The organism is Streptomyces sp. NPDC090088 (assembly GCF_044747345.1).
Taxonomy (GTDB): domain Bacteria; phylum Actinomycetota; class Actinomycetes; order Streptomycetales; family Streptomycetaceae; genus Streptomyces.
The window spans coordinates 504,403-616,178 of the sequence record NZ_JBIVDZ010000002.1; the positions used below are offsets into that span (position 1 = coordinate 504,403).

Consider the following 111,776-nt stretch of genomic DNA (forward strand, 5'->3'; position numbering starts at 1 on the left):
GACGAGGCGCGTTCGGTGATCGAATCCGCGCGAAAAGAAGTGACCGCCCACCCGCTGTACCGGCGGATATCCGACCGGGACCGGCTGGCCACGTTCATGACCCACCACGTCTTCGCCGTCTGGGACTTCATGTCCCTGCTCAAATCGCTCCAGCGCGAGCTGACCTGCGTCGACGTGCCCTGGGTGCCGCACGGCTCCGCCGTCGCCCGCCGGCTCATCAACGACATCGTGCTGGTCGAGGAGAGCGACGCCCTGAACGGCGGCTTCACCAGCCACTACGAGCTGTACCGCGCGGCCATGACCGAGGCGTCGGCCGACGCCGTCCCCGTCGACACCTTCCTCGCGCTGGTCGCCGAGGGCCACGACGTCCCCGCCGCCCTCCGGGTGGCCCAGGTGCCCGCCCCCGCCGCCGACTTCGTGCGCACCACCTTCGAGATCATCGCCGACCGCCCGCTGCACTGCCGGGCCGCCGCCTTCGCCTTCTCCCGCGAGGACCTGATCCCGGACATGTTCGACCAGGTCATCAAGGAGGAGGGAACCGAGAGCTTCCCGCTCTTCCGTGACTACCTCGCCCGCCATATCGAGGTCGACGGCGAGGAGCACACCCCCATGGCCCTGCAGATGGTCGCCGACCTGTGCGGCACCGACGAACAGCGCTGGAGCGAGGCCGTGGAGACCGTCCTGGTCGCCCTGGAGGCCCGGTCCCGGCTCTGGGACGGGATCACCGACGCGATGGGCTGACCGGCTCCGCCGCCCCGGCGCCGGCGTCCTCGGCACCCGGCGCCTCCCCGAACCTGGCCAGCGCCAGCGCCCCCGCCACGGCCACCGTGAAACCGAGCACCGCCAGCCAGGTGAGCCCCTCCCGGGTGCGGTCGCCGAGCCAGACGACCCCCACCGCGGCCGGGCCGATCGTCTCGCCGATGACCATCCCGGCCGTCGCCGTGGTCACCGAACCGCGCTGCAGCGCCGAGGTCAGCAGCATGAAGGCGCCGCCACCGCCGATCAGCAGGGCGTAGGCCGCGGGATTGGCCAGCAGTTCGGCCGGCCGCAGGGTGTCGATCAGCCGCACCGACACCTCCACCACCCCGAACCCGAACCCCGACCCGAGGCCGAGCAGCAGCGCCCGCCACCGCCCGGACAGCCGCCCACCGGCGAGCCCGAGCAGCAGCACGCCCACGGCGGCCCCGAGCATCGCCCACTTCAACGTCATGGACCCCGCCCGGTCCCCCTCCGGCCCGGAGGCCAGTGCCAGCATCGCGAGCCCCGCGCACACCACACCCACCGCGGCCCACTCCGCCCCGGTCAGCCGCACCCGCAGCAGCCGCGCCGCGACCACCGCCGTCACCGCGAGGCTCGACGCGAGCGCCGCGCTCACCGCGTAGATCGGGATCGATCTGAGGGCCAGCACCTGGAACACGAAGCCGAGCCCGTCGAGCCCCAGCCCGACGACGTACCGCCACTGCCGCACGGCCCGCAGCAGCAGCGCGGCCTCCCCGCCCGCGCCGTCGCCGGCCGCCCGCGCGGCCATCGCCTGCAGGACCGTCGCCGTACCGAAGCAGATCGCCGCCGCGAGGGCGCACACCATTCCGAAGAGCACGAAAGGACTGTAGGGGAGGGGAGCAAACGGAGACCGGAGCGAAAGTAAGAGCGGGCCCGGAGCCGAACCCCGGACCCGCTCATCACCTTCCCCCGGTGGGTCAGCTGGCGCCGGCCAGCCAGGCGGTGGCGTTGAGGGCGAGGGCCGCGTTGGTGGCGCCGGAGTCGTTCCAGCCGTCGTACAGCGTGTTGCCGGACTGGCCGGTGCCGTCGTCGATCGGGGAGCTGTCGCCCCAGAAGGCGACCCGCCCGCTGCCGTAGGTGGACGTGGCGAAGAAGGCGCCGGTGTTGCCGGAGTAACCGCTGCGGTACACCAGGCCCTTGACGGCCGAGTTGTCGGCGGGCTTGAGGGTGGCGGTGGTCCCGTTGGCGATCAGGCTCTTGGTGACGGTGCCGAAGGAGCCGTGCAGGACGGCGTTGCCGCTGTCGCTGATGGCCTTCGGGTAGCCGGAGCTGATGTTCAGCGAGTCGATGGAGAGGCCGAACGGGTCGTCGCTGTCCACGCTGTTGTTGGTCATCAGGTCGTTGAGGATCTCGACCGCGTCGTAGCCGTCGTTGTTGCGGTCGGCCCCGGTGTGGTCGGAGATCATGAACAGACCGCCGCCTGCCTTCACGAAGTTCATGATCGCCGTCTTCTCGGCGGTCGTGAACTTCGTGTTGGGCTCGGGCAGCACCAGCGCGTCGAACTTGGACAGGTCGGTCGTCGACGAACCGCCGTACGTCAGCGCGCTGGTGGCCGTCTTCAGGCTGTAGTCGCCGGTCTGCTGCAGGGCCACGCCCCACGACGACAGTGCGCCGGTCCAGTCCGTCTCGTCGGACGGGGAGGAGTCCTGGGAGAGCGGGTCGGGCTTGCTGGTCGAGATGATCCAGTCCGCGTTGCCCGCCTCCTCGGCGTGGCCGTCGTCGAACAGGACCCGGTAGGTGGTGGCCGCGTGGGCGGGGGTGGCGGCGCTGGTGGCCTGGACGGCGGCACCGGCCGCGAGCAGGCCGAACACCGCGGCGGCCGTGGTGAGTCTGCTGCGCGAGGCAACGAAGCGGGGCATCTGTCATTCCTCCATCGGTGGGGGGTGCGAGAGGGATGGCGGTGCGGGTACGGCGTCGGTGGTACGCGTCCACGGGGTGGTCTTCGCGCGTAGAGTGGAAGTTGATCGTTCACCCAGGGACAGCTGGACGGTACCCGCGAGGCCCGGAACGCCGACAGGATCTCCCGCCACTTCACATGGTTTTCTTACCTGTACATGACAATCCAGGAGTGGCTCGGTCCGCTCGTCTAAGCTGTCGCCGAACAGCTGGCCGACGATCACACGGGGGAACACGGACATGGCGGACGCACGCCGGCAACTGCGCTCGGGCACGGTCGTCCTCGGCGGGATGGGCCTGCTGGCCGCCGCCCTGACCGCCTGCTCCTCCGACCCCGACAAGCGCTGCGTCGACCGCGACAGCTACACCGCCGCCAAGGGCTACCAGGTCGTCTCCGACAAGAACTGCGGCTCCACCAAGTCCGCCGTCAACGCCGGCTACTACTACGGCGGCAAGAAGAAGAGCGGCTGGGTCAGCGGCGGCTCCTTCACCAAGCCCCGCAGCGGGTCCGGCAGTTCGTCCGGCGGCGGCCACAGCGTCCACCGCGGCGGCTTCGGCGGCGGCCACGGCAGCTCCGGCGGCTGACCGCCGCCATGGAGCGCCGCACCACCGAACCCCGCCCCGACTGGCAGCGGACCGTCGAGGAACAGGGCCTGATCTACCCACTCACCCGCCACTCCGACGGCGTCCTGCGCCCCTACTGGGACGAGAGCGCCTACTACGTCTTCACCCTGCCGGAAGTGGAGGCGCTGGAGGAGGCCGTCGAGGAACTGCACGCGATGTGCCTGACCGCGGCCGGCCACATCGTGGCGAAGGACCGTTTCACCGACCTCGGCATCACCGACCCGCGCGTCGTGGCCGCCGTCACCGAGGCCTGGCACCGCCGCGCCGAACTCCCCTCCCTCTACGGCCGCTTCGACCTCCGCCACGACGGCACGGGCCCTGCGAAACTCCTGGAGTACAACGCCGACACCCCCACCTCCCTGGTGGAGGCGGCCTCGGCCCAGTGGTTCTGGATGGAGGACCGCTTCCCCGGCGCCGACCAGTGGAACAGCCTCCACGAACGCCTGGTCGCCGCCTGGCGGAGACAGTCCCGCCTCCTGCCGCCCGGCGCCCCCCTCCACTTCGCCCACTCCGCCGCCGACGAACTCGGCGAGGACCTGATGACGGTCGCCTACCTCAAGGAGACCGCCGAACAGGCCGGCCTCGACACCGACTGGATCTCCATGGAGGAGATCGGCTGGGACACCCTCTCCGGCCGCTTCGTCGACAACCGCCTCGGCTTCATCCGCAGCCTCTTCAAGCTCTACCCCTGGGAATGGCTCACCACCGACGCCTTCGCCGGCCACGTCCTCGACACCCTGGACAACGGCGGCGGCACCGGCACCACGATGTGGATCGAGCCCGCCTGGAAGATGCTCCTCAGCAACAAGGCCCTCCTCGCGATCCTCTGGGAGCTGTATCCGGGCCACCCGAACCTGCTCCCGGCGTACCTGGACGGCCCGAGGGAACTGGCCACCACGACCGGCTACGTCAGCAAACCCCTGCTCGGCCGCGAGGGCGCCGGCATCCTCGTACACGAACCCGGCCACCCTCCCGTCGTACGCGAAGAGCCGTGCTGCTACCAGCAGTTGGCCCCGCTCCCCGACTTCGACGGCAACCACGTCGTCCTGGGCGCGTGGGTGGTGGGGGAGGAGGCGGCGGGCCTGGGAATCCGCGAGTCACAGGGCCTCGTGACGGACGACTACGCCCGCTTCCTGCCCCACGTGATCCTCTAGCGCCCCGTCAGGGGCGCGGGGAACTGCGCGACCAGCCACGACGGACCGGCACTCGCGATCAAACCTCAGTGGCACCCCATTAGGCGCTCAGCACCTCCCACAACTGCTCAACCCCCCACTCCAGATCCTCCTCCTCGATGGTCAACGGCGGAGCCACCCGCACCGTCGCCCCATGCGTGTCCTTCACCAGCACCCCCCGCTCCAGCAACCGCTCCGACACCACCCGCCCCGACCCCACCCCCGGATCGACGTCCACCCCCGCCCACAGCCCCCGCCCCCGCACGGCCGTCACCCGTCCACTCCCCGCGATCTCCGCCAGCCGCCGGTGCAGCAGATCCCCCAGCTCGGCCGCCCGCTCCTGGAACTCCCCGGTCCGCAGCATCGCGATCACCTCCAGACCCACCGCACAGGCCAGCGGATTCCCCCCGAACGTGGACCCGTGCTCACCGGGCCGGAACACCCCGAGCACCTCGGCGCTCGACACCACCGCCGACACCGGCAGCACCCCGCCCCCCAGCGCCTTCCCGAGCACGTACATGTCCGGTACGACCCCCTCGTGCTCGCACGCGAACGTCCGCCCGGTCCGCCCCAGCCCCGACTGGATCTCGTCGGCGATGAACAGCACGTCCCGCTCCCGGGCCAGCTCCCGCACCGCCCGCAGGTATCCGGCCGGCGGCACGATCACCCCCGACTCGCCCTGGATCGGTTCGAGGAGCACCGCGACCGTGTTGTCGGTCAGCGCGGCCCGCATCGCCGTGAGGTCGCCGTACGGCACGATCTCGAAGCCGGGCGTGTACGGCCCGAAGTCCGCCCGGGCCTCCGGATCGGTCGAGAAGCTGATCACGGTCGTCGTACGGCCGTGGAAGTTCCCGCTCGCCACCACCACCTTCGCCATCTCCGCGAGCACCCCCTTGACCCGGTACCCCCACTTCCGGGCGGTCTTCACGGCGGTCTCCACCGCCTCCACCCCCGTGTTCATCGGCAGCACCATCTCCATCCCGCACAGCTCGGCCAGCTCCGTGCAGAACGCGGCGAACCGGTCGTGGTGGAAGGCCCGGGACGTCAGCGTCACCCGCTCCAGCTGCGCCTTCGCCGCCGCCACCAGGCGCGGGTGGCCGTGCCCGAAGTTCAGCGCCGAGTAGCCGGCCAGGAAGTCCAGGTACCGGCGGCCCTCGACATCCGTCATCCAGGCGCCGTCGGCCGTCGCGATCACCACCGGCAGCGGGTGGTAGTTGTGCGCGCTGTGCGCGTCGGCGGCGGCGATGAGGGCTTCCGTAGTGGTCACGGCGACTCCAGTGAACGCGGCGAGATGATCCCTTTAATACCGTCTGTCCGTGCCCGACTGGTGGACGCCACGGCCCCCGGGCCCGGCGTGCCCGGTAATGTGATCGGCGGGCCGTGACTGGCGCGCTGGGATGGGACCGACCATCAGGGAGCGGCCCGCGTCGTGATCGAGTGCCGTGCGCCTGGGCCGAACCGTGAATGCCGAACGCCATGTCCGGAGGTCCCGAATGTCCGACCAGCCCGCACCCCTGTCCCCCGAGTCCACCGCGTACCGCGCCGCACTCGACGTGATCCGCGCGGTCGAGCCGCGGGTCGCCGACGCCATCGGCCAGGAGGTCGCCGACCAGCGCGAGATGCTCAAGCTGATCGCCTCGGAGAACTACGCCTCCCCGGCGACCCTGCTCGCGATGGGCAACTGGTTCAGCGACAAGTACGCCGAGGGCACCATCGGCCGCCGCTTCTACGCCGGCTGCCGCAACGTCGACACCGTCGAGGGCCTCGCCGCCGAGCACGCCCGCGAGCTGTTCGGCGCGCGGCACGCCTACGTCCAGCCGCACTCCGGCATCGACGCCAACCTGGTCGCCTTCTGGGCCGTCCTCGCCGACCGCGTCGAGGTCCCCTTCCTGACGAAGACCGGCGCCCGCCAGATCAACGACCTCTCCGAGGCCGACTGGGCCGAGCTGCGCCAGGCCTTCGGCAACCAGCGCATGCTCGGCATGTCCCTGGACGCGGGCGGCCACCTCACCCACGGCTTCCGCCCGAACATCTCCGGCAAGATGTTCGACCAGCGTTCCTACGGGACGGACCCCGCCACCGGGCTCATCGACTACGACGCGCTGCGCGCCCAGGCCCGCGAGTTCAAGCCGCTGATCCTCGTCGCCGGCTACTCGGCGTACCCCCGGCTGGTGAACTTCCGGATCATGCGCGAGATCGCCGACGAGGTCGGCGCGACCCTCATGGTCGACATGGCGCACTTCGCGGGCCTGGTCGCCGGCAAGGTCCTGACCGGCGACTTCGACCCGGTCCCGCACGCCCAGATCGTCACGACCACCACGCACAAGTCGCTGCGCGGCCCGCGCGGCGGCATGGTCCTGTGCGACGACTCCCTCAAGGACCAGGTCGACCGCGGCTGCCCGATGGTCCTCGGCGGCCCGCTCCCGCACGTCATGGCCGCCAAGGCCGTCGCCCTGGCCGAGGCCCGGCAGCCCGCCTTCCAGGACTACGCCCAGCGCATCGTCGACAACTCGCGCGCGCTGGCCGAGGGCCTGATGCGCCGGGGCGCCACCCTCGTCACCGGCGGCACCGACAACCACCTCAACCTCATCGACGTCGAGAGCTCCTACGGCCTCACCGGCCGCCAGGCCGAGACTGCCCTCCTCGACTCCGGCATCGTCACCAACCGCAACGCGATCCCCGCCGACCCGAACGGCGCCTGGTACACCTCCGGCATCCGCATCGGCACCCCGGCGCTCACCACCCGTGGCCTGGGCACGGCGGAGATGGACGAGGTGGCGGGCCTCATCGACCGCGTCCTCACCGCCACCGAGCCGGGCACGACGAAGTCCGGCGCCCCCTCCAAGGCCTCCCACGTCCTCGACGAGAAGGTCTCCACGGAGATCGCCCAGCGCGCGACGGACCTGGTGGCGGGCTTCCCGCTGTACCCGGAGATCGACCTCGGCTGATCGACGCCCTCAGGGGCAGCGCCCCTGAAAGGGGCGCGGGGAACTGCGCGAACGGCCCCCACCGGCCCGCAGTCCCCCGCGCTCCGAAACCACCCCCCACCACAGGGCCGATCCCACCCTCACCCTCTGAGAGAATGGTGAGCATGGCCTCTGATCGACCCCGCGTGCTCTCCGGCATCCAGCCCACCGCCGGCTCGTTCCACCTGGGCAACTACCTCGGTGCCGTCCGCCAGTGGGTAGCCCTCCAGGAGTCCCACGACGCCTTCTACATGGTCGTCGACCTGCACGCGATCACGATCCCGCAGGACCCCGCCGACCTGCGTGCCAACACCCGCCTCGCCGCGGCCCAGCTGCTCGCCGCCGGCCTGGACCCGGACCGCTGCACCCTCTTCGTGCAGAGCCACGTCCCCGAGCACGCGCAGCTCGCCTGGGTCATGAACTGCCTCACCGGCTTCGGCGAGGCCAGCCGGATGACCCAGTTCAAGGACAAGTCGGCCAAGCAGGGCGCGGACCGCGCCTCCGTCGGCCTGTTCACGTACCCGGTCCTCCAGGTCGCCGACATCCTGCTCTACCAGGCCCACGAGGTCCCCGTCGGCGAGGACCAGCGCCAGCACATCGAGCTCACCCGTGACCTCGCCGAGCGCTTCAACGGCCGGTTCGGCGCCACCTTCACCATCCCCAAGCCGTACATCCTCAAGGAGACGGCGAAGATCTACGACCTCCAGGACCCGTCGATCAAGATGAGCAAGTCGGCGTCCACGCCGAAGGGCCTCATCAACCTCCTCGACGACCCGAAGGCCACGGCGAAGAAGGTCAAGAGCGCCGTCACCGACACCGACACGGTGATCCGCTACGACGCCGAGCACAAGCCGGGCGTCAGCAACCTCCTCACCATCTACTCCACCCTCACCGGCAAGTCGATCGCCGAGCTGGAGCAGGAGTACGAGGGCAAGATGTACGGCGCGCTCAAGACGGACCTCGCCGACGTCATGGTCGAGTTCGTGACCCCCTTCCGGGAGCGCACCCAGCAGTACCTGGACGATCCGGAGACGCTGGACTCGGTCCTGGCCAAGGGTGCGGAGAAGGCCCGTGCGGTGGCGGCGGAGACCCTCGCCCAGGCCTACGACCGGGTGGGCTTCCTGCCCGCCAAGCACTGAGCGGACCGCCGCGGGCGCCGACGGCGCCGGGCGGAGCGCCGGGGGCGCCCGGGGCGCTCCGGGGAGCGCACGGGAGCGCTGCACATCACTTCGGCCACGGCTGCCCGGAAGGCGGCCGTGGCCGTACAGTCGATAGCCGGACGGCGGGGTACGAACCCGACACCCGTCCGGCCATCACGACCGACCATCACGACCGACGGGAGACGACGTGGGGACCGTAACGATCGGCGTGTCGATCGCGGTCCCGGAGCCTCACGGCAGCCTGCTCCAGGAGCGGCGCGCGGGCTTCGGCGACGCCGCGGCCCACGCCATCCCCACCCACGTCACGCTGCTGCCGCCGACGGAGATCGCCGACGGGTCGCTGGCCGCCGTCGAGGCCCACCTGAGCGAGGTCGCCGCGGTCGGCAGGCCGTTCCCGATGCGGCTGTCCGGCACGGGTACGTTCCGTCCGCTGTCCCCGGTGGTCTACGTCCGGGTCGTCCAGGGCGCGGACGGCTGCGCCTGGCTCCAGCAGCGGATCCGGGACGCGTCGGGGCCGCTCGACCGGGAGCTGCAGTTCCCGTACCACCCGCATGTGACCGTCGCGCACGGGATCGACGAGGCGGCGATGGACCGGGCGTTCGCCGAGCTCGCGGACTTCGAGGCCGAGTGGCCGTGTACGGGGTTCGCGTTGTACGAGCAGGGGGCGGACGGGGTGTGGCGGAAGCTGCGTGACCATGCCTTCGGGAGCTCTGTGGTGCCGCCTCAGGTGGGGCATGTGGAGCGGGGGAGCATCGCCAGTCGGTAGCGTGCAGGCCGGTGCGCTGGTCGCGCAGTTCCTCCCCCAGCGCGCCTGAAGGGGCGCTTCAGATCGGCAGTCTCCGAAACAGGCCCCGCGGCACGTGCCGCAGCGCCGACATCACCACCCGCAGGGTGCCCGGTACCCACACCACCTCCGAGCGCCTGCGCAGGCCCAGCTCGATCGCTGTCGCCACCGCCTCCGGGGTCGTCGCGAGCGGAGCTTCCTCCAGGCCCCGCGTCATCTTCGACCGTACGAACCCCGGCCGTACGACCATCACGTGGACGCCCGTCCCGTGCAGCGCGTCGCCGAGGCCCTGGGCGAAGGCGTCGAGGCCGGCCTTGCTGGAGCCGTAGATGAAGTTGGAGCGCCTCGCCCGCTCCCCGGCCACCGAGGACAGCACCACCAGCGAGCCGTGGCCCTGTGCCTGCAGGGCCCGTGCGGCGACCAGGCCCGCCGAGACCGCGCCGGTGTAGTTGGTCTGCGCGACCCGCACCGCGTTCACCGGTTCGCGTTCGTCCGTCGCCTGGTTGCCGAGGACACCGAAGGCGAGCAGGACCATGTCGATGTCGCCGTTGGCGAAGACCTTGCCGAGGGCCGTCTCGTGGGACTCGGGGTCGAGGGCGTCGAAGGCGACGGTGTGGACGTCGGGGCCGAGGGCGCGCAGCCGCTCGGCGGTCCGGTCGAGCGCGGGGGAGGGGCGGCCGGCCAGCCAGACCGTGCGGGTGCGGCGGGCGATCAGCCGACGCGCGGTGGCCAGCGCGATCTCGGACGTACCGCCGAGGACGAGCAGCGACTGGGGCAATCCGAAGGCGTCCTTCACGGCGACTCCTGAGGGCTGGGGGCGGACTGGGGGAGGGCTGGGGGAGGACCGGGGGGGCTAGAGACCGAGACGGCGGGAGAGGTCGGAGACGAAGATGCCCCGGGGGTCCGACTCCGCGCGCAGGGCGCGGAATTCGGCGAGCCGCGGGTACATCGCGGCGAGCAGCTCGGGGCGCAGCCGGGAGTCCTTGGCGAGGTAGACCCGGCCGCCGGCGGCCGCGACCTCCTCGTCCAGTTCGTCGAGGAAGCCGGCGAGGCCGGGCAGCGCGGCCGGGATGTCCAGGGCGAGGGTCCAGCCGGGCACGGGGAAGGAGAGCCAGCCGGGGTCGGCGTCGCCGAAGCGTTTGAGGACGGCCAGGAAGGACGGGCAGCGGCGCTCGGCGATCCGGGCCACGATCCGGCGCAGGGCGTCCTCCTGGCCGTATCCGACGACGAACTGGTACTGGACGAAGCCGGCCCGGCCGTAGACGCGGTTCCAGTGCGGGACGCCGTCCAGGGGGTGGAAGAACGTGGCGACGCGCTGGAGCTGGCCGGTGCGGGCGCGGGGTGCCTTGCGGTACCAGAGTTCGTTGAAGAGGCCGACGGTGGTGCGGCCCAGGAGGCCCTCGGGGACGAACGCGGGGGCGGCCGGAAGCTGTCGGGGGCGGAAGGCGAGTGGTGCACGCCCGGCGCGCGTGTGCTTGCCGAGCGCCTCCCGGGGCGCGTGGTCGCCCCGGGTGAGCACCGCGCGACCGGTGGACGCCCCGCGGGCGAGCAGGTCGATCCAGGCGACCGAGTAGCGGTAGCGGTGGTCGGTGGCGGTGAGACGGGCCATCAGGTCGTCGAGGTCGGCGGCCCGTTCGGTGTCGACGGACAGGTACGACGTCTCGACGGGGAGGAGGCGGACGGTCGCCGTGAGGATCACTCCGGTCAGACCCATGCCGCCGGCCGTCGCGTCGAACAGCGGGGTGCCGCGGCTCACCGTACGGACCTGGCCGTCGGCGGTGAGGAGTTCGAAGGACAGCACGTGACGGGAGAACGATCCCGAGACATGGTGGTTCTTGCCGTGGATGTCGGCGCCGATCGCGCCGCCCACCGTCACCTGGCGGGTCCCCGGGGTCACCGGGACGAACCAGCCGAGCGGCAGCAGCACCTCCATGAGGCGGTGCAGCGAGACGCCCGCGTCGCAGAGCACGGTGCCGCCGTCGGCGTCGATGGCGTGGACGCGGTCCAGGCCCGTCATGTCGAGCACGACACCGCCGGCGTTCTGTGCCGCGTCCCCGTACGCCCGCCCCAGGCCCCGCGCGATCCCGCCGCGCGCCCCGCAGGTGCGGATCGCGTCCGCCGCCTCCTGGTAGGTCCGGGGGCGGATCAGGCGGGCGGCGGTGGGGGCGGTGCGGCCCCAGCCGGTGACGGGGACGGTGGGCCCTCCGGGCGTTCCAGGCATGGGAGCGACCGTATCGCTGCCGTATGGGTGTGATGAGTGCTATGGGTGATTGGTTACGGAAGATCACCTGACTCCCCGAAACGGGTGATTATCGGAATGTCGCTCAATATGGTCGTAGCTTCGGCGGGGTGAGGGTGAACAGTGAGTCCAATGGACGACATGGACCACCGGATCCTCTCCGCACTGCACGCCTGCGGTGCCGATCCACGCGTCGCGTCGGCCGCGCGCGGTCTCTCCCTCGCCGGTGAGCACGGCGCGCTCTGGCTCGCGGCGGGCCTCGCCGGGGCCGCCGTGGACGGCGCGCGGCGCGGCGCCTGGCTGCGCGGCACGGCGCTGGTCGCGGGCGCGCACCTGGCCAGCATGGGCGTCAAACGCATCGTGCGCCGTGCGCGCCCCGCGCATGTCCGGCCCCGGGTGCGTACCGCCGGCCGGCACTCCTTCCCCAGCTCGCACGCCACCTCCGCCACGGCCGCCGCCGTCGCCTTCGGGGCCCTCGGCGTGCCCGCCCTCGCACCCGTCGCGACCGCCATGTGCCTCTCCCGGCTCGTCGTCGGCGTGCACTACCCGACGGACGTGGCGGCGGGCGCGGCCCTGGGGGCGCTCACGGCGCGCGCCGGGGCGCGATGGATGCGCGCGGGAGTGGCGGGTGCCTCACGCGCCGCGCTGCCGGGTGTCCCGTACGTGGGGAGGCGGGTGTGACCGAGACCGCGCACGCGGCTGCGGAAGCCAGGGCCGACGGGACTGCTGAAACGAATCTTCACGGGCAGCGCAGCCACCCGGGCCGCTCGCCGCACGGACCGGTCCGGGTACCCGTCACCCCCGCCGGTCTCGTCAAGGGCCTGCTGCGGACCACCCGCCCCAAGCAGTGGGTCAAGAACACCCTCGTCATCGCCGCCCCGGCCGCCGCCGGCCAGCTCTTCTCCGTGCACGCCCTGGTCCGCCTCACCCTCACCTTCGTCCTCTTCACGGCCTGCGCCGCCGCCGTCTACCTGATCAACGACGCCCGGGACGCCGAGGCCGACCGCGCCCACCCCGTCAAATGCCACCGCCCGGTCGCCGCCGGCCAGGTCCCGGTCCCCGTCGCCTACACCGCCGGAGCCGTCCTGGCCGTCCTCGGCCCGCTGCTCGCCGCCCGGCTGACCCCGCCCCTCGTCCCGGCCCTCCTGATCGCCTACCTGGCCATGCAACTGGCCTACTGCGTCACGCTGAAGCACGTCCTCGTCGTCGACCTCGTCGTCGTCACCACCGGCTTCGTGATGCGGGCGGTGATCGGCGGGGTCGCCCTCGGCATCCCGCTGTCCCGCTGGTTCCTGATCACCACCGGCTTCGGCGCGCTCTTCATGGTCGCGGCCAAGCGCTACTCCGAGGCCGTGCAGATGGCCGGGAAAGCCGGTGCCACGCGCGCGCTGCTCACCGAGTACACCACCGGCTACCTGCGCTTCGTCTGGCAGCTCGCCGCCGGTGTCGCCGTCCTCGCCTACTGCCTGTGGGCCCTGGAGGGCCACCGCACCCCCGCCGCGGGCCTGCTGCCCTGGCGCCAGCTCTCCATGGTCGCGTTCATCCTGGCCGTCCTGCGCTACGCCGTCTTCGCCGACCGGGGCACCGCCGGCGAACCCGAGGACGTCGTGCTGCGCGACCGCGCCCTCGCCCTGATCGGACTGGCCTGGCTCGCGATGTACGGCCTCGCGGTGGCCCACTGGTGAGCACGGACCGGCGTGAGCTGGCCGGCTTCGCCGCCGTCGGCCTGCTCGCCTACGCCGTCGACCTCGCCCTCTTCAGCGCCCTGCGCGGCCCGGCCGCCCTCGGCCCGCTCACCGCCAAGTCGCTGTCCTTCGTGGCCGGCTGCACGGTCGCCTACCTCGGCAACGCGCGCGGCACCTACCGCCACACCCGCGCGACCGGGGTACGCCCCTACGCCGTCTTCGTCGCCGTGAACCTCGCCGGCGCCCTCGTCCAGCTGCTCTGCCTCGCCGTCAGCCACTACGGACTCGGCCTCACCTCGCAGCGTGCCGACACCGTCTCCGGCGCGGTCGTCGGCATGGCGCTCGCCACAGTTCTGCGCTTCTGGGGTACCCGTACATTGGTGTTCCGCGCGGAGGGCAGAGTCGGATCATGGACTGGCTGAGAAAACTCCCCGTCGTAGGCCCGCTCGTCGGCTGGCTGACGGCCACGCACGTGTGGCGGTCGTACGAGCGGCTCGACGAGGTGAAGTGGTCACGGCTGGCCGCCGCCATGACCTTCATCAGCTTCGTCTCGCTCTTCCCGCTGCTCACGGTGGGCGCCGCGATCGCCGCCGCCACGCTGAGCACGTCGCAGCAGGAGAACCTGCAGAAGAAGATCGCCGACCAGGTCCCCGGCATCTCCGACCGGCTGGACATCAACAACCTGGTCCAGAACGCCGGCACCGTCGGGCTCATCGCGGGCGCCGTCCTGCTGTTCACCGGCATCAACTGGGTCGGCCAGATGCGGGACTGCCTGCGCACGGTGTGGGAACTGCCCGACAGGGACCAGAACCCGATCCTCGCCAAGGTCAAGGACACCGTCATCCTGGTCGGCTTCGGCGGCGCGGTGCTGGTCACCCTCGCCGTCTCCACGATCGCCTCGGCGGCGGTCGGCTGGGCGGCCGGACAGCTCGGCATCCACCAGCACAGCTGGGGCAGCCTGCTGCTCCGCGTCGCCGCCTTCGTCGTCGCCGTGACCGCCGACTTCCTGCTCCTGCTCTACGTCCTCACCCTGCTGCCCGGAGTCGAACCGCCGCGCCGCCGGCTGCTGGTCGCGGCCCTGATCGGCGCGGTCGGCTTCGAACTCCTCAAGCTGCTGCTCAGCGGCTACATCCAGGGCATCGCCGGGAAGAGCATGTACGGCGCGTTCGGCGTCCCGGTGGCCCTGCTGCTGTGGATCAACTTCACCGCGAAACTCGTCCTGTTCTGCGCGGCCTGGACGGCGACGGAGAGCACCGGCCTGTTCAGGGACGAGTCCGACGGCGCACCAGATCCGGCAGCGGCCACCGGCGGTTGACCAGGAACGCGGCGGCCACCAGCAGCACCAGCGCCCCGCCCGTGATCGCCAGCGCGACCCCGACCCCGCTGGAGCCGTCGGCCGAGGCGGCGGCCACCGGCCGCGAACTCGCGCCGCCGTCCTTGCCCACCGGGGTCGCCGACGGCGTCACCCCCGGCTGGGCGCTGGAGCCCACGGCCCCCTTGGGCGGGACCAGTTCACCCACCGGGGTCACCTTGCCCAGCGCCTGGAAACCCCAGTCGAACAGCTTGGCGGTCTCCTTGTAGACCTCGTTGTGCTCCTTCTTCTCCGGGTTCATCACGGTGACCAGCAGCACCTTGCCGCCGCGCTCGGCGACCCCGGTGAAGGTGGCGCCCGCGTTGGTGGTGTTGCCGTTCTTCACCCCCGCGATGCCCGGGTAGACCGACACGTCGCTGTCCCCGCTCAGCAGGCGGTTGGTGTTCTGGATCTCGAAGGAGCCCCGCACCGACTTGCCCTTGGCGTTCTTCGTCGTGTCGCCCGGGAACGAGGCCCGCACCGTCGAGCAGTACTCCCGGAAGTCCTTCTTCTGCAGCCCGGACCGCGCGAACAGCGACAGGTCGTACGCCGACGACACCTGCCCGGCCGCGTCGTACCCGTCCGGACTCACCACATGCGTGTCCAGCGCCTGCAGCTCGTCCGCGTGGTCCTGCATGTCCTTGACGGTCTGCTCGACCCCGCCGTTCATCGCGGACAGCACATGCACGGCGTCGTTGCCCGAGCGGAGGAAGACCCCGAGCCACAGATCGCGGACCGTATACGTCTGGCCTTCCTTTATCCCGACCAGGCTGGAACCGGCGCCCATGCCCGCCAGGTCCGCCGGCACCACCTTGTGCGGGGTCGACTTCGGGAACCGGGGCAGCACGGTGTCCGCGAACAGCATCTTCAGGGTGCTCGCCGGGGGCAGCCGCCAGTGCGCGTTGTGCGCGGCGAGCACCTGGCCGGACTCGGGGTCGGAGACGATCCAGGACCGCGCGGTGATGTCCTTCGGCAGCACCGGCGCCCCGGCACCCAGGTCGACCTGGGTACCGGGCTGCCCCAGCCGGGTACCGCCGACCGTCGACATGGTCGCGGGCGGCGTGGCCGACGGACTCGTCGAGGGCGACGGCGCGGCGAGCGCGGCCGGAGCGGTGAGCGACAGGGACAACAGGGCGGCGGAGGCGACCAGCACAGACCGGCCGGCGTGAGGCTTCGGAGCGGACACGGACGAGAACGTACCCGGCACGGACCGCGAAGTCCCACCACCGACCCCACCCCGGGGACGGAACCGGACAGCGGACGGCGATACTGAACCCATGAAGCTCAGCCGTCCGGTCTCCTGGTTCCTGCTCGCGTTCGGGGTGTGGAGCTGGTTCATCTGGATCACTTTCGTCAAGAATCTCGTCAAGGACGGCAGCGGACTCGCCTTCGACGACGGCCGTCCCACGGCGTACTTCTGGATCCACCTGACGCTGGCCGTCGTTTCCTTCGTATTGGGGACGGTCATCGGGGTCATCGGGTTGCGCGGAGTTCGCGCACTGCGCCGTACGTCATAGCCGTAGGTCATAGCCGTAGGTCTGGAAAGAGGCACGTCAGGGTGATCATCGTCCTCGGGCTCCTCGCCCTGACCGTGGTGACAGGCCTCTACTGGTACCTGTGGCGCCGCCTGGTCCGCGACACGACGACAGGCCCCGGCCGGGCCCGCCGCTCGGGCACGGCCGTGTTCGTCGTCGGCCCGATCCTGATGTTCGCCGCCCTCTTCGCCGAGGTGGGCCACGCCCCCTTCCCCCTCCAGCGCACCCTCGCCTGGCCGGGCTTCCTGTGGATGGCCCTCTCCCTGTACCTGCTGCTGGCGGTGGTGGCCGGGGAGGTGGTGCGACCCCTGCTACGCCACGCACTGGAGCGCCCCGCCAGGGGCGCGGGGAACTGCGCGACCAGCCACGACGACGAGCAACCGTCCCCACCCACAGAAGCCCCCCTCAAGCAACTCACCCGCACCGAAACAAAAACCGAAACCCCCACCCCACCACCCCCCTCCCGCCGCCTCTTCGTCTCCCGAGTGGTCGGCGGCGCAGCCGCCACCGCGGCCACGGCCACCGTCGGCCTCGGAACCTACGGAGTCCTCCGCGGACCCCGCGTGAAACGCGTCACCGTCCCCCTCGCCAAACTCCCGCGCGCCGCCCACGGTTACCGCATCGCCGTCGTCAGCGACATCCACCTCGGCCCCATCCTCGGCAAGGGCTTCGCGCAGCAGGTCGTCGACACCATCAACGCCACCCGGCCCGACCTGATCGCGGTGGTCGGCGACCTCGTCGACGGCAGCGTGAAGAACCTCGGCCCGGCCGCCGCCCCCCTCGCCCAGCTGTCGGCCCGGCACGGCGCGTACTTCGTCACCGGCAACCACGAGTACTTCTCCGGCGCCGCCCAGTGGGTGGAGGAGGTGCGCCGGCTGGGCCTGCACCCCCTGGAGAACGCCCGCGCCGAACTCGCCCACTTCGACCTCGCCGGGGTCAACGACCTGGCCGGCGAGAGCACCGGCCAGGGCCCCGACTTCGACCGCGCGCTGGCCGACCGCGACCCGGCCCGCGCCTGCGTGCTCCTCGCCCACCAGCCCGTCCAGATCCACGAGGCCGTCCGCCACCACGTCGACCTCCAGCTCTCCGGTCACACCCACGGCGGCCAGCTCTGGCCCGGCAACCTCATCGCGGCCGCGGCCAACCCGACGGTCGCGGGACTGGACCGCTACGGCGACACCCAGCTGTACGTCTCCCGGGGCGCGGGCGCCTGGGGCCCGCCCACGCGGGTCTGGGCACCCTCGGACATCACCGTCATCGAGCTCGCGTCGAAGCAGGCCTGACCACCGGACGCCTGTGGAAAGCCTGTGAAATCCGGTCGAAACAAGCGCTCGGTAAGTTCTTCATCATCTAGTCAGATCACTCTTCCCCCACATCAAACACCTGTGGTTAGGTGAGCCGCGTCACTTAGGGGAGTGGCACTTGTGGGGAGGGCACCAACCATGCGATCTGTTCGCATGCGGATTCTCGTGACGCTTCTCGTGCTGGCGATCGTGGGGATCGGCGGCTGGCAGCTGCTGCCGTCGCAGGGGAACAAGAACAAGACGATCACCGTCGGTACGACCGACGCCGTCACCTCGCTCGACCCGGCAGGCGCCTACGACGCCGGTTCCTGGGCGCTGTTCAACAACGTCTTCCAGTCGCTGCTCGCCTTCGAGCCCGACGGGGTCCAGCCGGTCCCGGACGCGGCCGAGAGCTGCAAGTTCACGGACTCCGGCCTGCGGACGTACCGCTGCGAGCTGCGCGAGGGGATCACCTTCCCGAGCGGCCGGGAGATGACCGCGGAGGACGTCAAGTACTCCTTCGACCGGGTCAAGAAGATCAACTCCGATGTCGGCCCGGCGTCCCTGTTCTCGACGCTCTCCTCGGTGACCGCCGCCGGCCGGACCGTCACCTTCCACCTGTCCTCGCCGGACGCGACGTTCCCGTTCAAGGTGGCCACCGGCGCCGGTTCGATCGTCGACAAGGACAAGTACCCGGCGAACGGCCTGCGCACCGACAACGGGGTGGACGGCACCGGCCCGTACACCCTGACGTCGTACACGAGGAACAAGCAGGCGACCCTGCAGCCCAACGGGCACTACAAGGGCGAGCTCAGCGGTACCGGCCGCCCCGTCAAGCTGGACTACTACACCGACTCGGCCAAGCTCGCCGCCGCGTACAAGGCCAAGGACATCGACGTCGCCACCCGGACGCTGCCGCCGGCCATGGTGTCCAAGCTCAATCCCAGCGACCCCACCCAGCGCGTCACGGAGTCCGACAGCTCCGAGACCCGCAACCTGTACCTCAACACCCGCAAGAACTCCCCCCTGCACGACCCCCTCGTCCGCCGGGCGCTGGCCTGGCTGGTCAACCGCGAACAGCTGGCCCACACCGTGTACGACGGGACGGTCGAGCCGCTGTACTCGCTGATCCCGACCGGTCTCACCGGCCACACCACGTCCTTCTTCGACCAGTACCCGACGCAGAGCGTCGCCAAGGCGAGGGCGCTGCTGGAGCAGGCCGGCGTCAGCACGCCGGTCGAGTTCTCCTTCGGCTACGGCATCGGCCACGGCTCGGGTGCCGAGGAGGCCGCCGCGCTGAAGAAGCAGCTGGAGGCGGGCGGCCTGTTCAAGGTCGACGTCAAGGGGTACGAGTGGACCGACTTCCAGAAGTCGTGGGCCGAGGGCAAGATGGACGCCTGGGCCGTCGGCTGGGTCGCCGACTACCCCGACCCGGACACCTTCGGCGCCTCCCTGGTCGGCACCGACTCCGTGATGAGCACCGGCTACAGCAACAAGGCCGTCGACCACCTCATCCAGAACAGCCGTCAGTACGCCGACCGCAGCCGCGTCGACCAGGACTTCCGCACCATCCAGACGGACGTGGCCGACGACGTGCCGCTGATCCCGCTCTGGCAGCGCACGGACTACGTCCTCAGCAGCGAGGACATCGGCGGCAGCCAGTACCTCAACGACAGCACGGGCGTGTTCCGCCTGTGGAGTCTGAACTGGATCTGACGCCCCCGGCGGTGGTCCTCGGAGCAGACGTGCTGAGACGCAACTCCTTCCGGCTTCCCCGGCACCCGGCCTCCGTCGGCCTGGCCCGGCACCGGGTCCGGGACCACCTGGCCGACTGGGGCCACGGCCCCGACGACCCGGCCGTCGACGACGCCGTACTCCTGGTCTCGGAGCTGGCCACCAACGTCGTACGCCACGGCCCGCTCCTTGAGCGCGAGTTCGAGGTGGCGGTGACGGCGCTGGCGGACGGGTCATGCCTCATAGAGGTGTCGGACGAGGGCCGCGTCGAGCCCCACCTGAGGATCGTCCGAGAGGACGACGAGACGGGCCGGGGCCTGCACTTGGTGGAGACGATCGCGGCCGCCTGGGGAGTATGGAGCAGGGGATCCCACGGCAAGACGGTATGGGCGCTGGTCCTGGCCGACCCGTAGTGGAGCGCCCCGACAGGGGCGCGGGGCTGCATGGGATGTGCGGCTGCCGCCGCGTGGGCGCGACAAGCCCCCACCGGCCGTCAGCCGAATTCAGACCGATCGCAACGTAACCGTCACAGCCAACCCCTCCCCAGGCGCCGTCCGCACCCCCACCTCACCCCCGTGCGCCTCCACCACCCCCTGCACGATCGCCATCCCCAGCCCGCTCCCCTCCGCACTCCCCACCCGGAAGAACCGGTCGAAGATCCGCGCCGCGTCCTCCTCCGCCAGCCCCGGCCCCTCGTCGGCCACACACACCCGCACCACCCCGTCCGACCGCTCCACCCCCAGGGTCACCCCCGCCTCGGCCGGCGTATGCGTCCGCACGTTGGCCAGCAGATTCCCCAGCACCTGCCGCAGCCCGGACTCGTCGGCCCGCACCAGCACCGCACCCTCGGCCGCCACGACCACCGGCCGCCCCGGCTGCTGCGCCCGCAGGTCCTCCGCCGCGTCCCGCACCAGCCGGCTCACGTCCACGTTCCGGAACCGGATCTCGGGCCGCTGGTCGAGCCGCGCCAGCAGCAGCAGCTCGTCCACCAGCCGCCCCATCCGGTCCACCTCCCCGTGCATCCGGTCCCAGGCCCGCCGCCGCTCCCCGGGCTCGCGCAGCATCCCCTTCTCGTACAGCTGGAGATAGCCGCGGATGGCGGCGAGCGGCGTGCGCAGCTCGTGCGAGGCGTCGGCGACGAACCGGCGCAGCTGGGCCGCGCTGCGCTCGCGCGTCCGGTACGCCGTCTCCACCTGGTGCAGCATGGAGTTGAGGGCCAGCCGCAGCTGCTCGACCTCCTGCGTCGGATGCTGGCTGGACGGCACCCGCCGGGTGAGGTCGCCCTCGGCTATCGCCGACGACGTCTCCACCATGTCCTCCAGCGGCAGCAGCCGGCGCCGCACGCTGTACATGGTCAGACAGCACAGCAGCGCGAGCAGCAGCGTGCCCACGGCGAAGTCGAGCTTGAGCGCCTTGGCTATGCCCTTGTGGAGCAGCTCGGTCGAGGTGGCCAGCAGGATGTAGGGGCCGTCGGCGAGCCGGGTCGCGGTCACCCGGTAGGACGCGCCGTGCACCTCGACGTCGTGCGGGTCGGGCCCGGCGGCGAGGGCCCGCGGGTCGTGCACGGCGTCGGCGAGGGCCCGCTGGGCCTGCGTCGGCTTCATGTCGAAGACGGTGACCGGGTCGCCCTTGGTGTCGATGACGGTGAAGATCGAGTCCGGGGTCGGATCGGACTCGGCGGGGGTGATCCGTTCGCGGATCACGCCGAGCGCGCTCAGCGAGTCGACCTGCCGCAGCGTCAAGCCCGAACTCCCCAGCGAGGTCCGCATCTTGACCAGCTCGGAGTCCACCTGGTCGAGCAGGTACAGCCGCATGCCCATGATGCTCGCGGTGGTCGCCACGATGATGCCGATGGCGAGGAGACCGACGTTGGCCAGGGTCAGCCCGCCGCGCAGCGAATGGATCCCGTGCCGCTGCCGGCGCTTGGCGAGGCTCATGTCAGCCCGTATCCGACGCCCCGCCGGGTGGTGATCACCGGCGCCCCCAGGGTGTCCAGCTTGCGCCGCAGATAGCTGATGTAGGTCTCCACGACCGTCGACTCGGACGGCATGTGCTCGTACTGCCAGACATGCCTGAGCAGCTGCTCCTTGGGGACGATCCGGCCGCCGTTGCGCACCAGGAAGCGCAGCAGCGCGTACTCGGTCGGGGTCAGCTCGACCGTGCGGCCCGCGCGGTGCACGCAGTACGTCGTCTCGTCCAGCTCCAGGTCGCCGTAGCGCAGCGGCGGCCGCTGCTGGATGACGTCGGCCGGGCGGGTGCGGCGCAGCACCGCGCCGATCCGGGCGACGACCTCGTCGATGTTGAAGGGCTTGGTGATGTAGTCGTCGCCGTAGCCGAGCGCGCCGACTATCTCGGCGGGCGCGTCCCGCGCGGTGAGGAACACGAGCGCCAGGTCCGGCTGCCGGGCACGCAGTTCACGGGCGAGGGCGCGGCCGTCGCCGTCCGGCAGCATCACGTCGAGCAGGGCCGCGTCCGGCCGGGTGCGCTCGGCCAGCGCGAGGGCGTCCCGGACCGTGCCGGCCGTCATCACCTCGAACCGGTGGTAGCGCAGGGCGATGGCGAGGACGTCCGCGATGCTCGGCTCGTCCTCCACGATCAGCACGGTGCTGCCTGGAGCCGTCATGCCCCCAGTATCGGCTCCGCCACCGACAGCCGGGGGCGCGCAGCTTTGGAGTTCCTTGAGAGTCATGCGCGCCCCGTGTCCCGGCGCGCGGCCCGCTGCCGATCCTGTTGCCCAGGACCTGGGGGACCGACCGACCGAAGTGATCTACGACAAGGAGCTGTTGAGCGTGACGGCATTGGCACGGTGGTGCTATCGGCACCGGCTGGTGGTCCTGTTGCTGTGGGTGGGGGCACTCGTCGGCGTGGGCTTCTCGGCCTCCTCGGCGGGCACGAACTACGCGAACGTGTTCTCCCTCCCCGACACGGACTCCAAGACGGCGTACGACCTGATGGAGAAGGCCTTCCCGAACACCTCCGGTGACACGGACACCGTGGTGTGGAAGGCCGACAGCGGCTCGGTGACGGACCAGGCGGTCAAGAGCCGCGTCCAGCCGGCCCTCGACAAGATCGCGAAGCTGCCCGGCGTAGGCGCGGTCACCAGCCCCTACGCCGGCGACCGGGGCGCGGCGCAGATCAGCAAGGACGGCAGGATCGCCTACGCCCAGCTGACCTTCACCAAGCGGGCGAACGAGATCCCGAAGGAACAGGTCCAGAAGGTCCTGGACACCGCGCAGGCCGCCGAACGCGACGGCCTCCAGGTGGAGCTGGGCGGCCAGGCCATCCAGCGCGTCCAGGAGCCGCCGCAGGGCCTGTCCGAGATGGTCGGCATCATCGCCGCCGCCGTCGTGCTGTTCCTGGCCTTCGGCTCGTTCTTCGCGATGACCCTGCCCATCGCGATCGCCGTCTTCGGCGTCGGCATGGGCCTGTTCTCCACCCAGCTGCTCAGCCACGTCACCGACATCCCCGACATCGCGCCGCTGCTCGCCTCCCTGATCGGCCTCGGGGTCGGCATCGACTACGCCCTGTTCATCGTCACCCGGCACCGGCGCGGCATCCTGCGCGGCATGGACCCGGAGGAGTCGGCGGTCACCGCCCTCAACACCTCGGGCCGGGCGGTGCTGTTCGCGGGCGGCACGGTCTGCATCGCGCTGGCCGGCATGCTGGTCACGCGGCTGGCCTTCCTCCAGGGCGTGGTCATCGGCACGTCCCTGACGGTCGTGCTGAGCGTCCTCGCGGCCACCACCCTGCTGCCCGCGCTGCTCGGCTTCCTCGGCCCGCGCGTCCTCAGCCGCCGCCAGCGCCGCCGGCTGGCCGCCGAGGGCCCGGAGCCGGAGAAGGCGAGCGGGCTCGCGGCCCGCTGGTCGGCGAACGTGCAGAAGCGCCCGCGCCGGATCGCCGCGCTCGCCGTGGTCGTCATGGCCGTCCTCGCGATCCCGGTCCTCTCGCTCCGCCTCGGCGCCACCGACCAGGGCAACGACGACGCGTCCACCACCACCAGGAAGGCCTACGACCTGCTCGCCGAGGGCTTCGGCCCCGGCTTCAACGGCCCCCTCCAGGTGGTCAGCGTCGGCGGCGACACCGCGAAGCTGGTCCAGGGCCTGGAGTCGACCCCGGGGATCGCCCAGGTCGCCCAACTGCCGCCGTCCCAGGGGGTCACGGTCATCCAGGTGGTCCCGACCACCTCGCCCCAGTCGAAGGAGACCGACGACCTCATCGACACCCTGCGCGACCAGGTGATCCCGAAGGCGGGCGCCGATGCCCACGTGGGCGGTGTGACGGCGGTGTCGAAGGACTTCGCCTCGGTCACCGGCGACCGGCTCCCGCTCTTCATCGCGACGATCATCACCCTGGGCTTCCTGCTCCTGCTGATCGCCTTCCGCTCCCTGGTGGTCCCGCTGACGGCGGCCCTGATGAACCTGATCGCGGCGGCGGCCTCCTTCGGCGTCCTCGTCGCGGTCTTCCAGTGGGGCTGGGGCCTGGACCTGCTGGGACTCGGCAAGGAGGGCCCGATCAACGCGTTCCTCCCGGTCATCATGCTCTCCCTGCTCTTCGGCCTCTCGATGGACTACCAGGTGTTCCTGGTGAGCCGGATGCACGAGGAGTGGGTGCACACCAAGGACAACGCGCGGGCGGTCCGGGTCGGCCTCGCGGAGACCAGCCGGGTCATCAACTCCGCCGCCCTGATCATGGTCTGCGTCTTCCTGGCCTTCGTCCTCAGCGGCGACTCGGGCGCGGCGACGGCGGGTGTGGGCCTGGCGGCGGCGGTCGCCCTGGACGCCTTCATCCTCCGTACGGCCCTGGTCCCGGCGGCGATGCACCTGCTGGGCAACTCGAACTGGTGGCTGCCGGCCTGGCTGGACAAGCGGCTCCCGCACCTGGCCGTGGAGCCCCAGGAGACGGCCCCGGAGCCGGCCGAGCCGACCGGCCCGGCCACCGCGATCCACGGCTTCGTCCGGACCCCGGACGGCGACCCGGTGGAGGACGCCTCGGTCACCCTGATGTCCAAGGGCGGCCGTCAGCTGGACCGGGTGACCTCCCTCGCGGACGGCTCGTACATCGTGTCGGTCCCGTCCCCGGGCGCCTATCTGCTCGCGGTGTCCTCGGAGTCGTACGGCTCGAAGGCCCGGCAGGTGACGGTGACGGAGGGGCCGCTGGTGTACGACGTCGAGCTGGCGGAGGGGGAGGTGGACGCGGTCAACCGGCCCTGAGGGGGGTCACCGAAGCTCCCTGCCCACCGGATCCGGCAGCACCCGGGTCATCCCCGGCAGGAAGTCCGTGAACAGCTCGTGCACCTCGAGGACGAGCGGTCGTAGCACCCGGAACCGCGCGAGGGAGACGCCTCGCGCGGTCAGCCGGGCCCCCCGCTCGGCCAGCCGGTAGCTGCGCTCCCGCCCCTCGGTCCGGTCGAAGATCCAGTACAGCACCAGCCCCATCTGCGAGAGCCACATCAACTCCGGCAGCACATCGCGCAGTTCAGGAGCCACCTTGGTCCTCGCCCCCGCCAGCACCTCCCGGTGCACGCTGATCGCCTCCTCGCGCGCGTGCTCGCTCTCCGGGGAGAACGGGCTGAGCGGGCTGTCCGGGTCGGCGGCGTTCTTGAAGAAGTGGACCGCGAACTCGTGGTACGGCCGCGCGATGTCCAGCCACACCTTCAGCACGCCCGAGAGCCGCGCCTCCAGGTCGGTCTCCCGGTCCAGGACCTCCCGGACCGCCACCCGGTGCTCGGCGGCGAGCTGGTCGTAGAAGCCCTGGATCAGGTGTTCCTTGCCGGCGAAGTAGTAGTACGCGTTGCCCACGGAGACCCCGGCCTCCGTGGCGATGGCCCGCATCGTGGTCTTCTCGTAGCCGCGCTCCCGGAACAGCCGCATCGCGGTCTCCAGGATCAGCGCGCGGGTCTGCTCGGACTTGCTCTGGGCAGCGGCCTCGACGGGACCGTCGTTCTTCGCGGACACGGACAGAGCCTAACGAGTGGCGCAGACGGCGCCGGCACAGCCCGGAGGGTCGTAGATCCACCCGATGCCGGGTTCGTACACCCACCCGTCCTCCCGCCGGAAGACCTTCCCGTTCCCCAGCCCGCCCCGCCACCAGGCGGCGGCCAGCACCGCGCCCCGGGCCAGCCGCGCCCCCGCCGGCGTGCTCAGCCGGTGGGCGAGCGGCCGCTGTTCCCGCAGCGCCCACAGGACGACGATCCAGGCGGCGGTGTCCCGGTAGACCTGCCCGCCGTCCCCGACGACCGTGACCTCGTCGAGGGTGGCCGAGTGGTCGAGCCCGGGGAACCGGGCCCGGGCCTCGTCCGACCCGGCGGGGACGAGGGTGAGCGGCACCAGCTGCGGCTGGCGCCCGAGCCAGTCGCGCAGGTGGGTGCAGAGGGAGCACTCGGCGTCGTAGAGCACGGTGAGCCCGCGGACCGGGACGCGCGCGGCGCCCCGGTCGTCGGTGGCGGTCACGGTGCTCACGCCCCGGCCGCCGGCGCGGTCCAGCCCTGCGGCGGGACCGGCGGGAGCTGTTCCTTCTCCATGATCCCGCGGCGCCGGATCCGGTTCAGCACGTACACGTTGCCGAGGTGCATCACACCGAGCACGAGCAGCACGACCCCGATCTTCGAGGACAGCGCCTCGAAGATGCCGCGGGTGTCCTCGATCGTGTCGCTGGTGTGCAGGTAGAGCGCGACGAAGCCGAGGTTGACGAGGTAGAAGCCGACCACCAGGAGGTGGTTGACGGCGTCGGCGAGCTTCTCGTTCCCTTGCAGGACGTCGGAGAGGAAGATCCGCCCGTTGTGGCTGAGGGTGCGGGCCACCCAGATGGTGAGCCCGATGCTGACGAGCAGGTAGATGACGTAGGCGATGACGGTACGGTCCATGCCCCACCCCTTCTTGAACGCGTTCAAAACGCTGACGGGGATGACTGTAGACCTGCTTTTGAACGTGTTCAACTCGGTTGCGGAGTGACCCTGTTCACGCCCGCCGGCCGAGCTCCGGCCGCTTGATGTAGTCGGTGAACCCGAGGACGTTCCCCCAGGGGTCGGCGACCTCGACGGTCCACCCCGTGGCCACCGAGAACGGCTCGTCCAGCACCGCGATCCCGGCGTCCTTGAGCCTGCGCGCCGCGACCCGCGCGTCCGGCACCTCCAGCCACACCCGCGGCGCGGCCCACACCGCCGGCCGGTGCCCCAGCCCCTCCTCGACCCGCAGCAGGATGCCGGGCGTCTCGCCCCCGACCCTCAGCAACGCGATCCCGCCCTCGTCGAACCGGAACCCGACCGCGAACCCGGCCCGCTCGTAGAAGGCGACGGCGGCCGTGAGATCCCCGACGGGGATCAGCACATTGTCGAAACCGAGCAGTTCGTACGACTCGTCATCTGACATGCGATCAGATTAGGAGCGAAGATGACAGTTGCCGGGCGGGCTGACCGTCGGGTCACTCAATGGGCCGAGACACGGTCCGCCCCGTCGGTACGCTGTGCCCTCGTCGGTGCCGCGCGAGCGAGGGGGCGGGGATGGCTCCGGGAGCAGAGGCCTTCTGCGGCGAGGTACGGGCGGCGTTCGCCGGGGTCGCCGAGCGGCTGGGCCTGGACGGACCGGGCGAGACCGACCCGGACCGCCATCTGGCCGTCGCCACCTACATCGGCCCCGCGGTCACCTACAAGATCGTCCTCGGCCTCTGGCAGGGCGACGTCGAGATCCACGCCTGCCGCCGCACCGCCCTGACCGAGTGCAAGGTCGGCGTCGAGGGCCTCGCCCTCGCGGCAGGCTTCATATCCCGCCGCGGCGAGGTCTCCTTCGGCGCCCGCACCCTCCGCCAACTCCGCAGATCCCTCACGGGCCAGGTCCGCTACGTCGAACTGGTCCACCCCCTGCTCTCCGGCGACCCCGACTCGGCCCTCGCCCTCATGCGCGCGGCAGGCGCCCGCGAGTGGCAGAGGCCTGCCGCGAGCTGACCCCGGCCCCGCCCTCATACTGAACACCGCTCAGAACTGTGGTGGTGTACGGGGAGGACGGGGCGCCGTGCGACGAGTGCTGTCGGTGCACTTCGCGCCGTGCGCCCTGTTCGTCGCCGGGGTGCTCGCCCTGATACGCGCGGGCAGCTTCTCGGGGCACAGCGACTGGGGCGCCGTGCGCCCGGCCGATCCCACGGCCGCGCTGGCCCTCCTCACGACCATCACCGCCACCGCCGCACTGCTCGGCCTGCTGCTGCAGCCGTTCCAGGTGCGTGCGATACGCGCCCTGGAGGGGTACTGGGACCGGTGGACGCCGACCGCCCACCTCGCGGAGGTGCTCATCCGTCTGCAGCGCAGGCGTTGGCGGGCGCTGCACAGCCGGGCCCATGCGGACGGCACACAGGGCGGGCCCGCGACGCAGCGGGTGAGCGGGGACGCCCAGCGGCGTCTTGCCGCCCAGCCGCCGGCCGAGGTGTTGTTGCCCACGGCGCTCGGAAACGCCCTGCGCGCGGGTGAGCTGAGCGCCGGTGAACGCTACGGCCTGAGCACGCTCTCCTCCTGGCCCCGGATCTATCCCCAGGTGTCCGACCGTCTCGCGGCGGCGCTCCGCTCCACCCGCGATGCCCTCGACACGTCGGTCAACCTGTGCTGGTGCTTCCTGGCGCTCACTCTGGTCGGCGCGGTGGCGCTGATCGACGAGTGGTCCGTGTGCTGGTGGTCCGGCACCGGTCTCGTGTTGGCCGCGGTGGCCTACAAGGGAGCGGTGACCACGGCTCAGTCGTACGCCGGGCTGATGCGCGTCACCTACGACCTGCACCGTTTCGACCTGCTGGCCGCGCTCCACCATCCGCTGCCAGCGGACCGCGACGCCGAGGACGACACCTTCTACCGGCTCTCCGAGTTCCTCGCCGGAACGCGGGTGACGGATCTGCCGTACGACCACGGCGCGGACGACGGAGGCGGCGCCGCACCGCTCTAGGGCAGGGGACCGCCGGTCATGCGGAAGGCAGCCACAGGTCTTTCAGTTTCGAGTCGTCCTTCGAGTCCTCCTTCAGCTTCCGCAGCAGGACTACCCAGTCGTCCACGTCCGTGGCCTCTTTGCAGTGGCTCAACAGCCATGACGGGTATGCGCTGAAGCGGCAGAGCCTCCGGGAGCCGTCCTTGTACGGGACTACGTTGTGCTCCCTGTCGTACTTCCCCGGGTCCAGGTACTTGAGGAGGTCAGTGGGGTCGCCGGCCACCGCTGCGGCGTAGGCCTTTTGGACCGTGGGCGGGCGCACCCCCGGAACGGAGAGTCCGACCGCTTGCCACGGCAGCCTGACGCGACACCCCGGGCAGGGCTCGCCCACGATCGGATGGCCGGGGAGTACCGCTTCTTCCAGCATGTTTCCTCCGGGTCGGACGGGAAGGGGTCAGTACTTCTTCCAGAAGGCGGCCCAGGCGCCGTCCGCCAGCGCGCAGACGAGGACGACGACAGCGGCCGTCCAACGCCATGCTGCCTGTCTGCCGCAATCGGGCGGCGCGAGCGAGGCGGCGATACCCAGGCCGAGGAGAACGGTGCCGAGGTCGTAGACCGCCACGGCGTGACGGTTCTCGTTCCGCCAGCGCGTCTGGGCAAGTCCGTACAGCTCGTCGATGTAGTCGTCGGGCGGCGGACCGCTTTCCAGGTCGGCGTAGTCGTCGGCCAGATCCTGGCGCGAGTACAGGTAAACACGCGCGTTGTAGGCGAGCTGCATGCTGAAGATGAGCGTCAGCGCGGTGACCACCAGCAGCAGGAGTGTCGGGCCCGGCCAGCGGAACGCGTCGTCCGCGCCGCCCACCACGCCGGCGAGGGAGAGCGCGGCGGCCGTGAGAAGAGGAGCCGCCACGAAGTGGGCTTCCTTCGTCGCGGCTCCGATGCCCAGTGGCGGGGGTTCCAGGGCGCCGCCCTGGCCGTCCGACGGCCCTTCAGCCATGTAGTCCCCCATCCAGCCCGCCCAGACGCCGTGTTGGCAGTGTGCGGGCGGAATTTTTCCTTCAGAAGTGGGTGGGACATGCCAAAACAGGCCGTTGTGCGACGGGTATGCCAAAGGCCCCGCTCCTCGGGGGAAACGGGGCCTTTGTCGCCGTAGTGGAACGGAGGTCAGAAGCGGCGGGTGATCAGTGCCCGCTTGACTTCCTGGATGGCCTTGGTGACCTCGATGCCGCGGGGGCAGGCGTCGGTGCAGTTGAAGGTGGTGCGGCAGCGCCAGACGCCGTCGCGGTCGTTGAGGATTTCGAGGCGCTGCTCGCCGGCCTCGTCACGCGAGTCGAAGATGAAGCGGTGTGCGTTGACGATGGCGGCCGGGCCGAAGTACTGGCCGTCGTTCCAGAAGACCGGGCACGAGGAGGTGCAGGCGGCGCAGAGGATGCACTTCGTGGTGTCGTCGAAGCGCTCGCGGTCCTCGGCGGTCTGGAGACGCTCGCGCGTGGGCTCGTTCGTGTCCTTCGTGATGAGGAAGGGCATGACGTCCCGGTACGCCTGGAAGAACGGCTCCATGTCGACGACCAGGTCCTTGAGGACCGTCAGGCCCTTGATGGGCTCGACCGTGATCGGCTTCTCGGGGTTGATGTCCTTGATCAGCGTCTTGCACGCGAGGCGGTTCTTGCCGTTGATGCGCATCGCGTCCGAGCCGCAGATGCCGTGCGCGCAGGACCGGCGGAAGGTCAGCGTGCCGTCGACGTCCCACTTGATCTTGTGGAGGCCGTCGAGGACACGCTCCTTCGGGTCGATCTCCAGCTGGAAGTCTTCCCAGACCGCGTCCGCCGAGACCTCCGGGTTGAACCGGCGGACCCGGAAGGTGACGGTGATCAGGTGGTCCGAGGCCGCGGCCTCCGCCTCCACCTTGTCCAGAACGGGGGTTGCCATCAGTACTTACGCTCCATCGGCTGGTAGCGGGTCTGGACGACCGGCTTGTAATCGAGACGGATGGACTCGGTGCCGTCGTCGCCCACCTCGCGGTACGCCATGGTGTGGCGCATGAAGTTGACGTCGTCGCGGTTGGGGTAGTCCTCGCGGTAGTGACCGCCGCGGGACTCCTTGCGGGCGAGGGCGGAGACCGCCATGACCTCGGCGAGGTCCAGGAGGTTGCCGAGCTCGATCGCTTCCAGGAGGTCGGTGTTGAACCGCTTGCCCTTGTCCTGGATCGAGACGTTCTTGTAGCGCTCGCGCAGCTCCGCGATCTTCTCGACCGCCGTCTTGATCGTCTGCTCGGTGCGGAACACCATGACGTTGGCGTCCATGGTCTCCTGCAGCTCCTTGCGGATCGTGGCGACCCGCTCGTTGCCCGTGGAGGTGCGCAGCTGCTCGATCTGGGAGACCACGAACTCGGCCGGGTTCTCCGGGATGTCGACGTAGTCCACGGTGTGCGCGTACTCGGCGGCCGCGATGCCCGCCCGGCGGCCGAACACGTTGATGTCGAGCAGCGAGTTGGTGCCCAGGCGGTTGGCGCCGTGGACGGAGACGCAGGCGACCTCGCCGGCCGCGTACAGGCCCGGGACGACGGTGGTGTTGTCGATGAGGACCTCACCCTCGACGTTCGTCGGGATGCCGCCCATCGCGTAGTGCGCGGTGGGCTGGATCGGGATCGGGTCCGTGTACGGCTCGATACCGAGGTAGGTGCGCGCGAACTCCGTGATGTCGGGCAGCTTCGCGTCCAGCTGCTCCGGCGGGAGGTGGGTGAGGTCGAGGTAGACGTGGTCGCCCTCGGGACCGCAGCCGCGGCCCTCACGGATCTCCGTGTAGATGGAGCGGGAGACGACGTCACGGGACGCGAGGTCCTTCATGACCGGCGCGTACTTCTCCATGAAGCGCTCGCCGTCCTTGTTGCGGAGGATGCCGCCCTCACCGCGGGCGCCCTCCGTCAGCAGGATGCCCATGCGCCAGATGCCGGTCGGGTGGAACTGGAAGAACTCCATGTCCTCCAGCGGCAGACCACGGCGGTAGACCGCGGCCTGGCCGTCGCCCGTCAGGGTGTGCGCGTTCGACGTCACCTTGAAGAACTTGCCGGTGCCGCCGGAGGCGTAGATGACGGCCTTCGCCTGGAAGACGTGGATCTCGCCGGTGGCCAGCTCGTAGGCGACGACGCCCGAGGACTTCTTGACGCCGTCCTCTTCGGTGATCAGCTGGTCCAGGACGTAGAACTCGTTGAAGAACTCCACGCCCTCCTTGACGCAGTTCTGGTACAGCGTCTGGAGGATCATGTGGCCGGTGCGGTCCGCGGCGTAGCAGGACCGGCGGACCGGGGCCTCGCCGTGGTTGCGGGAGTGGCCGCCGAACCGGCGCTGGTCGATGGTGCCGTTGGGCGTCCGGTTGAACGGCAGGCCCATCTTCTCCAGGTCGAGAACGGCGTCGATGGCCTCCTTCGCCAGGATCTCGGCGGCGTCCTGGTCGACCAGGTAGTCACCGCCCTTGACCGTGTCGAAGGTGTGCCACTCCCAGTTGTCCTCCTCCACGTTGGCGAGCGCGGCGGCCATACCGCCCTGCGCGGCGCCCGTGTGGGACCGGGTGGGGTAGAGCTTCGTCAGAACCGCGGTGCGGCTGCGCTTCGTCGACTCGATGGCCGCGCGCATGCCCGCGCCGCCGGCGCCGACGATGACGGTGTCGTACTTGTGGATCTTCATGTCGTTAGTACCTCAGCCCCGTGCCTAGCGGATGTTCGGGTCGAAGGTGAAGATCACCAGCGAGCCCAGCAGGATGGTGAACACCGTGGCCGTGTAGAGCAGGCCCTTGAGCCACAGCCGGGTGTTCGCGCGCTCCGCGTAGTCGTTGATGATCGTGCGCAGGCCGTTCGCGCCGTGCAGCATCGCGAGCCACAGCATCAGCAGGTCCCAGACCTGCCAGAAGGGGCTCGCCCAGCGGCCGGCCACGAAGGCGAAGCCGATCTTCGACACGCCGCCGTCGAGCACCAGCTGGATCAGCAGGTGGCCGAGGACGAGGACGACCAGCACGACACCGGACAGGCGCATGAACAGCCAGGCGGCCATCTCGAAGTTGCCGCGGGTGGAGCGCGGGGTCTTCTTGGTGCGCTTGCGCGGGGCCTCGATGAGGGGGGCCGGGTTGTCGACGTTGAAGAGGGGCGCGCCCTCGACGGGGCCGACGCCGGCGGTGGTTTCAGTGGTCGACATCTGCGTCAGCTCCCGAACAGGACACGAGCGGCGTGGCCGAGAACGGGGTAAATGGCCCCGGCCATCAGGACGACCCAGACACCGACGACCGTCCAGAGCATCTGCTTCTGGTAGCGCGGGCCCTTCGACCAGAAGTCGACGGCGATGACACGCAGGCCGTTGAGCGCGTGGAAGAGAATGGCGGCCACGAGGCCGTACTCCAGCAGTGCGACGATCGGCGTCTTGTACGTGGCTACGACCTTGTCGTAGTCCTCGGGGGAGACGCGGACGAGAGCGGTGTCCAGCACGTGAACGAACAGGAAGAAGAAAATGAGGACGCCGGTGACTCGGTGAGCCACCCAGGACCACATTCCTTCCCGGCCGCGGTACAGCGTTCCAGCCGGCACGGAAGTCCCTCCGGGAGCGGGGTATCGGGGCCGCGCCGGCTTGTGGGTGTCGGTCGGGCCCGGCCGGGTACGGTCCACCGGCCCCCAGCATCGTAGCGATGCGCTGCCGCCGGGCTTACGCCGGGCCTACCGGTGTGATCAAAGTGGCACGCGTATGGGTTAGCCGGGCGGCGTCCGGGGTGCCGGGTTTGGTCATTTGCCGGGTGCGGGTGCGTTTGGGCTGGTCGCGCAGTTCCCCGCGCCCCTGAGTTTCTCGGTGAGCCGTTGCCCGGCAAGGCGCCGCAGTTCCTCGGCCGCGATGATCCGTTCCTCTTCCGGATCGTTTGTCAAACGTGACCGGATGCCTTCCAGGACGCGGTCCAGGGATTCGGCGGGCGACGTGTCTCCCAGGTGGATGACGAACACGTGCCCGAACTTGGCCTCGTAAGCCGCGTGGGCGGCGGTGAGGGCCGTGTGGGCCGCCGAATAGGTGTCCTCGGGAAGGTCCGGCAGGCACTCGCCCGCCAGTGCCTCCGACAGGTCCGCCGGGGAGAGGTCGTACGCCGCCTCGTCCGCCGCGGCCAGGAGGGACTCCACGTCGGGGTAGGGGCGGTGGTCGGCGATGCGGCGGGACCAGCGCAGGTTGTGGAGGCAGTGCAGGAGCAGCGCGCCGGCCTCGGTGTCGGGGGCGGCGTTGAAGGCGTCCAGCGGGGTGGGGAGATGGGGCAGACGGTGGGCGGGCAGCGTGGGTCCTCGCGTCACATGCGGTGTGGCAGGGGATGCTGGGAGAGATGTGTCGTCGACGTTATCGAGGACGTTCACGATGTGTCCGTTGGTTGCCTGAATTTCACCCGAACGGGAGAGTTTCAGAGCGGGTGGATGACGTCGGTGCGGTGGTCGCGTCGTAGGTTGGGGCCGTGAGCCAGCACAGGCGCAGGCCTTCGGGACGGCAGGTCGCGCGGCGGCGGGCGGTGGTCGCCGCCGCCTTCGTGGGGACCGTCGCGCTCGGTACGGGCATCGGGGTGTGGGCCGCCTCCGACGACGGCGACGGCGAGACGGCGGCCGGATCGGCCCGGCGGCCCGCCGGGAGCAGCCAGGCCGCCTCGTCCGCCGACCGGGCCGGGGCCGCCACCCCCACTCCCGCGCCCACCCGCAGCTACCCCCTCTCCCGGGCCCCGCGCACCATCCCCGCCGTGCGCTCCCACACCGCCGCCCGGGGACCCGGCTGGCGCCCCGCGAAGAACGGGCGGGTCGTGGTGAGCGACCCGGCGCTGGCCGACGAGGGCCGGCTGACGGCGGGCGAGCTGGGGCTGGCGTACGCCGGACAGAAGGGCGCGGACGAGGACGTACGCGCCGGTGATCTGCGGCTCGACCTCGGTGGGACGGGGGACCCGGAGTCGTACACGATGACCGTGCGCGGCGGGTCGGTGCGGATCAGCGGGCCCGGGGACGCGGGTGTCTTCTACGGCACCCGGACGCTGAAGCAGGAGGTGCACGGCGGTGGCACCGCCCCCGAGGGGGTCGTGAAGGACCAGCCGGCCAAGCCGCAGCGCGGGTTCATGCTGGACATCGCGCGCAAGCCGTTCACCGCCGGGTGGATCGAGGCCCGGATAAAGGAGCTCGGCGATCTCAAGTACAACCAGTTCGGGCTGCACTTCTCCGACGACCAGGGCTTCCGGATCGAGTCCGCCACCCACCCCGAGATCGTCTCCAAGGACCATCTGACCAAGGCCCAGGTCAAGAGGATCGTCGCGCTCGCCGCGAGCCGGCACATCCAGGTCGTCCCCGAGATCGACTCGCCCGGTCACCTCGGCGCCGTCCTCGCCGCCCACCCCGAGCTGCAACTCCGCGACGCGCAGGGCGTCGCCACCAAGGGCGCCGTCGACATCTCCCTGGACGCCTCCGCGAAGCTCGTCGACGACCTGCTCGACGAGTACGCCGACGTCTTCCCCGGCTCCTACTGGAACCTCGGCGGCGACGAGTACCAGGCCCTGACCGTCGCCGACCCGGAGGCCTCCTACCCGCAGCTCGCCGACGCCGCGCGGCAGGCATACGGCGACTCGGGCACCGTCGCCGACCTCACCACCGGCTGGCTGGGGGACCGCGCCGACACCGTCCGCGCCCACGACCGCACCCTGCGGGTCTGGAACGACGGCTTCTTCCGGGGCACCTCCGTGCAGCCCGCCGAGGACCTCCAGGTCGCCTACTGGACCGGCAAGGAGATCGGCGCCCGGCAGCCGGCGGAGTACCTGAGCGCCGGGCGGAAGGTCCTCAACTACAACGACGAGTTCCTCTACTACGTCCTCGGCGAGCCCAACACCTTCGTCTATCCGACCGGGCAGCGGATCTACCAGCAGTGGACCCCGCGCGTGCTGCGCGGCACGACGGCCGTCCCCGCCGCCTACGACGCGCAGATCCTCGGCGGCTCGTTCGCGGTCTGGTGCGACCTCGCGGGCTCCCAGACGCAGGACCAGGTGGCCGCCGGCATCCGGATGCCGCTGCGGGCCACCGCGCAGAAGCTCTGGGACCCGCGCACCCCGGCGCTGTCGTGGACCGCGTTCGAGGGACTCGCGGACAAGCTGGGCTGATACGCGGTCAGAGGTGGACGTACGGCGGTGGCGGGCCGTATGTTCCGCTTCCGCGCGCGGACCGGGGGAGGGTTCCGTGCCCTACCCCGGGGGGACTCCGCCTTGATCTGCGCCCGCTGCCACCACTTCGCCGCCGCGCCCGGCGCCACCCTGTGCCACCGCTGCCTGGGCGACTCGTCCGAGCCCGTCCCGGCGTTCGGGAGTTCGCCGGGGCTGTGGCTGCGCTCGCCGGTCGGGCTCGGCTGGGCCGCCGTGGTGCTGCTCGGGGTCGTCGTCGCCGCCGATCTGTTCGCCGTCGCTGCGGACCTCCTCCAGTACGACGCCGCGGGCGCGCTGGCCGACGGCGAGCCGAGCGCCGCCGCCTTCCGCCGGGCCGAGCGCGCCGACTCGCTCCTGGCCGCGGCCGCCGGGGCCCAGGCCGTCGCGCTGGTCGCCTGCGTGATCGTGTACCTGTGCTGGTTCCAGCGGGTGCGGGCCAACGCCCAGGTCTTCAACCCGCTCGGGCACCGCAAGTCGCCGGGCTGGGCGATCGGCGGCTGGTTCGTGCCCGTCGTGAACCTCTGGTTCCCGCGCCGGATCACCCTCGACATCTGGGACGCCAGCAGCCCCTGGGGCACGACCCGTTCGCACGCGCTGGTCAACGCCTGGTGGACGCTCTGGCTGGCCTCGCTGTTCGCCGACCGCCTCGCCACGACCGGCGACGGCGACGCCGAGGGCGCGGCCCAGGTCCGCGACGGCGCCCTGCGGATGGCGATCTCGGACTCCCTCGACATCGCCGCCGCCGTCCTCGCGATCCTCCTCGTGGTGCGGCTGACCCGGATGCAGCACGAGAAGGCGATGGCGGGCGCCACCCCGGCCGCGCTCTGACCCGCGCTCTGATCCGTGCACCGATCCGTGCCCTGATCCGCGCACTGGTCTGCGGCGTGATTCGCGCCCTGATCCGCGGCCGCACGCGTCTGGCGGACTCCCCTGCCTCTGTGGTGTATTCGGCCCGGGACGAGGGGGGACCGGTATGGGTCACTGGGGGTATTTCGTCGTCGGACGCGGCGGGCTTCCGCCCGACGGGGGCGTGCTGCGGACCTCGGCTCCCGAGGGCTGGCAGGTGTGGCAGTACGACAGCCCGGACGCCGACGTCGGCAGCATGAACGCCCTCGCCGCGCGCACCGGTTCGCCCGCGCTGTTCGGCTACGTGATGGACGGCGCCTGTGTGGTCGTCGAGGCGGCGGGGCCGGAGAGCGGCGGCTGGGCCACCTGTCTGGGCCGGGCCGCGGCGGGCCGGTATCTGGGGGTCGGTGAACAGGGACTGTCCCTGGAGGACTACTTCCTCGAACCCCGGGACGCCGCCGGCCGCGCCGTCGCCTGGGCGGCCGAGGCCGGGCACACCGTCGGCGCCGACGCGCTCCTCGCCGTCCTCGGTGCCGACCCGGACCCGTCGGCGCCGTTGGCCGAAAACCCTTTCTTCCGGCTGCTCGACCTGCTGGGCGTCGTACCGCTGTGACACTCCCGGCGGATCGCACGCAGTTAGGGGAAGTGCGGGCTCCGTAAAGGTCGGCGCCTTGGTATGGACCGGTGTGGGAGGCGTGGCATGAGCCTGGTGGAGCTGATCGCGCAGGCCGATGAACGCGGACTGGCCGCCAGTGGATTGGCCTGTTTGGATCGGTGCGTGCCGCTGCTCGGCGGGGACGACCTGGTGCTGCGGCCGCTGTGGACGAGCCTCGCCGACGGCTCCGACTGGGGCGAGGGGCTGGAGAAGGCGCGCGGTTCGCTCGGCACCGGTGAGACCGCCGCCGGGGACGCCGACGAGGCCGAGATGCTCGCCCGCCGGATGCTCGCCGCCGCGCCCGAGTCGCACGAGGCGGCCGGCATCCGGGTCTGGGCCGACGCCTGTTCCGTCGCCTCGCTGCAGATCCACCGGCTCCTGGACCCCGCCGAAGGCGCGGCGGCCCCGGCCGACACCCGCCGCGAAGGCGGTGCCGAGGGCATGTCCCCGCTGGTCGCCGCCGAACTCCGCCGGCAGGTCACCGTCCTCGAACTGATCGCCGGCCACGGCGCGGCCGGACTGCGCCGCGCGCTGGACGTCTCCACCGAGGGCCGCCGGGTGCTGCGCGCGGTGGTCTCCCGCCGGGCCCGCGGCCGGGCCTGAACCGCCGGACCTGAGAGCTTCCTGTGCGTGCCGTGCGGTGGAGCTGCGGCGGACTTGAGGGGGTCCTGCGCCGGTTGCGGAAACAGCCCGGATCCGGGTGACGAAAACGCCGCTGACCTCGCTCTTCTCTATGTGACAGCCCACTACGTGACAGCACAGCAGCAGCCCAGGCCGCACGCCGCCGTGAAACCGGCCCGCTGGGCGGCGGACGCGGTGGCCATGATGCGCGAGGGTGCGCGGGTCCGGCTCGACTACTCGGCGCAGAGCCTGTGGCGGGTCGACCGGACGATCGAGGAGATACGCCGGGAGGGCGCGCCGTACGACGCCGTGCGGGAGATGCTCCGCGGCCTCGGCGCCTACGCCGGCGAGGTGATCGTCCGGCAGGGCGGCGCCGAGTGGTGGGCGTCGGGCGGCGACCACTGGATCCGCACCCACGACGGACGGCTGTGGGACCCCATCGACGAGGCCCGGCGCTGCTACGGCGGCCATGGCTCGCTGCGGCTGCTCTGCCGGGACGCGGTGGCGTAGCCGGCCCGGCGCCGGCGGTTCGGCAAAAACCCCGAAATTGGAGACGCGGCCGTTCCCAACTGGCCCTGGCGGGGGCACGATTGACCCATGGCCGAAAACCGACGCTGGTGGGTCCTGGTCGTCATCGCACTGGCCCAGCTGATGGTCGTGCTCGACATGACCATCGTCAATATCGCGCTCCCCTCCGCCCAGACCGCCCTGCACATGTCGGACGGGAACCGGCAGTGGGTCATCACCGCCTACACGCTCGCCTTCGGCGGACTGCTGCTGCTCGGCGGCCGGATCGCCGACCTGGCCGGACGGAAGATGGCGTTCCTGACCGGGCTCGTCGGCTTCGCCGCCGCCTCCGCGCTCGGCGGGGCCGCGGTCAACGAGGGGATGCTCTTCGGGGCGCGGGCGCTGCAGGGCGTGTTCGCCGCGCTGCTCGCCCCGGCCGCGCTGTCGCTGCTCGCGACCACCTTCACCGATCCGAAGGACCGCGGGAAGGCGTTCGGCATCTTCGGCGCGATCATCGGCGCCGGCGCGGCGGTCGGGCTGCTCGCGGGCGGCTTCCTCACCCAGTACCTGGACTGGCGCTGGTGCCTGTACGTCAACGTGCCGATCGCGCTGGTCGCGTTCGCCGGTGCCTGGGTCCTGCTGCCCGGCGGCGGCCGCCACCCGGACGCCCGCCTCGACGTACCCGGCGCCCTGCTCGGCTCGGCCGGCATGCTCGCCCTGGTCTACGGCTTCTCCGAGGCGGAGTCCCGGAGCTGGACCGACTCCCTGGTCCTGACCCTGCTGATCGGCGGGGTCGCCCTGCTCGGCCTCTTCGGGCTCTGGCAGACCCGCGCCCCGGTCCCGCTGCTCCCCATGACGGTGGTCCGCGACCGGCAGCGCGTCGGCGCCTTCCTCACCGTGCTGCTCACCACCATCGGCATGTTCGGCGTCTTCCTCTTCCTCACCTACTACATGCAGCGCGTCCTCGGGTACTCGCCCGTGAAGACCGGCGTCGCCTACCTCCCCATCACCGTCGGCATGGTCACCGGCTCCACCCAGGTCGCCGCCCGGCTGCTGCACCGGGTCCCGCCGCGCGTGCTGATGGTCCCCGGACTGCTGCTGGCGGCCGGAGCGCTCGCGCTGATAGCCCAGGTCGGGGTCGAGCCCGCGTACGCCTCGCACATCCTGCCCGGCATGCTGATGCTCGGCCTCGGCATGGGTACGGCGATGATGACCTCGGTCTCCCTGGCCACCGGAGGGGTCGCCGCGCGTGACTCGGGCGCGGCCTCGGCCACCTTCAACACCGCCCAGCAGGTGGGCGGTTCGATCGGCACCGCGCTGCTCAACACCATCGCGGCGAGCGTCACCACCCGGTACGCCGGCGCGCACGCCGCGAGCATCCCGAACCGGGCGCTCCTTGAGGCGAAGGCCGCGGTGCACGGCTTCAACGTGGCGACCTGGTGGGCGATGGCCGCGCTGCTGCTGGGCGCGCTCGTCGCCGGAGTGGTCGTGAACGCGGACCGGGCGCCCGTCCCGCTGGAAGCGCGGGAGCGGACGCCCGAACCGGTGGACTCGGCCACCTGAGCCGTCTCTCCGGCTACTTGAGGTACACCAGGCCGTCCGTCGTGACCGTCGGGCGGCCGCTGGTGCCGACCACCACGATCTTCACGGTGTGCTTGGCACCGGACGACCAGCTCTTGGTCCAGATCGCCTGGCGGTAGGAGGTCGTCGCGGACTTCAGGTCGACGGTCGCGACCTTGGTGCCGTCGACGTACACGTACGCCTGGCCCGAGGTGGCCGCCCGGCTGACCACCCAGGACGCGGACCGGCCGGTGAAGGTCCAGCTCAGGCTCGCGTTCTTGGAGCCGCTGGAGTACGACTTGCCGCCCAGGTAGTTGGTGGACGACCGGGCCGTCCAGGTACCGGACCTGACGGCCGAGGTCTCCTGGAGGATCACCGGGGTGAAGGACGGCGACGAGGTGCGGGTGTTGCCCGCGTAGTCGGCCGCCTTCATCGACCAGACGGACGCCGAGCCCGGCTTGGCGGTGCGGCTGGAGCCGGTCGTGGTCGGGCCGAAGGCGGCCGTCGTCGGGGAGAGCAGGCTCACCGACTTCAGCGCCGCGTTGTCGGCGGCCTTCCAGCCGAGGGTGACCGGGACGGCGGTGGCGCTGACGGTGCCGGTGCGCAGGGAGAGCTTCGGCGCGGTGGTGAAGGTGGGCGCGGTGGTGTCGGTGACGACGGTCAGCGCGGCCGTCGTCGCGGTCCTGCCCGACTGGTGCACGGCCCGTACGGCGACGCTGTGGCTGCCCGCGGTGAGCGTGGCGCTCGCCGAGGTCGCCGTGCCGGAGGCGGTGGCGGCCACCTTGCCGTCCACCAGCACCTGGAACTTCGAGATCAGCGAACCGGGCGTGGTCGTCGACCACTTCGCCGTGACCGTGCCCTTGGTGTAGTACGTCGAGCCGGACAGGCCCGCGCCGGACAGCGAGGTGAGCTTCAGGCCCTGCACCGGGCCGGCCGCCCAGGCGCGGACGGTCGGCAGCTGCGGGTAGAGCGAGTTGCCGGGGCACTGGGTGTTGTAGCCGTCGCGGTGACCGGAGATCCGGTTGAAGGTGTACGCGGTGCCCGAGGTGTAGGCGGTGCCGAGGTAGTTGGTCTGGGTCGCGCCCGCCGTGAGCTTCACGGTCCCGGCCGGGTCGGCGCCGTACTGGCCGAGCTTCCAGGCCGCGAGCCGGGCGATCGACGTCAGGGCCGCGTCCGTGGCACCGGCGGTGGTGTAGTCACCGAGCACGGCGATACCGGCCGACTCCCGGTTCCAGCCGTAGGTGTGGGCACCGAGCACCGGCAGGTCGACGCCGCCCTTGCGGCCCTCGAAGATGGTGCCGCACTTGTCGACCAGGAAGTTGTAGCCGATGTCGTTCCAGTGCTCGGTCTGCGTGTGGTACGCGTAGATGCCCCGGACGATCGCCGGGGACTGCGCGCACGTGTAGTCGTTGGTGCCGTCCGTGTGGTGCACGAACACGGCCTTCACGTCCGCGTTGTAGTCCGACGGGTCCGGGCTCAGCGACTCGTCGGCGCCCCAGCCGGCCCGCGAGACGATCGGCGGCTCGGGCACGGTGGACGGCGGAGCGGTGGGGGTACTGGCGGACGCGCTCGCCGAAGCCGAAGCCGAAGCCGACGCGGATGCCGACGCCGATGCCGAGGCGGAGGCCGTCGCCGAGGGGGACTCGGACACGGAGGCCGAGTCGCTCGGGGCGGCGGAGTCGGAGGCCGTAGCGGACTCGGTGGCCGAAGGGGACCCGGCGGGCGACTCGGAGCCGGCCGGCGACTGCGAGTCGGCGGGTGACGCGCTGTCACTCGGGCTCCCCTCCACCACGAACGCCGCGGGCTCGGCCTTCGCCTCCGCGTCGGTCACCACCCCGGGGTCGACCAGGTTCACCTGGAGCCCCTTGGGCAGCCCGGAGCTGGTGGAGCCGTCCTGGTGGACGACCTGGACCTGGACACCGTCGGAGGGGCCGACCCACAGCGGCTCGGAGGCACCGCGCGCGTCGGCGCCGGCCTCCGGGTCCTCCAGCGGGTCGGCGGCCTCCAGGTCGTGCCAGGCGGTCCACTCGCCGGTGCCGACGGACCGGGTGCGCACCTGGGCCGTACCGTGCAGCCGCTTGGCCGCCCCGGTCCACGAGACGCCGAGCAGCGAGAACTGCCTGGTGTCCGTGCGCGCCAGCTTCCGCTCGCCGCTCGCGCCGCCCGTCAGCGCCAGGTCGTACACCCGCACCGGCCGCTTGGCCTGTCCGCCGGCCCCGTGACCGGCGGACGGGCTGGCGACGGCGTACGACACCACGCCCCCGCCGCCCAGGACCACCGCACCCAGCGTCAGCCACACCCGCCGCTTCACGCTCAGCGGTCTGTACGCACGCTTGCCGCGTGGACTCACTCGTCCCCACCCCTAGAAGAAGACCATCGCTGTCACGCCTGTCAGGCACTGTCACGCCTGTCACACAGGCAACGCTTAGACACAGCGTCCGGAGCTGACCAAACGTCACTCGCGGCGGCCGGATCCGGCCGACTGTGACACTTCTGTGGAGCCGGACGCTGGTGATCGTGGGGGCTGTGCGCACCGCCGGACGGGGCGCACGGACGAGGTTGGGTTCGCGGAGCCCGATTCGCACTCGGTACGAACGAGGAACGTGTTGAGCCAGGGAGGGCGGACCCGCCGCGCGCAGGCCCACGACGGCGAGCTCGGTGACGCCGTGGCGCGCGCCCAGGAAGGCGACGAGGCCGCGTTCGCGGTCGCGTACCGGCTGGTGCAGCCCGGTCTGCTCGGCTACCTCCGCGGGATCGTCGGCGACGACGCCGAGGACGTGGCCGCGGACGCCTGGCTGGAAATCGCCCGGGACCTGGGCCGGTTCCAGGGCGACGGGGCCGGTTTCCGGGGCTGGACGGCGACCATCGGCCGGCACCGGGCGCTGGACCACCTGCGCCGGCTGAAGGTACGGCCCCGGTCGACGGCGCTGGAGCAGGACGTGCTGGATCTGCCGGGCACGCACAGCACCCATGACCAGGCCCTGGAGTCGCTCTCCACCGAGCGGGCCCTGGAACTGGTCCGCTCGCTGCCCCGCGACCAGGCGGAGGCGGTGCTGCTGCGGGTGGTGGTCGGCCTGGACGGCCCGGCCGCCGCCCGGGTGCTCGGCAAGCGCCCGGGCGCGGTCCGCACGGCCGCCCACCGGGGGCTGAAGGGCCTGGCCCGGCGGCTGGGTGCGACGGGTGTGACGCAGGAGGATTCCCGGACGCTGGGGGAGTCGACATGAACGCCGAGGACGGCGCGCACGGCGAGAACGCGACGGACGCCCCCGACGGCGGGAACGTCAGGGGCGGCAGGAGCGGCCACGACGGGCGGCCGTCGGACAGGGACGGACAGGGACATGGGTGAACCGCGAAGCGACGATGCCGAGCGCGGCCGTCGGCACGCGCACCCCGACGGCACGGTGCCCGGGGCCGGGGCCGGGGCCGGGGCCGCCGGTCCGGCGCTGGAGGTGCTGCTCGCCGCCGCCATCCGCGGGGACGCCCCCGGCACCGAGGGCGAACGGCAGGCGGTCGCCGCGTTCCGGACCGCCCGGGACGCCGGCGCGCACCGGGCGCGGACCCGGCGCCGGGACGACTGGCGCCCGCGCGAGCAGCGACGCGTCCGCCGCTCGGTGAAGGCGACCCTGACCATGGCCCTGGCGAGCCTCACCCTGGGCGGCGTCGCGGTCGCCGCGATCGGGTCCGTGCACTCCTCGGGGCACGGCCACGACGACGGCCGGCGGCCCGGCTCCGCGCCGAGCGCACCGGGCGGCTCCGTCGGCCGGCCGGCCACGGACGACCCCGGCACCCCCGGGCGCACCGGCCCGTCCGGGCGCCCCGTCACCGCGCAGGACACCGAGGCCCACTGCCGGGCCTACGAGAAGGTCAAGGACAACGGCCGGGCGATGGACTCGACGGCCTGGCAACGGCTGATCCAGGCCGCCGGCGGTGAGACGAACGTAACCGCGTACTGTGCCGAGCTGCTGTCACAGACAGCGGCAAACGGGAAGAAGACGGCCAAGCCCGGCAACACGAAGAAGCCCGTCGACACGGGCAACTCGGGCAAGGGCAAGTCCGCGAGCGGCAAGGGCGGCTGACTGCGCGGGTCGACGGCCGGATGATCAACCGGCCCCGGGTGCCTCCGCGTTGACGCGTCGAGCGGCACCGAGGCAACGGCCGGGGCCGCCACCCCCCACAGGAGAGGCCCCGGCCGTCGCGCGGCACGGACCGCGCGGCGGCCCGTACTTCGTTCAGCGCCATGACTGCGTTTTCTGTCACACCCCACGGCGTCACGAGTTAGTTGCATCTTGTACGGACATGGACGGGGAACGGATTCAGTGCGTAACGTGCAGTTCGCGCCGGGCCGTGGAAGACGCATGACCACCGCAACCATCCACGGCCCCGAACATCAATTGAGGAACCACGACGGCGAGGAACCACGTCCGCGAGAGCGGCGCCGGTTTAGGCGCAAAGAGGGATATCGGGTGCTGGGGGACGACGCGGAGCTGACCGCCGCGGTACGTGCGGCACAGGACGGGGACGAGACCGCGTTCCGCGTCGTCTACCGTGCGGTCCAGCCCCGCCTGCTCGGATACGTCCGAACGCTGGTCGGTGACCCGGACGCCGAGGACGTCGCCTCCGAGGCCTGGCTGCAGATCGCCCGGGACCTGGACCGGTTCAGCGGCGACGCGGACCGGTTCCGCGGCTGGGCCGCCCGGATCGCCCGCAACCGCGCCCTCGACCACATACGGATGCGCGGCCGCCGCCCCGCGATCGGCGGCGACGAGACGGAACTGGCCGGCCGGGCCGCCGAGTCGGACACCGCCGGAGAGGCCATCGAGGCGCTGACCACCGACTCCACCCTCGCCCTCATCGCCCGGCTGCCGCAGGACCAGGCCGAGGCGGTCGTCCTCAGGGTGGTCATGGGCCTCGACGCCAAGACCGCCGCCGATACCCTCGGTAAACGCGCCGGCGCCGTGCGGACGGCGGCCCACCGGGGTCTGCGGAAACTCGCGGAACTCCTCGGCGCCGACCCGGACAAGGCGGGCGTCCTGGACGCGCTGCCGCCCCAGCGGGAACCGAATGATCGTGCGGTGACATCCGCGAGTGTGACGCATACGCGTTCGCGGACGCAGAAGGACATGTGATGGCCGACGAGCAGGACAAGTGGCTGAACCGGGCGACGGCGGAACGTCTGCTGCGCGGTGAGTCGCTGGAAGCCGTCGACGCATCCGCCCGTGACCAGGCAGAACGCCTCGCGCGCAGGCTCGGCTCACTCTCCGTGCCGGCTGTGCCCGCCGACACCGAACTCCCTGGTGAGGAAGCCGCTTTGGCTGCCTTCCGCAAAGCGCGCGAATCCGCCGAGGACGAGCGGACCGCCCTGGCGCGGCAGCCGGGAAGGACCGGGCGGAGCGCCGACGCGGGGCTCTTCCGGATCGGCGCCGGTACCGGACCGCTCCGCGCCCCGGGCTGGGCCCGCCCCGCGCGGTTCGCCCTCGCCGCCGCGCTGACCGTCGGCATGCTCGGCGGGGTCGCCGCGGCGGTGGGCACCGGTGTGCTGCCGACCCCGTTCGGCGACGACCGCCCCGCACCGGGGGCCTCCGTCTCGGCCGCCGGCACCCCCGCACAGCCGCAGGGCTCGACCTCGCCCGAGTCCCTGCTCGGCGGCGAGAGCGGCACCCCCTCCTCCGGCACCACGTCCGGCGGCTCCGGGACGTCCTCGCCCGCCCCGTCCGGCAAGCCGCGGGGGCGGGACACCGACTCGGCCGGCACCCCGGGCGGCCGGTGGAGCGGTGCGCTGACCTCCTGCCGGACCATCCTGAACGGCAAGCCGCTTGGCGCCGACCGCAAGCGCGCCCTGGAGGGGCTGGCGGGCGGCGCCGACCGGGTGAACAGGTTCTGCAGGACCGTCCTCGGCTCCAGCGCGAGCGCCGGCAAGGACGGCACCACCGGCGACGGCAAGGGCGGCTCGGGCGGCCAGGGCAACGGCCAGGGCAACGGCAACGGCCTGGGCGGCGACGACGGCCAGGGCGGTGACGGCGACGGCCGGCCGGGCCACACCGGCGGCAACGGCGGCGGAGACGGCGACGGCAACGGCGGGGGCAACGACCACCACGAGGACGGCGCCGCCTCACCCGCCCCGACCGGCTTCGCCCCCCTGCTGCCGAACCAGCCCGTCGCCACCCCCTCCCCGACGTACAGCGCGCTTTGACCTTTAGGCAACGCTGTGACCTGCTGTTTTTAAAGTCGCTGAACTTTTTTCCCGCAGGGTGTGACGTTTTCAGCGGCGGTGGCGCAGTAAAGAGTGAGCCGACTGGTCATCGGCCGTCGCACAGAGCCGGGGTTCCCCCCGTACCTGCGGCTCGTGCATTGGCGCGGGCGGGACACGTTCCCCCGGTCCCGCCCGCGCCCCACACGTCTCCACACCCCCGCTCACCAGTACACGACGACCTTGTCGCCGTTCCGTACCCGGGCGTACAGCTCCGAGATCGCCGCCTCGTCCCGCACGTTGACACAGCCGTGCGAGCCACCCGCGTAGCCCCGCGCCGCGAAGTCGTACGAGTAGTGCACCGCCTGGCCGCCGCTGAAGAACATCGCGTACGGCATCGGGGAGTGGTAGAGCGTCGAGAAGTGGTGCCGTGACTTCCAGTAGACGTGGAACACCCCCTCACGGGTCGGGGTGAACTGCGTCCCGAACCGCACCGACATCGTCGACACCGTCCGCCCGTCGACCATCCAGCGCAGCGTCCGGCTGGTCTTGCTGATGCACAGCACCCGCCCGGTCAGGCAGCGCCGATCGGGCGCGGCGGCCGGCTGACCGCCCATCAGGTACAGCTCCCACTTCCCCGGCCGGTGCGTCATCGCGACCAGCCGCCGCCAGGTCACGGCGTCCGTCTCACCCGTCCGGGGCAGCCCGCGCCTGCCCTGGAACCCCTTGACCGCCTGGGCCGTGAGGTCGTCGTAGGTCCCCGTCGGCCCGTCGAACAGCCAGGCGACCTGGCGCAGCCGGGCCTGCAGCTCGCGGACGCCGGTACCGGTGTCGCCGCGGGTGTACACGATGTGCGGCGGGGTGGTCTCGACGGCGGACGGGGTGGGGGCGGGGGTGGGCTTCGCCCCGGCCGTCCTGCCGGGCGGGGAGCTGTGCGGGAGCTCGATGTGGATGGGCGAGTGCCCCTTGGCGTCCCCGTTCGTCGGCTGCGCGGTGCAGCCGACGAGCACGGCGAGGGCGGCGACCGCGACGGCGGGCCGCCCCACGATCCGGGAGGCGTCCGAGAACCCGGTGACCTTCATGCCGAGGATGCTTCCCCGCGTGACCGCCGCCGAACAAGAGGGCATGGTGGGAAGAAGGAGACACACCGGCGTACAGGCGCACTGCGGAGGTCACCCACCATGGCCCGTGAGTCGGAGTCCGGACTGCCCGTCGACCCGGTCTACGGCCCGTCGGCCCTGGCCGGCTGGGACCCGGCGGAGAAACTCGGCGACCCGGGGTCGTACCCCTTCACCCGGGGCGTCTACCCGACGATGTACACCGGCCGCCCCTGGACCGTGCGCCAGTACGCGGGCTTCGGTACGGCGGCGGAGTCCAACGCCCGCTACCGGCAGCTGATCGCCCACGGCACCACGGGCCTGTCCGTCGCCTTCGACCTGCCCACCCAGATGGGCTACGACTCGGACGCGCCGATCGCGCACGGCGAGGTCGGCAAGGTGGGCGTGGCGATCGACTCGGTCGAGGACATGCGGGTGCTGTTCGACGGGATCCCGCTGGACCGGGTGTCGACGTCGATGACGATCAACGCCCCGGCGGCCGTGCTCCTGCTGCTGTACCAGCTGGTGGCGGAGGAGCAGGGCGTGCCGGCCGGCGCCCTGACCGGCACGATCCAGAACGACGTGCTGAAGGAGTACATCGCGCGCGGGACGTACATCTACCCGCCCCAGCCGTCGCTGCGGCTCACCGCGGACATCTTCCGCTACTGCCGGACCGAGATCCCGAGGTGGAACACCATCTCCATCTCCGGCTACCACATGGCCGAGGCGGGGGCCTCGCCCGCGCAGGAGATCGCCTTCACCCTCGCCGACGGCATCGCGTACGTGCGGACGGCGGTCGCCGCGGGGATGGACGTGGACGACTTCGCCCCCCGGCTGTCCTTCTTCTTCGTGGCGCGTACGACGCTCCTCGAGGAGGTCGCCAAGTTCCGTGCCGCGCGCCGGATCTGGGCGCGGGTGATGCGGGAGGAGTTCGGGGCCCGGGACCCCCGGTCGATGATGCTGCGCTTCCACACCCAGACGGCGGGCGTCCAGCTGACGGCGCAGCAGCCGGAGGTGAACCTGGTCCGGGTGGCGGTCCAGGGCCTGGCCGCGGTCCTCGGCGGCACCCAGTCGCTGCACACGAACTCCTTCGACGAGGCCATCGCCCTGCCCACGGACAGGAGCGCGCGGCTGGCGCTGCGCACCCAGCAGGTGCTGGCGCACGAGACCGACGTGACGGCGACGGTGGATCCGTTCGCGGGTTCGTACGCGGTCGAGCGGATGACGGACGACGTGGAGGAGGCGGCCGTCGGCCTGATGCGCCGGGTCGAGGACCTGGGCGGTGCGGTGGCGGCGATCGAGCGGGGCTTCCAGAAGGGCGAGATCGAACGGAACGCGTACCGCATCGCGCGGGAGACCGACGCGGGGGAGCGGGTGGTGGTGGGCGTCAACCGGTTCCGCCTGGACGAGGAGGAGCCCTACGAGCCGCTCCGCGTCGACCCGGCCATCGAGGCCCGGCAGGCGGAACGCCTCGCCCGGCTGCGCGCCGAACGGGACCGGCCGGCCGTCGACTCGGCCCTGGCCGCCCTGCGGAAGGCGGCCGTGGGTGACGACAACGTGCTGCCCCCGATGCGGGAGGCGCTGCGGGCCCGGGCGACGGTCGGCGAGGTGTGCGACACGCTGCGGGAGGTGTGGGGCGAGTACGTCCCCACCGACGCCTTCTGACCCGGGCCGGGGGCGTTGTCGTACCTCCGTGCGAGACTTCTTCGCATGTTCGGCGTCATCGATCTCCCCACCTATCTGGCAGGACTCGTCCTGATCGTCCTGCTGCCCGGCCCCAACTCGCTGTACGTGCTGTCCGTCGCCGCCCGCCAGGGCGTCCGGGCGGGTTACACGGCCGCCGCGGGCGTGTGGTGCGGCGACACCGTGCTGATGACGCTGTCGGCGGCCGGGGTGGCCTCGCTGTTGCAGGCCAACGCCGTGCTGTTCGGGATCGTGAAGTACGCGGGCGCCGGATATCTGACCTGGCTGGCGATCGGGATGCTGCGGGCGGCCCGGCGCATGTGGCGGTCGCGGAAGGAGCGGGCGGTGGTGGAGGCGGCCCCGGTCGCCGCCGCCGCGGCGGAGCGGCCGTACCGCCGGGCCCTGGTGATCAGCCTCTTCAACCCCAAGGCGATCCTGTTCTTCGTCGCCTTCTTCGTGCAGTTCGTCGACCCCGGGTACGCCTACCCGGCGCTGTCCTTCGTCGTCCTGGGCGCCTTCGCCCAGCTGGCCAGCTTCCTCTACCTCAGCGCCCTCATATTCAGCGGCACCCGGCTGGCCGACGCGTTCCGCCGCCGCAAGCGGATGTCGGCGACGGCCACCTCGGCGGCGGGGGTGCTGTTCCTGGGCTTCGCGGTCAAGCTGACGCTGGCCGGCGCCTGAGCGCGGCGCCTACAGGCGCTCGGTGAGCTGCTCGGCGGCCCAGTCGGCCCACTCCTGCGAGGTCTTGGAGCCGCGCAGCCCGTACTCGAGGATGAGCCAGCCGCAGACCTGGACGGGGTCGCCGACCCATTCGGCGTCGTCGTGCAGGGACTGCAGCGCGGCGAGCCGCTCACGGTTGGTCTGCGCGAACTTCTCCAGGTACTCGACGCCCTCCTCGCGGGTGAGGGTCCACAGGAAGAGGACGCGGAGCAGGGCCGCGCTGCGGAACGCGAGGTCGAGGCCGGGCTCGGTGAGCCAGCGGCGCAGTTCCGCGCGCCCCGCGTCGGTGATGCCGTACTCGCGGCGCTGGCGTGCGCCGGTCCCGGTGACCTCGATCAGTCCGCTCTCGCTGAGCTTGGCCAACTCGCCGTAGACCTGGCTCTTCTGCGCGGGCCAGACCATGGCCAGGCCTGTCTCGAACCGCTTGAGCAGGTCGTATCCACTGGCTGGCTGCTCGGCCAGGAGACCGAGAAGGGCGTGGGGCAGGCTCATGGCCTCACCCTACCGTTCCGGAATTCACCGGTCAGTGGTGGACAGAGCAAGATCGACCGGCCATGCTTGGACCGTCCAACATTGGACTCTCGCCTCACGCCGCCCGTTCCGCCGCGCAGAAGGAAGCAACCGACGATGGCCGACACCCGCGCAGAGAGCACCGCCGGGACACCCCAGGAGACCGCGACGACCGAGACGACCGAGGCGGTGGAGGGGACCGGGGAGGCGGCCGCGGACCAGCCGGCGAGTCCGGAGCGGCTGATCTACTTCTCGGACGCGGTGGTGGCCATCGCGATCACCCTGCTCGCCCTGGAACTGCCGGTCCCCACCGGGGACGTCCACGGCAACGGCGAGGTGCTGCACTTCCTGCGCGAGCATCTGGCGGAGTACGGCGCGTTCCTGGTCAGCTTCTGGGCCATCGCCGTCCACTGGCTGATCCACCAGCGGCTGTTCCGGTACGTCTCCGGGCTCTCGGGCGGTGCCATCCGGTGGAACCTGCTGTGGCTGCTCGCGATCGTCGTCACGCCGTTCACCACGAAGCTGCTGACCAGCGAGGCCGACGCGTTCCAGGTCCAGTTCATCGTGTACGCGGCCAACCAGGTCCTCACGGGCCTGTTCTTCCGGCTGGCCTTCACGGACCTGCGCAGGTCCGGTGGCTTGCGCACCTCCGCGTCACCGGAGGCCGTGTCGGACATCATGAGCTGGCTGACCGCGATGATCGTGGCCTTCCTGATCTCGATCCCGGTCGCGCTGGTCACCCACTGGGCGGCCGTGTGCTGGGCGCTGCTCCCGGCGATACGGGCCGGCCTCCGCCTCCTGCGGCGCACGCCCCGGACCGCCGTCGCTGCCTGAGCCCGCACCGCGGTCGCCCTCCCCGCCCTACCCCGCGTCCAGGGCTCCGGTGCGCGCCGCGTACGCCCGCAGCCCCTCGGCCGTGTCGCCCGCCCAGCCCACATAGCCGTCCGGGCGGACCAGGAACAGACCCGGGCCGTACGACTTTGGGGCCGGCAGGCCGCGCATCCCGTCGACCGGCTCGGGGGTCAGCAGGGTCCAGTGCGGTCCCCGGAACGCGTCGAACATCCGCACCCCGGCCGCGTTCCGTCCGTCGGGCGCACGGTCCCCGGCCCGCACCGGGCCGGGGACCCTCCGGGTCTCCTCCGCCAGCGAGGACTCCCGGTAGCCGAGCCCCAGCTGGACCGTCGCCTCGCCCCGCCGCACCTCGCCCCGGTGCACGCCCGTCGAGAGGTCCAGCATGGCGGCGGCGTTGGCCCGGCGCTCCTCCTCGTAGGTGTCGAGGAGCCCCTCCGGGGCCCTCCCGCCGAGCACCGCGCCCAGCTTCCAGCCCAGGTTGTAGGCGTCCTGGACGCTGGTGTTCAGCCCCTGGCCGCCGGCCGGGGAGTGCACATGGGCCGCGTCGCCGGCCAGCAGGACCCGGCCCGCCCGGAAGCGGTCGGCGAGGGCGGCACGCGGGCGGAAGTCGGAGGCCCAGCGGAGTTCGGTGACATCGGACGCGGCCAGTGGGGCGTACGCCGACACCAGTTGCCGTACGCCCGCCAGGGACAGGTCGGCCTCGGTGCCCTCCGGCAGCTTCGCCGCCAGCTGGAAGTCCTCCGTGCCGGCCAGCGGGCAGAGTGCCACGCCGTAGCCGTCGCCGCCCATGAAGACATGCCAGTGGTCGCGGTCCAGCCCCCGCACCCGCAGATCGGCGACCAGGTACGGGCTCGGGTCCACCGACTCCCCGGTCATCCCCACGCCCACCGCGCGCCGTACGGCCGACCGCCCGCCGTCCGCCGCCACGACGTACCGCGCGCGAGTCGTCGTACCGTCGGCGAAGCGGACCGTCACCCCCTCCGCGTCCTGTGCCAGGTCCACCACCGCGCGCCCGAACGCGACCCGGCCGCCCAGCTCCCGCAGCCGCGCGTACAGGACCTCCTGCGTCCGCCACTGCGCGATCATCAGCGGCTCGGTGTACGGCGCGCCCTCGTCCGCCGCCACCGCGTCGAACATCGGCCCGGCCTCCTGCGGTTCGCCGTCCTTCCAGACCAGCCGCGGCGGGTAGAGCCCGCCGGCCGCGCGGATCGCCTCGCGCACCCCGAGGTCGTCGAAGACCTCCTGGGTCCGGGGCTGGATCCCCTTGCCGCGCGACCCCGGGAACAGCTTCTCGCCCGCCTCCACGACCAGCGCGTCCACCCCGCGCCGGGCGAGGTCGATGCCGAGGGTGAGCCCGGTGGGACCCGCGCCCACCACCAGAACATCCAGCGCATCCATCGCATATCTCCTTAACGCTGTTAAGTGCCGTCGCCGACAAGGCTGCCCTTAACGCTGTTAAGCTGTCAAGCGTGAGTACGGAACGACGCGCGCCCCTCGACCGCCGGCGGGTCGCCGACACGGCCCTGCGCCTGCTGAACGAGACCGGCCTCGACGGCCTGACCCTCCGGGCCATCGCCCGGGAACTCGACGTCAAGGCCCCGGCCCTGTACTGGCACTTCAAGGACAAGCAGGCGCTGCTCGACGAGATGGCGACCGAGATCTACCGCCGGATGCTCGCGGACACGGTCCACGGCCCCGCCGACACCTGGCGGGACCGGCTGCGCGCCACGAGCCGCGCCCTGCGCACGGCCCTCCTCGGCTACCGCGACGGCGCCAAGGTCTACAGCGGCTCACGCTTCACGGGCATCGTGCACGCCCCCGCCCAGGAGGCCTACCTGCACGCCATGACCGAGGCCGGCTTCACCCTCGCCCAGGCGGCCCGGGCGGGCATGACGGCCAACGCCTACACCATCGGCTTCGTCACCGAGGAACAGGGCGTCCACCCCCTCCCGGGCGAACGCCGAGAAGGCTACGACCCCGACGAACGCGCCCGCCTGCTAGCCGACTTCCCCCTCTCGGCCGCCGCGGGCCGAGAGATCTTCACCGACTACGACACCCACTTCGAGGACGGGTTGGAGTTGGTGCTCGCCGGAATCAGCGCACGGTACAAGATCAACTGACGCGCGCCCCAGTTCCCCAGGGGCGCGGGGAACTGCGCGACCAGCCCCCACACACCCGCACCCGCCCGACAATCCCTCGCGGCACCCCCGTGGGCGCTACCGCACAACCCTCCGCAGCGCCCGCGTCAGCACCGGCGGCAGCAGATCCACCGCCACCCGCCGCACCCGGCTCCGCCCCCGCGCCACCGCCGCCGGGGCCACCGCGGGAGCCGTCGCCTCCACCGGAGGTTCCGGCAGATCCGCGTACCGGGACTCCGGAAACCCCACCCCCCGCATCCCCTTCGACTTCAGCCGGATGATCCGGTGCCCCGCCGCCTCCTGCATGCTCAGATGGCAGTCGGCCCGCCCCCGCACCATCTCGATCAACTCCTCCTGCACCGGCCCGGGGTCCCCCCACGTCCCGTACAGCTTCTGCGTGCTGAGGCAGACCGGGCTCAGCCCCCGGTTGAGGACCGCCTCCCACGCCGCTACGGAGACGCCGGGCGTGTGCTCGGAGCGGAAGTCGTCGAGGACCAGGATCCCGTCGGGCAGCAGCAGATCGTGCGCCGCCCCTATGTCACCGTGCACATGCGCGTACAGGTGCGAGGCGTCGACATGCACGAACCGGCAGGAGCGGGGCGGGACTTCGGCCGGCACCACGCTGCTGGGGCCCTGTAGCACCCGGGGCAGTTCGTCGTGGAAGGCGAGGTAGTTCTCCTCGAAGAGCCGCCGGGTCAGCCGGCCGTACGACTTCGTGGACTCCGCCCGGTTCGCGTCGTCGGGCGCGTCGCCCTCGAACAGGTCGCAGACGGTGAAGGACTCGCCGGACCGCAGGTGCCGGCCGGTGAAGATCGCGCTCTTGCCCAGGTAGACCCCGACCTCCAGGAGGTCGCCGCGCAGGCCTGCGCTCTCCTGCCGGCCGAGGAACCAGTCGAAGAGCACCTGGTCGAGTACGGGGAACCAGCCGGGCACGTCGTCGAGCCGGCGGGGCGGGCGGGTCGTTTCCTGGGTGGTGGTCATAGGGGGCGCATGCCCGCCGCACAGCTCCGAAATCGACGGAGAGATGAACGGCGGGCCAAGTCCCCCAAAAGTTAACGAGAAGTGAATTCAGACTGAATTACGAATTTCGCAATGCCCTTTTCAATCGCGGCCCCACCGGTGTCTCCACGAAACGGTGGATCAGCCAGGCCAGTCCGAGCATTCCGCACACCGTGATCAGAAGGGTGGGCCAGGGGGGCACTCCCCAGCCCCGGCGCAGCACCCGGATCACGAACCATCCGAGGTGTTCGTGCACCAGGTAGAAGGGGTACGTCAGCGCCCCGGCCGTGGTCAGCCAGGGCCAGGCCGCCCACCTGGTCCAGCCCGCCGCGACCGCCGCCACCGCGGCGAACGCGAGCGTGACGACCAGCATCACGACGTGCGGGGCGCGGGGCGATCCGGTGTGCCACAGCCCCTCCGTGGCCATGCGCAGCCCGAGGATCCAGGAGAGCGCCACGATGCCCCAGGGCAGCAGCCGGTTCCCGAAGCGGTGGACGAGGTAGAGGGCCAGGCCGCCGACGAAGTACGGGGCGTAATGGGGCATGACGACCAGCTCGGTCCAGGAGCCGCCGGCCGAGGTGCTCAGCACGGCGGCCAGGGTCCACACCGAGCAGAACAGCACCACCCGGCGGTAGGTGACCCCGGGCAGGACGACGAGCAGCGCGAACAGGGCGTAGAAGCGCACCTCGACCCAGAGGGTCCAGCAGACGCCGAGGACGCGGGGCGCGCCCAACGGCTGTTGCAGCATGGTCAGGTTGACCAGGAACTCGTCGGTGCGGACCGCGTGCACGACGGCCGGCAGCACCAGGGATGCGCCGGTGACCAATGTCACGGCGACCCAGTAGGCGGGGTAGAGGCGGGCGACGCGGGAGCGGAAGAAGTCGCCGAGGGGGCGGCCCCAGCTGCTCATGCAGATCACGAAGCCGCTGATGACGAAGAAGAACTCGACGCCGAGACAGCCGTATGCGGCCGCCCCGGACAGGGTCGGGAAGACCTGGGCGGGGTTCTGGTGCCAGGACGCGGAGACCACTCCGCCGCGTCCCGCGTAGTGGTAGAGGCAGACCATCAGGGCGGCGACGAGCCGCAGTCCGTCGAGGGCGAGAAGTCGGGTGCGGAGGTGTCCGGGTGGGGCCGGGACGACCGGGATCTGCGCAGGCGGGGGCGCCAGTGTGGGGGTCGCGAGAGACATGGTCCGGGATGCCTACCCGGGCCCGGGCGGCTAATCATCCGATCTGTTTCCGAAGTCCCCGGGACGTGGGAAGTCCCATACCGTCACCTGGGGGAATCATAGAAAGTGTGCGGTGAACCTGCTAACCATTCTCTTACCCGTAGGGGTTCGTTAACCATATAGTCGTTTTGGCTTCCTAGTTTCTCCATCCATCCCCCCGATGCGGGTCACCCCACCACACACAGCGGTTGCACAAGCTTTGCTTGGCAAAATCAGGAGAGTTATGACGAGGGTCCAGAACAGGCGGGCACCTGCGCGCGGAGGGGAGCTGGACGACTGCCTGCACGCCTGCGCTGTGCACAGCGGCAAAGTGGTCGGCAGCCTCGACCGCCGTCGCGCGGAACTCGCGGAGCAGCTGCGCAAGCTGCTGGTGGTCGTCGCCACGGAAGGCACCACCACTCCCGCGCCCGCCCCGGCCGGCGGTGCGACGGCGCTTCTGAAGCGCGCCGTCAAGGGCGCGGCCAGCCCCTCCGGCGGTATCAACAACGACCTGCTGGACGCTCTGCTCGCGGTCGCCAACAAGGCGCTGGAGTGCGGTTACAACGACGAGCTGAACCTCGCCCTGGTGATCAGCGACACGGTTCTCGCCCAGCGCAAGAACTCCCGCGCCGGCTGGCGGCTGCGCGCCCGCATCCTGGAGGGGCTCGGCGAGGAGCGCGAGGCCATCGAGGCCTACGAGCGCTACCTGGAGCTCACCAAGGACGACGGCTTCGGCGTCGCCAACCGGATATCCGGCCTGCGCCGCGCCGGCGAACGCGAAAGCGAACTCCTCGACCTCCTCAAGCGCCAGGTCCCGGCCGCCGCGGACCACGTCCGGGCGCCCTCCACCGCCACCTGGGCCGAGGGCCTCGCCCTGCAGGCCGTCGGCGACTGGCAGGCCGCCGAGCCCCGCCTGGTCGGCGCGCTGCTCGCCCTCGCCGAGGACGAGGCGCCGGTGAACGACCGGCAGGAGCTGCTCAGCCAGTACCTCGACCTGCGTCTCGCCGAGGGCAACGACGCCGGTGTCACCGAGGCCGTCGCGCTCTACGCCGAGCAGCGCCGCATCCGGATGCGCGGCCCGGTCGGCAACCCGACCGTCGACGGCGTGCAGTGGATCAGCCTCGGCGAGTTCCGCAACCAGATCGCCGGCAAGTCGGTCTGCCTGATCGCCAACTCGGGCCGGGTCGGCGCGAGCGGCATGGGCAAGGAGATCGACAACTACGACCTGGTCGTGCGCTTCAACTCGTACAAGATCGACCCGAAGAACACCGGTGAGCGCACCGACATCCACGTCAGCATCCACAAGCACGCGTTCAACTGGGAGAAGCCGGTGACCACCCGGCTGATCTTCGGTGGCGTCTCGGGCGACTGGAAGCACTCGCTGCGCAACAAGCTGGTCCCCGGCGCGCAGAAGTACCTCGGTGACGAGTCGCTGCGCTGGCCGATGCGGAACATCGGGCAGATCGGCGCCGACGCCTGGTCGGGCATCCCGACCTCCGGCTTCAACATGCTCTGGCTGCTGGACTTCCTGGACGTCAGCCCGACCCTGGACCTGATCGGCTTCGACTTCTACGAGAGCGGCGCGTACCGCGTGCAGGAGGCCATGAAGCTCGCCATCACCTCCGTGCACGAATACACCAGCGAGAAGGACTGGGTCATGCAGCGGGCCCAGAGCGTGACGGACATGAGGATCTCCCTGCGATGACGACCACCTTCACCTCGGCGATACCGAACACCGACGCGACCGCCCTCACCAAGAAGCGCCGGGTCGCCTTCGCGTCCTACGTGGACGAGAACTACCTGCCCGGCTTCCTGGTCCTGCTGCGCAGCCTCGCCCTGTCCAACCCGGGCGTCTGCGAGGACTTCGTCGTGCTCTACGACGACCTGCGCCCGGCCTCCATCGCGAAGATCCGCGCCCTGCACCCGCGCATCGTGCTCCAGCGGGTCAACGACACGCACTACGACTCGTACGTCAAGGGCGACCAGGACAACTACCTGGTCCGCAAGGCGTACTTCATCCTCGACATCTTCCGGCTGCGGGACTACGACACGGTCATCACCCTGGACACCGACATGGTCGTCCTCGGCGGTCTCGGCGAGCTCCTGGAGCTGCGCGAGGGCCTCGCGGCCGTCCCGCAGTTCTTCTACGGGCAGCACAAGCTGAACTCGGGTCTTCTGGTGATCCAGAAGGAGTACCTGTCCGACGAGTTCTGCGCGAAGATCGACAAGACCGGCCGCAGCGGCGACTACGAGCTGGACAAGCACGACCAGGGCATCCTGAACGCCGTCCTGGACGGCGACTTCGTCCGCCTCGACGCCAAGTACAACTTCGTCAAGCGGCGGCTCTCCGGCGACCTCCCGGTCCCCGAGGAGACGAAGATCCTGCACTTCACCGGGCGTCACAAGCCCTGGCAGGGCGGCGAGTCCGGCTACGCGCAGGCCGAGGACCGCTGGCGCGAGTTCGAGATGACGGACGCCGAGTTCCACGCGGCCTACTTCGCCTCCTCCGGCGGCCTCCACCACGACCTGGTCGTCCACTACGGCACCCCGCACGTCAAGCGCACCGGTGACGTCGAGATCGCCCGCAAGGTGGCCGCCGCGCACATCTCGGCCGGCGACTACCAGGACGCCGTGGACGTCATGAGCAGCGTCCACATCCCGTTGGACGAGGCCTGGCCGCACGAGGTCCTCGGGCACGCCCTGATGAGCGTCTCCCGCTACGACGAGGCCAAGACCCAGCTGCTGCTCGCCAGCGCCGCCCCCAACCGGGCCGCCACCGCCTTCTCCAGGCTCGCCCAGATCGCCTGGGTGCACGGCGACAACACCGAGGCCCTGCGGTACGCCACGGCCGGCCTCACCGTCGACCCGACCCACCGCTCCAGCCGCCTGTGGGCCCAGCGCGCGGCCGCCGTCCCCTCCCAGGAGCAGGGCAGCGCCGAGGACCAGCTGGCGCACGTCGCGTTCTACATGGACCGGCAGGGCAACGCGGGCGACAAGCTGCTCCCGGAGACCGTCCGGCTCGGCTTCGGCCCGGACACCACCTCCCGGCGCTGGCACTCCGTGCACGCCCACCGCTACTTCGACCAGGCCGCCGTGGAGCGGGTCAACGCCCGCCGGGGTCTGGTCATCGGCGGCGGCGGCCTGTTCATCCCGGACACCATGCCCAACGGCAACAGCGCCTGGCAGTGGAACGTCCCGGACGAGCACCTGCGCGCCATCGACGTCCCGATCATGATCTACGCCGTCGGCTTCAACGCCTTCGACGGCCAGTCCTACCGGGCCCAGCGCTTCAACCAGAGCCTGCGCCTGCTCGTCGAGAAGTCCTCCTTCTTCGGCCTGCGCAACCACGGCTCCATCGCCAAGGTCCGCGGCATGCTCCCGCCGGAGCTCCAGGACAAGGTCGTCTTCCAGCCCTGCCCCACCACGGTCATGCGCCAGCTGGTGGCCGGTTGGACCGACCCGCTGTACCGCGAGGACACGGTCATGCTCAACGCGGCCTACGACCGCGCGGGGCTGCGCTTCGGCCACGACTACGCGCACTTCCTCGCCGAGATGGCCAAGGCCGTCCGCAAGATCGGCGAGCACACCGAGGTCAAGTGCGTCGCGCACTCCCTCGACGACGAGAAGATCGCCTTCGACCTGCGCCGCGAGCACGGCATCTCGCTCCCGGTCATCCCGATGTACGACTTCTCCAACGACGAGATCCGCGAGACGTACGCCAAGACCCGCCTGGTCATCGGCATGCGCGGGCACGCCGGCATGATCCCGTTCGGTGTCGGCACGCCCATCATCTCGCTCATCTCGCACCCGAAGATGGCGTACTTCCTCAACGACATCGAGCGGCCCGAGTGGGGCGTCTCGGTCCACGAGAAGAACCTCGGCGACATCCTCACCGAGCGCGCCGTCGGCATCCTCGACAACCACAGCCGTACCGTCGCCGACGTGCACGACCGGCAGGAACAGCTCTGGAAGGTCACCGAGGACAACCGCGCCACGATCAGGAAGATCCTGGGCCGCTAAACCCCGAAGGGGCGGGCCCGGAGATCCGGACCCGCCCCTTCGAGAAGCGGTTGGACAGCGCCCCGTAAGGGGCGCGGGGAGCTGCGCGACCAGCCCCAACGGCGCCGCAGCCGACAAACTGCGGAACTTACCGGCGAACAACCCGCCGCAGGTTCCGCGCCTTGCGCGCCATCCGCCGCACCGTCGCGTTCCGCAGCGGGAACGACAACTGCGACGGCACCCCACCAGGCAGCCCCAGCGAGGTCAGCCGCTTCCGCTTGAAGTACCGGATGGTCGTGTCGTTCAGATGCTTCGTCAGATACCGCTCGGTCTCCGCCCGCAGCTGCGGATGGATCCTCGGCTGCATCGCGAACCCCACCGCCCGGATCAGCTCACCGAGCGCCTCGACGCTCATCCGCGGCCGCTGCTGCTCGACCGCCTTGCGGTCGGTGAGCTCGGGGATCAGCGCGTCGACGACGGTGACCGGGACCCGGTTGCTGTTCTCGTACGGGGTGAGCTTGTCCAGCAGGGTGTCGGTGCCGACACAGGCGGTCGGCAGCCCGTACAGGGCGGACGCGGTGAGCAGCGCGGTGGAGAAGCAGCCGACGACCAGGGCGGGACGCATCCGCTGGTAGAGCACCTCGGCGAGGACGGTGGTGTCCAGGACGGTGAGGTCGACCTTGAGCTTCTCGGCCTCCTGCTCCAGGGTCCGGGCGAAGCGGGCCGGGGCGGAGGGGTGCGGCTTGAACACGACCTTGGTGTGGCCGAGTTCGACGGCGCCCTTGAGCATCCGTACGTGCAGGTTCTCCTCCTGCTCGGCGGAGAGGATGCCGAGCGCGGAGAGGTACTGGCCGAGCAGCAGGGCCGGTTCGTCGATCTCGGGCAACTCGTCGCCGCTGGGCGCGAGTTCGGCGAGCACCTTGGTGAACGCGGCGGTCGGTACGACCTCGCCGTCGACACCGAACTCGGTGAGCAGCATGGGCTTGAGGCCCGGCACCAGGTCGAGGTGGAGGACCCGGTCGACGCGGGTGCCGACCAGCGGGTCGATCTTGTTGCGGGTCGGGCCGTAGCTCATCAGGCCGTCGGCGTAGACCGTGACCGGGGCGCCGGAGAACATCTGGGTGAGGCTCTGCGAGGGGTTGACCTGGATCGACTCGACGGCGAACTCGATGTCGTCGTCGCCCAGCTGCCACTCGTGGCGCAGGAAGCGTTCCCACAGCGGGAAGTCCTCCGGCCGGGGGGCCCAGCCGCCGGGGTGGAACGGGAAGATCGTCTCGTTGTACGAGATCACGTCGTCGAAGCGGTCGCGCAGCCGCTCGAAGCCGGGCGCCTCGTCCAGGCCCGGGGTGGTCTCGGGGGTCGCCGCGTTGTTGCAGACCAGCAGGATGCGCCGGTCGGCCGGGCGGAAGGCGCCGGAGTCCAGGGCGGCGGCGAGGGTGGCCGTGCCGTAGAGCGTGGACGCCTGGAAGATCTGGGTGGTCACGCGGCGGCTCCCGCGGGGGCGGGACGGCGGCGCAGCCGGCGCAGCTTGGTGGCGCGCTGGAGGTCCATGGAGTCCAGCGCGTCGTCCAGCACGTCCTGCGGCATGCGCCGCAGTGCCGCGGCACTCATTGATTTCAGCTTCTTCGCCACCGCGGGCTCGAACCTTTCGATGGATCCCAGGTGATGGGAAATGATGGCGCAATACGTGCGGACGGCCTTCGGCAGGAGCTCCTTCGCGTCGGCGTCCTGTGCGGTTTCCTCGATCACCTGGTCGAACGCGCGAATGAAATCGAGCTGACGGACATCCCCGATCTGCGTGAGTGACGAGGCTACGCCACGCCGATAGAAGACGCCGAGCAGGTTCACCGCGGCGAAGGACTCGGCCTCCCGGTGCAGCTTCCAGATCCACGGCCGGTCCTCGGCCGTCCGAAGGCCGTCCGTGAAATGCACGAGGCCCTTGTCCACCAGACGGCGGTGATAGACCCCCGCCCACGCGTAGGCGTAGTCGACGGAGGTGGTCCGGTCGGTCGGCAGGATCGCGTCCCGCGGGTTGAGCACGACGCCGCGGCGGCCGACCGGCACCCGGTGCACGGTGCGGGCCCGGGCGGTGCACTGCACATGGTCGGTGCGCACGAAGTCGCAGCCCAGCGACTCGATGGCACCCACCAGCTGGGGGTAGTAACCCGGCGCGAGCCAGTCGTCGCCGTCCAGGAAGGTGACGTACTCACCGCGCGCTTTGTCGATGCCGGTGTTGCGCGCGGTGGCCAGCCCTCCGTTCTTCTCGTGTCTGACATGGACGGCGCCAGGGAGCTCGCGCTCGGCTCGCGCGAGAATCTCTGGTGTCCCGTCGGTCGAGCAGTCGTCGACGAGAATGAATTCGAAGTCCTCACGCGCGTTCGCGCGCAGGCTCCTCAGGGTGTCGGGCGCGTATTGCTGCACGTTGTAGAACGGCACGATGACGGAGAGCTTGACCACGTGGGGGACGTTAGAGGAGCCTCCGTCGCGCGTCTTGACCGGCGCCTTGATACCAGGTGAACGACATGTGGCGAAGTCATGAACCAGGACTTTTTGATTGGTAATCCTGGGCTGATTCGCCGTCCGGAGATGTGTTGTTAACCTTTTGTTGGATTCGGGTTGGGGAGATCCTCGGAATGGCTTCCTAGCGTCTGAGACGTGCCAGCAAGTGCAACGAAGTCTCTGCGGGTGGCCGTCCTGGCGGATTCCGACACTCGGTGGAAGTGGGGGGCGCTCACCGCGAAGCGCCTGATCCCCAACGAAAGCGACAGATCGGACATCCGGCTCGACGGTTTCCTCCTGCGGGGCCGTGCCACCCCCACCGCCCGTCAGCTCCAGGAGGTCGGCGTCCACGCGGACTCGCTCCGCGAGGTGACCGCCGTCGAGTTCCTGCGTGCCATGGAAGCCGGCCCCTCGGGCACGGAAGCCGCCCCCGACGGCGCGGAGTCGTACGACATCCTCGTGCTCTCCCTCGTCGGCGGCGGGGTCCAGGCCATGCTGCACGGGCTGCGCAGCGCCTTCGCCGGCCGGGAGAAGCGGCCCGTCGTCGTCACCGGCTATGTCGGCGTCGTCTACGAGAAGCTCGCCGACGGCCTGCTGCTGCGGCACGGCGCGGACCTGGTCCTCGCCAACTCCCGCCAGGACGCGGACCGTTTCCGCGAGGTGTACGACGGGGTGGGCGCCGACTCCTCGGCGGTCACCGAGGTCGCGCTGCCCTTCCTCGGCGGGGAGCCGTACGAAGGTGAACACGACCCCTACACCGTGGTGTTCGCGGCCCAGCCCTCGGTGCCGGAGAGCCGCAAGGACCGTACGTACCTGCTCGACCGGCTGATCCGGCACGCCCGGCAGCACCCCGAGCGCGAGGTGCTGCTCAAGCTGCGCTCCAAGCCCGGCGAGCACACCACCCACATCGAGGAACTGCCGTACCAGAAGCTGGTCCAGGGCAAGGACGTGCCCGCCAACTTCAAGCTCGTGTACGGGCACATGGGCGAGGTCCTCGACCGCACCGACCTCCTGGTCACCATGAGCTCGACGGCCGCCCTGGAGTCGCTGCACCGGCGGATCCCGACCGTGGTCCTCACCGACCTCGGCATCCGCGAGGGGCTCGGCAACCACCACTTCGTCGGCTCCGGCTGCCTCGCCTCCTGGGACCGGCTCGACGCCGGACACCGCCCGGTGCCCGACGCCGAGTGGGTCTCACGGCAGGGCGTCGCGGCCGACGGCACGTACGCCACCGCCTTCGACGCGGGCCGCGAGCGGATCGCCAAGCTGCTCGCCCGGCCCGGCGGGCTGCCGCCCCTGAACCCGTACTACACACCCGAGACCGCGTCCGGCTATCTGCCCGGCATCCTGGCCCGCCACCACCTCGGCCCCGACGGCGTACCGCTCCCCGGTGCGCCCGCCGCCGACAAGGCCCCGGGACCCGTCCGCCAGATCGTGCGCCGGGCCGCGCGCGGCGCCTACCGCCACGGCGTCCAGCGGGTGGCCCCCGTGATCCGACGAATGGGAGAGCTGTGAGCGACCGGATCCCGAACCAGGCGTCCTCGGCGCATGACGGACCTGAAGGAACAGAGCCGATGTCCCACCCCGAAGGGGCCGTACTGCCCCGCGTCCTCGCCGTGATCCCCGCCCGGGGCGGCTCCAAGGGCGTCCCCGCGAAGAACCTCGCCCCGGTCGGCGGCGTCCCGCTGGTCGCCCGCGCGGTCCGCGAGTGCGTCGCCTCCCGCCTGGTCACCGACGTGGTCGTCTCCACCGACGACCAGGCGATCGCCGCGGCCGCCCGCTCGGCCGGCGCCGAGGTCGTGCTGCGTCCGGCCGCCATCGCCGGTGACACCGCCACCTCCGAGGCCGCCGTCCTGCACGCCATGGACGCCCACGAGGCGCTGCACGGCGCCACCGTCGACGTCGTCCTGCTCGTGCAGTGCACCAGCCCGTTCATCGTCCGCGAGGACATCGACGGAGTGGTCGGCGCGATCGTCGAGAACGGCGCCGACACGGCCCTGACCGTCGCCCCCTTCCACGGTTTCGTCTGGCGCGACGAGGTGCACGCCCCGGTGCCGGTCGGCGCCGACGAGGCGTCCGCCAGCGGCGGCTTCGGCGTCAACCACGACAAGTCGTTCCGCCCGCGCCGGCAGGACCGCCCCCAGGACTTCCTGGAGACCGGCGCCGCCTACGCGATGCGCGCCGACGGCTTCCGCGAGCACCAGCACCGCTTCTTCGGCCACACCGAACTGGTGCGGACCGACCCCGCGCGCGTACTGGAGATCGACGACCACCACGAGCTCGCGCGCGCCCGCGCCCTGGCCCCGCTCTTCGACGCGGACCGCCCCGGCGCCCTCCCGACCGCCGACGACGTCGACGCGGTCGTACTGGACTTCGACGGCACCCAGACCGACGACCGGGTGCTGATCGACGCCGATGGAAAGGAGTTCGTCTCCGTGCACCGCGGCGACGGACTCGGCATCGCCGCCCTGCGCAAGAGCGGGCTGAAGATGCTGATCCTCTCCACGGAGCAGAACCCGGTCGTCGCCGCCCGGGCCCGGAAGCTACAGATTCCGGTCCTGCACGGCATCGACCGCAAGGACCTCGCACTCAAGCAGTGGTGCGAGGAGCAGGGCATCGCTCCCGAGCGCGTGCTCTACGTCGGAAACGACGTCAATGACCTCCCGTGCTTCGCCGTAGCCGGCTGGCCCGTGGCGGTCGCGAGCGCCCACGACGTCGTACGCGGCGCCGCACGCGCGGTCACCACCCTCCCCGGCGGTGACGGCGCGATCCGAGAGATCGCCAGCTGGATCCTCGGCCCCTCTCTCGATTCCCTCCCGAAGTAAGGACACCCCACAGTCATGAGCAACTCCCGTCTGCGCCAGTTCGGTTCCCGTGAGGTCGGCCCCGGCAAGCCCGTCTACATCTGCGGCGAGATCGGCATCAACCACAACGGTGAGCTGGAGAACGCCTTCAAGCTGATCGACGTCGCCGCCGAGGCCGGCTGTGACGCGGTCAAGTTCCAGAAGCGCACCCCGGAGATCTGCACCCCGCGCGACCAGTGGGACATCGAGCGCGACACCCCCTGGGGCCGCATGACCTACATCGACTACCGCCACCGCGTGGAGTTCGGTGAGGACGAGTACCGCCAGATCGACGAGTACTGCAAGAGCAAGAACATCGCCTGGTTCGCCTCCCCGTGGGACACCGAGGCCGTCGCCTTCCTGGAGAAGTTCGACGTCCCCGCCCACAAGGTCGCCTCCGCCTCCCTCACGGACGACGAGCTGCTGAAGGCGCTGCGCGCCACCGGCCGTGCGGTCATCCTCTCCACCGGCATGTCGACCCCGAAGCAGATCCGCCACGCGGTCGAGGTCCTCGGCTCGGACAACATCCTCATGTGCCACGCCACCTCCACCTACCCGGCGAAGGCCGACGAGCTGAACCTCCGCGTGATCAACACGCTGGAGAAGGAGTACCCGAACGTGCCGATCGGCTACTCCGGCCACGAGACGGGCCTCCAGACCACCCTCGCCGCGGTCGCGCTCGGCGCCACCTTCGTCGAGCGTCACATCACCCTCGACCGTGCCATGTGGGGCTCCGACCAGGCCGCCTCGGTCGAGCCGCAGGGCCTGACCCGCCTGGTCCGCGACATCCGCATCATCTCCGAGTCCCTCGGCGACGGCGTCAAGAAGGTCTACGACTCCGAGCTCGGCCCGATGAAGAAGCTGCGCCGCGTCACCGGTGTCGTCGCCGAGGCGGAGATCGCCGCGGCCGCCGGCGAGCCGGTCCAGGTCTGATCCTTTTGTTACGACGACGGGACGGTCGTACGTCGATGAGCCCCCGCGCCGGGAACACCGGCCCCCCCACACTCGCGTTCGTCGAGAGTCCGGTGCAGCTGCTGAACGTGCTGGAGTGGGCGCATGTCCACGCCCTGCGCGGGGCGGCGGAGCCGGTGCCGACGGTGCCTGCCCAGGCCCGTCGCGCATCGGCCGCCATATCGGCGGCGGCACCCGGCGCGGAACTCACGATCGTCGTCCTGGCCCCGACGGACCCGATGACCCGGGGTCAGCTGCGCCGTATGGCGGACCTGGCCCGTGACGAGGGCTACCGGGTCCGCTGGGAGGAAGCACGGGGCGGCACCACCGCCCCCTTCCAGACGATCGGCGGCCTGGCGGGTTCCCTCCGCCGGGCCGACCGGATCGTCATGGGGGACCCGTTCTCCCGCTACGTACAACTGCTCCTGACCATCACCCGCGCCCATGACCTGGTCGTCGTCGACGACGGCACGGCCACGATGGAGTTCGTCGCCCAACTGGCGCGCGGCGAACGCCTGGTGCGCTGGCACCGCAAGGGCGGCAGACCCGGCGCCCGGGACCTGCTGTTCGCCCCGGTGTCCTCCTCGGCCCGCCGCCGCCTCACCCCCAGCGACCGCCGCCGGGTGGAGGTCTTCTCCTCCATGCCGATGACGGAGACGCCGGCCGGGGTGACGGTCACCGCGAACGACTTCGGCTGGACCCGGGCCCGCTTCGGCCCGCCGCGCATCACCAAGGGCGCCGACATGGTCGGCACCTCGCTGGTGGAGACCGGCGTCGTGGACGGCGACCGCTACCTGGAGGCCGTCCAGACCCTGGCGAAGGCGCACGGCGCGACCCGCTACTTCGCGCACCGCCGCGAGAGCACCGAGAAGCTGCACCGCCTCGCGGCCGAGACCGGCCTGGAGATAGTCCGCCCGGACCTCCCCCTGGAGCTGATCGCCCGCAGGGGCCCCATCGGCCGGACGATCCTGAGCTTCCCGTCGACGGTCGTGCACACCCTGCCGCTCGCCCTGGTCGGTACGGGCGTCCGCGTCGCCGTCTGCGACATCGACCCGGCCTGGCTGACGGAGAACGCGTCCCCCCGGGCGCAGGGCTTCCTCTCCGGCGTCACCGGCACGGCGAAGGACGTGCACCGGCTGGCGGCGGTGACGAGCCCGGCGTAGGGCACCGGGGGCGCGGCACCCGCCGGACCCCCGGACTACTGCCAGGTGGGCATGACCCCCGCCGGGTAGCGGGAGCCGGCCGCCCCGTGCGGGAGGATCTCCTGGACGCGCGCCAGATCTTCGGGCGTGAGGGTGACGTGCGCCGCGGCCACGTTCTCCGCCAGCCGCCGCGGGCTCCGCGTGCCCGGGATCGGCACGATGTCGTCGCCCTGCGCCAGCAGCCAGGCCAGCGCGAGCTGGGTGACCGTGCGGCCCTTGCTCTCCGCGAGGGCGGTCAGCTCGCGCACCGCGGCGACGTTCCGCTCGTAGTTGCCGGGCTTCCAGCGCTCGTCCATGGTGTGCCGCATGTCGCCCGCCTCGTACTCGGCGGCGGGCTTGACCGCTCCGGTGAGGAAGCCGCGCCCCAGCGGGGAGTACGGCACGAAGCCGATGCCCAGCTCCCGGAGCACCGGCAGGATCTCGGCCTCCACGGCCCGCTCGAACACCGAGTACTCGGTCTGGAGCACCGACACCGGGTGCACGGCGTGCGCCCGGCGGATCGTCTCCGGCCCGGCCTCGCTCAGCCCGAGGAACCGGACCTTGCCTTCGGCGATCAGCTCGCCGACCGTACCCGCCACCTCCTCGATGGGGACGCCGGGGTCGACGCGGTGCTGGTACAGCACGTCGATCCGGTCCGTGCCCAGGTACCGCAGGCTGTTCTCGGTGACCTCGCGGATGTGCTCGGGACGGCTGTCCAGGGAGTGGCCGATCCGCGTCGGGTCGGACAGGTCGAAGCCGAACTTGGTCGCGATCAGGATCTCGTCCCGGAAGCCCTTCACGGCCCGCCCGAGGAGCTGCTCGTTGCTGCCGGTGCCCAGGCCGTACAGCTCGGCCGTGTCGAAGAGGGTGACCCCGAGCTCATGGGCCCGGTGCAGGGTGTCGAGGCTGCTCCGCTCGTCCGGGGTGCCGTAGGCCATCGTCATGCCCATGGTGCCGAGACCGATCGCGCCGGCCGCGAGGCCCTGCCCGCCGAGGGTGCGCCGCGGAAGGCGGGTGGGCTGCGGAAGATGTGTGCTGTGCTCTGCCATGCCGTCAACGCTAGGCACGCGGACCCCGGCGGTCATGGGCCGCCGCTCGCATAGAATTGCCTGATCCTCTCAGGGATCCTTCAGGGACGGAGCGCACTGTGCTGGACCGACTCGTCGCGGCCGTCGACCGGCACTGCGTGACACCGGGCACGGACACCGCCGTACCCCGGCTCTCCCTGGCCTCCGTCGACGAGCCGGTCGAGCCCGCCCATCTGCTCTACGAACCGATGATCTGCTTCGTCGCCGCCGGCACGAAACGCACCACCGCGGGGGAGCTGATCCGGGTCGCCCGCCCCGGCGAGATGCTCCTCACCACCATCGACCTGCCGGTCACCGCCGACCTGGAGCAGGTGCCGTACCGGTCCGCGTCCCTGCACCTCGACGGCGAGCCGCTCACCGAACTGCTGCTGGAGCTGGCCGACGCGCCCGCGGCGGCCACCCCGTCGGCCGCCCCCGCGCAGGTCGCCGCCCCGATGTCCCCCGAACTCGCCGACGCGGTCACCCGCTGGGTCGAACTCCTCGACACCCCCGAGGACATCCGCCCGCTCGCCGCCCGCGTCGAGAGCGAGATCCTCTACCGGCTGCTGCGCAGCTCCCTCGGCCCCGTCCTGCGCCAGTGGTCGCTGGCCGACTCCACCGCGACCCGGGTGCGCGAGGTGGCGCGCTGGATCCGCGCCCGCTACACGGAGCCGCTCAGCATCGACGAGATCGCGGCGGTGGCGCACATGAGCCCGGCCGGCCTGCACCGGCACTTCAAGGCGGCCACCGGCATGAGCCCGCTCCGCTACCAGAAGCACCTGCGCCTCCAGGAGGCCCGGCGCCGCCTCATCGCCGGTGACGCGTCGGCGGCCCAGATCGCCCAGGCCGTCGGCTACGTCAGCCCCACCCAGTTCAACCGCGAGTACCGCACCGCCTACGGCCTTCCACCCGCCCAGGACGCCGCCCGCCTGCGGGCCCGCATCACCCGCACGGTGACCAGCGGGCTGTGACCGCGACGTCCCCGTAGTCCGGCTCGCCCGGATCAGGCGACGGTGATCACGGTCTTGCCGCGGGCGTGGCCCTGCTCGACGTGGCGGACGCCCGCGGCCGTGTCGGCCAGCGGGTACGTGCGGTCGACGACCGGGGTGAGCCGGCCGGCCTCGACCAGTGCGGTCACGTCGAGCAGTTCCTGGTGGACCGGCCCGTCCGGCACCGAGGGAAGGAGCGGCCGCAGCCGCTGCCGGACGAACGGGTCGGCCGCGACGACCCGCAGCAGCGAGCCCAGCACGCCGAGGACATGGCCGGGCGAACCGCCGCCGTTGGCCACCAGCGTCCCGGCCGGCGTGAGCGCCCGGCGCAGGTGCCGCAGCGGTCGGCCGCCCACGTTGTCGAGGATCACGTCGTAGCGCTCGCCCCGGCCGGTGAAGTCCTCACGGGTGTAGTCGACGACATGCGCGGCGCCGAGCGAGCGCACCAGCTCGACGTTCCCGGTGCCGCACACCCCGGTGACCTCCGCCCCCGAGGCCACGGCGATCTGCACGGCGAAGGTGCCGATGCCGCCCCCGGCCCCGTTCACCAGCACCCGCTGACCCGCCGTCAACCCGCCCACGGTGCGCAGGCCGCGCAGGGCGGTCACCGCCGCCATCGGCACGGCCGCGGCCTCCTCGAAGGTGAGCCCGGCGGGCTTCGGCACCAGCAGGCCGGCGGTGGTGCACGCGTACTCGGCGAAGGCGCCGGGACAGAAGCCCAGCACCTCGTCGCCGACCCGCGGCCCGCCGGCGCCGGCGCCGACCGCCACCACCTCGCCGGCCGCGTCGATCCCGGCCACCCGCGACTTCGGCCGCCGCAGCCCCACACCGCCCATCAGCCGCGCCACGTACGGGTCCCCGCGCAGCATGTGCCAGTCGTACGGATTGACGGCCGCGGCCCGCACCCGCACCACCACCTGCCCGTGCCCGGCCTCCGGCCGTTCGACCTCCGCCATCCGCAGCACGTCCGGCGGCCCGAACCGCTCCTGCACGATCGCCTTCATCGTCATCGGAAACTCCCCCTGCCGCGAGGTGTACGGCGTACACCCACTTGAGGGGAAGGTAGGTGTACGTCGTACACCCGTCAAGGGACCGGGGGCGAGGTTCAACCGGCGCTCAGGAGGCGTTCAGCAGCCGCTCAAGGCCGTCCAGCGTCAGGTCCAGGGCGAACTCGAACTCGAACTGGTCGTCGCAGCCGGACCCGACGACGGACTCCGGGTCGTGGGCGACCGCCATGGCCAGCTCGGCGAGGTGGGGGAAGCGCGCCGCCATCTCCTCGGGCGCGAGCGTCTCCGTATCGCCGTCCGCCGGGCGGCCGGAGCCGTTGTCCACGAACAGCTCCTGGGAGAAACCCAGCAGCCGGCTGCCCATCACATGCAGGGCGTGATGGACCAGGCCGATCGGGAACCCCCCGGACCGGAAGACCCCGATCATCGAGTCGAGGTACTCCAGGAGGGCCGGGGTCGGGGCGGCCCGCGTCTTCATCCGCGCCTCGATGACCTCGGGCGCCCACGGGTGGCGCAGCAGCATCCGCCGGGCCGACAGCACCCGGCGCCGTACGGCCGCCTTCCAGCCGATCCCCTCGACCGGCGGGTCGATCTCGTCGACCAGGACGTCGATCATGCCGTCCAGCAGCTCGTTCTTGTTGGCCACGTGCTTGTACAGCGCCATGGGTACGACACCGAGCGCCTGCGCGATCCTGCGCATGCTGAGCGCGTCGACCCCGCCCTCGTCCGCGAGGGCGACGGCGGCGCTCAGTACCCGGGTCCGGTTCAGGGGCACCCGAGCCCGGGCGACGGCACCGGCCTGCGTCGCGATCTCGACCAACCCCTCTCGCCAGCCGCTGGCTGCCTGCCCGACGAATCTACAGGCGTCGTCGAACACGCCGGTCACATTCGCCCGCCGAGCTCCGTCAGTGCAGTGACAGCGACACGGGAACGACAAAGGAGACGACGATGGCAACGCGTTCGATCACGGCAGAGGTCCCGACCGGTCCGCGGATGTCCGAGGACCCCGCCCGGCTCGTCCCCGAACTGGCGGAGGTGTCGGCGGCACTGTTCAGGGCCGCCGGCAACGGTTCGGTACCGCGCCCCACGATCAGCCTGGTCCAGCTGCGGGCCGGACAGATCGTCGGCAGCACGTACCTGACCGTTCTGCACACGGGTTTCCTGCGCAAGGCCGGGGAGTCGGAGGAGCGGATCACCTCCGTCGCCTCCTGGCAGGACGCGCCGTACTTCACGGCTCCGGAGCGCGCCGCCCTGGCCCTCGTGGAAGCGGTGCTGCAGCCCTCGGCCGACGGCGAACGCGTCTCCGACGACCTGTACGCCCAGGCCGCCGAGCACTACGAACCGAAGGCCCTCGCCACCCTCATGTTCGTCATCGGGCAGGTCAACTTCTTCATCCCGATCGCCCTGATCGCCAAGCCGGCCCCGGGCCGCTCCTTCAACGCACCGTGGAACTGAACCGGCCCGGCACCCGGTAGGAACCCCGGGCGGGACGCGCTCAGACGGGCTGCCACAGTTCGACGCGGTTGCCCTCCGGATCGGTGACCCAGCCGAAGCGGCCGACGCCGTCCATCTCCTGGGTCTCCGCGGCCACGTCCGCGCCCCGGGCGCGCAGCTGCGCGAGCATCGCGTCCAGGTCGCGGACCCGGAAGTTGAGCATGGTCTGCTGGGTGCGGGCGCCGAAGTAGTCGGTCCCCGACTCGAACGTCGCGAACACCGTGGGCCCGGTCTCCTGCTGCCACACCCCGTGCTCGCCGACGTCCATGCCCAGACAGTCGCGGTACCACGCGCCCAGCGCCGCCGGGTCGCCGGCCCTCATGAAGTAGCCACCGATTCCAAGCACACGTTCCATACGGCCATCCTGCCAGGGCGGCGACGGGGCGGTCCGCTTCGGCGAGCCGCTCCAGTGGCGAGGCGAGCCCCTTCACGAGCCCCTTCAGTGGCGAGGCGAGCCCTTTCAGAGCGTCCACCCTCCGTCCGGCGGTGCCCGGTCAGCCCGGCTTGCGGGCCAGGACGAAGGCGCGGGGCCACTTCTCGGACTCGACCGGTTCGCGGATGAGGGTGGCGGCCACGTCCAGGCCGGCCTTGGCGAGCATGTCGCCGACGGCGTACGCGGGGCGCCAGTGGTAGTGCAGGTCGATCTCGTGGCCGAAGCGCTCGGTGAGGTGGAGGCCGGGGGTCTCGCCCTTCTGGAAGGCGAGCAGGACATGGCCGCCGGGGACCAGCGCGCGGTGGAAACCGGCGAAGGTCGCCGGGAGGTGGGCGTCGGGGATGTGGATGATGGAGTAGAGGGCGAGGATGCCGCCGAGGGTCGCGTCCGGGAGGTCCAGGGACGTCATCGAACCGCGGTGGAAGCGCAGGCCGGGATGGGCCTCGCGGGCCAGGGCGACCATCGCGGGGGAGAGGTCGATACCGAAGGCCGGGACGCCCAGGTCGTCGTTCAGGTGGGCGGTGATGTGGCCGGGGCCGCTGCCCAGGTCGGCCACGGGGGCGGTGCCGTTCGCCTTCACCAGCGCGGTGAAGGCGGCGATCATCGACATGTCCACCGGGCGCTCGGGGAGGCCGGGGAAGGCGGCGGTGTAGTCCTTGGCGATCATGTCGTAGGACGTACGGGTGGTCTCTATGAAATCGGTGGTGTCCGAGTCCGTCACGGTCGCGCACGCTACCGGTCGGACGGGGGCCGCGTGGCGAAGTCGCCGTTCCGTTCCGGTCCTGTTTCGGTGGGTGGACAGGACGGGCGGGATCGTAGTGAGGCGTGGTATCCGTGGAAGAGGAAGCATAGGTTTTACCCAGCCACGTCCGGGGTCATGCCTCCGCGGTCAGATTTTCTTCCCCTAACGGGCTGAACTTTTGTTGATCTCGGGTCAGTTGACCCTCCGGGCGTCCTACCCTTCAGAGGGTGAACCAATTGATGTCCCTAGAGTCCGAGGCCGACCTCCCCGGGGATGTGCTCCCCGGCGTGCTCAGCGAGGAGCTGCACGCCGAACTCGTAGCCTTCCGGCGCGACTTGCACATGCACCCCGAGCTCGGCAACCAGGAGTTCCGCACGACGGCCGCGATCAAGGAACGGCTGGAGCAGGCCGGCCTCCGGCCCCGCGTCCTCTCCCTCGGAACCGGGCTCATCTGTGACATCGGGCCGGTGGGGGACGGGCTGCCCGTGCTCGCCCTGCGGGCCGACATCGACGCCCTGCCCATCCCGGACATGAAGACCGAGTGCTCCTACCGGTCCACCGTCCCGGACCGGGCCCACGCCTGCGGGCACGACGTGCACACGGCGGTGGTGCTGGGTGCCGGGCTCGTCCTCGCCGACCTGCACCGCCGGGGCCTGCTGCCGCGGCCCGTGCGGCTGCTCTTCCAGCCCGCCGAGGAGGTGCTGCCCGGCGGTGCCGCCGACGCCATCGAGGCCGGGGTGCTGGACGGGGTGGGGCGGATCATCGCCGTGCACTGCGACCCCAGGGTGGACGTGGGGCGGATCGGGCTGCGGACCGGCGCCATCACCAGCGCCTGCGACCGGATCGAGGTGGCGCTGGACGGCCCCGGCGGGCACACCGCCCGGCCGCATCTGACCACCGACCTGGTCACCGCCGCCGCCCGGGTCGCGGTCGACGTGCCGGCGGTCATCGGGCGGCGCGTGGACAGCCGTAGCGGACTCGCCCTGACCTGGGGACGGATCGAGTCCGGGCACGCCCCGAACGTGATCCCGCAGCACGCCGAGCTGTCCGGGACCGTGCGCTGCCTGGACCTGGAGGCCTGGCGGCAGGCGCCGGACGTGGTGCACGCCGCGATCGACGAGGTCGCCACCCTGCACCGGGCCAAGTCGGAGATCACCTACGTGCGCGGGGTGCCGCCGGTCGTCAACGACCCGGTGATCACCGAACTGCTGCGGGACGCGATGACCGCCCGGCGCGGGAGCGACTCCGTCGAGAGCACCGAGCAGAGCCTCGGCGGGGAGGACTTCTCCTGGTACCTGGAGCACGTGCCGGGCGCGCTGGCACGGCTCGGGGTGCGCACCCCGGGGGAGCGGACGGTACGGGACCTGCACCAGGGCGACTTCGACGCCGACGAGCGGGCCATCACCGTGGGCGTCGAGCTGTTCACGGCCGCCGCTCTGATCGACGCGACCAGGTAGTCGTATCGACGATCGTCGGATCAGACGGCGGGAGAAACGGTCAGCTTGCCTGCCGCTTCTCCATGGATTCTCCCCAGGGGGCGAAGGGCGCCCGAACGGTGCCCCTTCGCCCCCTTGTGTCACCCCGTCGTAACCGGCGATCTCCGGTTGTAACCCGGAGTCGGCACGGTTCGATAACGGCCCGGAGAAACCCCGTTCCCCTCCGCTTCTACGCGCGTTACTGTGCGCCGAAATCGCCACCGCGGGTGGCCGGTTGGGGAAGCGGGCCGGTGACGGTGCCGTGGGGACGAAGGGGTGCTTGCTGTGCGTCATATCTCGGGTCGGAGGACACGGTTCTCCCAGGCAGCGGTGACCGTCGCGGTCCTCGCCCTGGCCGCCGCCGGTTGCGGTAAGTCCAGCTCGGACAGTGGTGCCACCAGCACCAACTCGTCCGGAAAGTACAACGGCAAGGGCATAGGCCTCGCCTACGACATCGGCGGCAAGGGCGACCAGTCCTTCAACGACGCCGCCTACGCCGGCTTCGAGAAGGCCGAGAAGGAGTTCGGCATCGGCGGCCGGGACATCGAGCCGCAGGACGGCGAGTCCGACGCCGACAAGGTGCAGCGTCTCGACACGCTCGCCAAGGCCGGCTACAACCCGATCATCGGGGTCGGCTACTCCTACGCGCCCGCCGTCAAGGAGGTCGCCGCGAAGTACCCGAACATCACCTTCGGCATGATCGACGACTCGACGATCAACGCGAAGAACGTCGTCGACATGGTGTTCGCCGCCGAGCAGTCCTCGTACCTGGCCGGTGTCGCCGCCGCGTCCGCCACCAAGAAGGACCACATCGGGTTCATCGGCGGCGTGGACATCCCGCTGATCCACACCTTCGAGGCCGGGTTCGACCAGGGCGCCAAGTCCGTCAACCCGAAGATCAAGATCGAGTCGCAGTACCTCACGCAGACGGCCGCCGAGGGCGGGTTCTCCAGCCCGGACAAGGGCAAGACCGCAGCCCAGGGTCAGATCGACGCCGGCGCCGACGTGATCTACCACGCGGCCGGTCTCTCCGGCCAGGGCGTGATCGAGGCCGCCGCCACCGCCAAGGTGTGGGCGATCGGCGTCGACTCCGACCAGTACGCGCAGGACGCGCTCGCCAAGTACAAGGACTACATCCTCGGCTCGGCCCTGAAGAACGTCGGCGGCGCCGTGTACGACCTGGTGAAGTCGGTCTACGAGGGCAAGCCGGAGAGCGGTGTCGTCAACGGCACCCTCAAGACCGGCGGCGTCGGCTTCGCCGACACCAACCCGAAGTACAAGGCCCTGACCAAGGTCGTCGCGGCTGTCGACAAGGCCAAGCAGGACATCGTCGACGGCAAGGTGACCGTCAACACCAAGTAATGCGACACATATATGCGGCCAGGTGATCAACCGGCCGCAGCTCGACGGCCGCGTGCGCGCCGTTGCAGTTCATGCGCCCCTTGCCTCCCGCAAGGGGCGCAGTGCTGTCCGTAACCTTGGCCGTGACTGTGGCCACAGCTAGATAACGGACCGGACATTGGGGGTTTTCCGTCTGGTCTACGCGCGTTACGCTGCGGCGGAACCAGCGCCTGGTTTGGGCGCGTGCACGAAGGAGTCAAGTTCCATGCGCCGGGTGTCCCGTATCGCGGTTGCGGGCGTTGCAACCGCAGCCCTCGCTGCCACCGTATCCGCCTGTGGCAGCTCGTCCACCTCGTCCTCCAGCAGCAAGGGCAAGGACCTCGGTCTGGCTCTCGCCTACGACGTCGGTGGCAAGGGCGACCAGTCCTTCAACGACGCCGCGACCGCCGGCCTGGACAAGGCCGACCAGGAGTACGGCTACAAGTCCACCGCCGTCGAGCCGCAGGACGGCGAGTCGGACGCCGACAAGGTCCAGCGTCTGGAGACGCTCGCCAAGCAGGGCTACAACCCGGTGATCGGCGTCGGCTACTCCTACGCGCCCGCCGTCAAGGAGGTCGCGGCCAAGTTCCCGAAGGTCACCTTCGGCATCATCGACGACAACACCATCAAGGCCGACAACGTCGCCGACCTCGTCTTCCACGAGGAGCAGGCGTCCTACCTCGCCGGTGTCGCCGCCGCCAAGGCCACCAAGACCAACACCGTGGGCTTCATCGGCGGTGTGGACGTGCCGCTGATCCACAAGTTCGAGGCCGGCTTCGAGCAGGGCGTCGCGGACACCAAGAAGGGCGTCAAGGTCAAGTCGCAGTACCTGACCGAGACCGCCGCCGAGGGTGGCTTCTCCAGCCCGGACAAGGGCAAGACCGCCGCCGACGGCCAGATCGACGCCGGTGCCGACGTCGTCTACGCCGCCGCCGGCCTGTCCGGCCAGGGCGTCATCCAGTCCGCCGCCGAGCACAAGGTGTGGGCGATCGGTGTCGACTCGGACCAGTACAAGCAGGACGCGCTGGCCAAGTACAAGGACTACATCCTCACCTCGGCGATGAAGGACGTCGCCGGCGCGGTCTACAACCTGGCCAAGTCCGTCCACGACGGCAAGCCGGAGACCGGTGAGATCCGCGCCAGCCTGGCCACCGGCGGTGTGAGCCTCGCCGACTCCAACCCGACCTTCAAGAGCAACGCCGACATCCAGGCCGCGCTCAAGAAGGCCGAGGCCGGTATCAAGGACGGCTCGATCACGGTCAAGACCTCCTGACCCAGGGGTCATGACCTTGTCGTAGGCATGGTCAAAGGCGCGCCGTAATGGCAGCGTTACGGCCACGGAACGGGGTGCGGGAAGGATGACCTTCCCGCGCCTCTGCCGTAGATCCAGGGATCCGGGGATCCGGTGCCCCGGGAATCCGGTGACCCGGGTGGGGTCCCGGACGCGGGTCCGAGCGTTCGGTCAGGAAGCTCGGGTGCGGGTCCGGGGATCGTCCGGTGATCCCGGTGCGGCGGGGGCAATCCCCCTTCGCGCGGCAGAATGCTCGGAACGGATCGAGAGTCGAAAAAGCTCGGTCAGGTCCGGGCACTATTTAAAGCAGGGGCGCTACGCGCGTAGAGCGGCCCCTTTCCCGAGGAGAGTGCGCCATCGACGCGTCCAGCAGCCCTCCGCTCACCGCAGAGACGACAGCCGCGGTCGAGCTGGCGGGGATCACCAAGCGATTCCCCGGTGTCGTGGCCAACCACGACATCCACCTGAGCGTCCGCAAGGGCACCGTCCATGCCCTGGTCGGTGAGAACGGGGCCGGCAAGTCGACCCTGATGAAGATCCTCTACGGCATGCAGAAGCCGGACGAGGGCACCATCGCGATCGACGGCGAGCAGGTCACCTTCTCGTCCCCCGCCGACGCCATCGCGCGCGGCATCGGCATGGTCCACCAGCACTTCATGCTGGCGGACAACCTGACGGTGCTGGAGAACGTCGTGCTCGGCAGCGAGAAGCTGTACGGCATCGGCGGCAACGCCCGGAAGAAGATCAAGGAGATCTCCGACCGGTACGGCCTCGGTATCCGCCCCGACGCCCTGGTCGAGGACCTCGGCGTCGCCGACCGGCAGCGCGTGGAGATCCTCAAGGTCCTCTACCGCGGCGCCAAGACCCTGATCCTCGACGAGCCCACCGCCGTCCTGGTCCCGCAGGAGGTCGACGCGCTCTTCGACAACCTGCGCGAGCTGAAGTCCGAGGGCCTGTCGGTCATCTTCATCTCCCACAAGCTGGGCGAGGTGCTCTCCGTCGCCGACGACATCACCGTCGTCCGGCGCGGTACGACGGTGGGCACCGCGGTGCCCTCGAAGACCACCCCGCGCCAGCTCGCCGAGCTGATGGTCGGCAGCGAGCTGCCCACCCCGGAGACCGCCGAGTCCACCGTCACCGACCAGGCCGTCGTCACGGTGAAGAACCTCACCGTCTACGCCAGCGGCGGCATCGCCTCCCTCGGCGAGGTCGGCGCCCAGCCCGAGACCGCCACGGTCGGCTCGGCCGGCGCCACGGCCCGCGGCGACGTGCTCGACGAGGCCACCACCCCCGGTGCCGCCAAGCGCGTCCTCGACGACGTCTCCTTCACCATCCACGCCGGTGAGGTCATGGGCATCGCCGGTGTCGAGGGCAACGGCCAGACCGAGCTGATCGACGCGCTCATCGGCACCCGCAACGCCGACTCCGGCGCGATCGAGTTCCTCGGCGAGGACATCACCGGCTGGGCCACCCGCAAGCGCCGCGAGTCCGGCGTCGGCTACATCCCCGAGGACCGGCACCGCCAGGGCCTGCTCCTGGAGTCGCCGCTCTGGGAGAACCGCATCCTCGGCCATGTCACCGAGAAGCCCAACGCGAAGGGCTTCTGGCTGGACATCAAGGGCGCCCAGGCCGACACCCGCCGGATCGTCGAGGAGTACGACGTCCGCACCCCCGGCATCGACGTCACCGCCGCCTCCCTCTCCGGCGGCAACCAGCAGAAGCTGATCGTCGGCCGCGAGATGAGCCACAGCCCGAAGTTCCTGATCGCCGCCCACCCCACCCGCGGTGTGGACGTCGGCGCCCAGGCGCAGATCTGGGACCGCATCCGCGAGGCCCGCCGCGAGGGCCTGGCCGTGCTGCTGATCTCCGCCGACCTCGACGAGCTGATCGGCCTGTCGGACACCCTGCGCGTGATCTACGACGGAAAGCTGGTCGCGGACGCCGACCCGGCCACCATCACGCCCGAGGAACTGGGCTCGGCCATGACAGGTGCCGCCAGCGGCCACCTGGAGCATCACGACGCGAACGATGTGTCCGGGGAGGACCAGGACTGATGAAGAAGTTCGACAAGGAGCGCGTGCTCCTCGCGGTGGCCGGACCGGTCATCGCGCTCGTGCTGGCGATCGCGCTGACGTCGATCGTGCTGCTGGCCTCGAACCGCAACCCGTTCGAGCCGTACGTGCTGATGCTCCAGCAGCTGCCGTACTCGGACATCCAGGTCCTGATCATCAACCAGGCGGCGATGTACTACATCGCGGCCATCGCGGTCGCCCTCGGCTTCCGGATGAACCTGTTCAACATCGGCGTCGACGGCCAGTACCGGCTCGCCGCCGTGATGACGGCCGTGGTCGGCGCCAACATCGGACTGCCCGCCTTCCTGCAGATCCCGATGCTGCTCCTGGTCGCCATGTTCACCGGCGCCTTCTGGGCCGGTATCGCGGGCGTCCTCAAGGTCACCCGAGGGGTCAGCGAGGTCGTCTCCACGATCATGCTGAACGCCATCGCCACCAGCGTCATCGGCTACGTCACCCTCGCGAACGTGTGGGGCGTCCAGGTCGGCAACAACATGACGACCGGCGACATGAAGAAGTCCGGCTGGTTCCCCGGCATCAACCTGGGCTCCGACGTCGGCGAGATCTACGGCATGGTGTTCGTCGCCATCGCCCTCGGCGTCGCCTACTGGGTGGTCCTCAACCGCACCCGCTTCGGCTTCGACCTGCGCGCCACCGGCGCCTCCGAGTCCGCCGCGGCCGCCTCCGGCGTCGACGCCAAGCGCATGGTCCTGATCTCCATGCTGATCTCCGGCGCCGTCTCCGGCCTCGCGGGCCTGCCGCTGCTGCTCGGCGACACCCACACCTACAGCCTGAGCTTCCCGGCCGGCCTCGGCTTCACCGCCATCGGCATCGCCCTGCTCGGCCGCAACAACCCCGGCGGCATCGCCTTCGCCGCCCTCCTGTGGGCCTTCCTCGACAAGGCCTCGCCCGCCCTCGACTACGCGACCCCGGTCGCGTACGAGAAGGAGATCGCCACGATCATGCAGGGCCTGATCGTCTTCTCCGTCGTCATCTCCTACGAAGCCGTACGCCAGTGGGGCCTGCGCCGCCAGCAGCGCCAGGTCGGCGCGGAGCTCGCCGCGGCCGCCGCCCAGAACACCAAGAAGGAGGTGGCGGCCTGATGTCCACCGCGACCATCGCCAAGCCGCAGGCGAAGCAGCCCGGCAAGGGCGGCCGCCGAATGTCGCTCCCGGTACTCCTGCTGGTCATCGCGGGCGTCCTGATCCTCACCTCGGCCGTCCGCCTGATCACCGGCGCCGACGGCATCACCTCGACCGGCCAGATGTCCACCGCGCTGCGCCTCGCCGTGCCGATCGGCCTCGCCGGTCTCGGCGGCCTGTGGGCCGAGCGCGCGGGCGTCGTCAACATCGGCCTCGAAGGCATGATGATCCTCGGCACCTGGTTCGGCGCCTGGGCCGGCTACCAGTGGGGACCCTGGGTCGGCGTGGTCTTCGGCATCCTCGGCGGCGCGCTCGGCGCCCTCCTGCACGCCGTCGCCACCGTCACCTTCAACGTCAACCACATCGTCTCCGGTGTGGCCCTGAACATCCTCGCCCTGGGCACCACCCGCTACCTCTCGAAGTTCACCTTCGAGAACGCGGAGGGCGGCTCCTCCAAGCAGTCCCCGCCGATCGACTCGATCGGCACGTTCAGCGTGCCAGGACTGTCCGACTGGCTGAACACGCTCAACGAGAAGCACTGGTTCCTGATCTCCGACATCGCCGGCCTGGTCGGCGGTCTGCTGACCGACCTGTCCCCGCTGACGGTCGTCGCGGTCGCCCTCGTACCGATCACCTGGTGGGTCCTGTGGCGCACGGCCTTCGGCCTGCGCCTGCGCTCCTGCGGTGAGAACCCGGTCGCGGCCGAGTCCCTCGGCGTGAACGTCTACAAGTACAAGTACATCGCGGTGATCATCAGCGGCGGCTTCGCGGGCCTCGGCGGCGCCTTCCTCTCCATCGTCGCCTCCAACGTGTACCTCGACGGCCAGACGGCCGGCCGCGGTTACATCGGTCTCGCCGCGATGATCTTCGGCAACTGGATGCCGGGCGGCCTGGCCCTCGGCGCCGGCCTGTTCGGCTACACCGACAGCCTCAACCTGCGCGGCGGCACGGTGAACGTCCACGCGCTGATCCTGCTGATCGCGATCCTGCTGGTGTTCGGCGCCGCCTACCTGGCCTGGAGGAAGAAGTACATCCCGGCGGCGATCACCATCGTGATCTCGGTCCTGATGTTCATCTGGTACGCCTCCACCAACGAGGTCCCGCGCCAGCTCGTGACCGCGACCCCGTACCTCGTGACCCTGCTGGTGCTCTCGCTGTCCGCGCAGTCCCTGCGGATGCCGAAGGCGGACGGTCTGCCGTACCGGAAGGGACAGGGCAAGTGACGGCCGCGGCCGCGGACTTCGACTGGGAGCCCCTGCGGGCCGAGGCACGGGAGGCCATGTCGCACGCCTACGCCCCGTACTCGGGATTCCCCGTAGGGGTCGCGGCCCTGGTCGACGACGGCCGCACGGTCACCGGCTGCAACGTGGAGAACGCGTCCTACGGCCTGGGCCTGTGCGCCGAGTGCGGCCTTGTCTCCCAGCTCCAGCGCACGGGCGGCGGCCGCCTCACCCACTTCACCTGCGTGGACGGCACGGGCGGGCTCCTCGTCCCGTGCGGCCGCTGCCGCCAGCTGCTCTACGAGTTCGGCGGCCCGGACCTCCTCCTGGACACCCCGGAGGGCGTCCTGCCCCTCTCCGAGATGCTGCCCCAGGCCTTCGGCCCGGCCCATCTCACCAAGTAATCCCGTACGGCCCCTCCCCGCCCGTCCGCGCGGAGGGGCCGTACGCTTCGCACTTCTTCGAAGGGAACGCCATGGCCGCCATGGACGCCATCTCCGTCATCCGCACCAAGCGCGACCGCGGTGAGCTCAGCGACCAGCAGATCGACTGGGTCATCGACGCCTACACGCGCGGCGAGGTCGCCGACGAGCAGATGTCGTCGCTCGCGATGGCCATCCTCCTCAACGGCATGAACCGCCGCGAGATCGCCCGCTGGACCGCCGCGATGATCGCCTCCGGTGAGCGCATGGACTTCTCCTCGCTGTCCCGCCCGACGGCCGACAAGCACTCGACGGGCGGCGTCGGCGACAAGATCACGCTGCCGCTGGCCCCCCTCGTGGCGGCCTGCGGCGCGGCCGTCCCGCAGCTCTCCGGCCGCGGCCTCGGCCACACCGGCGGCACCCTCGACAAGCTGGAGTCCATCCCCGGCTGGCGCGCCCTGCTCTCCAACGAGGAGATGCTGAACGTCCTCGACACCACCGGCGCGGTCATCTGCGCGGCGGGCGACGGCCTGGCCCCCGCTGACAAGAAGCTCTACGCGCTCCGTGACGTCACCGGCACGGTCGAGGCGATCCCGCTGATCGCCTCCTCGATCATGTCGAAGAAGATCGCCGAGGGCACCGGCTCCCTGGTCCTGGACGTCAAGGTCGGCACCGGCGCCTTCATGAAGACCATCGAGGACGCCCGCGAGCTGGCCTCGACGATGGTCGGCCTCGGCACCGACCACGGCGTGAAGACGGTCGCCCTCCTCACCGACATGTCCACCCCGCTCGGCCTCACCGCCGGCAACGCCCTCGAAGTCCGCGAGTCGGTCGAGGTCCTCGCCGGCGGCGGGCCCTCCGACGTCGTGGAACTCACCCTCGCCCTGGCCCGCGAGATGCTCGACGCGGCCGGAGTCAAGGACGCCGACCCGGCGAAGGCCCTCGCCGACGGCTCGGCGATGGACGTCTGGCGCCGGATGATCGCGGCCCAGGGCGGCGACCCGGACGCGACCCTGCCGGTGGCCCGCGAGCAGCACGTCATCACGGCCCCGTCCTCCGGCGTCCTGACCCGCCTCGACGCCTACGGCATCGGCGTCGCCGCCTGGCGCCTGGGCGCCGGCCGCGCCCGCAAGGAGGACCCGGTGCAGGCCGGCGCCGGCATCGAACTCCACGCCAAGCCCGGCGACACGGTCACCGCCGGCCAGCCCCTCCTCACCCTCCACACCGACACCCCGGAACGCTTCGAGTACGCCCTCCAGTCGGTCGAGGGCTCGTACGACATCGCGGCGGCCGGTACGGCCTTCACGGCGTCGCCCGTCGTGCTGGAGCGCATCGCCTGACGAGGGTGCGGCAAGGCGCTGCCGGGGTGTCACCCCAGCAGCGCCGCCACGACCACCAGTACCGGTACCGCGAGCACCGTCGACAGCAGGATCGAGTCGCGGGCCAGTTCCTCGCCGACGCGGTAGGTGCTGGCGTAGGTGTAGAGGTTCTGGGCGGCGGGGAGGGCCGAGGTGACCGTCACGTCGAGCAGGGGGGCTCCGTGGAGGTCGAAGACCATGGAGGCCAGGGCCCAGGCGGCGAGGGGCTGGCCGACCGACTTCAGGGCGACGGACAGGAGGACGGGGTGGCGGTCGCGGCCCCGGCCGGGGAGCGTGCTGCCGTGCAGGGAGATGCCGAAGGCCAGCAGGACCGCCGGGACGGACATGTTGCCGATCAGGGTGAGCGGGTCCATCACCGGGCCGGGGACATGGACGCCCAGGCCGGAGACCGCGACGCCGGACAGTGAGCCCACGGCTATCGGGTTGCGCAGCGGGGCGAGCAGGCGCCGCCACCACGGGCCCTTCTCGCCCATCCCCGACAGGTCCAGGATCGTCAGGGCGACCGGGGTGAGGACCACCACCTGGAAGAGCAGCACCGGTGCCACCAGGGACGCGTCGCCCAGGACGTACACCGCGATCGGGATGCCGAGGTTGCCGGAGTTGACGTAGCTGGAGCAGAGCGCGCCGATCGTGGTGCGGCCCACGCCCCAGTGGCGCCCGACCCCCACCGCCACGAACGCGCCGGCCGCCGCCGCCGTGCTCAGCGCCGTCACCAGGAGACGGCTGGAGAAGATCACCGCCAGATCGGCCCGGGCGAGGGTGGTGAAGAGCAGGGCGGGGGAGGCGACGTGGAACGCGAGCTTGGTGAGCACCTCGCGGCCGTTCACGCCCAGGTGACCGCCGCGGCCCAGGACATAGCCGACGGCGATGACGATCGCGATGACCGCGAAACCGCTCAGCACCCCCTGCACGGGACCCCCTCGGCGGTAGCCGGGAGGCCGTCGGACATCGGGGGCGGTGCTGATCCATGGGGCATACAGCTAACCCTCGGGTGCGGTCAGGTGCAGGTCAACGTTGTGACCCTTGTGATCTGCGCGACCGTACGGAGAACCGTCCCCTACCGATGAGTTGGGCGGCCGTCGGCGGTCTACCGCCCGTGGATGCCGTGACCCCCGCCGTGCTCATGCTGTCGGGCCCCGTCGCCAGGGACGAGGTGCCGGGGCTCTGCGACCACGTGCGCGTGCTGCTCCGGGCCGGCGCGGCCCGGACCGTCGTCTGCGACGTGGGCGGTCTCGGGCCGCCGGGGCTCGGCGCGGTGGATCTGCTGGCCCGGCTGGAGCTGACGGCCCGCCGGGCCGGCGGACGGATCCGGCTGCGGGACCCCGACCCGGCGCTACGCTCCCTCCTCCGTTTCGTCGGCCTTCGCCTCCAGGTGGAGGGGGAGGTCGAAGAGCGGGAACCAGCGCTTGGTGTCGAGGAAGAAGTGGAACCCGGTGAGCCGGCCGTCTGAGATCTCCAGGACCTGGATCGACCAGGGGCTCCAGCCGCCGGTGTCCGGGTCGGGCTTGTACTGGGCGAACCCGGGCAGGCCGTTGACCTGGACCGGGAACAGTCGTGAGCCCTCGCAGGCGGAGCCGATGGTGGTCATGAAGCCGGCGATGTCCTCGTGGCCGGTGAGCCACAGGTCGAACGGCGGCATCGTCATGATCGCGTCCTCGTGCAGGAGCGCGGTCAGGGCGGTCATGTCGTAGCCCTCGAAGGCCGCGACATAGCGCTCCAGGAGCTTCTGCTGTTCCTCGTCGAGGGCGTTGGAGACCTCGGCACCGGCGCCCGACTGCTGCTGCTCGGCCAGCGTGGCGCGGGCCCGCTGCAGCGCGCTGTTGACCGAGGCCACCGAGGTGCCGAGCAGCTCGGCGACCTCGCTCGCCTTCCAGGCCAGCACCTCGCGCAGGATCAGCACCGCCCGCTGCTTGGGCGGCAGCTGCTGCAGGGCTGCCATGAAGGCGAGCCGGATGGACTCCTTGGCCACGGCCGCCTCCGCCGGGTCGTGCAGGGACGGCAGCACGCGCGCGTCGGGCACCGGCTCCAGCCAGGTGTTGTCGGGCCGAGGGGAGAGCGCCGCCTGGGCCAGCGGCGTCGAATCGGAGAGGTCCATCGGGCGGGCCCGCTTGTTGCCCGCGTTCAGCATGTCCAGGCAGACGTTCGTCGCGATCCGGTACAGCCACGACCGCAGGCTGGAGCGGCCTTCGAACTTCTCGTGGCTCCGCCAGGCCCGCACGAGGGTGTCCTGTACCGCGTCCTCGGCCTCGAAGGACGAGCCGAGCATGCGGTAGCAGTACCCGGTCAGCTCGGTCCGGTGCTTCTCCAGTGCGACGTCCAGCTCCGCCGTCGCCGTGCTGTCACTCATTGCCGTCCACCCACCCCTGTGGCCGTTCCTGTTCGCGCGCCGTCGCGCTCCAGCACTTCGGAAGCTACCGCAGCCCACTGACAATGACCCCAGAAGTGCGGAAAAGCCCAGCTGAGTACCGGTAGAGGCTGGCCGGTAAAGCCGAACTGGACGACCGAGAGCACCTTCCCGGCCGTTCACGGCCGAGAAGGTGACGGACACGAGCGGATACGGGGAGCTCTTACGAGTGGGCGGGGACCGGGGCGCGGCGCGCGGCCAGTGAGCCGAGGACGGTGAGGGTCACGACGCCCAGGATCGCCAGCAGGCCGACGCCGACCGTGCCGGACCAGCCGCTCGCGTGGAAGGCCAGTGCGCCGACCGTGCTGCCCGCGCTGGAGCCGATGTAGTACGCCGACTGGTAGAGGGCCGAGGCCTGGGCCCTGCCGTGGGTCGCCGTCCTGCTGACCGCCGAGGAGGCCACCGCGTGGCCCGCGAAGAAGCCCGCGGTGATCAGGACCAGGCCCAGCAGGACCAGCGGGAGCGAGTCGGCCAGCGAGAGCAGCAGCCCCGCGGCCGTCGTACCGCCGCCCAGGTAGAGGGCGCCCCGGCGGCCCAGGCGGCCGACCAGCCGGCCCGCCGTGGACGCCGACACCGTACCCACCAGGTACACCAGGAAGATCGAGCCGATGACGCCCTGGGGGAGCGAGAACGGCTCCTCGGTCAGGCGGTAGCCGATCACCGTGTACACCCCGCCGAAGACGGTCATGAAGAGCGCGCCGATCGCGTACAGGCGGCGCAGCAGCGGGTTGGCGAGGTGGTCGCGGACCGTGGCGAGCAGCCGGCGCGGGTGCAGCGAGCCCGCCTTGAAGTGCTTCGGCGCGGGCAGCAGCAGCCGGAAGGCCACCGCGCAGCCCACCGCGATCAGGCCGACGGTGCCGACGGCGACCCGCCAGCCCCACTCCTGCGCGACCCAGCCGGTGATGACCCGGCCGCTCATCCCGCCGACGCTGTTGCCCGCGACGAACAGGCCGATCGCCGTGACCAGCGCCCGCGGCCGGACCTCCTCCGCCAGATAGGCGGTCGCCGACGCCGGCAGCCCGGCCAGCGCCGCGCCCTGTACACCGCGCAGCACCACCAGCACGCCGAGCGAGGGCGCGAAGGGGACCAGCAGACTCACGGTCACCGCCACCGCCAGCGACGCCGTCATGACCGTACGGCGTCCGAAGCGCTCCGACAGCGCGCTCATCGGGATGACGAACAGCGCCAGACCGCCGGTCGCCGCCGCCACCGTCCAGCTCGCGTCGCTCGCGCTCACCCCGAAGCCGTCCGAGATCAGCGGCAGCAGGGCCTGCGTGGAGTAGAGGAGGGCGAAGGTCGCGACACCGGCGAGGAAGAGCGCAAAGCTCATCCGGCGGTAGCCGGGACCGCCTGGCGTCAGACGGGAGTCGGGGGCGGCGAGGGACGGAACGGCGTCCAGGGTGGTGGACGCCCCGGTACTGGCGGGAGACATGCCTCGAACGTACGGACCCGCCCGCTGATCCGTCCAATGCATGGAATCGCCATAATCGTTCCCATGGAGCATCAGCAGAGGTCAGCGGGGCGCCTGTCACCGTCCAGTGACACAGAAGACATGACGATGTTGCTGGCTCCACGCCTCGCGTACTTCGCCGGCGTGGCCCGCACGGAGCATGTCACCAGGGCCGCCCAGGAACTTGAGGTCCCCCAGTCCACCCTCTCCCGCGCGATGGCCCGCCTGGAGCAGGACCTGGGCGTCGACCTCTTCGCCCGCCACGGCCGCACGGTCTCCCTCACCCCCGCCGGCCGCACCTTCCTCACCTCGGTCGAACGCGCCCTCGCCGAGATCCGGCGCGCCGCCGACGAGGTCCGCGCCGACGCCGACCCCACCACCGGCAAGGTCGCCTTCGGCTTCCTGCACACCATGGGCGCCGAGACCGTCCCCGGCCTCCTCCACGCCTTCCGCGCCGACCACCCCCGCATCCGCTTCAGCCTCGTCCAGAACTACGGCGAGGCGATGATCGAGAAACTCCGCGCGGGCGAACTGGACCTCTGCCTGACCTCCCCCGTCCCGGACGCCCCCGATCTCGTCGCCCGCCGCCTCGACGAACAGAAGCTCCGCCTGGTGGTGCCGGCCGACCACCCCCTCGCCACCCGCCGCCGCATCCGCCTCGCCGAGGCCGCCGACGAGACCTTCGTGACCCTCGAACCCGGCTACGGCCTGCGCCGCATCACCGACGACCTCTGCCAGGAGGCCGGCTTCAGGCCGCGCATCGCCTTCGAGGGCGAGGAGGCGGAGACGCTGCGGGGCCTGGTGGCGGCGGGGCTGGGGGTGGCGCTCCTGCCCCCACCGGCCTTTCCCCGCCCGGGAGTCGCCGAACTGACGGTCACGGCCCCACGGGCGGCGAGAGAGATCGGCGTGGCGTGGCTGGACGGCCACCCCGACACCCCACCGGTGGCCGCCTTCAAGAAGTTCCTGCTGTCGAGAAGGGGAAACTTGCTTCCCACCTAGGTGCGGCGCCCCGTCAGGGGCGCTGGGGGTACCCCCGGCCGAAGGCTGGGGGAGGAACTGCGCGACCGGCCACCACGCACCCGCACCCCGAACCCGAACCTCAGCCCTTACGCAGCGACCGCCCGAAGCCCGCGGCAAGTGGCATCCGCAACCCGATCGGCGGCGGCGCCGCCAACGCGTCCTCCACCGGCCGCGACACCGTATGCCCGTACAACGCCCCCATCACGAAATCCGACGCCAGCGCCAGCACCTCGTCCCGGTGCTGATGCAACCCGTGCCCGTCCGAGTGCACCTCGAACCGGCACACCTCCCGGTTCGCCTTCTTCGCCCGTGCCGCCAGCTGGAACGACAGCTCCGGATCGGTGCGTTCGTCGTTCGTGCCGTGCACGAACAGCACCCGTCGCCCCACCAGCTGGCGAACCGGTTCCTCGGGTGCCGCCACATCCGTCTCCGGCAGCCAGGGGGCGATGGAGACGACGGAGTTGACCGCCTCGTGCCCGCCCGCGTGCAGCGCGGCCCGGCCGCCCATCCCCACCCCGAGCAGGCACACCGGCACATCGCCGTACCGCCGCACCACCTCGTCGGTCGCCCAGCTCGCGTCCCCCGCGAGGTTCGCCTCGGTGCCGTTCCAGCCGCGACAGCGGTAGTGGACGACGTGCGCGGCCAGCCCCTCGTCCCGGCCGTCGCGGGCGAGCCGGCGGCCGAGCGCGCGGACGAAGGCCGTCGCCCATACGAGGGACGGGCGGCGCGCGGAGACCTCCTCCCCGCCGGGGAGGAGCAGGACCGCCCCGCTCACCGTCGTCGGCTCCTGGCCGACTGCCCTGCTCAGGCTGGCCGTTCGGACCGGCGTCGCTTGCTGTGCCATGACAGAACAGTGTCAGAAGAAGCGGTGTACGCGACCCGTCCGTGCGGTCACCGTTGCGTATCGACGGCAAAGGGAATTCATCGAGTACCCAGCGATCTACGCGCGTAGGAGTTACAGTGCGGAAATGACGAGCCAGAGCACCGCGAACACCCCGACGCCGGAGCAGATCCGCCGGGCACCGAAGGTTCTGCTGCACGACCACCTGGACGGCGGCCTGCGTCCCGGCACCGTCGCCGACCTCGCCCGGGAGACCGGCTGCACCGGGCTCCCCGAGACCGATCCGGACAAGCTCGGCATCTGGTTCCGCGAGGCCGCCGACTCCGGCTCGCTGGAGCGGTATCTGGAGACGTTCTCGCACACCGTCGGAGTCATGCAGACCCGGGACGCGCTCGTCCGGGTGGCGCGCGAGTGCGCCGAGGACCTCGCCGAGGACGGTGTCGTCTACGCCGAGGTGCGCTACGCCCCCGAGCAGCACCTGGAGCGGGGGCTGACCCTCGAAGAGGTCGTCGAGGCGGTCAACGAGGGCTTCCGCCAGGGCGAGGCCCTCGCCAGGGAGAACGGCCGGCGGATCCGGGTCGGCGCCCTGCTCACCGCGATGCGGCACGCGGCCCGCTCCCTGGAGATCGCCGAACTCGCCAACCGCTACCGGGACCTGGGTGTCGTCGGCTTCGACATCGCCGGCGCCGAGGCCGGCTACCCGCCCACCCGGCACCTCGACGCCTTCGAGTACCTCAAGCGCGAGAACAACCACTTCACCATCCACGCCGGCGAGGCCTTCGGGCTGCCGTCGATCTGGCAGGCGCTCCAGTGGTGCGGCGCCGACCGGCTCGGGCACGGGGTGCGGATCATCGACGACATCCAGGTCCACGAGGACGGCACGGTCAAGCTCGGCCGCCTCGCCTCCTACGTCCGCGACAAGCGGATCCCGCTGGAACTGTGCCCCAGCTCCAACCTCCAGACCGGGGCCGCCGACTCCTATGCCGGGCACCCGATCGGGCTGCTGCGCCGGCTGCACTTCCGGGCCACCGTGAACACGGACAACCGGCTGATGTCCGGGACCAGCATGAGCCGGGAATTCGAGCATCTCGTCGAGGCGTTCGGTTACACGCTCGACGACCTGCAGTGGTTCTCCGTCAATGCGATGAAATCAGCGTTCATTCCTTTCGATGAACGCCTGGCCATGATCAATGACGTGGTCAAGCCCGGTTATGCGGAACTCAAATCCGAATGGCTGTTCCGGCAGACCGCTTCCACCAGCGGTTCTGTCGACTCGGAGGACTGAGCGGGCGTCCGGACGGGGCGCGGAATACGGACAGGCTTTCACAAGTCGTCCGCATTTCGGTGTTTGCGGCGGGCGGTCCGGCATGTTTACGGTCGAGGACCGCTCAGCGCGTTATCGATCCCCGTCACCGCATTCCAAGGACGCATCAACGATGAAGCAGTCTGCTGCCAAGACCCTCGGTGTCGCCGCCCTCGGCGCCGCCTTCGCCGCCGTCGGCGCGGGCGCGGCCAACGCGGCCCCGGCCGTCCCGGACGCCCCGCAGGCCCTGGACACCGTCACCAGGACGCTGCCCGCCGAGAACGTCTCCAAGGCCCTGCCGGGCGCCGGTGAGGCCGTCCAGCAGGCGCAGGGCGCGCTCGGCGGCGGGCTGACCGCCGTCCAGCCGGCCGTTCAGCAGGTTCTCGCCGACGGCCCGACCAAGCCGGTCGCGGGCCTCCTCGGCGGGCTGCCGCTGCAGGGCCTGCCCACCCACGGCCTGCCGGTGAACGGGATCCCGCTCGGCTGACCCACCCGGCCGACGCGACGCCGTCGGGGCGCCCCGGACACATGTCCGGGGCGCCCCGACGGCGTTTGTCGCACCACGGGCGACCCGCGCGCGCATCACCAGGCGGTGGAGGCCTTCTCCTCCGAGGGGAGGAGGATCCACAGCGCGATGTAGAGCACGAACTGCGGCCCCGGCAGCAGGCAGGACAGCAGGAAGATCACCCGCATCGTGGTGGCGGAGGTGCCGAAGCGCCGGGCCAGCGCGGCGCACACTCCGCCGATCATGCGGCCATGGGTGGGGCGGGCGAGGCTGGACATCCGCGGCTCCTTCGTGAGCATCCGGTCCGAGGCGGCCCCTGCGGCCCCTCGTATGCCCTCTACGCTACGGAGACGAACCGGGTCGAAGCGTCGCTCTACGGTGCGATCCCGACCCTGGGAATCGTCGGGGTACGACCCTGAGCCGCTTCCTCCTGGGGGAGGGCCGCGGGGCGCCGCCGCTCACCCTGCCGGCGGAGCCGGGAACGGACCGCCGGAACCACCGCCAGATGCGCGAGGACCACGCCGACGGTGTTGAGCAGAACCGAGTCGACGTCCACCACACGACCGGGCACCCCGGTCTGCAGCAGGGCGATGCCCAGCGAGATCAGGGCGCCCGCGGTGGCCGTACGGACCAGGGAGGCGAGCGGGGAGACCCGGAGTCTGCCGTGCGCCATCGGCAGCAGCACCCCCAGCGGGGCGAGCAGCGCCAGCCCCTCACCGATCCGGTGCGCGGCCTCGCGCCAGCCCAGCGCCAGATCGGCGCGGATACCGGCGAACGGGTGCAGGTTGGCGGGCATCACCCAGGGCACGTCCAGCGGCCGCAGCATCAACCAGGCGACGAACGCGAGATGTGCGACAAGGAGGACACCCCCTGTCACACGGACGCGAATCCCGGCGCTGCCGCCGATGGAGCCTTGACGCTGCACGCCCCCCAAGACGCGCCCGCGCACACGATCGGTTCCGGATACGACGATGAGGCCTCGGACACACGATACGGACAGCGCCCCTTCAGGGGCGCTGGGGGTACCCCCGGCCGAAGGCCGGGGGAGGAACTGCGCGACCAGCCACAACGAACCCGCACCCGCCGCACGACCCTCCCCGGCACCCCGCCAGGCGCCCCGACGCCCCTCACGCCGAAGCGACCTCGCTGGACGGCGGCCGATTCCCGCTCGGCGCGTTCCGGACGGAATCCGTGCACTCGTACCGCCGCAACGGCTCCGTCCCCGGCCCGCCCAGGATCACCGACCCGTCCCCCTCCGCCGCCGCCGAGTCGGACAGCGTGCACACGATCTGGGCGAGCGCGTACGACGTCAGCTGCGGCGGCGACGTGCTCAGCCGCAGCGTGTCGTCGGGGTCCCCGGCGCGCGGCCCGCCGACGCTCATCCCGCCCCGCACGTACGTCGTGTAGCCGGCGTCCTTCTCGGCGGCCGACGGCGTCTCGGCCAGCTGGTCCAGCAGCCCCTGGGCGACGATCACCCGCCGCTGCGCGTCCGCCGTGCCCTCCGGGACCCGCACCTCCCGGTCCACGGTCACCAGCGAGGCGCCGCACAGCAGGAACACCTGCACCGGCACCCCGCGTGCGGTCTGCGCCGACAGATCCGGCTGGGTCATCGAGCACGGCACCCGCGACGGCGCCCCGCCGAAGTCGGTCGGCACCTCCGTGGCCCGGATCCCGCACCCGGAGAGCGCCAGCGCCAGCCCGGCGACGGCCAGGAGTCTTCGTACGTGCATCAGGCGTCCTTCTCCCCGGCGGCCCCGGACTCCCCGGCGGCCCCGGCATCCCCGGTGGTCCCGCCGTCCTTGCTCTCCTCGGTCAGCGCCGAGGCGTCCCGGGGCAGCCGCAGCGTGAACACCGCGCCCCCCTCGGGAGAGTTGGCGGCGGTGATCGAGCCGCCGTGGATCCGGGCGTTCTCCGTCGCGATGGACAGGCCCAGGCCACTGCCCTCGGACCGCGGCCGGGAGGCGCTGGCCTTGTAGAACCGGTCGAAGACGTGCGGCAGCACGTCCTCCGGGATACCGGGCCCGTGGTCGCGTACGGCGATCACCAGCTCCTCCCCGTCGATCCGCACCGACACCCGTACCGGCGAACCGCCGTGCTTGAGCGCGTTGCCGATCAGGTTGGCGAGGATGACGTCGAGGCGGCGCGGGTCGAGGCGGGCGTGGATGCCGCGCTCGGCGTCCAGATCCACCGCGTCCAGCCAGGCGCGGGCGTCGATGCAGGCGGTGATCTGGTCGGCGAGGTCGACGTCGTCGAGGACGAGACGGGCCGTACCGGCGTCGAAGCGGGTGACCTCCATGAGGTTCTCGACGAGGTCGTTGAGGCGGCGCGTCTCGCTGACGACCAGCCGGACGGCGGGCTCGATCATCGGGTCCATCGACCCCGACTCCGCCTCCAGCTCCTCCTCCAGGATCTCCGTCACGGCGGTGATCGCGGTGAGCGGGGTCCGCAGCTCATGGCTCATGTCGGCGACGAACCGCCGGGACGCGTCGTCGCGCGCCGCCATGTCGTCGACCCGTTTCTCCAGCGCCTCGGCCGCGTCGTTGAACGTCCGGGACAGATCCGCGAGTTCGTCCGTCCCCGACACCCGCAGCCGGGTGTCCAGCTTGCCCTCACCGAGCCGCCGGGCGGCCACCCCCAGCCGGTGCACCGGCTTCAGCACCGTCGTGGCGGCGGCCTGCGCGAGCAGCGCCGAGCCGATCAGCGCCAGCCCGGTGGCGATCCCCAGCGACCACGCCAGCGAGTTGAGGTCCTTGGCCTCCGGCTCCAGCGACTTCATCATGTAACCGGTCGGCCCGCCGCCGATCAGCCGCGTCCCGGCGACGAGATACGGCGTCCCGTGGTCGACGACCCGCTGCCAGTACAGGTGGTACGTCGACTTGTTGGAGTCGGTCACCTTCTGCTGCTTGTCGACGGCCTTGCGCAGCGACGTCGGCACGTCGTCGAGCGCGAACGCGCTGAGCCCGTCCGAACTGCCGTACACCGTCTTGCCGTTGCCGTCCTGGCCGACCAGCAGCACGCTGAACCGCTGGCTGCTGTTGGCCATCTGCCCGGCCGTGCGCTGCAGTTCGTCCTGGGACGGGTGCACGGGCAGCGCGCCGGCCCGGTTCTGCATCTCCTGCTGGAAGTCGCGCAGCACCGCGTCCTGGGTACGGGTGAGCACGGCCTCGCGGTTGAGCCAGTACGCGATGCCGGACGCGGACACGGCGGCGGTCAGCGCGACGAGCCCGAAGACCACCACCAGCCGCAGCCGCAGACTGGTGAAGCGCAGCCGGGACACGGCTCCCTTGCGATCCGAGGCCCAGCCGCGGAAACCCTCTTGCCGGTCGGTCACTGAGGGGCGTCCAGGCGGTAGCCGACACCACGCACGGTACGGATCAGGGTCGGCGACGAGGGCACGTCCTCGACCTTGGCGCGCAGCCGCTGCACACAGGCGTCCACCAGCCGGGAGTCACCGAGGTAGTCGTGCTCCCAGACCAGCCGCAGCAGTTGCTGCCGGGACAGCGCCTGCCCCGGCCGCCGGCTCAGTTCGAGCAGCAGCCGCAGCTCGGTCGGGGTGAGCTGGAGGTCCTCGCCGTTCTTCGTCACGGTCATCGCGCTGCGGTCGATGACGACGTTGCCGAACGTCGCCGAGTCGGTGGACTCCCGCTCCCCGCGGCGCAGCACGGCCCGGATCCGGGCGTCGAGCACCCGCCCCTGGACGGGCTTGACGACATAGTCGTCGGCGCCGGACTCCAGGCCCACCACCACATCGATGTCATCGCTGCGCGCGGTGAGCAGGATGATCGGCAACTGGTCCGTGCGCCGGATGCGCCGGCACACCTCGAACCCGTCGATGCCGGGCAGCATGACATCGAGGACGATCAGATCGGGCCGCTGCTCGCGCAACAGCTTCAGACCGTCCTCACCGGTCGCAGCGGTGGCCACCCGGTGTCCCTGGCGGGTCAGAGAGAGCTCCAGGGCCGTGCGGATGGCGTCGTCGTCCTCGATCAGCAACAGGGAAGGCACGGGCTCATTCTGGCCCATGCGGGCCCCGTCGTACGACCTGTGCGGCTCGTAGCCGTCCGCGAACCTCTGTAGCGCCACCACCTGTGCACCCCCTGTCGACTCTCTGTGCCGGACCCCTGTGACAGGTCTGTGACAGTCGGCGGATACGGCCGTGAAGGTGGCCCGGCAGAGTTCTCGGCACAGGCAAGGCGAGCCACCGGCCAAGAGCCGGGCGGCACGGAGCCTGGGCAAGCCGAACTACCGGAAGTCCACGACGGGGGGCGCGAGATGAACACGCTGATCGGTCACAGCACCAGCGCAGTGATCACGCGTCTGCACGACGTGCACCGGGGTTCCGAGAAGTCCGGTGCCGTGAGCGGGCGGGGGTGCGCTCGCGGCACCGGGCGTCAGCACACCGGTTACATGACGGTGGTTGACGGCTTCACGGGGGAAGCACACGGGGGAACCGGGGGATCCGCATACGGGGAGGACACGGGGGAGCGTCGCTCGCTGACCGAGGCGGAGTTCACCGCCTACGTCCAGGAGCGCCGCGCCTCCCTGTACGCGACCGCCTACCACCTGACCGGCGACCGTTACGAGGCCGAGGACCTGCTGCAGAGCGCGCTGTTCTCGACGTACAAGGCGTGGGACCGGATCAGCGACAAGGCCGCGGTCGGCGGTTACCTCCGCCGCACCATGACCAACCTGCACATCAGCGCCTGGCGGCGCCGCAAGCTCAACGAGTACCCGACCGAGGAACTGCCGGAGACGCCCGGCGACACGGACGCGATGAGCGGCACCGAGCTGCGCGCGGTCCTGTGGCAGGCGCTCGCCCGGCTCCCCGAACTCCAGCGCACCATGCTGGTCCTGCGCTACTACGAGGGCCGCACGGACCCGGAGATCGCGGAGATCCTCGACATCAGTGTCGGCACGGTGAAGTCCAGCATCTGGCGGTCGCTCCGCCGGCTGCGCGAGGACGAGGTCCTCAGCTTCGGCCGTGACGAGGAGAACGCCTTCGGGGAGCTCGTCGCCTGAAGGTAAGGGGATCCGGGGGGATCCTGACGGGGAAACCGGGGGAACACGGGGGACCTGGGGGAGGGTCCGGGGGGACTCACGGGGGATACACGGGGGACAAGCGGGTCCGGGGGGACCTGGGGGAAAGCACGGGGGAGCTCCGCCACGGGGGACACGGGGGTGTTCGGCGGAGCAACGGGGGAAGCGGGACTGGAGGGCCGGGGGGTCCATCCAGTCCCGCTTTTTTTGCGGCTCCTCTACGACTGTTACGCCGGTGCCTGTGTCCGGTCCCGGCTCTGCCGGCCCACCGCGGCCGCCGCCATCCGGCCCAGTGCCTCGTCCCGGTCGCAGGGGTGCGCGCCCAGCGCCACCTGGCGGGCCACGATCGTGCGTTCCGCGCGCATCAGCCGCCAGCCGCGGCGCAGCAGGAACGGCACCGACTTGCGGCCCTCCCGGAGGTCCCGCAGGAAGCGGCGCCGGAACGTCTTCACCGGCCCCCGGCTCAGGCACAGCGCGTCGGCCAGCAGCCCCAGCTCACGGCAGCGCTCGACGATCTCGGCGGCGAAGATGCCCTCCGCGATGAAGAGCGGGGTGCGGCCGATGTCCAGCGTCTCCTCGCCGGTTCGGGCGCTCAGTGATATGTCATACACCGGTACGGCCGTCGAGCCCGTGGCGCACAGCCGTCCGATGGCCTCGACCGCGATCTCCGCGTCCCAGGACTCCGGGTGGTCCCAGTCGATGTCCGAACTCCCCGCCACCGACGGCAGGGTCGGGTCGTCGCCCTCCTTGTAGAAGTCGTCGAGACGCAGGACGGGCAGCCCGGAACGGGCGGCGACCAGTGACTTGCCCGAGCCCGAGGGGCCGCACAGCAGCACGACACGGGCGGGGGACGGGGGATGAATGCTCACGGAACACCAGTTTGACGCATGGTGGGCCTCCTGCCGACCCCGCGGGTCGGCTTTGGAGCGTGAGTCACACCTCAACTACCCTGTGTGCCGTCCTCATTACCCTGCGCACCGGAAGGTGGCACCAGCGATGTCCCGACACGCGTCCTCCCCGAACCCGACCGCTCGGCGTGCCCTGGCCGCCCTCGCCACGGCAGGGGTCGCGCTCGGCGCGGGCGCCGCGACGGCCGCCGCCGCGGACTCCCAGCCCGTACTGGACGTGGTCCGCACCCGGCCCACCTCGCTCGGCCAGATCGACCCGCAGGCGGGCATGCAGGCGCTGGGCGGCGTACTCCCGTACGTCACGGGACCGGTGGCGGGCCTGAAGCCCAACCCCCTCGCGGGCACGGGCGTGGACCCGCTGGACAACGGCATCGGCACCCAGCTGGCCGACTTCAAGCCCCTGACGTCGAAGATGCTGACGGGACCGCTGGCGCAGGCGCCGTCGATCGGGTCGCTTCCGGTGGTGGGACAGATCCTCGGAGGCGCCGGGCGCTGAGCGCCCCGTAGGGGCGCTGGGGGTACCCCCGGCCGAAGGCTGGGGGAGGAACTGCGCGACCAGCCACGACCGGCCCGCAGTTCCCCACGCACAGAGGCGAATCGGTTCAGTACGACGAACCGGACGCTCCCAGCGCCCCCGTCGGGTGCCAGACCGTCTTCGTCTCCAGGAACGCGGTCATGCGGTCGGTCCCCGGCGCGGCCGTCCAGTCGTCCACAGGCTGTGGACGCAGGACGCGCTTCAGGTTGTCGGCCGCCGCGATCTCCAGCTCCTTCGCCAGCGCCTCGTCGGCGCCCGCGAGGTCGATCGCGTTGACGTCCTGGTGGGCCGCGAGGGGCGCCGCGATCTCCGCCGTACGGCCGGAGAGGATGTTGACGACCCCGCCGGGGACGTCGGAGGTGGCGAGGACCTCGGCGAGGGAGAGGGCCGGGAGCGGGGAGCTCTCGCTGGCGATCACCACCGCCGTGTTGCCCGTGGCGATCACCGGGGCCAGCACGCTCACCAGGCCCAGGAAGGACGACTCCTGCGGGGCCAGCACGGCGACGACGCCCGTCGGCTCGGGGGAGGAGAGGTTGAAGAACGGGCCCGCGACCGGGTTGCCGCCGCCGACCACCTGGGCGATCTTGTCGGTCCAGCCCGCGTACCAGACCCAGCGGTCCACGGTCGCGTCCACGACCGCGGCCGCCTTGGACTTGCCGAGGCCCTCCGCGTCGGCGACCTCGCGCACGAACTGGTCCCGGCGGCCCTCCAGCATCTCCGCGACGCGGTAGAGGACCTGGCCCCGGTTGTAGGCGGTCGCGCCCGCCCAGCCGCCGAACGCCTTGCGCGCGGCGACGACCGCGTCCCGGGCGTCCTTGCGGCTGGACTGCGGTGCGTTGGCGAGCCAGTTGCCCTTGGAGTCGGTCACCTCGTACACCCGGCCGCTCTCGGAACGCGGGAACTTCCCGCCGACGTACAGCTTGTAGGTCTTCAACACACTGAGTCGGTCAGACATCGAGGTACGCCTCCAGGCCGTGGCGACCGCCCTCGCGGCCGAAGCCCGACTCCTTGTATCCGCCGAACGGCGAGGTGGGGTCGAACTTGTTGAACGTGTTGGACCAGACGACACCGGCGCGCAGCTTGTTGGCCACGGCGAGGATCCTCGATCCCTTCTCGGTCCAGATGCCCGCCGAAAGGCCGTACTGGGTGTTGTTGGCCTTGGCGACGGCCTCGTCCGGGGTGCGGAAGGTGAGGACGGACAGGACCGGGCCGAAGATCTCGTCGCGGGCGATGGTGTGCGCCTGGGTGACGTTCGTGAAGAGCGTCGGGGCGAACCAGTAGCCGGAGGAGGGGAGTTCGCAGGCCGGGGACCAGCGCTCGGCGCCCTCCGCCTCGCCCTGGGCGGCAAGGGTGGTGATCCGGGCCAGCTGCTCGGCGGAGTTGATCGCGCCGATGTCCGTGTTCTTGTCGAGCGGGTCGCCGAGGCGGAGCGTCGACAGGCGGCGCTTGAGGGAGTCGAGCAGCTCGTCGTGGATCGACTCCTGGACGAGGAGGCGGGAGCCCGCGCAGCAGACCTGGCCCTGGTTGAAGAAGATCCCGGTGACGATCCCCTCCACCGCCTGGTCGATGGGGGCGTCGTCGAAGACGATGTTCGCGCCCTTGCCGCCCAGTTCGAGGGTGAGCTTCTTGCGGGTGCCCGCGACGGTCCGGGCGATCTCCTTGCCGACGGCGGTGGAGCCGGTGAAGGCGACCTTGTTCACGTCGGGGTGGGCGACGAGCGCGGCGCCCGCGTCGCCGTAGCCGGGAAGGATGTTGACGACGCCCTTGGGCAGGCCCGCCTGGCGGCAGATGTCCGCGAAGAACAGCGCCGACAGCGGGGTGGTCTCCGCCGGCTTGAGGACGACCGTGTTGCCCGTCGCCAGCGCCGGGGCGATCTTCCAGGCCAGCATCAGGAGCGGGAAGTTCCAGGGGATGACCTGGCCGGCCACGCCGAGCGGCCGCGGGTTCGCGCCGTAGCCCGCGTGGTCGAGCTTGTCGGCCCAGCCCGCGTAGTAGAAGAAGTGCGCGGCGACCAGGGGGAGGTCCGCGTCGCGGGTCTCCTTGATCGGCTTGCCGTTGTCCAGCGTCTCCAGGACGGCCAGCTCGCGGCTGCGCTCCTGGATGATGCGGGCGATGCGGAAGAGGTACTTGGCGCGCTCGGAACCCGGCAGCGCGGACCACTTCTCGAACGCCTTGCGGGCGGCCTTCACGGCACGGTCGACGTCCGCCTCGCCGGCCTGGGCGACCTCGGAGAGGACCTCCTCGGTCGACGGGCTGACGGTCTTGAAGACCTTGCCGTCGGCGGCGTCGGTGAACTCGCCGTCGATGAAGAGGCCGTAGGAGGGCGCGATGTCGACGACGGAGCGGGACTCGGGCGCCGGCGCGTACTCGAATGCGGTGGTCATCTTTTCCTTGGCCATGGTGATCAGTCCACCGTCACGTAGTCGGGGCCGGAGTAGCGGCCGGTGGCCAGCTTCTGACGCTGCATCAGCAGGTCGTTCAGGAGCGAGGAGGCGCCGAACCGGAACCAGTGGTTGTCCAGCCAGTCCGCACCGGCCGTCTCGTTGACGAGGACGAGGAACTTGATCGCGTCCTTGCTGGTCCGGATCCCGCCGGCGGGCTTCACGCCCACCTGGACACCGGTCTGCGCCCGGAAGTCGCGGACGGCCTCCAGCATGAGGAGGGTGTTCGCCGGGGTCGCGTTCACCGCCACCTTGCCGGTGGAGGTCTTGATGAAGTCGGCGCCCGCGAGCATGCCGAGCCAGGAGGCCCGGCGGATGTTGTCGTACGTCGACAGCTCGCCGGTCTCGAAGATGACCTTGAGGCGGGCCGCCGTTCCGCAGGCCTCGCGTACGGCGGTGATCTCGTCGTGGACCTTCAGGTAGTTCCCCGCGAGGAACGCGCCGCGGTCGATGACCATGTCGATCTCGTCGGCACCGGCGGCGACCGCGTCCCGCACGTCGGCCAGCTTCACGTCGAGCGCGGCGCGGCCGGCCGGGAAGGCGGTGGCGACGGAGGCGACCTTGACGGACGAGCCGGCCACGGCCTCCTTGGCGACGGCCACCATGTCGGGGTAGACACAGACGGCGGCCGTGGCGGGGGTCGTCCGGTCCGTCGGGTCCGGGTGGACCGCCTTGGCGCCGAGCGCCCGGACCTTGCCCGGGGTGTCCGCGCCTTCCAGCGTCGTCAGGTCGACCATCGAGATGGCGAGGTCGATGGCGTACGCCTTCGCGGTGGTCTTGATCGAACGGGTGCCGAGCGAGGCGGCACGCGCCTCCAGGCCGACCGCGTCGACGCCGGGCAGCCCGTGGAGGAAGCGGCGCAGTGTGCTGTCGGACGCGGTGACGTCAGCAAGTGCGTGGGGTGCGGTGGTGGGCATGGTCACCAGCCGAGCATATCTACGCGCGTAGCGGCTGTACACCCCGAGGGAACGGTTCTTGTGTGTGGGGGGCGGTGGGGTCACGCGCCCGTCAGGGGCGCGGGGAACTGCGCGACCAGCCACACGCAACCCGCACTCGCCCACCGGACGCACACCCCACGGCGCCCCCGCGCACGCCTGAGGCAGAATCGGCGACATGACCACGCCCCTCGTCAAGGACCACATCTACCGCTCGCCCCAGGCGCTGATCGGTGGTGTCCTGCTCCTCGTCATCGTCGGCTGGCTCGGCATCGACGCCCTGTTCCGGGGGAGCGGCCACACCCCCTGGCTCGCGCTCGCCGCGCTCATCCTCATCGTGCCGCTGGTCGTCGCCTTCACGCTCCGCCCGGCGGTGTTCGCGGGCGAGGACCGGCTGCGGGTGCGCAACCCGTTCCGGGTGATCACGCTGCCGTGGGGGGAGATCGCGTCGCTGCGCTCCGGCTACTCGAACGAGGTGATCGTCAAGTCGGGCGCGAAGTACCAGCTGTGGGCGATCCCCGTGTCCCTGCGCAGCCGCAAGAAGGCGGCCCGCCGGCAGGCGCGCGCGGAGACGGACGCGCGGCGCGGGCGGACGGGGTCCGGCGCGGGCGGCGGGCTGGGCGGGTTCGGTGGCTTCGGCGGCGGTCTGCGGGGTACGGACGAGCCGGCCGGGCCGGTGCGCGCGGAGACCGACAAGGTGATGGACGACCTGCGGACCACGCTGGAGACCAGGGGCGAGGCGGAGTCGGCACAGGGCGAGATCGTGGTGCGCTGGGCGTACGAGGTGATGGCGCCGGCGGTGGCGGGCGCGGTGCTGCTGGTGATTCTGCTGGCGGTGGGGTAGCGCCGGTCGGGGGCGCGCCGTAGGGGTGCGGGCCGGTGGCGGGCGCGGGCTGTGGGGTGCCCTGGGCGTCGGCCGGTCAGTCGCGTCAGTCGTCCGTCTTGATCTTCTTCATGGTCAGGTGGGACTCGACGCGCAGGATGCCCGGGAGGCCGGTGAGTTTGCCGGTGAGGAAGGTGTTGTAGGCGGCGTCGTCGGCGACGGCGACGCGGAGGAAGTAGTCGGGGCGGCCGTACATGCGGCGGAACTCGATGACCTCCTCGTAGGAGGAGAGCGTCTTCTCCAGGTTCTCGATGGTCCGCAGGTCGTTGGCGGAGACCTCGATGTCGATCATGACCTCCAGGCCCCGGCCGACGGCCTCCGGGTTGATGACGGCCCGGTAGCCGGTGATGACGCCGGCGTCCTCCAGGCGCTTGAGGCGGCGCAGGCACGGGGGCGGGGTGAGGCCCACCCGCTTGGCCAGTTCGACGTTGGTCAGACGGCCGTCCTGCCGCAGGTGAAACAAAATGTCCCGGTCGATGGCATCCAGGTGCAGTTCATTGCGCACACCATCAGCTTACGGGAATTATTGGAAACCATATGTGGCGACAATCCTCCTAAAATTTCAGCATGCGTACGGTTTCGGTCGCCGAGGGCGATCCCCCTCGTCCCGCCCCCGCCCCCGCTCCGGCCTCCCCGCCGGGGGCCCGGGCGGAGGCCCGCGCCGCCCTCAGGGACTCCGCCTCCGTGGGGCTCGGTCTGCTCCCGCTCGGCCTCGCCTTCGGGGTGCTGATCGTCCACGCGGGTCTGCCGTGGTGGTGCGCGAGCCTGTTCACCGCCGTCGTCTACGCGGGCTCGTTCGAGTTCCTGCTCGTGAACCTGGCTCTCGCGGTCACCCCGCTGGCGACGGTCGCGCTGACCGCCTTCCTGGTCAACGTCCGGCACGTGTTCTACGCGCTGTCCTTCCCCCTCGACCGGATACCCGGGCCGCTCGGCAAGGCCTACGGCACCTTCGCCCTGACCGACGAGGCCTACGCCCTGACCACCGGTGACCGGGCCCGGTCCTGGTCCGGCGCCCGCGTCCTGTGGCTGCAGCTGTTCATGCAGTCGTACTGGGTCGGCGGCGCCACCGTCGGCGCCCTGCTCGGCTCGGCCGTGCCGGACGGCGTCGGCGGTCTGGACTTCGCGATGACCGCCCTGTTCGCCGTCCTCGCCCTGGACGCCGTCCGGGAGCGGCGCGGCGATCTGCCCACCCCGGTGCTCGCTCTGCTCAGCGCCCTGGTCGCGCGGCTGGTGCTGCCCGGCCAGATGCTGCTGGTCGCGTTCACCCTGTTCACCGCCGCGCTGCTGGTCCGGAGCCGCAAGGAGGAGTCCCGTGCCTGACACCCGTTACCTGCTGCTGGCCGTCGGCGTCTCGGCCGCCGTCACCTGGGCGCTGCGCGCACTGCCGTTCACCGTCCTGGCCTCGCTGCGGGCCAGCCGGACCGTGCAGTACCTGGGGGCGCGGATGCCCGCCGGCGTCATGGTGATCCTGTTCGTCTACTGCCTGCGCGACCTCCCGCTGACCCAGTCCCGCGCGCTCGCGCCCCTGGCCGCCCTGGCGGTCACCGTCGGGCTGCACCTGTGGCGCCGCAACGCGTTGCTGAGCATCATCGGCGGCACCGTCGTCAGCGTGGCCCTGGCCAGCACGGTCTTCGCCGGCTGACCCCTACAGTGGACCGTACAGTCCACTCCGTGGAGGTCGGCCGATGCGCAAGGAACTGACGGCCAAGGGCAGGGCCACCCGGCGCCGGATCGTCGAGGGGGCCGCCGAGGTCCTGCGGGAGCGGGGCGTCGGGACGGTCACCCTGGACGACGTCATGGCGCGCACCGGCACCAGCAAGAGCCAGCTCTTCCACTACTTCCCGGCCGGCAAGGACGAACTGCTGCTCGCCGTCGCGGAGTTCGAGGCGGAGCAGGTGATGGAGGACCAGCAGCCGTACCTGGGCCGCCTGGAGTCCTGGGCGGACTGGGAGCGGTGGCGGGACGTGGTGGTCGAGCGGTACGAGGAACAGGGGGACACCTGTCCGCTCGGGTCGCTCTTCCTCCAGGTCGGCCGGTCGACACCGGGGGCGCGGGCGATCGTGGTCGGGCTGCTGCGGCGGTGGCAGGAGAGCCTGGCGGCGGGCATCCGCGCGGTGCGCGCGAACACCGGACCGGGGGCCGATGTGGACATCGACGCGCGGGCCGCCGCCCTGCTCGCCGCGATCCAGGGCGGGGTGTCCATCCTGCTGTCGACCGGTGACTCCGCCCACCTCCGCGCCGCCCTCGACCAGGGGATCGCGGACCTGCGGCGCGACCTGACGCCGACCTGACCCCGACGGGGCGCGGCTAGGCGGCGACGACCGCAGCCGTCGTACGGCCGCCGTCCACGTCGAGCACGACCCCGTGCACGAAGGACGACTCGTCGGCCGCCAGATACACCGCCGCGCTCGCGATCTCCTCCGGTGTGCCCATCCGGCCCGCCGGCGTCCCCTTCATCATGGCCTCGGCGATCCCGGCGTCCTCGGCGCCGGCCGGCAGCACCACGCCCGGGGAGATCGCGTTCACCCGCACGCCCCGGGGCCCGAACTCCGCCGCCCAGGCCCGGGTGAGCGTCTCCACAGCCCCCTTGGTGGAGCTGTACAGCGCGCCGACGGGGATGCCGAGGCGGGCGATCCAGGACCCCAGGTTGACGATCGCCCCGCCGCCGGCCTCCGCCATGGCGGGTGCCACGGCCGCCGTCAGGAAGAACGGGGCCTTGACGTTGACCGCGTACACCTCGTCGAAGGTCTTCTCGTCGGTGGCGGTGGTGGCGTCTCCGGGGTAGATGCCCGCGTTGTTGACGAGCACGTCGATACGGCCGCCCAGCGCCCGGGCCGCCTCCTCGGCCAGTGCCCGCGAGGCGGCCGCGCCGCCGTCCAGGTCCGCCCGGACGAAGTCGGCCCGTCCGCCGAGGGCGCGGATCCCGTCCACCACCTCCGCACCGCGTCCGGCGCTGCGCCCCGAGACGACGACATGCGCCCCCTCCGCGGCGAACGCCTCCGCGATCGCCCGCCCGATGTTGCTGGTCGCACCCGTCACGAGCGCGGTCTTTCCCGCCAGTCGCATGGCCATGATCAGATCTCCGTCCCACTTGGTTCCCCGTCGGGTGCGGACCACTGTGCGCCGAGGAAAATGGACCGGCAAGTCCAGAAACCGGGGTGCCTGACGGGGTGCCTGCCAAGGGAGCTACGGTGCTTCGATGACCGATTCCCCGACGCCCGGCGGTGTGGTTCTCGGCGCGGACGAACTGGCTGCCCGATGGGCGGACGCCTGGCGGCCGGAGCGGGTCGCGGAGCGGTTGGAGGGGGTCGGGACGCCCTGGTGTGTCGTGGCGGGGTGGGCGCTGGACCTGTTCCGCGGCGAGGAGTCGCGGCGCCATGGTGATCTGGAGATCGCGGTGCCCGCGGCGGGGTTCGCGGAGGTGCGGAACCGCTTTCGCGCGTACGCGTTCGACGCGGTGGGCTCGGGGCGGATCTGGGCGGATGCGGGGGCCGCGGAGCTCGCGGCCACGTACCAGACCTGGGTACGGGATCCGGCGAGCGGCCGGTTCCTCTTCGACGTCTTCCGCGAGCCGCACGAGGGCGGGACCTGGATCTGCCGGCGGGACGAGAGGCTGCGGCTGCCGTACGACGCGGTCGTCGAACGTACGGCGGACGGCATTCCCTACCTGGTGCCGGAGTTGGTGCTGCTGTTCAAGGCGAAGGGGACGCGGCCCAAGGACCAGGCCGACTTCGACGGGGTGCTGCCGCTGCTGGGCGGGGCGCGGCGCGCGGCTCTCGGCGGGTGGCTGCGGCGCGTACATCCGGGGCATCCCTGGCTGGCGCCACTGGCGGGCCCGGCGGGGCGCTGACAGGGCGGCCGCCGGATGCCGGGCGCCCCAATTGGCAACGTTGTCCCGGTCCGGGTGGGAGCGCTTTCCCTGTGTCTTGCCTACGGGTTACCTAGGGGATACCTCTACATGAAGCGTGGCCTCGGCAGTCAGTTTTGTCCGGGCGTCGCCACCTACGTCTCAGTAGATTGCTGCTGCCGCCCCAGAGTGCCGTACCTGCGGATTTTACTTACCTATTGGGCGGTGGGGGTGGGGACATGGAGCGGTCCGAGAGGGCGGCAAGACCTGCCGCTGGGACGACGGGCATGAGATGCCAGGTGGACATCGACGGGCAGGGCAGGTTCGGCTGGCGCCTGGTGGCGCCGAACGGGAGATCGGTGGCGGTCTCGCTCACCGCGCACGACAGCCACGCCCGATGTCGCGCCGCGTTCCACCGCATGTGCGCGTTGCACTCCCGCACGGGGGGCGGAGTGCAGCACGGCTCGGACGGGGGCGGCTGGGTGTGGGTGGTCTGGGACGACTCCGGCCGTCATCTGGCCGGTTCGGCGCGGACCTACGAGCGGCATGCCACCTGCCGTGCGTCCTACGACCGGTTCCGCGCGATGATCGCCGAACTGGTATATGCCGGGCCCGAGTTATGGGGCGAGTGAGCCACGGCTGATCCGCACGTCAACCGGGCCTGGAGAGGCCCTGGCCGGAGGTGAGGCGTGCCTGTGCGGCGGGGTCCGATGTTGCCCTTAGGGAACCCGTAGTTCACACCTCAGGATGTGCATGTCAACCGATGACACGGAGTGTCGGGACCGTGCCCTCGCTGAGAAGAACCAGACAGCCGCAGCCCGTGATCGCGGGCGTCGGCTCCGTCGACGCCGAAGCCGACGTCGGCGAACCCGACGTACGCCGACGCCTGTACGCCGATCCCGGGCTGCCCGACCGGGTGTTCCGCACGGTGCTGCGCTCGGGCGGCGGTCTCGTGCTGGCCGTGATGCTGCTCGTCGGCGGCTTCCTGCTCTACCGGGCCTGGCTGGCGCTCGACAAGGCCGGCTGGTCGTTCCTGACCACCGCCGAATGGGAGCCCGGCAGCGGGAAGTTCGGCATCGCCGCCGTCATCGTCGGGACCATCCTGATCGCGACCGTCGCGGTGCTCGTGGCCGTGCCCCTCGCCACCGGTGCCGCGCTGTACATCGCCGAGTACGCCTCGCCGCGGCTGCGCCGGACACTGATCAGCGTCGTCGACCTGATGGCCGCCGTGCCCTCCGTGGTCTACGGCCTGTGGGGCGTGTTCTTCCTCCAGGACAAGGTCCTGCCGATCGCCCGCTGGATCTCCACCTACTTCGGCTGGATCCCCGTCTTCGACGTGCAGGGCGCCGACCCGAACGACCCGCTGGCGCCCGAGAGCATCTACACCTCCTCGACGTTCATCGCGGGACTCGTCGTCGGCATGATGATCGCCCCCATCATCTGCTCGATCATGCGCGAGGTCTTCTCGCAGGCGCCCGCGGGCGAGCGCGAGGGCGCCTACGCGCTCGGCGCCACCCGCTGGGGCATGATCCGCAGCGTGGTGCTGCCCTTCGGGCGCGGCGGGATGATCGGCGGCACGATGCTCGGGCTCGGCCGCGCGCTGGGCGAGACGATCGCCGTCTTCATGATCATCTCGGTGACCTTCTCGGTCCAGTGGCACATCCTGCAGTCCGGTACCAGCTCGGTCTCCTCGCTGATCGCCCTGCGGTACGGCGAGGCGAGCGAGTTCAGCATGTCCGCGCTGATGGCGGCCGGATTCTCGCTGTTCGTCATGACGCTGATCGTCAACTTCGCCGCCTCCTCCATCGTCGCCCGCTCCCGCTCGGGCGCGGCGAGCGACGCGTGACGAGCCCCGCCTCCCCGGTATCGCCCCCCACGGCGTCCGCACGTCCCGTCCGTCACACAGGTACGCCACACAGGAATGAGCGACCATGACCGTTGCCCCTGAAGCGCCAGGCGCGCGTCAGGCGACCGGACGCCCGGGCACCACGCTGCCGGGCCCGGCCCGCGGCGCCGATCCGGCCGGCGAGCGCCGCCGCGCCCTGACGCAGCTGCACGCCACCGACGTGTACGCCATGGCCGGAGCCGCCACCGCCGCGCTGTCCATCACCTGGCTGCTGTTCCACTGGCTGCTGCCGTTCAACGGCGCCGTCGGCTTCGTCGTCGTCGCGTACGTCCTCTTCCTGCTGGTGTACGCCCTGCTGGTCTCCTTCGACGAGGACGGGCCCGCGATCGTCGACCGGATCGCGGCGGCGATCGTACGGTCGATGGGTCTGCTGCTCGTCGTGATCCTCGCGTTCGTCGTGTTCTACGCGCTGGTCCAGGGCCGCAAGGCACTGGTGCACCTGAACTTCTTCACCCAGAGCATGGAGCTGGCCGGCCCGCTGGAGCCGCTCGGCGTGGGCGGCGCCCTGCACGCGGCGGCCGGCACCCTGATCATGATCACCATCGCGCTGCTGATCACCGTCCCGGCCGGGCTGGTCTGCGCGGTGTTCCTCAACGAGGTGCCCGGCGCCTACGCCCGGTTCGTGCGGACCATCGTCGAGGCGATGACGGCGTTGCCGTCGGTCGTCGCGGGTCTGTTCATCTACGCCACCGTGATCCTCGGCCTGGGCCTGGACCAGTCGGGACTCGCCGCCGGCCTCGCCCTCTCGGTGATGATGCTGCCGATCATCATCAGGGCCGCCGACGTCGTCATCCGGCTGGTCCCCGGCACCCTGCGCGAGGCCAGCTACGCGATGGGCACGAGCCGCTGGCGCACCGTCTGGCACGTGGTGCTGCCGACCTGCCGCTCGGGTCTGACGACCGCCGTCATCCTCGGCACCGCGCGCGGCATCGGCGAGACCTCCCCGGTCCTGCTGACCGCGGGCTTCACCAACGAGCTCAACCTCAACCCCTTCCACGACCCGATGGTCTCCCTGCCGCTGGTCACCTTCGAGTTCGTCAAGTCGCCCGAGCCGAACATGATCTCGCGCGGCTTCGGTACGGCGGCCCTGCTCATGGCGCTGGTGCTGCTGCTGTTCGTCGCCGCCCGCATCGTCGGCGGCCGGGGCCCCGGCCATCTCACCAGCCGTCAGGAACACCGGCGCGTCCTCGCGTCCCGGCGTGACGCGCGTCGATTCGCCGAGCGCCGCCCGACGGCCGACCTCGTCACCACCCCTGTCGCATCCGATTCCGGGAGTTCGTCGTGAAACCCGCCACTCGTTTCCGGCTGGCGGCCACCGCGCTGTCACTGGTGTCCCTGCTGTCCGCCCTGCTCGCCGTCCAGCCGCAGCCCGCCGCCGCGGCCTCCTACGCCAAGATCACCGGCTCCGGCTCCACCTGGAGCTCCAACGCCGTCCAGCAGTGGGTCCGCAACGTCAAGGCCAACTACGGCATGACGGTCAACTTCACGGCCAACGGCTCCTCCCAGGGCCGTGAGCAGTTCAAGAACAGCACCGTCGACTTCGCGGTCTCCGAGATCCCCTACGGCCTCAAGGAACAGGGCGTCACCGACACCCCGCCGAGCCGCGGCTACGCCTACATGCCGATCGTGGCCGGCGGCACGGCGTTCATGTACAACCTCAAGATCAACGGCAAGATGGTGACCAACCTCCGGCTGTCCGGGGACGTCGTCACCAAGATCTTCACCGGAAAGATCACCCGCTGGAACGACCCCGCGATCGCCGCCGACAACCCGGGCCTGAACATGCCGGCCCGCGCGATCGTCCCGGTCGTCCGCTCCGACGGCTCCGGCACCAGCGCCCAGTTCACCATGTGGATGTCGAAGCAGTACGGCTCCCTGTGGGCCGACTACTGCTCGCGCACCGGCCGCGGCAGCGGCAACTGCGGCATGACCTCCAACTACCCGCTGCTCAGCGGCTCCGCGATGATCGCCAAGTCCGGCTCGCTCGGCGTCTCCGGCCATGTCCGCCAGCCCTCCGGCGAGGGCGCCATCACCTACGTCGAGTACTCCTACGCCAAGAACACCGGCTTCCCCGTGGCCAAGGTGCTCAACAAGGACGGCTACTACGTGGAGCCGACCGCCGCGAGCGTCGCGGTGGCGCTGACCAAGGCCGAGATCAACGAGAACAAGTCGTCGGTCAACTACCTGACCCAGATCCTCGACGGCGTCTACACCAACGCCGACGCCCGTACCTACCCGCTGTCCAGCTACAGCTACATGATCCTGCCGACGAAGGTGGAGTCCGGTTTCACCGCGGCCAAGGGCAACTCGCTGGGCACGTTCGGCCGTTACTTCCTCTGCGACGGCCAGCAGCAGGCGGACGACCTCGGCTACTCGCCGCTGCCGAAGAACCTCGTCCAGGCGGGCTTCGACCAGCTCCGCAAGGTCCCCGGCGCGCCCACCGGCTCCATCAACATCAACACCTGCCGCAACCCCACCTTCTCCGGCGGGGTCAACACCCTGATCAAGAACGCCCCGTACCCCAAGTCCTGCGACAAGAAGGGGCCGACGCAGTGCACCACCGGCACGGCGGGTGCCTCGGGCACCGACACCCCGGTGAAGCCGGGCGCGACGGGCGGCGGTAGCTCCTCGGGCGGCTCCGGGTCCGCGTCCGGCGGTTCGTCGTCCGGCGGTTCGGCCGCCACGGGCGGCAGCGGCACGGGCGGTACGGACACCAACGGCGACGGGAAGTCCGACGCGAGCGCCGGCGCCGCGGCCGGCGGTACCTCGGGGGCGAGCGTCGACCCCGACACCGGCGAGGTGGTCAGCGGCGACGGGGCGAGCACCGGCGACACGAACGTGGCCGCCAACCCCGTCGCCCTCGCCGCCGACAACGGCCTCGGGATGCGCGGCGCCCTGATGGCCCTGTCCGCGGTCCTGCTCGTCGCGGTGGTCCTGGGGCCACCGCTCACCGCGCGGCTGCTCGCGGGACGTTCGCGCCGCCGTGAGGGGGAGCTGTGACGAGACGGCCGACGACGACACGGATGTCGCCCGGCCGGCGCCGGGTGACCGCGGGGGTGGGGTGCCTGCTCTCCGCGCTGGTGCTGGCGGTGCTGCCGCTGCCCAGGGGGGCGGACCAGGCGCGGGCGGCCACGACGGAGAGTTCGGCCGTGACCAAGAGCGGGGCGAAGGGGGTGTACGGGGACGACTTCTCGGATCTCAAGGTCACCGTGCACCAGACGAAGGACCTGACCGGGCAGGGCGTGCGGGTGACGTGGACGGGCGGGAAGCCGTCCACCAACTCCGAGACCGACTTCCTGTCGGTCATGCAGTGCTGGGGGGACGCGGACTCCGGGCCGGACCGTACGCAGTGCGAGTTCGGACTGGCGGCGGGCGGGCAGAACGGGGACGGCCGGGCCGTGGCCCAGGGCGTCACCTCGGGCCATGACCCGCTGGAATCCGACGCCGCCACCCCGGTCGACAAGAACGGCACCCACTATGTGCCGTTCCGGCCGGTCGAGGGGCAGGGGGACCCCACCGCCGGCCCCACCGACACCACGTACTTCACCGACGGGGACACCAACGCCGACCCGTTCATGCCGAACGACGGGGACGGCGGCGGCGACATCTCGTTCGAGCTGAAGTCGGCCGTGGAACAACCGGCCCTGGGCTGCGGCGCCCGCACCACGTCGGCCGGCGGCATCCAGCCGTGCTGGCTGGTGGTCGTGCCCCGCGGCACCCACGACCCCAACGGGCAGACGCACACCGGGGGTGCCCAGGTCACCTCCTCGCTCAGCCGGTCGAACTGGGACCAGCGCATCGTGTTCCGGCTCGGCTTCGCGCCGGTCACGGACAACTGCGACCCGGACAAGCCCGAGCGCGGGATCATGGGGTCCGAACTGGCCACCGACGCCATCACGTCCTGGCAGACCGCGCTGTGCAGGACCGGGACCTACCGGTTCAACTTCACCCAGTCCGGCGAGGGACAGGCCAGGTCCGCCGTGACCTCGGGCGACTCGGAGGCCGGGCTCGCCCTGACGGTGGATCCCGTCGAGCCGGTCGACGGGCAGGCCCAGGTGGTGCACGCGCCGGTCGCGGTCAGCGGCCTGACGATCGGCTTCGTCTGGATGTACACGCACACGACCGGAGAGGGCGACGACCTGCACAGTGAACAGCTGCCGCTGACGGAGCTCAGGCTCAACCAGCGACTGCTGGCCAAGGTGCTCACCCAGTCCTACCCCTTCAGCGTGACCCAGCCGAGCGACGGCGTTCCCGACTACCTCGCCGGCAACCCGGAGTCCATCGTCAAGGACCCTGAATTCCTCAAGCTGAATCCAGGTCTCCAGGGCCAGGCCGCCGTCAATGCGCCGCTGGGTCTGGCCGTCACGGCGGACAACACCGATTCCGCCCGGCTGGTATGGAAATACATTCTGGCGGACTCCGACGCGAAGGAGTTCATCGAAGGGAAGAAAGACCCCTGGGGAATGAAGGTGAACCCTGCCTACAAGGACGGGGTCATATCGAATTCCCTGGATTTCTTCCCCAAGACGGATCTCACGCCCACCCAGGTCGTCTGCCTCACCGGCAACGTGACGCGCACCGCGCAGGACGTGGTCCCCTATGTCAACGACATGCACGACGGGGCGCTGAAGGTACGCCGCGGTTCCATCGGCACCGCGTACACGTGCGCGTCGGGCGATCCGCTGCCGAGACTGTCGGCCGAACCCCGTCCGATCCCCACGAACCAGCGGCAGTACGGCATCGTCGACAACGCCTCCGCGGTGCGCTACCAGCTGGGCGCCGCCGCCCTGCCGAACGCCGACGGGGACTACGTCACGCCGACCGACGCGTCCCTGCTCAAGGCGGTCGCCGAGATGCCCGACTCGGACGTGGCCGGCGTCAAGACGTCCGACCCCGCGAAGATGAGGGACGGGGCCTACCCGCTGACCGCCGTGGTCTACGCGGCGTCCTCGCTCGACCAGGCCGAGGACGCCCGCCAGGACTACGCCAAGGTGATGCGGTACGCGGCCGGTGCGGGACAGACCCAGGGCGCCGCCAAGGGTGAACTGCCCTATGGATACGCCCCGTTGCCCGCCGCCATGCGCACGCAGGCAGAGCAGGCGGCCGACCGGCTGGAGAAGGGCGTGACCGCCGCCGACGGGTCCTCGGGCGGCACGTCCTCAGGCGGCGACGACCTGAGCGGTACCGGCGGTGGCGGCGCGGCCGGCGGCGGCGTGACCGGCGGCAGCGGCGACGGCTCCGCCGGGACCTCGGGCGGCGCGGCCGGCGGCGCGGGCGCGTCGGGCACTCCCCGGCCCTCCACCACCCC

At 71.2% G+C, this 111,776-nt stretch carries 110 protein-coding genes, 1 pseudogene and 1 riboswitch (2 of these 112 only partly in view); of the genes and pseudogenes, 64 read left to right on the top strand and 47 right to left on the bottom strand.

Annotated elements, in window-relative coordinates:
* On the top strand, positions 1–741 hold the 3' portion of the coding sequence (locus tag ACIPSJ_RS10995) for a DUF3050 domain-containing protein (RefSeq protein ID WP_401345137.1). 48 nt of this gene lie to the left of the window's left edge; 741 of the gene's 789 nt are visible here — the last part of the coding sequence; its start codon lies beyond the left edge, outside the window; it ends in the stop codon at positions 739–741.
* Here the strand turns inward: ACIPSJ_RS10995 and ACIPSJ_RS11000 are convergent.
* On the bottom strand, positions 722–1,585 hold the full coding sequence (locus tag ACIPSJ_RS11000) for a DMT family transporter (protein ID WP_359215420.1): 864 nt from the start codon (positions 1,583–1,585) through the stop codon (positions 722–724). The genes ACIPSJ_RS10995 and ACIPSJ_RS11000 overlap by 20 nt on opposite strands.
* A 115-nt stretch (positions 1,586–1,700) precedes the next feature.
* A pseudogene (locus ACIPSJ_RS11005) lies at positions 1,701–2,639 on the bottom strand (hydrolase); the annotation flags it as partial.
* A gap of 277 nt (positions 2,640–2,916) precedes the next feature.
* Between ACIPSJ_RS11005 and ACIPSJ_RS11010 the strand changes: the two are divergent.
* On the top strand, positions 2,917–3,261 hold the full coding sequence (locus ACIPSJ_RS11010; protein WP_401345139.1) for a hypothetical protein: 345 nt from the start codon (positions 2,917–2,919) through the stop codon (positions 3,259–3,261).
* A gap of 8 nt (positions 3,262–3,269) precedes the next feature.
* A complete protein-coding gene (locus tag ACIPSJ_RS11015; RefSeq protein ID WP_401345141.1) occupies positions 3,270–4,454 on the top strand; it encodes a glutathionylspermidine synthase family protein in 1,185 nt (394 codons plus the stop codon).
* Positions 4,455–4,533: 79 nt separating this feature from the next.
* Here the strand turns inward: ACIPSJ_RS11015 and rocD are convergent, their stop codons facing one another.
* Positions 4,534–5,739, bottom strand: coding sequence for an ornithine--oxo-acid transaminase (gene rocD, locus ACIPSJ_RS11020; protein WP_401345143.1), 1,206 nt, complete (start codon positions 5,737–5,739; stop codon positions 4,534–4,536).
* A gap of 103 nt (positions 5,740–5,842) precedes the next feature.
* Positions 5,843–5,933, top strand: a riboswitch (ZMP/ZTP riboswitch).
* 32 nt (positions 5,934–5,965) lie between these two features.
* Here rocD and ACIPSJ_RS11025 point away from each other — a divergent pair.
* The 3 genes from ACIPSJ_RS11025 (at position 5,966) to ACIPSJ_RS11035 (ending at position 9,364) form a co-directional block, all read left to right on the top strand.
* Positions 5,966–7,420, top strand: coding sequence for a glycine hydroxymethyltransferase (locus ACIPSJ_RS11025; protein WP_359215386.1), 1,455 nt, complete (start codon positions 5,966–5,968; stop codon positions 7,418–7,420).
* Positions 7,421–7,563: 143 nt separating this feature from the next.
* Positions 7,564–8,577: a tryptophan--tRNA ligase gene (gene trpS, locus ACIPSJ_RS11030; protein ID WP_359215389.1), complete on the top strand. Its 1,014-nt coding sequence runs from the start codon at positions 7,564–7,566 to the stop codon at positions 8,575–8,577.
* 208 nt (positions 8,578–8,785) lie between these two features.
* Positions 8,786–9,364, top strand: coding sequence for a 2'-5' RNA ligase family protein (locus ACIPSJ_RS11035; protein WP_401345146.1), 579 nt, complete (start codon positions 8,786–8,788; stop codon positions 9,362–9,364).
* A 58-nt stretch (positions 9,365–9,422) separates the two neighbouring features.
* Here the strand turns inward: ACIPSJ_RS11035 and ACIPSJ_RS11040 are convergent, their stop codons facing one another.
* Positions 9,423–10,178: a decaprenylphospho-beta-D-erythro-pentofuranosid-2-ulose 2-reductase gene (locus tag ACIPSJ_RS11040; protein ID WP_401345148.1), complete on the bottom strand. Its 756-nt coding sequence runs from the start codon at positions 10,176–10,178 to the stop codon at positions 9,423–9,425.
* Between the two features lie 57 nt (positions 10,179–10,235).
* Positions 10,236–11,603, bottom strand: a complete 1,368-nt coding sequence (locus ACIPSJ_RS11045) for an FAD-binding oxidoreductase (protein ID WP_359215398.1) — start codon at positions 11,601–11,603, stop codon at positions 10,236–10,238.
* A gap of 150 nt (positions 11,604–11,753) precedes the next feature.
* Here ACIPSJ_RS11045 and ACIPSJ_RS11050 point away from each other — a divergent pair, with 150 nt between their 5' ends.
* From ACIPSJ_RS11050 to ACIPSJ_RS11065, 4 genes are read left to right on the top strand one after another with little or no spacing between them, the layout of a single operon-like run.
* The gene (locus ACIPSJ_RS11050; protein WP_401345150.1) at positions 11,754–12,302 is read left to right on the top strand and encodes a phosphatase PAP2 family protein; all 549 of its coding nucleotides are present in this window, start codon (positions 11,754–11,756) and stop codon (positions 12,300–12,302) included.
* Positions 12,299–13,306 carry a decaprenyl-phosphate phosphoribosyltransferase gene (locus ACIPSJ_RS11055; RefSeq protein WP_401345151.1) on the top strand — a complete coding sequence of 336 codons (1,008 nt, stop codon included), beginning with the start codon at positions 12,299–12,301 and terminating at the stop codon, positions 13,304–13,306. Before ACIPSJ_RS11050 ends, ACIPSJ_RS11055 begins: the two co-directional genes overlap by 4 nt.
* Positions 13,303–13,728 carry a GtrA family protein gene (locus ACIPSJ_RS11060; RefSeq protein ID WP_401345153.1) on the top strand — a complete coding sequence of 142 codons (426 nt, stop codon included), beginning with the start codon at positions 13,303–13,305 and terminating at the stop codon, positions 13,726–13,728. Before ACIPSJ_RS11055 ends, ACIPSJ_RS11060 begins: the two co-directional genes overlap by 4 nt.
* A complete protein-coding gene (locus tag ACIPSJ_RS11065; RefSeq protein ID WP_359215404.1) occupies positions 13,716–14,621 on the top strand; it encodes a YihY/virulence factor BrkB family protein in 906 nt (301 codons plus the stop codon). The genes ACIPSJ_RS11060 and ACIPSJ_RS11065 overlap by 13 nt, the downstream gene beginning before the upstream one ends.
* Here ACIPSJ_RS11065 and ACIPSJ_RS11070 read toward each other — a convergent pair.
* On the bottom strand, positions 14,569–15,843 hold the full coding sequence (locus tag ACIPSJ_RS11070; RefSeq protein WP_359215407.1) for a D-alanyl-D-alanine carboxypeptidase: 1,275 nt from the start codon (positions 15,841–15,843) through the stop codon (positions 14,569–14,571). The two genes, ACIPSJ_RS11065 and ACIPSJ_RS11070, sit on opposite strands and share 53 nt — an antisense overlap.
* Before the next feature lie 91 nt (positions 15,844–15,934).
* Here ACIPSJ_RS11070 and ACIPSJ_RS11075 point away from each other — a divergent pair, with 91 nt between their 5' ends.
* The 4 genes from ACIPSJ_RS11075 (at position 15,935) to ACIPSJ_RS11090 (ending at position 19,622) form a co-directional block, all read left to right on the top strand.
* The gene (locus ACIPSJ_RS11075) at positions 15,935–16,174 is read left to right on the top strand and encodes an SCO4848 family membrane protein (RefSeq protein WP_359215410.1); all 240 of its coding nucleotides are present in this window, start codon (positions 15,935–15,937) and stop codon (positions 16,172–16,174) included.
* Between the two features lie 41 nt (positions 16,175–16,215).
* The gene (locus tag ACIPSJ_RS11080) at positions 16,216–17,475 is read left to right on the top strand and encodes a metallophosphoesterase (RefSeq protein ID WP_401345156.1); all 1,260 of its coding nucleotides are present in this window, start codon (positions 16,216–16,218) and stop codon (positions 17,473–17,475) included.
* 159 nt (positions 17,476–17,634) lie between these two features.
* A complete protein-coding gene (locus ACIPSJ_RS11085; protein WP_355727199.1) occupies positions 17,635–19,191 on the top strand; it encodes an ABC transporter substrate-binding protein in 1,557 nt (518 codons plus the stop codon).
* A gap of 29 nt (positions 19,192–19,220) precedes the next feature.
* Complete coding sequence (locus ACIPSJ_RS11090) at positions 19,221–19,622, top strand: ATP-binding protein (protein ID WP_401345158.1); 402 nt, start codon at positions 19,221–19,223, stop codon at positions 19,620–19,622.
* A 90-nt stretch (positions 19,623–19,712) separates the two neighbouring features.
* Here the strand turns inward: ACIPSJ_RS11090 and ACIPSJ_RS11095 are convergent, their stop codons facing one another.
* A complete protein-coding gene (locus ACIPSJ_RS11095) occupies positions 19,713–21,146 on the bottom strand; it encodes an ATP-binding protein (RefSeq protein WP_401345160.1) in 1,434 nt (477 codons plus the stop codon).
* Positions 21,143–21,832 (bottom strand): response regulator transcription factor, encoded by a 690-nt coding sequence (locus tag ACIPSJ_RS11100; RefSeq protein ID WP_359217989.1) that lies wholly within the window; start codon positions 21,830–21,832, stop codon positions 21,143–21,145. Before ACIPSJ_RS11100 ends, ACIPSJ_RS11095 begins: the two co-directional genes overlap by 4 nt.
* A gap of 175 nt (positions 21,833–22,007) precedes the next feature.
* Between ACIPSJ_RS11100 and ACIPSJ_RS11105 the strand changes: the two genes are divergently transcribed.
* Complete coding sequence (locus ACIPSJ_RS11105) at positions 22,008–24,419, top strand: MMPL family transporter (RefSeq protein ID WP_401346210.1); 2,412 nt, start codon at positions 22,008–22,010, stop codon at positions 24,417–24,419.
* A gap of 6 nt (positions 24,420–24,425) precedes the next feature.
* Here ACIPSJ_RS11105 and ACIPSJ_RS11110 read toward each other — a convergent pair whose 3' ends face one another.
* The 4 genes from ACIPSJ_RS11110 to ACIPSJ_RS11125 all read right to left on the bottom strand — a co-directional run bounded on the left by ACIPSJ_RS11110 (position 24,426) and on the right by ACIPSJ_RS11125 (position 26,576).
* A complete protein-coding gene (locus tag ACIPSJ_RS11110; RefSeq protein ID WP_359217991.1) occupies positions 24,426–25,163 on the bottom strand; it encodes a TetR family transcriptional regulator in 738 nt (245 codons plus the stop codon).
* Positions 25,164–25,172: 9 nt separating this feature from the next.
* Positions 25,173–25,667, bottom strand: a complete 495-nt coding sequence (locus ACIPSJ_RS11115; protein WP_401345163.1) for a thiol-disulfide oxidoreductase DCC family protein — start codon at positions 25,665–25,667, stop codon at positions 25,173–25,175.
* Positions 25,664–26,071, bottom strand: a complete 408-nt coding sequence (locus ACIPSJ_RS11120; protein WP_359217995.1) for a hypothetical protein — start codon at positions 26,069–26,071, stop codon at positions 25,664–25,666. Before ACIPSJ_RS11120 ends, ACIPSJ_RS11115 begins: the two co-directional genes overlap by 4 nt.
* A 94-nt stretch (positions 26,072–26,165) precedes the next feature.
* On the bottom strand, positions 26,166–26,576 hold the full coding sequence (locus ACIPSJ_RS11125) for a VOC family protein (RefSeq protein WP_359217997.1): 411 nt from the start codon (positions 26,574–26,576) through the stop codon (positions 26,166–26,168).
* A 131-nt stretch (positions 26,577–26,707) separates the two neighbouring features.
* Between ACIPSJ_RS11125 and ACIPSJ_RS11130 the strand changes: the two genes are divergently transcribed.
* Entirely contained in the window at positions 26,708–27,148 is a 441-nt protein-coding gene (locus ACIPSJ_RS11130; RefSeq protein WP_401345166.1) for a hypothetical protein, read from the top strand.
* A 67-nt stretch (positions 27,149–27,215) separates the two neighbouring features.
* Positions 27,216–28,127: a hypothetical protein gene (locus tag ACIPSJ_RS11135; protein ID WP_401345167.1), complete on the top strand. Its 912-nt coding sequence runs from the start codon at positions 27,216–27,218 to the stop codon at positions 28,125–28,127.
* A gap of 16 nt (positions 28,128–28,143) precedes the next feature.
* Here the strand turns inward: ACIPSJ_RS11135 and ACIPSJ_RS11140 are convergent, their stop codons facing one another.
* From ACIPSJ_RS11140 to ACIPSJ_RS11170, 7 genes are all read right to left on the bottom strand, one after another.
* Positions 28,144–28,533: a hypothetical protein gene (locus ACIPSJ_RS11140; RefSeq protein WP_401345169.1), complete on the bottom strand. Its 390-nt coding sequence runs from the start codon at positions 28,531–28,533 to the stop codon at positions 28,144–28,146.
* Between the two features lie 27 nt (positions 28,534–28,560).
* The gene (locus ACIPSJ_RS11145; protein WP_401345170.1) at positions 28,561–29,103 is read right to left on the bottom strand and encodes a hypothetical protein; all 543 of its coding nucleotides are present in this window, start codon (positions 29,101–29,103) and stop codon (positions 28,561–28,563) included.
* A gap of 167 nt (positions 29,104–29,270) precedes the next feature.
* On the bottom strand, positions 29,271–30,035 hold the full coding sequence (locus tag ACIPSJ_RS11150) for a succinate dehydrogenase iron-sulfur subunit (RefSeq protein ID WP_359218005.1): 765 nt from the start codon (positions 30,033–30,035) through the stop codon (positions 29,271–29,273).
* A complete protein-coding gene (gene sdhA / locus ACIPSJ_RS11155; RefSeq protein ID WP_355728745.1) occupies positions 30,035–31,789 on the bottom strand; it encodes a succinate dehydrogenase flavoprotein subunit in 1,755 nt (584 codons plus the stop codon). The genes ACIPSJ_RS11150 and sdhA overlap by 1 nt, the downstream gene beginning before the upstream one ends.
* Positions 31,790–31,813: 24 nt before the next feature.
* Complete coding sequence (locus ACIPSJ_RS11160; RefSeq protein WP_351714984.1) at positions 31,814–32,293, bottom strand: succinate dehydrogenase hydrophobic membrane anchor subunit; 480 nt, start codon at positions 32,291–32,293, stop codon at positions 31,814–31,816.
* Positions 32,294–32,298: 5 nt separating this feature from the next.
* Positions 32,299–32,679: a succinate dehydrogenase, cytochrome b556 subunit gene (gene sdhC / locus ACIPSJ_RS11165; protein ID WP_043406142.1), complete on the bottom strand. Its 381-nt coding sequence runs from the start codon at positions 32,677–32,679 to the stop codon at positions 32,299–32,301.
* Positions 32,680–32,871: 192 nt separating this feature from the next.
* Entirely contained in the window at positions 32,872–33,420 is a 549-nt protein-coding gene (locus ACIPSJ_RS11170) for a 2-oxo-4-hydroxy-4-carboxy-5-ureidoimidazoline decarboxylase (protein WP_359218009.1), read from the bottom strand.
* 155 nt (positions 33,421–33,575) lie between these two features.
* Between ACIPSJ_RS11170 and ACIPSJ_RS11175 the strand changes: the two genes are divergently transcribed.
* The 6 genes from ACIPSJ_RS11175 to ACIPSJ_RS11200 all read left to right on the top strand — a co-directional run bounded on the left by ACIPSJ_RS11175 (position 33,576) and on the right by ACIPSJ_RS11200 (position 39,477).
* Positions 33,576–35,246, top strand: a complete 1,671-nt coding sequence (locus ACIPSJ_RS11175; RefSeq protein WP_401345173.1) for a glycoside hydrolase family 20 protein — start codon at positions 33,576–33,578, stop codon at positions 35,244–35,246.
* 102 nt (positions 35,247–35,348) lie between these two features.
* Entirely contained in the window at positions 35,349–36,113 is a 765-nt protein-coding gene (locus ACIPSJ_RS11180; protein WP_401345175.1) for a DUF4328 domain-containing protein, read from the top strand.
* 145 nt (positions 36,114–36,258) lie between these two features.
* Positions 36,259–36,744 (top strand): hypothetical protein, encoded by a 486-nt coding sequence (locus ACIPSJ_RS11185; RefSeq protein ID WP_401345177.1) that lies wholly within the window; start codon positions 36,259–36,261, stop codon positions 36,742–36,744.
* 87 nt (positions 36,745–36,831) lie between these two features.
* Complete coding sequence (locus ACIPSJ_RS11190) at positions 36,832–37,389, top strand: hypothetical protein (RefSeq protein WP_401345179.1); 558 nt, start codon at positions 36,832–36,834, stop codon at positions 37,387–37,389.
* Positions 37,390–37,536: 147 nt separating this feature from the next.
* Complete coding sequence (locus ACIPSJ_RS11195) at positions 37,537–37,917, top strand: hypothetical protein (RefSeq protein WP_355715739.1); 381 nt, start codon at positions 37,537–37,539, stop codon at positions 37,915–37,917.
* An 87-nt stretch (positions 37,918–38,004) separates the two neighbouring features.
* Positions 38,005–39,477: a DHA2 family efflux MFS transporter permease subunit gene (locus tag ACIPSJ_RS11200; RefSeq protein WP_359218019.1), complete on the top strand. Its 1,473-nt coding sequence runs from the start codon at positions 38,005–38,007 to the stop codon at positions 39,475–39,477.
* Between the two features lie 13 nt (positions 39,478–39,490).
* Here ACIPSJ_RS11200 and ACIPSJ_RS11205 read toward each other — a convergent pair whose 3' ends face one another.
* A complete protein-coding gene (locus ACIPSJ_RS11205; protein WP_401345182.1) occupies positions 39,491–41,785 on the bottom strand; it encodes an N-acetylmuramoyl-L-alanine amidase in 2,295 nt (764 codons plus the stop codon).
* A gap of 295 nt (positions 41,786–42,080) precedes the next feature.
* Here ACIPSJ_RS11205 and ACIPSJ_RS11210 point away from each other — a divergent pair, with 295 nt between their 5' ends.
* The 5 genes from ACIPSJ_RS11210 (at position 42,081) to ACIPSJ_RS11230 (ending at position 45,664) form a co-directional block, all read left to right on the top strand.
* Complete coding sequence (locus ACIPSJ_RS11210) at positions 42,081–42,698, top strand: RNA polymerase sigma factor (RefSeq protein WP_359218023.1); 618 nt, start codon at positions 42,081–42,083, stop codon at positions 42,696–42,698.
* A complete protein-coding gene (locus ACIPSJ_RS11215; protein WP_359218024.1) occupies positions 42,695–42,820 on the top strand; it encodes a hypothetical protein in 126 nt (41 codons plus the stop codon). The genes ACIPSJ_RS11210 and ACIPSJ_RS11215 overlap by 4 nt, the downstream gene beginning before the upstream one ends.
* Positions 42,813–43,550 (top strand): hypothetical protein, encoded by a 738-nt coding sequence (locus ACIPSJ_RS11220; protein ID WP_401345184.1) that lies wholly within the window; start codon positions 42,813–42,815, stop codon positions 43,548–43,550. Before ACIPSJ_RS11215 ends, ACIPSJ_RS11220 begins: the two co-directional genes overlap by 8 nt.
* 387 nt (positions 43,551–43,937) lie before the next feature.
* Positions 43,938–44,600: an RNA polymerase sigma factor gene (locus tag ACIPSJ_RS11225; RefSeq protein WP_355715721.1), complete on the top strand. Its 663-nt coding sequence runs from the start codon at positions 43,938–43,940 to the stop codon at positions 44,598–44,600.
* Complete coding sequence (locus tag ACIPSJ_RS11230) at positions 44,600–45,664, top strand: hypothetical protein (RefSeq protein WP_401345186.1); 1,065 nt, start codon at positions 44,600–44,602, stop codon at positions 45,662–45,664. Before ACIPSJ_RS11225 ends, ACIPSJ_RS11230 begins: the two co-directional genes overlap by 1 nt.
* 221 nt (positions 45,665–45,885) lie before the next feature.
* Here the strand turns inward: ACIPSJ_RS11230 and ACIPSJ_RS11235 are convergent, their stop codons facing one another.
* On the bottom strand, positions 45,886–46,743 hold the full coding sequence (locus ACIPSJ_RS11235; RefSeq protein WP_359218030.1) for a L,D-transpeptidase family protein: 858 nt from the start codon (positions 46,741–46,743) through the stop codon (positions 45,886–45,888).
* A 99-nt stretch (positions 46,744–46,842) separates the two neighbouring features.
* Here ACIPSJ_RS11235 and ACIPSJ_RS11240 point away from each other — a divergent pair, with 99 nt between their 5' ends.
* Positions 46,843–48,423 (top strand): methylmalonyl-CoA mutase, encoded by a 1,581-nt coding sequence (locus ACIPSJ_RS11240; RefSeq protein WP_401345188.1) that lies wholly within the window; start codon positions 46,843–46,845, stop codon positions 48,421–48,423.
* A 45-nt stretch (positions 48,424–48,468) separates the two neighbouring features.
* Complete coding sequence (gene leuE / locus ACIPSJ_RS11245) at positions 48,469–49,122, top strand: leucine efflux protein LeuE (protein ID WP_401345190.1); 654 nt, start codon at positions 48,469–48,471, stop codon at positions 49,120–49,122.
* A 9-nt stretch (positions 49,123–49,131) separates the two neighbouring features.
* Here leuE and ACIPSJ_RS11250 read toward each other — a convergent pair whose 3' ends face one another.
* A complete protein-coding gene (locus ACIPSJ_RS11250) occupies positions 49,132–49,653 on the bottom strand; it encodes a PadR family transcriptional regulator (protein ID WP_355715706.1) in 522 nt (173 codons plus the stop codon).
* Positions 49,654–49,788: 135 nt separating this feature from the next.
* Here ACIPSJ_RS11250 and ACIPSJ_RS11255 point away from each other — a divergent pair, with 135 nt between their 5' ends.
* Positions 49,789–50,505, top strand: a complete 717-nt coding sequence (locus ACIPSJ_RS11255; RefSeq protein ID WP_359218037.1) for a TMEM175 family protein — start codon at positions 49,789–49,791, stop codon at positions 50,503–50,505.
* A 27-nt stretch (positions 50,506–50,532) separates the two neighbouring features.
* On the opposite strand, the gene ACIPSJ_RS11260 is transcribed toward ACIPSJ_RS11255, so the two are convergent.
* Positions 50,533–51,921, bottom strand: coding sequence for an FAD-dependent monooxygenase (locus tag ACIPSJ_RS11260; protein ID WP_401345193.1), 1,389 nt, complete (start codon positions 51,919–51,921; stop codon positions 50,533–50,535).
* Positions 51,922–51,992: 71 nt separating this feature from the next.
* Here ACIPSJ_RS11260 and ACIPSJ_RS11265 point away from each other — a divergent pair, with 71 nt between their 5' ends.
* A complete protein-coding gene (locus tag ACIPSJ_RS11265; RefSeq protein WP_401345195.1) occupies positions 51,993–52,643 on the top strand; it encodes a TetR/AcrR family transcriptional regulator C-terminal domain-containing protein in 651 nt (216 codons plus the stop codon).
* Between the two features lie 96 nt (positions 52,644–52,739).
* Here ACIPSJ_RS11265 and ACIPSJ_RS11270 read toward each other — a convergent pair whose 3' ends face one another.
* Positions 52,740–53,642, bottom strand: a complete 903-nt coding sequence (locus tag ACIPSJ_RS11270) for a class I SAM-dependent methyltransferase (protein WP_401345197.1) — start codon at positions 53,640–53,642, stop codon at positions 52,740–52,742.
* A gap of 97 nt (positions 53,643–53,739) precedes the next feature.
* Entirely contained in the window at positions 53,740–54,849 is a 1,110-nt protein-coding gene (locus tag ACIPSJ_RS11275; protein WP_401345199.1) for an acyltransferase family protein, read from the bottom strand.
* Between the two features lie 262 nt (positions 54,850–55,111).
* On the opposite strand from ACIPSJ_RS11275, the gene ACIPSJ_RS11280 reads away from it, so the two are divergent.
* Both ACIPSJ_RS11280 and ACIPSJ_RS11285 read left to right on the top strand, forming a co-directional pair.
* Positions 55,112–56,572 (top strand): glycosyltransferase family 29 protein, encoded by a 1,461-nt coding sequence (locus tag ACIPSJ_RS11280; protein WP_359218047.1) that lies wholly within the window; start codon positions 55,112–55,114, stop codon positions 56,570–56,572.
* Positions 56,569–58,887, top strand: a complete 2,319-nt coding sequence (locus ACIPSJ_RS11285) for a glycosyltransferase (protein WP_401345200.1) — start codon at positions 56,569–56,571, stop codon at positions 58,885–58,887. Before ACIPSJ_RS11280 ends, ACIPSJ_RS11285 begins: the two co-directional genes overlap by 4 nt.
* A gap of 127 nt (positions 58,888–59,014) precedes the next feature.
* On the opposite strand, the gene ACIPSJ_RS11290 is transcribed toward ACIPSJ_RS11285, so the two are convergent.
* The gene (locus tag ACIPSJ_RS11290; RefSeq protein ID WP_355715690.1) at positions 59,015–60,349 is read right to left on the bottom strand and encodes a polysialyltransferase family glycosyltransferase; all 1,335 of its coding nucleotides are present in this window, start codon (positions 60,347–60,349) and stop codon (positions 59,015–59,017) included.
* Positions 60,346–61,323 (bottom strand): glycosyltransferase family 2 protein, encoded by a 978-nt coding sequence (locus ACIPSJ_RS11295; RefSeq protein WP_355715687.1) that lies wholly within the window; start codon positions 61,321–61,323, stop codon positions 60,346–60,348. Before ACIPSJ_RS11295 ends, ACIPSJ_RS11290 begins: the two co-directional genes overlap by 4 nt.
* A 198-nt stretch (positions 61,324–61,521) precedes the next feature.
* On the opposite strand from ACIPSJ_RS11295, the gene ACIPSJ_RS11300 reads away from it, so the two are divergent.
* From ACIPSJ_RS11300 to ACIPSJ_RS11315, 4 genes are read left to right on the top strand one after another with little or no spacing between them, the layout of a single operon-like run.
* Positions 61,522–62,880 (top strand): DUF6716 putative glycosyltransferase, encoded by a 1,359-nt coding sequence (locus ACIPSJ_RS11300; RefSeq protein ID WP_359218052.1) that lies wholly within the window; start codon positions 61,522–61,524, stop codon positions 62,878–62,880.
* Between the two features lie 59 nt (positions 62,881–62,939).
* Positions 62,940–64,190, top strand: a complete 1,251-nt coding sequence (locus tag ACIPSJ_RS11305) for an acylneuraminate cytidylyltransferase (protein WP_355715682.1) — start codon at positions 62,940–62,942, stop codon at positions 64,188–64,190.
* Positions 64,191–64,205: 15 nt separating this feature from the next.
* Entirely contained in the window at positions 64,206–65,141 is a 936-nt protein-coding gene (locus tag ACIPSJ_RS11310) for an N-acetylneuraminate synthase family protein (protein ID WP_355715680.1), read from the top strand.
* Between the two features lie 35 nt (positions 65,142–65,176).
* A complete protein-coding gene (locus tag ACIPSJ_RS11315) occupies positions 65,177–66,322 on the top strand; it encodes a hypothetical protein (RefSeq protein ID WP_359218055.1) in 1,146 nt (381 codons plus the stop codon).
* 35 nt (positions 66,323–66,357) lie between these two features.
* Here the strand turns inward: ACIPSJ_RS11315 and ACIPSJ_RS11320 are convergent, their stop codons facing one another.
* Positions 66,358–67,389 carry an aldo/keto reductase gene (locus tag ACIPSJ_RS11320; protein ID WP_401345203.1) on the bottom strand — a complete coding sequence of 344 codons (1,032 nt, stop codon included), beginning with the start codon at positions 67,387–67,389 and terminating at the stop codon, positions 66,358–66,360.
* A gap of 98 nt (positions 67,390–67,487) precedes the next feature.
* Here ACIPSJ_RS11320 and ACIPSJ_RS11325 point away from each other — a divergent pair, with 98 nt between their 5' ends.
* Positions 67,488–68,378 carry an AraC family transcriptional regulator gene (locus tag ACIPSJ_RS11325; protein ID WP_359218059.1) on the top strand — a complete coding sequence of 297 codons (891 nt, stop codon included), beginning with the start codon at positions 67,488–67,490 and terminating at the stop codon, positions 68,376–68,378.
* A 32-nt stretch (positions 68,379–68,410) separates the two neighbouring features.
* Here the strand turns inward: ACIPSJ_RS11325 and ACIPSJ_RS11330 are convergent, their stop codons facing one another.
* Positions 68,411–69,400 carry an NAD(P)-dependent alcohol dehydrogenase gene (locus ACIPSJ_RS11330; protein WP_401346212.1) on the bottom strand — a complete coding sequence of 330 codons (990 nt, stop codon included), beginning with the start codon at positions 69,398–69,400 and terminating at the stop codon, positions 68,411–68,413.
* A 112-nt stretch (positions 69,401–69,512) separates the two neighbouring features.
* A complete protein-coding gene (locus ACIPSJ_RS11335) occupies positions 69,513–70,223 on the bottom strand; it encodes a TetR/AcrR family transcriptional regulator C-terminal domain-containing protein (protein ID WP_401346214.1) in 711 nt (236 codons plus the stop codon).
* Positions 70,224–70,351: 128 nt separating this feature from the next.
* Here ACIPSJ_RS11335 and ACIPSJ_RS11340 point away from each other — a divergent pair, with 128 nt between their 5' ends.
* Positions 70,352–70,858, top strand: coding sequence for a carboxymuconolactone decarboxylase family protein (locus ACIPSJ_RS11340; RefSeq protein WP_401345205.1), 507 nt, complete (start codon positions 70,352–70,354; stop codon positions 70,856–70,858).
* A gap of 40 nt (positions 70,859–70,898) precedes the next feature.
* Here ACIPSJ_RS11340 and ACIPSJ_RS11345 read toward each other — a convergent pair whose 3' ends face one another.
* A complete protein-coding gene (locus ACIPSJ_RS11345) occupies positions 70,899–71,252 on the bottom strand; it encodes a VOC family protein (RefSeq protein WP_401345207.1) in 354 nt (117 codons plus the stop codon).
* 139 nt (positions 71,253–71,391) lie between these two features.
* Positions 71,392–72,051 (bottom strand): class I SAM-dependent methyltransferase, encoded by a 660-nt coding sequence (locus tag ACIPSJ_RS11350; protein ID WP_359218065.1) that lies wholly within the window; start codon positions 72,049–72,051, stop codon positions 71,392–71,394.
* A gap of 260 nt (positions 72,052–72,311) precedes the next feature.
* On the opposite strand from ACIPSJ_RS11350, the gene ACIPSJ_RS11355 reads away from it, so the two are divergent.
* The 8 genes from ACIPSJ_RS11355 (at position 72,312) to ACIPSJ_RS11390 (ending at position 82,414) form a co-directional block, all read left to right on the top strand.
* Positions 72,312–73,529 (top strand): M20 family metallopeptidase, encoded by a 1,218-nt coding sequence (locus tag ACIPSJ_RS11355; RefSeq protein WP_359218067.1) that lies wholly within the window; start codon positions 72,312–72,314, stop codon positions 73,527–73,529.
* 348 nt (positions 73,530–73,877) lie between these two features.
* Positions 73,878–74,909 carry a BMP family ABC transporter substrate-binding protein gene (locus ACIPSJ_RS11360; RefSeq protein WP_359218069.1) on the top strand — a complete coding sequence of 344 codons (1,032 nt, stop codon included), beginning with the start codon at positions 73,878–73,880 and terminating at the stop codon, positions 74,907–74,909.
* A gap of 244 nt (positions 74,910–75,153) precedes the next feature.
* Positions 75,154–76,200: a BMP family ABC transporter substrate-binding protein gene (locus ACIPSJ_RS11365; protein WP_355715637.1), complete on the top strand. Its 1,047-nt coding sequence runs from the start codon at positions 75,154–75,156 to the stop codon at positions 76,198–76,200.
* 374 nt (positions 76,201–76,574) lie between these two features.
* On the top strand, positions 76,575–78,272 hold the full coding sequence (locus tag ACIPSJ_RS11370; RefSeq protein WP_401346216.1) for an ABC transporter ATP-binding protein: 1,698 nt from the start codon (positions 76,575–76,577) through the stop codon (positions 78,270–78,272).
* Positions 78,272–79,393, top strand: coding sequence for an ABC transporter permease (locus ACIPSJ_RS11375; RefSeq protein WP_359218072.1), 1,122 nt, complete (start codon positions 78,272–78,274; stop codon positions 79,391–79,393). Before ACIPSJ_RS11370 ends, ACIPSJ_RS11375 begins: the two co-directional genes overlap by 1 nt.
* The gene (locus tag ACIPSJ_RS11380; protein WP_401345210.1) at positions 79,393–80,655 is read left to right on the top strand and encodes an ABC transporter permease; all 1,263 of its coding nucleotides are present in this window, start codon (positions 79,393–79,395) and stop codon (positions 80,653–80,655) included. Before ACIPSJ_RS11375 ends, ACIPSJ_RS11380 begins: the two co-directional genes overlap by 1 nt.
* Positions 80,652–81,056: a cytidine deaminase gene (locus ACIPSJ_RS11385; protein ID WP_316777293.1), complete on the top strand. Its 405-nt coding sequence runs from the start codon at positions 80,652–80,654 to the stop codon at positions 81,054–81,056. The genes ACIPSJ_RS11380 and ACIPSJ_RS11385 overlap by 4 nt, the downstream gene beginning before the upstream one ends.
* 80 nt (positions 81,057–81,136) lie before the next feature.
* Positions 81,137–82,414, top strand: coding sequence for a thymidine phosphorylase (locus ACIPSJ_RS11390; RefSeq protein WP_359218172.1), 1,278 nt, complete (start codon positions 81,137–81,139; stop codon positions 82,412–82,414).
* A gap of 29 nt (positions 82,415–82,443) precedes the next feature.
* On the opposite strand, the gene ACIPSJ_RS11395 is transcribed toward ACIPSJ_RS11390, so the two are convergent.
* Entirely contained in the window at positions 82,444–83,364 is a 921-nt protein-coding gene (locus tag ACIPSJ_RS11395; protein WP_401345213.1) for an AEC family transporter, read from the bottom strand.
* Positions 83,365–83,516: 152 nt separating this feature from the next.
* On the opposite strand from ACIPSJ_RS11395, the gene ACIPSJ_RS11400 reads away from it, so the two are divergent.
* On the top strand, positions 83,517–83,903 hold the full coding sequence (locus tag ACIPSJ_RS11400) for an STAS domain-containing protein (RefSeq protein WP_355715624.1): 387 nt from the start codon (positions 83,517–83,519) through the stop codon (positions 83,901–83,903).
* On the opposite strand, the gene ACIPSJ_RS11405 is transcribed toward ACIPSJ_RS11400, so the two are convergent.
* Complete coding sequence (locus ACIPSJ_RS11405) at positions 83,787–84,800, bottom strand: sigma-70 family RNA polymerase sigma factor (RefSeq protein WP_359218079.1); 1,014 nt, start codon at positions 84,798–84,800, stop codon at positions 83,787–83,789. The two genes, ACIPSJ_RS11400 and ACIPSJ_RS11405, sit on opposite strands and share 117 nt — an antisense overlap.
* Before the next feature lie 220 nt (positions 84,801–85,020).
* The gene (locus tag ACIPSJ_RS11410) at positions 85,021–86,289 is read right to left on the bottom strand and encodes an MFS transporter (RefSeq protein WP_401345215.1); all 1,269 of its coding nucleotides are present in this window, start codon (positions 86,287–86,289) and stop codon (positions 85,021–85,023) included.
* Between the two features lie 63 nt (positions 86,290–86,352).
* Between ACIPSJ_RS11410 and ACIPSJ_RS11415 the strand changes: the two genes are divergently transcribed.
* Complete coding sequence (locus ACIPSJ_RS11415) at positions 86,353–87,306, top strand: LysR family transcriptional regulator (RefSeq protein WP_359218083.1); 954 nt, start codon at positions 86,353–86,355, stop codon at positions 87,304–87,306.
* 100 nt (positions 87,307–87,406) lie between these two features.
* On the opposite strand, the gene ACIPSJ_RS11420 is transcribed toward ACIPSJ_RS11415, so the two are convergent.
* Positions 87,407–88,171 carry an alpha/beta hydrolase gene (locus tag ACIPSJ_RS11420; protein ID WP_359218085.1) on the bottom strand — a complete coding sequence of 255 codons (765 nt, stop codon included), beginning with the start codon at positions 88,169–88,171 and terminating at the stop codon, positions 87,407–87,409.
* 124 nt (positions 88,172–88,295) lie between these two features.
* Here ACIPSJ_RS11420 and ACIPSJ_RS11425 point away from each other — a divergent pair, with 124 nt between their 5' ends.
* Both ACIPSJ_RS11425 and ACIPSJ_RS11430 read left to right on the top strand, forming a co-directional pair.
* Positions 88,296–89,453 carry an adenosine deaminase gene (locus ACIPSJ_RS11425; RefSeq protein ID WP_359218087.1) on the top strand — a complete coding sequence of 386 codons (1,158 nt, stop codon included), beginning with the start codon at positions 88,296–88,298 and terminating at the stop codon, positions 89,451–89,453.
* 151 nt (positions 89,454–89,604) lie between these two features.
* Positions 89,605–89,958, top strand: coding sequence for an ATP-binding protein (locus ACIPSJ_RS11430; protein WP_355715606.1), 354 nt, complete (start codon positions 89,605–89,607; stop codon positions 89,956–89,958).
* 95 nt (positions 89,959–90,053) lie between these two features.
* Here ACIPSJ_RS11430 and ACIPSJ_RS11435 read toward each other — a convergent pair whose 3' ends face one another.
* From ACIPSJ_RS11435 to afsQ1, 5 genes are all read right to left on the bottom strand, one after another.
* Positions 90,054–90,254, bottom strand: a complete 201-nt coding sequence (locus ACIPSJ_RS11435) for a PspC domain-containing protein (RefSeq protein ID WP_355715604.1) — start codon at positions 90,252–90,254, stop codon at positions 90,054–90,056.
* A 95-nt stretch (positions 90,255–90,349) separates the two neighbouring features.
* Positions 90,350–90,901: a VanZ family protein gene (locus ACIPSJ_RS11440; protein ID WP_359218088.1), complete on the bottom strand. Its 552-nt coding sequence runs from the start codon at positions 90,899–90,901 to the stop codon at positions 90,350–90,352.
* Between the two features lie 202 nt (positions 90,902–91,103).
* Positions 91,104–91,706: a hypothetical protein gene (locus tag ACIPSJ_RS11445; RefSeq protein ID WP_401345219.1), complete on the bottom strand. Its 603-nt coding sequence runs from the start codon at positions 91,704–91,706 to the stop codon at positions 91,104–91,106.
* A complete protein-coding gene (locus ACIPSJ_RS11450; protein ID WP_359218091.1) occupies positions 91,706–93,307 on the bottom strand; it encodes a HAMP domain-containing sensor histidine kinase in 1,602 nt (533 codons plus the stop codon). Before ACIPSJ_RS11450 ends, ACIPSJ_RS11445 begins: the two co-directional genes overlap by 1 nt.
* Positions 93,304–93,981: a two-component system response regulator AfsQ1 gene (gene afsQ1, locus ACIPSJ_RS11455; protein ID WP_177232965.1), complete on the bottom strand. Its 678-nt coding sequence runs from the start codon at positions 93,979–93,981 to the stop codon at positions 93,304–93,306. The genes ACIPSJ_RS11450 and afsQ1 overlap by 4 nt, the downstream gene beginning before the upstream one ends.
* A gap of 267 nt (positions 93,982–94,248) precedes the next feature.
* On the opposite strand from afsQ1, the gene ACIPSJ_RS11460 reads away from it, so the two are divergent.
* Entirely contained in the window at positions 94,249–94,995 is a 747-nt protein-coding gene (locus ACIPSJ_RS11460) for a SigE family RNA polymerase sigma factor (protein ID WP_359218093.1), read from the top strand.
* A gap of 245 nt (positions 94,996–95,240) precedes the next feature.
* Here ACIPSJ_RS11460 and ACIPSJ_RS11465 read toward each other — a convergent pair whose 3' ends face one another.
* Positions 95,241–95,882, bottom strand: a complete 642-nt coding sequence (locus ACIPSJ_RS11465) for a uridine kinase (RefSeq protein WP_359218095.1) — start codon at positions 95,880–95,882, stop codon at positions 95,241–95,243.
* Positions 95,883–96,009: 127 nt separating this feature from the next.
* On the opposite strand from ACIPSJ_RS11465, the gene ACIPSJ_RS11470 reads away from it, so the two are divergent.
* Positions 96,010–96,417: a hypothetical protein gene (locus tag ACIPSJ_RS11470; protein WP_401345222.1), complete on the top strand. Its 408-nt coding sequence runs from the start codon at positions 96,010–96,012 to the stop codon at positions 96,415–96,417.
* A 106-nt stretch (positions 96,418–96,523) separates the two neighbouring features.
* On the opposite strand, the gene ACIPSJ_RS11475 is transcribed toward ACIPSJ_RS11470, so the two are convergent.
* The 3 genes from ACIPSJ_RS11475 to deoC are packed head-to-tail and all read right to left on the bottom strand — an operon-like array spanning position 96,524 to position 99,814.
* A complete protein-coding gene (locus ACIPSJ_RS11475) occupies positions 96,524–97,411 on the bottom strand; it encodes an aldehyde dehydrogenase family protein (RefSeq protein WP_401345224.1) in 888 nt (295 codons plus the stop codon).
* On the bottom strand, positions 97,404–98,840 hold the full coding sequence (locus tag ACIPSJ_RS11480) for an aldehyde dehydrogenase family protein (RefSeq protein WP_359218122.1): 1,437 nt from the start codon (positions 98,838–98,840) through the stop codon (positions 97,404–97,406). The genes ACIPSJ_RS11475 and ACIPSJ_RS11480 overlap by 8 nt, the downstream gene beginning before the upstream one ends.
* Before the next feature lie 20 nt (positions 98,841–98,860).
* Positions 98,861–99,814, bottom strand: coding sequence for a deoxyribose-phosphate aldolase (gene deoC / locus ACIPSJ_RS11485; RefSeq protein WP_359218174.1), 954 nt, complete (start codon positions 99,812–99,814; stop codon positions 98,861–98,863).
* Positions 99,815–100,010: 196 nt separating this feature from the next.
* Here deoC and ACIPSJ_RS11490 point away from each other — a divergent pair, with 196 nt between their 5' ends.
* The gene (locus tag ACIPSJ_RS11490; protein ID WP_401345226.1) at positions 100,011–100,676 is read left to right on the top strand and encodes a PH domain-containing protein; all 666 of its coding nucleotides are present in this window, start codon (positions 100,011–100,013) and stop codon (positions 100,674–100,676) included.
* Between the two features lie 85 nt (positions 100,677–100,761).
* Here ACIPSJ_RS11490 and ACIPSJ_RS11495 read toward each other — a convergent pair whose 3' ends face one another.
* Positions 100,762–101,220, bottom strand: coding sequence for an Lrp/AsnC family transcriptional regulator (locus ACIPSJ_RS11495; protein WP_355715577.1), 459 nt, complete (start codon positions 101,218–101,220; stop codon positions 100,762–100,764).
* Positions 101,221–101,399: 179 nt separating this feature from the next.
* Here ACIPSJ_RS11495 and ACIPSJ_RS11500 point away from each other — a divergent pair, with 179 nt between their 5' ends.
* Genes ACIPSJ_RS11500 through ACIPSJ_RS11510 form a run of 3 tightly spaced genes read left to right on the top strand, consistent with a single transcriptional unit; the run spans position 101,400 to position 103,006 of the window.
* On the top strand, positions 101,400–102,035 hold the full coding sequence (locus ACIPSJ_RS11500) for an AzlC family ABC transporter permease (RefSeq protein WP_359218176.1): 636 nt from the start codon (positions 101,400–101,402) through the stop codon (positions 102,033–102,035).
* Positions 102,028–102,357 carry a branched-chain amino acid transporter permease gene (locus ACIPSJ_RS11505; RefSeq protein WP_401345228.1) on the top strand — a complete coding sequence of 110 codons (330 nt, stop codon included), beginning with the start codon at positions 102,028–102,030 and terminating at the stop codon, positions 102,355–102,357. Before ACIPSJ_RS11500 ends, ACIPSJ_RS11505 begins: the two co-directional genes overlap by 8 nt.
* 43 nt (positions 102,358–102,400) lie before the next feature.
* Positions 102,401–103,006 (top strand): TetR/AcrR family transcriptional regulator, encoded by a 606-nt coding sequence (locus ACIPSJ_RS11510; protein ID WP_401345230.1) that lies wholly within the window; start codon positions 102,401–102,403, stop codon positions 103,004–103,006.
* Positions 103,007–103,022: 16 nt separating this feature from the next.
* Here ACIPSJ_RS11510 and ACIPSJ_RS11515 read toward each other — a convergent pair whose 3' ends face one another.
* Positions 103,023–103,787: a glucose 1-dehydrogenase gene (locus ACIPSJ_RS11515; protein WP_359218130.1), complete on the bottom strand. Its 765-nt coding sequence runs from the start codon at positions 103,785–103,787 to the stop codon at positions 103,023–103,025.
* A gap of 127 nt (positions 103,788–103,914) precedes the next feature.
* Between ACIPSJ_RS11515 and ACIPSJ_RS11520 the strand changes: the two genes are divergently transcribed.
* From ACIPSJ_RS11520 to ACIPSJ_RS11545, 6 genes are all read left to right on the top strand, one after another.
* The gene (locus ACIPSJ_RS11520; protein WP_359218132.1) at positions 103,915–104,565 is read left to right on the top strand and encodes a nucleotidyltransferase domain-containing protein; all 651 of its coding nucleotides are present in this window, start codon (positions 103,915–103,917) and stop codon (positions 104,563–104,565) included.
* 284 nt (positions 104,566–104,849) lie between these two features.
* Positions 104,850–105,194 (top strand): hypothetical protein, encoded by a 345-nt coding sequence (locus ACIPSJ_RS11525; protein ID WP_355715568.1) that lies wholly within the window; start codon positions 104,850–104,852, stop codon positions 105,192–105,194.
* 152 nt (positions 105,195–105,346) lie between these two features.
* Complete coding sequence (gene pstC / locus ACIPSJ_RS11530; RefSeq protein WP_401345232.1) at positions 105,347–106,408, top strand: phosphate ABC transporter permease subunit PstC; 1,062 nt, start codon at positions 105,347–105,349, stop codon at positions 106,406–106,408.
* 85 nt (positions 106,409–106,493) lie between these two features.
* Complete coding sequence (pstA, locus tag ACIPSJ_RS11535) at positions 106,494–107,753, top strand: phosphate ABC transporter permease PstA (RefSeq protein ID WP_401345233.1); 1,260 nt, start codon at positions 106,494–106,496, stop codon at positions 107,751–107,753.
* A complete protein-coding gene (gene pstS, locus ACIPSJ_RS11540) occupies positions 107,750–109,468 on the top strand; it encodes a phosphate ABC transporter substrate-binding protein PstS (protein ID WP_401345234.1) in 1,719 nt (572 codons plus the stop codon). Before pstA ends, pstS begins: the two co-directional genes overlap by 4 nt.
* Positions 109,465–111,776, top strand: partial view of a hypothetical protein gene (locus ACIPSJ_RS11545; RefSeq protein WP_401345235.1) — the 5' portion only. Its footprint extends 199 nt past the window's final position; only the first 2,312 of its 2,511 coding nucleotides appear in the window; the start codon lies at positions 109,465–109,467; its stop codon lies off the right edge, out of view. The genes pstS and ACIPSJ_RS11545 overlap by 4 nt, the downstream gene beginning before the upstream one ends.

What these genes read in the sequence shown, in the direction of transcription:
- ACIPSJ_RS11400 (WP_355715624.1), top strand. Translation starts at nt 83,517, where the DNA reads ATGAGTTGGGCGGCCGTCGGCGGTCTACCGCCCGTGGATGCCGTGACC.
- ACIPSJ_RS11425 (WP_359218087.1), top strand. Translation starts at nt 88,296, where the DNA reads ATGACGAGCCAGAGCACCGCGAACACCCCGACGCCGGAGCAGATCCGC.
- ACIPSJ_RS11420 (WP_359218085.1), bottom strand. Translation starts at nt 88,171, where the DNA reads ATGGCACAGCAAGCGACGCCGGTCCGAACGGCCAGCCTGAGCAGGGCA.
- ACIPSJ_RS11235 (WP_359218030.1), bottom strand. Translation starts at nt 46,743, where the DNA reads ATGAAGGTCACCGGGTTCTCGGACGCCTCCCGGATCGTGGGGCGGCCC.
- ACIPSJ_RS11435 (WP_355715604.1), bottom strand. Translation starts at nt 90,254, where the DNA reads ATGTCCAGCCTCGCCCGCCCCACCCATGGCCGCATGATCGGCGGAGTG.
- ACIPSJ_RS11220 (WP_401345184.1), top strand. Translation starts at nt 42,813, where the DNA reads ATGGGTGAACCGCGAAGCGACGATGCCGAGCGCGGCCGTCGGCACGCG.
- ACIPSJ_RS11365 (WP_355715637.1), top strand. Translation starts at nt 75,154, where the DNA reads ATGCGCCGGGTGTCCCGTATCGCGGTTGCGGGCGTTGCAACCGCAGCC.
- ACIPSJ_RS11310 (WP_355715680.1), top strand. Translation starts at nt 64,206, where the DNA reads ATGAGCAACTCCCGTCTGCGCCAGTTCGGTTCCCGTGAGGTCGGCCCC.
- ACIPSJ_RS11015 (WP_401345141.1), top strand. Translation starts at nt 3,270, where the DNA reads ATGGAGCGCCGCACCACCGAACCCCGCCCCGACTGGCAGCGGACCGTC.
- ACIPSJ_RS11275 (WP_401345199.1), bottom strand. Translation starts at nt 54,849, where the DNA reads ATGTCTCTCGCGACCCCCACACTGGCGCCCCCGCCTGCGCAGATCCCG.
- ACIPSJ_RS11515 (WP_359218130.1), bottom strand. Translation starts at nt 103,787, where the DNA reads ATGGCCATGCGACTGGCGGGAAAGACCGCGCTCGTGACGGGTGCGACC.
- ACIPSJ_RS11320 (WP_401345203.1), bottom strand. Translation starts at nt 67,389, where the DNA reads ATGGCAGAGCACAGCACACATCTTCCGCAGCCCACCCGCCTTCCGCGG.
- ACIPSJ_RS11490 (WP_401345226.1), top strand. Translation starts at nt 100,011, where the DNA reads ATGACCACGCCCCTCGTCAAGGACCACATCTACCGCTCGCCCCAGGCG.
- ACIPSJ_RS11340 (WP_401345205.1), top strand. Translation starts at nt 70,352, where the DNA reads ATGGCAACGCGTTCGATCACGGCAGAGGTCCCGACCGGTCCGCGGATG.
- ACIPSJ_RS11185 (WP_401345177.1), top strand. Translation starts at nt 36,259, where the DNA reads ATGGGTCACTGGGGGTATTTCGTCGTCGGACGCGGCGGGCTTCCGCCC.
- ACIPSJ_RS11045 (WP_359215398.1), bottom strand. Translation starts at nt 11,603, where the DNA reads ATGCCTGGAACGCCCGGAGGGCCCACCGTCCCCGTCACCGGCTGGGGC.
- ACIPSJ_RS11415 (WP_359218083.1), top strand. Translation starts at nt 86,353, where the DNA reads ATGGAGCATCAGCAGAGGTCAGCGGGGCGCCTGTCACCGTCCAGTGAC.
- ACIPSJ_RS11255 (WP_359218037.1), top strand. Translation starts at nt 49,789, where the DNA reads ATGGCCGACACCCGCGCAGAGAGCACCGCCGGGACACCCCAGGAGACC.
- ACIPSJ_RS11390 (WP_359218172.1), top strand. Translation starts at nt 81,137, where the DNA reads ATGGACGCCATCTCCGTCATCCGCACCAAGCGCGACCGCGGTGAGCTC.
- ACIPSJ_RS11065 (WP_359215404.1), top strand. Translation starts at nt 13,716, where the DNA reads ATGGACTGGCTGAGAAAACTCCCCGTCGTAGGCCCGCTCGTCGGCTGG.
- ACIPSJ_RS11050 (WP_401345150.1), top strand. Translation starts at nt 11,754, where the DNA reads ATGGACGACATGGACCACCGGATCCTCTCCGCACTGCACGCCTGCGGT.
- ACIPSJ_RS11075 (WP_359215410.1), top strand. Translation starts at nt 15,935, where the DNA reads ATGAAGCTCAGCCGTCCGGTCTCCTGGTTCCTGCTCGCGTTCGGGGTG.
- ACIPSJ_RS11475 (WP_401345224.1), bottom strand. Translation starts at nt 97,411, where the DNA reads ATGTCTGACCGACTCAGTGTGTTGAAGACCTACAAGCTGTACGTCGGC.
- ACIPSJ_RS11010 (WP_401345139.1), top strand. Translation starts at nt 2,917, where the DNA reads ATGGCGGACGCACGCCGGCAACTGCGCTCGGGCACGGTCGTCCTCGGC.
- ACIPSJ_RS11160 (WP_351714984.1), bottom strand. Translation starts at nt 32,293, where the DNA reads ATGTCGACCACTGAAACCACCGCCGGCGTCGGCCCCGTCGAGGGCGCG.
- ACIPSJ_RS11315 (WP_359218055.1), top strand. Translation starts at nt 65,177, where the DNA reads ATGAGCCCCCGCGCCGGGAACACCGGCCCCCCCACACTCGCGTTCGTC.
- ACIPSJ_RS11380 (WP_401345210.1), top strand. Translation starts at nt 79,393, where the DNA reads ATGTCCACCGCGACCATCGCCAAGCCGCAGGCGAAGCAGCCCGGCAAG.
- ACIPSJ_RS11125 (WP_359217997.1), bottom strand. Translation starts at nt 26,576, where the DNA reads ATGTCAGATGACGAGTCGTACGAACTGCTCGGTTTCGACAATGTGCTG.
- ACIPSJ_RS11190 (WP_401345179.1), top strand. Translation starts at nt 36,832, where the DNA reads ATGAGCCTGGTGGAGCTGATCGCGCAGGCCGATGAACGCGGACTGGCC.
- ACIPSJ_RS11230 (WP_401345186.1), top strand. Translation starts at nt 44,600, where the DNA reads ATGGCCGACGAGCAGGACAAGTGGCTGAACCGGGCGACGGCGGAACGT.
- ACIPSJ_RS11240 (WP_401345188.1), top strand. Translation starts at nt 46,843, where the DNA reads ATGGCCCGTGAGTCGGAGTCCGGACTGCCCGTCGACCCGGTCTACGGC.
- deoC (WP_359218174.1), bottom strand. Translation starts at nt 99,814, where the DNA reads ATGCCCACCACCGCACCCCACGCACTTGCTGACGTCACCGCGTCCGAC.
- ACIPSJ_RS11215 (WP_359218024.1), top strand. Translation starts at nt 42,695, where the DNA reads ATGAACGCCGAGGACGGCGCGCACGGCGAGAACGCGACGGACGCCCCC.
- ACIPSJ_RS11130 (WP_401345166.1), top strand. Translation starts at nt 26,708, where the DNA reads ATGGCTCCGGGAGCAGAGGCCTTCTGCGGCGAGGTACGGGCGGCGTTC.
- ACIPSJ_RS11460 (WP_359218093.1), top strand. Translation starts at nt 94,249, where the DNA reads ATGAACACGCTGATCGGTCACAGCACCAGCGCAGTGATCACGCGTCTG.
- ACIPSJ_RS11510 (WP_401345230.1), top strand. Translation starts at nt 102,401, where the DNA reads ATGCGCAAGGAACTGACGGCCAAGGGCAGGGCCACCCGGCGCCGGATC.
- ACIPSJ_RS11520 (WP_359218132.1), top strand. Translation starts at nt 103,915, where the DNA reads ATGACCGATTCCCCGACGCCCGGCGGTGTGGTTCTCGGCGCGGACGAA.
- ACIPSJ_RS11345 (WP_401345207.1), bottom strand. Translation starts at nt 71,252, where the DNA reads ATGGAACGTGTGCTTGGAATCGGTGGCTACTTCATGAGGGCCGGCGAC.
- ACIPSJ_RS11525 (WP_355715568.1), top strand. Translation starts at nt 104,850, where the DNA reads ATGAGATGCCAGGTGGACATCGACGGGCAGGGCAGGTTCGGCTGGCGC.
- ACIPSJ_RS11085 (WP_355727199.1), top strand. Translation starts at nt 17,635, where the DNA reads ATGCGATCTGTTCGCATGCGGATTCTCGTGACGCTTCTCGTGCTGGCG.
- ACIPSJ_RS11280 (WP_359218047.1), top strand. Translation starts at nt 55,112, where the DNA reads ATGACGAGGGTCCAGAACAGGCGGGCACCTGCGCGCGGAGGGGAGCTG.
- sdhA (WP_355728745.1), bottom strand. Translation starts at nt 31,789, where the DNA reads ATGAAGATCCACAAGTACGACACCGTCATCGTCGGCGCCGGCGGCGCG.
- ACIPSJ_RS11140 (WP_401345169.1), bottom strand. Translation starts at nt 28,533, where the DNA reads ATGCTGGAAGAAGCGGTACTCCCCGGCCATCCGATCGTGGGCGAGCCC.
- ACIPSJ_RS11120 (WP_359217995.1), bottom strand. Translation starts at nt 26,071, where the DNA reads ATGGACCGTACCGTCATCGCCTACGTCATCTACCTGCTCGTCAGCATC.
- ACIPSJ_RS11200 (WP_359218019.1), top strand. Translation starts at nt 38,005, where the DNA reads ATGGCCGAAAACCGACGCTGGTGGGTCCTGGTCGTCATCGCACTGGCC.
- ACIPSJ_RS11410 (WP_401345215.1), bottom strand. Translation starts at nt 86,289, where the DNA reads ATGTCTCCCGCCAGTACCGGGGCGTCCACCACCCTGGACGCCGTTCCG.
- ACIPSJ_RS11305 (WP_355715682.1), top strand. Translation starts at nt 62,940, where the DNA reads ATGTCCCACCCCGAAGGGGCCGTACTGCCCCGCGTCCTCGCCGTGATC.
- ACIPSJ_RS11260 (WP_401345193.1), bottom strand. Translation starts at nt 51,921, where the DNA reads ATGGATGCGCTGGATGTTCTGGTGGTGGGCGCGGGTCCCACCGGGCTC.
- ACIPSJ_RS11270 (WP_401345197.1), bottom strand. Translation starts at nt 53,642, where the DNA reads ATGACCACCACCCAGGAAACGACCCGCCCGCCCCGCCGGCTCGACGAC.
- ACIPSJ_RS11000 (WP_359215420.1), bottom strand. Translation starts at nt 1,585, where the DNA reads ATGGTGTGCGCCCTCGCGGCGGCGATCTGCTTCGGTACGGCGACGGTC.
- ACIPSJ_RS11375 (WP_359218072.1), top strand. Translation starts at nt 78,272, where the DNA reads ATGAAGAAGTTCGACAAGGAGCGCGTGCTCCTCGCGGTGGCCGGACCG.
- ACIPSJ_RS11430 (WP_355715606.1), top strand. Translation starts at nt 89,605, where the DNA reads ATGAAGCAGTCTGCTGCCAAGACCCTCGGTGTCGCCGCCCTCGGCGCC.
- ACIPSJ_RS11100 (WP_359217989.1), bottom strand. Translation starts at nt 21,832, where the DNA reads ATGACGGCTCCAGGCAGCACCGTGCTGATCGTGGAGGACGAGCCGAGC.
- ACIPSJ_RS11445 (WP_401345219.1), bottom strand. Translation starts at nt 91,706, where the DNA reads ATGCACGTACGAAGACTCCTGGCCGTCGCCGGGCTGGCGCTGGCGCTC.
- pstA (WP_401345233.1), top strand. Translation starts at nt 106,494, where the DNA reads ATGACCGTTGCCCCTGAAGCGCCAGGCGCGCGTCAGGCGACCGGACGC.
- ACIPSJ_RS11480 (WP_359218122.1), bottom strand. Translation starts at nt 98,840, where the DNA reads ATGACCACCGCATTCGAGTACGCGCCGGCGCCCGAGTCCCGCTCCGTC.
- ACIPSJ_RS11405 (WP_359218079.1), bottom strand. Translation starts at nt 84,800, where the DNA reads ATGAGTGACAGCACGGCGACGGCGGAGCTGGACGTCGCACTGGAGAAG.
- ACIPSJ_RS11355 (WP_359218067.1), top strand. Translation starts at nt 72,312, where the DNA reads ATGTCCCTAGAGTCCGAGGCCGACCTCCCCGGGGATGTGCTCCCCGGC.
- ACIPSJ_RS11150 (WP_359218005.1), bottom strand. Translation starts at nt 30,035, where the DNA reads ATGGCAACCCCCGTTCTGGACAAGGTGGAGGCGGAGGCCGCGGCCTCG.
- ACIPSJ_RS11145 (WP_401345170.1), bottom strand. Translation starts at nt 29,103, where the DNA reads ATGGCTGAAGGGCCGTCGGACGGCCAGGGCGGCGCCCTGGAACCCCCG.
- ACIPSJ_RS11025 (WP_359215386.1), top strand. Translation starts at nt 5,966, where the DNA reads ATGTCCGACCAGCCCGCACCCCTGTCCCCCGAGTCCACCGCGTACCGC.
- leuE (WP_401345190.1), top strand. Translation starts at nt 48,469, where the DNA reads ATGTTCGGCGTCATCGATCTCCCCACCTATCTGGCAGGACTCGTCCTG.
- ACIPSJ_RS11330 (WP_401346212.1), bottom strand. Translation starts at nt 69,400, where the DNA reads ATGAAGGCGATCGTGCAGGAGCGGTTCGGGCCGCCGGACGTGCTGCGG.
- trpS (WP_359215389.1), top strand. Translation starts at nt 7,564, where the DNA reads ATGGCCTCTGATCGACCCCGCGTGCTCTCCGGCATCCAGCCCACCGCC.
- ACIPSJ_RS11470 (WP_401345222.1), top strand. Translation starts at nt 96,010, where the DNA reads ATGTCCCGACACGCGTCCTCCCCGAACCCGACCGCTCGGCGTGCCCTG.
- ACIPSJ_RS11250 (WP_355715706.1), bottom strand. Translation starts at nt 49,653, where the DNA reads ATGAGCCTGCCCCACGCCCTTCTCGGTCTCCTGGCCGAGCAGCCAGCC.
- ACIPSJ_RS11095 (WP_401345160.1), bottom strand. Translation starts at nt 21,146, where the DNA reads ATGAGCCTCGCCAAGCGCCGGCAGCGGCACGGGATCCATTCGCTGCGC.
- ACIPSJ_RS11285 (WP_401345200.1), top strand. Translation starts at nt 56,569, where the DNA reads ATGACGACCACCTTCACCTCGGCGATACCGAACACCGACGCGACCGCC.